Source organism: Exiguobacterium sp. s192 (assembly GCF_018618795.1).
Taxonomy (GTDB): domain Bacteria; phylum Bacillota; class Bacilli; order Exiguobacteriales; family Exiguobacteriaceae; genus Exiguobacterium_A; species Exiguobacterium_A undae.
This window is the reverse complement of record NZ_JACSMS010000007.1, coordinates 1-114686: the sequence shown is the minus strand read 5'-3', so window position 1 is coordinate 114686 and position 114686 is coordinate 1. Positions and strand designations below refer to the sequence as shown.

Below are 114686 nucleotides of genomic sequence, written 5' to 3'. Positions count from 1 at the left end.
TGATTTACCGAGAAATTGTTCGGCTGCCGTCGCGATTTCAGAAATCGAGCTGCCGATCTTAATAATGGCTGTCCCGTCCGCCATGACCGGAACCCCTTGCTCCGTGTAGACTTCCGGCGTCGTCACTTCTAATTTGCTCGACAGTAAACTGAGTGGTGATGCTTGTTGAAAGACCGGTAAGATGAATGCTCCGCCGCCGCGAATGATCTTGACCCGGTTGCCGGATTCATCGGTGTTGACGGTCGGACTATTTCCGAGGTAACTCCCGGATACGATTAAGGCTTCTTCCGGTCCGACTGTCCGGTATTTCGTTACGAATAAAGCAATCAGCGCCAAAATCAGAGCGCCGGCAATGATGGCTACGATAATAATCGGATTCATGAAAACATCTCCTCTTTCCACTGGATGGGATAGGTCATGACATGCGCCACGCCTTGTTTAATTTCAATGATGATGACTTTTGTTCCTTGTTCTAAAGCAGGACCCTCAAAAAGAACCGCTGATTTGGCAATTCGCCCTGATACATCATCGACGAGAATTTCTCCGTACCCCGCTTCCGGAATCGGGACGATGACGATCGCACTGCGTCCTTCTAATGTCTGTTCTGAAAAACTGATCGATTGCTCCGCCTTTGCCAAGGGAACAAAAATAAATAGATGCAATAAGGACGTAACGACGAGGCTGATGCCGGCACTGATCAGCAAAATGACGAGTGAACCAAGTGCTGTCAGATGCTCCAAAGCAAAGCCGAAAGCTGACGTCACAATCACAAAGGACAAAATCAACGTCGGATGAAAGATTTGATCGATGCCCGGAATCAAATCGGAAAAAACAACGGACAATAAGACGCCGCAAGCAGCGGCTGCCAGTGCGTAAAGATACAGTGTACTAACGTCCATCTTCGGTCACCTCGACGAACGGACTCGATCCGTAGAGTTGGCGGTAAGCTTGAAGATAGGCATACCGGTTTTCTTCATATAACAATCCGGCCAGTTCCCGTTCCCGAGGACTGTCCGCTTCGCGGTGCCGCCTGTCATACTTTTTTTGTGCCGCATAATGCCGTGCCAGCAGACTTTCAAGTGTCCGTTGATCACGAAGTTCAGGTACCGGCCGTGTACCTGACAAGTGTCGCTTTTTCATCCGCCTGCTCCTTTCCTGCGTGCTGAGCTCACTTTTATTTACGGTCTCTTTTTGGAAATAGTTTCAAAATCCATGGAATCCTTTTTGACTTTTTTCTGTAATCTGAGTGTATCCGCAACAAAAAAGCCGATTCAAAAGGAATCGGCTTCGTTGTCATGATCTGCTTATCCTTTTTTTCGAACGATCAGCAACATGTAGACGAGCAATGCCAAACAATCAAGCGTCATGATGATCAATCCCATCGGAAAGGCTGAATCTTCGCCCATCACCCCTACAAGTGGAGAGACGAGTGAACCGACAAGCATCGGCAATAAACCGAGCAACGCCGAAGCGCTTCCTGCTGTCGATCCATAATTTTGCATGGCCAAGGTGAAACCAAGCGTCGAAATCATCCCGACACTCGAGACGACAAAGAATAATGGAATCATGACCAGAATCAAGGAACTCGACAAGGTCAAGGCAAGGAAAAGACCGATACCCGCAAGCGCAACGACCGTTAACGCAATCCGCATCATCTTCTCACTGTCGACCCGTCCGGCCAGTCGTCCCGCGGTTTGCGCCGCGATGATGATTCCGATTCCGTTGATCCCAAACAAAAAGCTGAACTGTTGTGGACTGGCACCATAAATATTTTGTAAGACAAACGGCGAGCCGGAAATATAGGCGAACATCGCTCCCATGACAAACGCTTGGGCGAACGCGTACCCGAGGAATGTCCGGTCCGATAACAACCGTCCGAATGTCTGGAACGTCGTTTTTAAGTTCCCTTCCACCCGATGATGAACCGGGAGTGTTTCCGGTAACCGGAAGGCGACGGCAATCAGCATCAGTGTACTGAGAATGGCAAGAAGGTAAAAGACAACCCGCCAGTCTCCGAACCGTAAGATCTGCCCACCGATGATTGGTGCCAAAATCGGTGCCGTTCCGTTGACAAGCGACAACGCCGCAAAAAATTTCGTCAGTTCGGGTCCTTCAAACAGATCACGGACAATTGCTCGGGAAATGACGATCCCCGATGCACCTGCCGCCCCTTGAACAAACCGCAAGGCAATCAAGACTTCAATCGTCGGCGCAAAGGCACAGGCGAGTGAGGCGAGCAAGTAGGCGAACAACGCCATCAATAACGGTCTTTTCCGTCCGCGTACGTCACTGAGCGGTCCAACGATAATCTGCCCGAGTGCCATCCCGAGCATACAGGCCGTTAAGCTCAGTTGAATCGACGAGGCACTGGCGCCAAACGAGCGCGACATGTCGGGAAACGCCGGTAAATACATATCAATCGACAGCGGTCCAAGTGCCGCCAGTGATCCTAAAATTAAAATGAGCGTCAATCGTTTCGTTTGAATCGGTGAGGCGTTTGTCATCGTCTTCCTCCTTTTAGGATGTCACGTAATCCAAGTCATGTAAGACATAGGCAAGGAAAAAGACTACCGATGGATTCTCATAGGCCGTTTGGACTTTCTTTAATTGTGCCCGGTAACCCGTCTCGTATTCGACGCCGTTCAGTTTCCGCTCCATGTTCATCTTAATCAACGCATCGAGTTTGTCGACGACATCGACCATCTGTCCTTCATACGTTTCATCTTTGGCTTCGACGACAAACCGGTGAAACTCACGCTGCATCGATGCCGGAAGCAGATGAATCAACGCTTCCCCTTCCGTCCGCTCGTACGCTTCAAAAGCCGCTGCCGTGACGGGCGTGGCATGTTTGACGGGACCGAGGACATCGCCTGTCGTTCCTTCGACCAAATCATGACAAAGCAGACGCGACACGACTTCCGCCGTATCGATCTCCACGCCGTACTTCTTCGATTCAATCAAACCGTTGAATAGCCCAAGCGATGCAGCACGGAACGCATGCGTCGCATCGTTATCGTCAATCGTATTAAAACGACCTTTCCAGCGCCGGATCGTATCCATCATCAGGACATTGTCGATGAAACGCGACATGGCATCTTCCGCAAAAACGGAATGGGTCAACGTCCGGATCGCATGTATAGGATGATCTAAAAGCACTGTCTGCAATTCCGCCGTTTTGGCTTTAAAGAAAGTCGACCCGGTCATGTCGGCTTCCCGTTTCGCAAACAACATCGCATCAAACGTATCCACCGCCTCGACCATCTGTCCTTCCGGCGAATCATCTTCCGCAAAGACAAGATAGTTCGTAAAATCCGGTTGCAACGATTTGGACAGCAGCGCGACGAGTTTTTCACTCGCTTGTTGTTCCATCGCCTGAATATGCGCATGCAGCGTCGGTTCTTTTTTCGTCCGGTGTTTGATCGGTCCCGTGATGACTTCGTTCATGTCGTGAAACAAAGCTTTTCCGAGTAACGACAGACGATCCAACTTGACGCCGGTCGCCTCCTCTTCGATATAACTCGCCATCAAGCTGAATAACGCGACCCGAAAGCTGTGACTCGCCGCATTATCCGGAAAACGCGGAGCGTACTCATCCCAGCGCGGAACATTTTGCATCCGTGTCAACATCCGAATGAAATTACCGTTTTGCATCGTCATCTCTCCTCATTCAAAAACGGACAGGGGAATGATGACCCTGCCCGCTCTTCTTTATTATTTTTCTGTTTTCGTACCACTTCTAAACCAACCTAACACCAAAATCAGTGCGAGGACAACCCAGAAAATAGTTTGCCAGAGTGTACTCTCCGGAAATTCATGTGGTAACACGTCAATCGATGGATGAGCAAGCGTCATGACGACTAACTTCACCCCAACCCAGGCGACGAGCCAAAAGGCAGCTTCTTCAATACCCGGTCGTTTCTGTAACAAGACGACGAACCAGCTGGCGAAGTAACGCATGATGACCAGTCCGATGATTCCGCTAAAGAAGACGACCCAAAATTGTCCGGTGTTCAATCCACCAATCGTTCCGCCAATCATCGGTAACGTCGTGGCCATGGCAACCGCTGCCAGCGTCGAATCGACGGCAAATGCTAAATCCGAAAACTCGACTTTGACGACCGTCCACCAAAAATTAGGGGACGCTTTTTGTGATGCCATCGCGTCCGGCACTTGATGTTTGTTCGATCGTGCTTCCACAATCCCTTTGAAGGCGACATAAAACAGATAAATCGCCCCAAGTGCCTGCAATTCCCAAACCGTCGCCAAGTACGAGGCGAAGAAGATGGCGACGAAACGTAAGACGAGGGCTCCGATCAGTCCATAAAACAAAGCTTTTTTCCGTTGCTCATCCGGTAACGGACGAACGAGGACAGCCATGACCATCGCGTTGTCCGCAGACAACAGCCCTTGCAAGATGATCAAGACGAGTCCAACGGTCGCATACTGCGTAATTAATCCAATATCCATAAAACGAATCCCCTTTTTGTTCAGTAAGTTTATTATAATGCGGCTTACCTAAAAGAAAAAGACTGAAGGCTTGAGGATGATTGTTCTTTTTACCCGGTCCGGAGGATTTTCAGACAAAAAAAGACTCTCCATTTCAGGAGAGCCTCAGCTTTCTTATAACTCTTTTTCGACTTTCTTTTCTGCATCTGGATTTGATTTTGTTTTTGGAGATGAGAACCAACCCCAAAGTGCAAGACTGACCATCACTGTCCAGAAGAAGATTTGCCATGGTGTACTGTGAGCAAAACCTTCCGGAAGTTTCATCGCTTCAAAAATCGTTCCTTCGATTGATGCATGGTAGTTCGGGTGTTCGAGTGCGAGGACAGCGAGTTTTACCCCGACCCAAGCAACGATGGCGAACGCGGCTGTTTCAAGACCAGGACGCTCGGCCAGCAATTTAACGAAGACACGTGCTGCGAACCGCATCAAGACGACTCCCATCAGTCCACCCGTTAAGATGACGACGAAGTGACCCGTGTTTAAGCCACCGATTTCTCCAGTTCCCCAGTTCGGAAGCGCAACAGCCAGTGCGACGGCTGCCAAAATCGAATCGACGGCAAACGCAAGGTCGGCGAATTCGATTTTTGCGACGGTTCTCCAAAACTCGGCTTTCGAGACCGGTTCTTCTGATTTCGGCTCTTGGTCTAACTCATTTTCAGCGCCATGATTTTCACCAATTCGCCGGGCCTTGACGGTTTTGTAGATATGCCGCAGTCCCATGATCAAGAGGTAGGCGGCACCAAGTGCTTGAATCTGCCAAATGTCGACGAGGAATGAAATTGCGAATAATGCCGCGAATCGAAGCACAAATGCTCCTGCCAATCCATAAAATAAAGCCTTTTTCTGTTGCTCGCCCGGCAAATGTTTTACCATTACTGCCAAAACAAGCGCGTTATCTGCCGAAAGAAGTCCCTCTAAAGCGATTAAAACAAGGACGACCCAGGCATATTGAAGTACTAACTGCCAATCCATCTACTTCATTCCTTCCTATACAATATAAGCTAAATTAAGAATTCACACGACACGATAGTTTACACGTTCACATGAACACATACTATATGATAGTATACCCGATTGCAAGCAAGTTATTCCATCAAATCAGCAAACTGTTTCTTTCGAGACTTGCGAGTTTCGTTTTGGGTCGTGTTCGTGATAAAATTCATAGCAACGATATGTCGCGAAACACATTCACGGAATCATCAGACTTGCTCGTCTCTAGCATTCCTGTCATGTTATTACTACTTGCACTACTACAAAAGGACAAAGGGGCCGATCTGAATGTCTACCTACCCGATTACACTGCCAACCAAAGAAGAGCGTCACAAGCTTTTTGGTTCTGTTCCCCCTATTAAAGGAACAAAACCAACTGAAAAAGATAAAATGGTCGATCTGCAAAATACACCAAAGAATTTCTTATTTGCACTGGATGCAGTAGGCATCTCGAACGTGAAACATCCGGTTGTCATTCAAGATGGCGAGACGACACAAGCAACCATCGCGACGTTCGAACTGTCGACTTCGCTTGTACAAGACCGTAAAGGGATCAACATGAGTCGTTTGACAGAACAACTCGACCAGTACCATAACGAAGGCTGGGTCGTCACAAATGAATCACTCATTCAATTCGCTCGCGATCTCGCTGAGCGGATGGAGCAAACAGAAGGACAATTGACAATCCGTTACCCATGGTTCTTCACACGTAAAGCGCCGGCAACGGGACTCAGTGGCTTGATGAATGCCGAAGTATGGCAAACCGTCAGTGTCAACACCGAAACAAACGAAGCCACATTGTCGGTCGGTTTGACGATCAATGTGACGACACTTTGCCCATGTTCAAAAGAAATCAGTGAATACAGTGCCCATAACCAACGTGGTTACGTCACGATGGAAGCTTCTTTACGCGACGAAGCGGATGACTTTAACTGGAAACAAGAGCTCCTCGACGCAGCAGAATCAAATGCTTCAGCACCGCTTCACCCGGTCCTCAAACGTCCGGATGAAAAACGTGTCACAGAAATGGCATACGAAAACCCACGTTTCGTCGAAGACATGGTGCGCTTAATTGCTGCCGATCTTTACGAAATGGATCCAATCGCGTCCTTCTTCGTTGAATGCCGCAATGAAGAAACCATCCACCAACATGATGCGATTGCTCGGATCACGTTCGACAAAGACGCACAATAATCAAGAACATCAAAGAGCTGGCTTCAAAGTCGCGCTCTGCATAGAAAAGGATGACGGACTTTAAAATCTGTCATCCTTTTTTTCGTTGTCCTCTTTTTCGGTAGCGTTTACACTTAAAGCGAATGGAGGGATGTCATGCTGGAACTCATCCCCTTTTTGCTGGAGCGTTTGGGGATCATGATCATTTTAGCGTTCATCCTCGCCCAGTGGGGACCAACACGTCGGGTGCTGAAACAACCGGAAGCCGGTTGGCAATTCGGTTTGCTGATTTTATTTTTCGCCACATACGGTATACTCAGCAACTACACCGGTGTCAAAGTCGATTTGGCCAAGTTTTTACCGCATACCTGGCTTGATGAAGTGAACGGAACGTCTGCCATTGCGAATACACGGACGATGATTGTCGTCATCAGCGGCTTGCTTGCCGGTCCTGTCGGCGGCACGATTACGGGACTGCTCGTCGGAATCCACCGGTATACACTTGGTGGTTTCACCGCCTTCGCCTGTGCCCTCGCGACCGTTATCGCGGGTGGTGTCAGCGGATGCTTACGCGCTTATTGGCGTGATCGCTTGGGCAGCCAAGCGCTGCTCCCGATTTGTTTGACCGGATTTTTAATGATTTTTGAAATGTCACTGATTCTTCTGTTGTCTAATCCCTTTCCGGCTGCGATCGAACTCGTCCAGTTCATCTTCATCCCGATGACGATTGTCAATGTGCTTGGCGTCTGGCTGTTCCTGTCGATCATTCGATTGGCGGCGCGGGAGGAAGAACATGTCCGGGCACGGGAAGCGGAGCGCTCGCTTCATATCGCCGACTTGACATTACCGTACTTAACACGCGGCTTGAATATCCAAACGGCCGAAGCCGTCGCGGACATCCTGTTGCAACAAACGCGTGCCGACGCGGTCTCCTTGACCGATCAATCCGTCATTCTGGCGCATCTTGGCGTCGGCAGCGACCATCATCAAGCGGGTGGTCAATGGACGACACGTCCGACCGAACATGTCTTGATGGACGGACAACTCCGACTCGTCACCGACCGCGATGATATCGGCTGTCCCAAATCGGATTGTCCGCTTCAAGCCGGGATCATTGCTCCGTTGACAATCAGCGGAACAACCGTCGGAACACTGAAAGTCTATTATCCGCACCCTGATGTACTCGACGCGGTCGAAGTCGAACTGATTGAAGGTTTAGCGAAATTATTTTCGACACAACTCGCACTCGGTAATGCGGAACGGCAAGCGGGTTTACTGAAGGATGCGGAAATCCGCGCCCTCGAAGCACAAATCCATCCGCACTTCTTGTTTAATGCCATCAATACAATTTATGCTTCTTGCCGGACGGATGTCGAACAAGCACGGAGCTTGTTACTGGAACTGTCGACCTTCTTCCGCAGTAATCTGCAGGGCGCCCGTTCGACGAAAATTCCTTTACAAAAAGAACTGGAACATATCGAAGCCTATATTTCCCTCGAAGCAGCCCGCTTTCCCAATCGCCCCTTCGTCGATATTGATCTCGCGGACGGGACCGAACAATTGCTTGTTCCACCATTCATCCTCCAACCGCTCATCGAAAACGCGTTCCAGCACGCCTTCTCTCCCGGACAGACCGGCTACGTGGGAGTGACCGCTTGGACAACGGCCGATCAATTGGTCTTGGAAGTCGTCGACAACGGATGCGGCATCGCACCGGAACGACTCGCCCGCCTGGGTCGTGAAGTCGTCGCGTCAAACGGAACCGGAACCGCGATCTTTAATACAGCAGAACGAATCAAAAGTCTTTATGCGGAAAAAGGGGCCTTCCGATTGACCAGTCAGCCCGGGGAAGGAACGACCATCACCATCCATCTTCCGCTCGAAACAGGAAAGGAGATGCTTCATGCGCACGATTCTAATTGAAGATGAACCGCTTGCCCGCGACGAACTCCGCTATCACGTCGTCCGGGCCGGACTCGATGTCGTCGCCGAGACCGGACATGTCCTGGAAGCGGAGCAACTCGTGCGAACGCTCCAACCGGACCTCGTTTTTCTCGACATCGAATTGATTGACGGGAGTGGTCTCGACATCGCCAAACGGTTGCAGTCGATGCCCCACCCTCCGGCCATCTTGTTCGTAACCGCTTATGATGCCCACGCACTCGAAGCTTTCGAACTGAATGCGTATGACTACATCTTAAAACCGTACGATCCGTCACGGATTGTCCGGGCCATTGAAAAAGTCATGCGAAAACCACTCGCCAAAGCGCCGCGTGTCGAACGGTTGGCGGTCGAGTCGGGAGATCAGTTGAAGCTGCTCTCCCCGCGAGAGGTCGATTACATCGTCGCCGAAAACGGTAAAACCAAAATCGTCACCCGCTCGGACGCCTATCCATCGAATGATACGTTACAAGAACTCGAAAAAAAATTAGCCGACCACCGTTTCTTGCGTGTCCACCGGTCTTATCTCGTCAATTTAGCCGCCATCGAAGCGATCGAACCATGGTTCAACGGTGCCTATACGATCAAAATCCAACAAATTGATGTTCCGGTCAGTCGGACGTATGTCAAAATTTTAAAGGAAGCACTCGGGATCTGAGTGTTTCCTTTTTTCCGTTCATCGCCCCTTTCCAACGTGTCATCCTTCAAAAACAACCACTTGTCCCCAAAATAAAAGAAAGCGTTTTCATTTAGCGTACACTTTCCTTATACCAATTTACGAGGAGGTCTAATGAATGAGCGCTACCCCGATTGTCATTGCTGTCATTTGTATTTTATTAATCGTCTATCGTCTTTACGGCACGTTCATGGCCGTTAAGGTCCTAAAAATCAAAGAGGACCGGGAAACACCGGCCCATAAATTCGCCGATGGAAAAGACTATGTCCCGACGAACAAGTGGGTTTCGTTTGGTCACCACTTCGCCGCCATCGCGGCTGCCGGACCGCTTGTCGGTCCTGTACTCGCCGCTCAGTTCGGTTACTTACCCGGTCTGCTTTGGCTCCTGATTGGAGCCGTCATCGGCGGTGCCGTCCACGATATGGTCGTCCTGTTCGCTTCGATGCGCCAAGACGGTCAATCGTTATCGGAAGTCGCCAAAAAAGAGCTCGGACCGGTCGCTGGTTTTTGTGCCGGTCTTGCGATGCTCTTCATCATCACAATCACGATGGCCGGCTTGTCGATGGTCGTTTTGCATGCCCTTGAACATAACCCATGGGGAACGTTTGCTGTCTTCTCGACGATTCCGATCGCGATGGCAGTCGGTATTTACTTACGTAAAGGCGGAAATCTCGTGTTCGCATCAATCGTCGGCTTTTTACTGATTCTTGCAGCAATCGGTTTTGGTCCTCAGCTGACAGATACGTTCATCGGCAGTTGGTTTGATTTATCTTCCCGCCAACTGGCAATTGCTTTACCGATCTACGCCTTCTTTGCTGCTGCTTTACCGGTTTGGCTGTTGCTCGCTCCACGGGATTACTTATCGAGTTTTATGAAGATCGGGGTTTTCCTTGCCTTGATCATCGGGGTCTTCATCATCAATCCGGAAATCCGCTTCCCCGCCTTCACGAAATTCGTGGATGGTGGTGGTCCGATCATCGCCGGTCCCGTTTGGCCGTTCATCTCGATCACGATCGCGTGTGGTGCGATTTCCGGTTTCCATGCTTTTGTCGGTTCCGGTACGACACCCAAGATGATCAATCGTTGGAGCGACATCAAACCGGTTGCCTTTGGCGCCATGCTCGTCGAGTGTCTCGTCGCCGTCATGGCCTTGATTGCCGCGACGTCACTCGAAGTCGGTGACTACTTCGCGATCAACTCGACACCTGAAGTGTTCGCGACACTTGGTATGAGTACGGTCTATCTTGACGAAATGTCGCGGGAAATCGGGCTTGATCTCGCCGGACGGACCGGCGGAGCAGTTTCCCTGGCCGTCGGGATGACGTTCATCTTCCGGGCGATTCCATGGTTCCGGGAAATTGCCGGCTTCTTCTTCCAATTCGTGATTCTTTTTGAAGCCGTCTTCATCTTAACGGCAATCGACGCCGGGACACGGGTTGCCCGTTACCTGATTCAGGACTTCTTCGGGGAATTCTACAAACCGTTAAAACGGGTCGACTGGATTCCCGGTGCGATTTTTGCCAGTGCACTCGGTACGTTCTTCTGGGGCTATCTGCTGTTCTCCGGTGACATCGGATCGATTTGGGCATTGTTCGGCGTCTCGAATCAATTGATGGCATCCATCGGATTGATTATCGGAACGACGATCATCCTGAAGATTGCCGACAAAAAGGTGTATGCCTTAACGACATTCATTCCGCTCGTCTACTTGCTCGTGACGGTGACGTTCGCCGACATCTGGATGGTGGCAAACGTCTATGCCAATCCGGCATCTGCCGGCTTCAGCATCCTCAATACGGTGCTTTCCGTCACGATGGGGATACTCGCGATTGTCATCACAATCTCTGCTGTCCGCAAATGGATTGAGTTGCTCAATTCACCACGTTGGGAAAAAGTAAAAAAATCAGCGTAACATGTGACTTCATTCTCCATGTTTCATTAGCTGTATTTAAAAGAAACGTCCTCAATTTTCATTGAGGACGTTTCTTTTATTTCGTCTGCTGTTTAGATGAATGGATTATAAAAACGACTTCCGTCATAAAACGTGATGAGATAAGAAATGACGACTAATAGAAAAACAAACGTAATCGCCATGCCATCGGCTTTTGTCATCGGACGCCAGTTGTACCACGTCCGTTTTTTTCCTGCACCGAACCCGCGTAAGTCCATGGCATTACTGACAACTTCAATTCGCTCCAAGCTTGTAAAAATTAAAGGCAACAAGATATTCAAGCTGTTGCGGATCCGTTGGCGTAAAGGTGCATCTGATAAAGCGATCCCTCTCGCTTCTTGCGCATCCTTAATGATTCGAAAATCTCGTTGGATATCTGGAATATAACGTAACGCAAGTGATACTGCGAACGCTACTTTGTAAGGAATGCCAATTCGGTTCAACGAGGCGGCAAATTCAGTCGGATGAGTCGTCACTAGAAACAAGACAGCAATTGGGACAATCGCGCTGTACTTCAAAATCAAGTTCAGTAAGTAAAAAAGTTGTTCCGCCGTCACAGTAAAACGACCGATTCCTTCAACGAGGACATGGCGCGTTCCATAAATCGCGACACCCTGCTCAGGTGCAAATAGGTAGACCGCAATCGTATTCAACAAGATAAAGGTCAACGTGAACAGGAGAACGAAACGGACTTCCTTGAATGAAATATGCGATAAATAAAATAATCCGAGACTAGCAAATAAAAGCAGTGCAAGGACACGTGTATCATAGGTGACGATTGTCGCAATCGTCCAAAGCAGGAAACAAATTAATTTAGTCGCTCCTGTCAAACGATGGATAGGAGACCGTTTTTCGATATAGCCTAACATTTCTACAGCCATCCTACTCGCTCCTTCCGTTCTTCCTCAACCATGTATCCCAGTAATCGTTCCGGATCGAGTCCGTGTTGCTCAGCCACTGTGAACAGTGACGTTTGCTTCAAATGAGCGTGATTCAACAATTCTTTTTGTAGTAACAGAGAAAGTGGAGTTCCTTCAAAGTGAATTTGACCTTTTTGAAGCAGACAAACTTGATCACTGTACTCCAGAACAAGATGCATGTCATGTGTGATGACAATCAAGGTCATCCCATCCTTCTTTAATCGCTCCAAAAAATCCATGATATCAGAATAATGGCGATAATCTTGACCTGCCGTAGGTTCGTCCAAAATAAGAACATCCGGTTGCCGAACTAAAATCGAGGCAATGGTCACCCGTTTTTTCTGACCAAAACTCAGCGCATGAATGGGCCAGTTCCGAAATGGATACATTCCACAACGACGAAGCGTCTCTTCGAGCCGTCGATCTTGCTCCGCTTCACTCAGTTCAAGTGCCTGCATGCCATATCGCACTTCATCTTGTACAATTTGTTTGGAAATCATGTGATTTGGATTTTGTAAAACAAATCCAATCTGGCGTGCACGTTGTCCAATCGATTGGTTCGTCACATCTTGTCCTGCTAAATGGATTGTTCCGTTGTCTGCTTTGCGATATCCGCTTAATATTTTGGCTAACGTCGATTTCCCTGCACCATTTTGTCCAACGATACTCGTCAACGTTCCTTTTCTAAACGAAGTCGATACTTGGTTTAGAATTAATTGATTTGCATCATATCGAAAGTTAAGTCGACTGACTTCAAGCATTTCCTCCCCACGTTCACTCGCTTTAACCGAGCGATCTTGCAACATGTCATGTAGCGGTTGACGATCAAGCTGCGTGATGAATGGTACAATCCGACTCGGTTGCATATGCGGATGAATGGAGATACCTGCCAAACGAGCGATACTCAAGTAAAGTGGTTCTCGTAGGGCAGCCTGAATGAGGTGACCTTGGCTCAGGATCTCATCCGGACTAGCATCTGCAACGATTTTTCCTTCGTTCATCACGATGATTCGGTCAAACGGAATCAAAAGCACATCCTCAATTCGATGTTCAATGACGATGAGCGTCTGCTGTGTCTGTTGTTGTAGTCGATCGAGCAATTCCATTGCTTCGATTCCCGCTACCGGGTCTAGATTGGCTAACGGCTCATCAAACAGAAGCAAATCAGCATCTTCTACCAAGACACCAGCCAAGGCCACACGTTGCCGTTGACCTCCCGACAATGCATCTAACCGGTAGTCTAACAGTGATTCTACATCAACCAAACGGGCTGTTTGTTCTACGATACGTTTCATCTCCAACTGTTCAACCTGTTTATTTTCTAATGCAAACGCAATATCTTCCGCTACAGATAATCCCACAAACTGTGTATCCGGATCCTGCATGACAGTTCCCACGATGCGAGAACGGTCATAGAGCGATAATGTCCGCGCATCATTTCCCGCTACTTCCACCGTGCCTTCCCACGTCCCCGGGTAGGAAAACGGTACTAAACCATTAATACATTGAGCAAGTGTACTCTTTCCTGAACCTGATGGACCAACAATCAGAACACGTTCCCCCTTTGAAATCGTCAGGTTGATGTTGTGTAAGGTCGGTTCCGATTGACTTCGATAGGTAAAGGAAAATTCCTCGAACCGTACATTTTCTTGTGCCATGCTAATCCCCCCAAGTAAAAAGACCGCCCCTTCTCGGGACAGTCTTTGTTCATGCTTCTCGCTTTAGACTGCCTGCTTTACTTCGTGTTTTGGCATATGCCACTAATAGGATACTACCGATGATTCCAACCGTTATGATGTTTGAAGCTGCTGCTACAGCGCCTTGGACGAATACTTTATTGGCAGGTTCTGCATAAATTAAAATATCTAAAACCGGTGCTAGGACGACCCAGCCGATCACTTGGACAAGTGCCTGTGTTCCATTAAAAAGAATCAATTTTTTTGTCGTCAAGTCCCCGTCTTCGATGCGAATACGACGTGCAATCAATCCAATGGAAAATCCGACGAATCCGGAAACGATGACCCAACTCCACCAGGGAGCTCCATAAAAAATTGCATCTTTTAGTGCATGACCAATCAATCCGATTAAACCGGCTGTGATCGGTCCAAACAAAATTGCCATGAATGCCAAGAAAGCATACGCTGTCTCAATAGATGTGTTTGGAATCCCTGTCGGTAAAGCGGCAAAACGACCTAAAATGACGAAGACGGCTGCTCCGACACCTGTTGCTACAATTTGTTTTGTACTTAATCCGTTCATCTCAATGTCACTCCTCTACTTTTTGAATACGAACCTGCCATTCATTTCCGATTCCGACCTGATAACGATCTGCAAACGAAGATTGATTTAACGCGATTGCAAGCTGATCAAGTGAATTGATATATACAAGCCCAACACCTAACTCAACATCCGCAAATGAATGCCCAAATGTCAACGTTTCTGAAAAAATCAACTGCTTGTTATACATCACTTCTACCCCTAACCGGCAGCCGATGTTTAACCCAATCAGACGAGTAAATGCTGCCGGAATATTTGTCCAAACGTTACCGAAACGGACATCTAAAATTTCAATGATTCCATGTAACACCTCCCCTTGCTGAGCTGCTACTTGACGCTCCAGTAACACAAGCGACTCCAACGGAATCAAGGGACCAACTTCCTCATAGGAAATCACTTGGCTCGATAACCGAGCTCCCGTGTACGCATAAATATCCCGACCATGAAACGTATACGATTCGCCCATGACAGGTAAACGATGAATGGTGTCGTCCAAAATACGTGCATCTGCCAATAAGCCGGACTGCACGAGATGGGTTAAGGTTCCATTGTCCGGTGTCAGGATGAATTGATTCGCATGAGTACGTGCGACGATACTCTTCCGATTCGAACCGACGCCCGGATCAACGACAGAAACGAAGACAGTTTCTTTCCTCCAATAAGGTACCGTTTGAACCAGACGATAGGAAGCTTCCCATATATGAAATGGCGGAATGTCGTGAGTCAAATCAAAAATCCGTATTTTAGGATCGATGCTATGAGCCACACCATACATCGCACTGACTGCCCCATCGCTGATTCCAAAGTCCGATTGTAAAACTAAAGCTTGTGTCATTTCTTTTTCTCCCTCCCTGTCATCACCAAAAAAAGACATCCCGCCCTTATTGCATAAGGACGTGATGTCTCACGTGGTACCACCTTTGTTTATCACTCGACTCGCATCAAGTGACCTCAAGGAGTCAGGGACTCCGCAGAATGCTAACGGTATCTGTTTATACCGGTCGACTCTACTTACGAAAATCGTGTTCTATCGACAGCTCAAGGACCATGTTCAGATGTACCGTTTCGCTTCATTTCCACCAACAGAAGCTCTCTATTGAAACAGTGACACCTTACTCTTCCCTTCGACGCTTTATTATTGAATTAGTCTGAAAATTTAAACTTATCTTACCTTCATTTTTTTGTTTCTGCAAGCCTTTTATTTTCGAACCAATAATTCAGTCGCCCGGACTGTTCCCCAAGGCGAAACATCGGCTTTAACTTCCAATTTTTTTGCATCTTCGTATCCTTTACCGGTGCCTTGTTCGACATAGTACTGGGTCAGCTGGGGAATCGTCACGTACTGATCGTAATAGTCACCGGCAACAGACCCGAAAAAACGTTCATTGGAGATCCGGTCGATCTTCGCATAACCATCCGTATCTGTCGTAAACGTGACGTAGACCAACCCTTTCTTGACGGAGTCCTCCGGTTTTAAGTCCGGATATTGCAACATGACATATTCTCCGTACACAGGACTAAACGGATCAAAGGGTTCCGCCCGGAAACGATAGCTGTCACCCAACCAGGAAATCGAATAAAAGCTCAGAATCACACCTAAGACGACGATGATTTGCAGAACCGGAAACAGATACCGTTTCATGACGTCACTCCTCCCTCACGACGTTTTCGGATCCACCACAAGATACCGGCAATCAGGAATACGAGCACTGCTCCGACCAAGAAAAACAGCGACATATCAAGCCGGTTCCAGGCATAGATGAAGTAGATCGTCAGCTGGACGGCGATGAAATAGAGGAATGGGATCGTCAATCGGCTGCCTTGGCGTTCCCGTTCAATCAAATAGACAAAGGCAAGGATTTCAACAAGCGCCGCGATTAAAATCGCCTGTTCATCAAACCATAACAATCCGAACAGACCGAGCGGCAAAATCCAAAGCAACGGTTGAAACTTCCGGTAGACGAGGTAACCGATTCCGATCGTGAACACCACAAGGGCAATCGCTTCCCCCCAAGGAATCGAGGAATCCGTCGTCTCGGCACGGACCGTCAGATAAATCAAGGAGTTGATCGCGGCGACGACCAGGTAGAGATGGTATAACACCTGACGATGCGCCTCTTCTTTAACGACGAGTAACAGCGGAACGAGCACAAATAACGTCCAAATCGGCCACAGGACACCGTCATAGGAGACAAGGGCAAACAGTTCGAGACCCACCAGATAAAGAAACAACCAACTGAGGATCAAGGACGGGAAAGACTGGCTGAAATAAAACCAAGCGAGCGAGACGAGGGCGAGAAAAACGATTGATGTCCAGTCTAGAAACGTCGCCTGTTCGCTTCCGAATCCCCCGACGCCGGTAAAGATGTTCAGACCGGCGATGAAAGCAAGAATCGCGTATGCCGGATGACGCCAAGTGAAGAAATGACCGAGCGCCGCCAAAAATACGGCCCACCCGATGAAGGATCCTTGCATCGACATGTGAAAACTTTGGACGGTGACAATGAGGGCTCCCGCAAACGCGATGATACCGAGAACACGAAAGGCAACAGGATTCCAGATCGTCCGTCGCTCCGACAAATCGGCGAGGACGTAACAGCTGACCATGAGGACCAGGACTAACCCAATTTTAATGAGTGCGGGAATCGCTTGCCAATTTGCTGCTAAAAAACTGAGTAGGGCCAGACCCACGAATGTCAGGCCGACGATCAACAAAAGCGGGACACGTTTCTTTTTTTGCCGGTGTGTTTCGTAGTCTTTGATCCGGTTGATGGTCTCCGCATCAATCAGACCCGCTTGTTGCCACTCCATCAATTTTGTCAGTCGTGCCATCGTCAACACCTCCCGATTATGAATGACCAGGCTATAGTTGTATTTTCCCGTTTCAGGGAACGTTCAAGCAAAAAACACCGGAAATCCCGTCGGAAACAAGACCATTTTTAGAGACAAAAAACGACCGTCACCCGCAGGGACGATCGTTTGAGAGATTAGACTTTAAAACGTGAAACAAGGACTTGCAGTTCTTCTGCCATATCGGACAATGTTTTGGCCGACTGCGAAATATCTTCCATCGAACCAAGCTGTTCTTCTGTTGTCGCAGCGACACGTTCTGCCGCTGAAGAGTTCTCATCGGCGATATGCGCAATTTCCGTCGCAGAGGCTGATACTTCCTGGACGTTCGCGGCAATTTCTTCGACCGTTGCCGTGACGTCTTCAATGCGCGGTGTCATCTCTTGTGTCCGCAACATGATTTGTTCGAAACGGACTGCCGAATCTTCTGTCGTTTCCAGTCCCGCCTTCGTATGATGCGATACTTCTTTCATCAGGAAGACAGATCGTTCCGTTTCTTGTTTAATGTTTTGAATCAAGTCAGAGATTTGTTTCGTCGAGTCCTGCGATTGTTCTGCGAGTTTCCGGACTTCACTTGCGACGACCGCAAATCCTTTCCCGTTTTCGCCTGCTCGTGCCGCTTCGATGGCAGCATTGAGCGCAAGTAAATTCGTTTGCGTCGCAATACCGTTGATGACATCGACAATTTTTCCGATTTCATTTGAACGGTGTGCAAGCGACTGGATGACTTCCCCGAAGTTTTCGACCGAGGTGTCGATTGCCTTCATCTGTTCGACGTTTTTCGCAACGGCTGCTGTTCCGTCTTCCGCTTCCGTTGCCGTCGCTCGTGACAGCTCGGACACGTTGGTCGAACTTTCAGCAATTCGCATGACGCCGGAAGTAATCGCTTGTAAGGAGACGGCATTCCCGTCCAGTTGACGTTTCGATTGACCGGCACCTGCCGCCATCTCTTGGATCGAGCCGGCGATTTGTTCAGACGCTGCCGTCGTTTGTGTGGCATTTGCCATCAACTCTTCCGAAGAAGCGGCAACTTGACCGATCGATTGATCGAGATTCGTGATGATTGACCGGAGCGATCCAATCATGACGTTAAAGCTTTCCGCCACTTGCCCGATTTCATCGTTGGATTCGACGACGACCTGCTCCGTCAAATCACCTTCTTGAATCCGTTCCGCACTCTTCGTCAAACGGTTCAGCGGACTGATGATCGACCTTAAGATAAAGAACAAGAGCACTGCCGCCAAGACGAATGTCGCGGCGATGACGCCGAGTGTCGTCCAAAGGATACTCGATGATTCATCCGTGATTTCATGGTCGTACAGCGTGCCGGCAACCTTCCAGCCCGTCAGACTGTTCGTCATGAAGTCCATTTGTTTTTCTTCATTTTCAAACAGGTAGGAAAATTGTCCCGCTTTGCCGGCGTAGATTGAATCGACCCAGTCCCCTGAGGCTGTTTCACCGGGTTTTAATGTCGGGTGACTGACAAATTTTTTATCGGAATCCAAAATCGTCACGTAACCTTCTTTACCGATTTTGATTTTCTTGGCGATTTCCGCGATTCGGTCGACATCGACGTCCACCGCGATGACACCACGTCCGTTGCCTCCGGTTTGAGACAAGGTAACCATCATTTTTCCGGAAGCTGCATCGACATAAGGATCGGTGATGACGACTTTACCGCTCGCATCTTCTGCTGCCTGATACCACGGACGGTCCCGTGGATCATAGTCTTCCGGCATCGACTGTTCCGGATAAATCGTCATCTCTCCCGTTGTCGTCGCATAATAAATGTTGGCGGCTTGCGGGTGTGTATCTAAGTATTCGGTCATTTTTTCTTTTAAGTCGAGGTTCTGCTTGCCCGATTCATATAACGTGCCATCGATGCGATCCGCAAAAAACGCGACATCCCGTCGCATCGGATCAACGATGTTCATGATTTCGTCATTCATCCGGTCGACACCGGCATGGGCCGACTGAAGAATCTGGTCCGTGATTTTTTGTTTGGCTTGACTGTATGAGACAAAGCCGATTAAAAGTGACGGAATCAATAATAAGAGCATAGAAGTCAAAATCAGTTTTTGTTTGATGCTTAACGTGCGTTTTTTCTTTTCTTTCATCTCTCTCTCCCATTCTCGAGTACGATGACTCGTTGTTCTATTCTTTTTATCGGCTAGAATGTGTATTTTTTCACAGCAAATAAAAAAAGAAGAAAATTCCTTTTTGTAAGGAACCTCCTTCTTTTCACTGATTTCAGTTAAGCTTCTTGATCGCCCTTCCAGTTCATCATGCCGCCTTCGACATTAATGATGTCGTAACCGTACTGTTCGAGGAAACGTCCGACGTTCTCACTCCGGGCCCCTGCTTTACAGATCAGATAATACGTTTCGCCTTCTTGCAGTTCGGTATAGCGTTCCCCGATTTCCGACATCGGCAGGAAACGGACGTTTGGAATATGACCGGCGTCGTACTCGTCTTGTTCCCGGACATCAACGACGTGTAACGCTTCGCCCGCTTCAAGCTTTTCTTGCAATTCATCGACATGGATCGTCTTCATAGTAGTTCCTCCTCTAATTTCATCTCTGTTCAGTGTAGCAAAACTGACGTCGAAACAGAACAAAAGAGACCAGCCGAAGCTGATCTCTTCTGTTATTCTCCTGATGCCTGATCAAGCGATTGACGTTTTTCCTTATGCATGCCCCGTGCATAATAAACGGCAATCAAAATCACGTACCAGAGCGGACCGACAATTAATGCGATCCGTGTACCGGCATCAAACGCCATCAAGACGATGACACCTGCGAGTGCGGCTAACGCAAGATAGTTCGCAATCGGGAAAAACGGAACGGCGAATTCAGCCGTACCATGCACTTTTCGTGCCCGCATTTGAGCAATCAAGATCATCGCCCATGTCCAGACGGCTCCGAATGTCGCGATACTCGTGACGATCGCAAACACATCTTCCGGCAAGAAGTAGTTCAAAGCCACACCGACTAACAACGCGACGCCCGAAAGAATCGTTGCCAGTGCCGGGACACCATTTTTTGAAATCTTCGCGAATCGTTTTGGCGCTTCCTGGTTTTGCGACAAGTTCATCATCATCCGTGCCGTCGAGAAAATCCCTGAGTTACATGACGACAACGCGGCCGTCAAGACGACAAAGTTTATGATACCGGCCGCTGCCGGAATACCAAGTGAATCAAACAATAATACAAACGGACTACTGTTATTCTGACCGACTTGATCCCATGGATAAATCGACAGAATGACGAACAACGCTCCGATATAGAACACGAGAATCCGCAAGAAGACGTTATTGACCGCCTTACGGATCGTTTTCTTCGGATTTTTTGCTTCCCCTGCTGTGACCCCAATCACTTCAATCCCTAAGAAGGCAAACATGACCATCTGCATCGCAAGCAAGACACCACCAAAGCCGTTTGGCAAGAATCCACCATTCGACCAAAGGTTTGAAATCCCGACCGGCGTACCGCCATTTCCGAAACCGATGAAGATGGTCAGCATACCAAGAATGATCATTGCGACGATGGCGATGATTTTAATCAACGCAAACCAAAATTCAAATTCACCGTAAAATTTAACGGCAATGAAGTTGATGCTCGTCATTAAGATGAGTGCACCAAGTGCCCACATCCAGGTCGGTGAATTCGGGAACCATTCTTGCATGTAGATCCCGACTGCCGTGATTTCCGCCATACATGTAAAGATCCAGAGCAACCAATAATTCCAGCCTGTCAGGAATCCGGCTAACGGACTGACATACTTTCGTGCATACTCGGCAAAACTGCCGGATACCGGCTCCCGAACAGCGAGCTCCCCAAGTGCCCGCATGATGATGAAGATGATGATACCTCCGATTAAGTAGCCGATCAATATACCTGGTCCTGCCAGTTGAATCGCTTTCGCTGATCCCAAGAACAGTCCGACACCGATTGCCGCCCCCAGCGACATCAGCGTAATGTGACGTTCTTCCAGCCCACGATTCAGTTCTGTCTGTTGTTTCATCTGTACGACGTCCTTCCCGTCTCTGTTTGTTTCCTAGCAGTTCCCCTAACCGCTACGTTGTCAGTATAATGAAATTGTGTCCGTTTTGTAAACGTTTTCAAGTGATATTTTTGTTCAAGAACACATACTCGAAATATTCTGATATATGTAACGCAACGAGAAAGGAGCAACCGTCTATACAAACTAGTATAGCGGACTGCTCCCCTCTGAGAAGTTACAAATCTTATTCAACTTTGGCGAGACGCGATTTCTCCGTGTACGGTCTCTTTTCGGTCAACCGGAATAAACCGTTTAACAGGAGGGCGGTCAACGATCCGGCGACGATCGGACTGTCCGTCAAAACGCGGACTTGTTCCGGCAGTGACGCGACAATCGCCGGATTCATGCTGATGCCAAGCCCGACACCAAGCGCTAAGGCAACGGTAATCACATTATCATTTTTGGCAAAATTGACACGGGATAAAATCCGAATCCCGCTCGCTGCAACCGTCCCGAACATGACAAGCATTGCTCCACCGAGGACAGGTTTTGGAATCAAAGTCGTGAACGTTGCGACTTTTGGTAAAAAACCAAGCAGAATCAAAAAGAATCCTGCAAACACGATGACTTTCCGTGTTTTGACTCCCGTCAGCTGAACCAGACCGACATTTTGGCTGTACGTCGTATACGGGAAACTGTTAAAAATCCCGCCGATGATCGTCGCTGCCCCTTCCGCGCGGTAACCGCGCGCCAAGTCTTTGTCCGTCAACTTTTTATCGGTGATTTCTCCAAGCGTCAAGAAGACACCGGTCGACTCGACCATCGAAACAAGTCCAACCAACGTCATTGTCAAAATCGCTGTTGCATTGAACGTCGGCACACCAAAGTAAAATGGTGTCACCATCTGGAACCACGATGCCTCGGCAACCGGACTAAAATCAATCATCCCCATGCCGAATGCGACCAATGTGCCGATCAAAACAGCAATCAACACCGCCGCGGCTTTTGAAAAAACGGTCCCGTATCGGTTAAAGATTAGAATCAAAACAATCGTCAACGCAGCGAGTCCTAAGTAGCGTAAATCACCAAAATCTTTTGCGCCTTGTCCCCCACCAATATCATTGATGGCAGCCGGAATCAGCGAAATACCGATGATCGTGACGACTGATCCAAGAACAACCGGAGGAAACAAGACGGCGATCCGGCTGAACACACCGGAAATCACTAGGATGATCAGTCCACTGGCAATCAAGGCACCGTAAATCGCTGTAATGCCTTGCAGACTCCCGATCGCAATCATCGGCCCGACTGCCGTAAACGTACATCCGAGGACGACCGGTAAGCCGACCCCTGTATATTTCGTCACGAAGACCTGCAGCAAAGTCGCCACACCACACATGAATAAATCAATCGCTACGAGATAAGCCAGTTCTTCACCGGATAAACCAATTGCACTACCGACAATCAAAGGAACAATCGCAGCTCCGGTATACATCGCCAACACATGTTGCAAACCAAGGCTTGCTGCCTTGACGTTCGATAATGTCTTCATACGTTCACCCGGTCAACAAACGTTGCTTGTCCGGCTTCCAGTTTTTTAATCCGTGCCAACGATTCGACGCGGAACCCGGCATCCAGTAATTTTTGACGGCCCGGTTGGAATGATTTTTCAATGACGATTCCGAAGCCTGCCACTTCAGCTCCCGCCTGTTCAACAAGTTTCGCCAGACCAAAGGCGGCTTCGCCGTTCGCCAGGAAATCATCGATGATCAACACCCGTTCGCCTGCCTGCAGATACTTTTCAGCGACGGTGATCGTGCTTGTCTGTTGTTTCGTAAAGGAGTAGACTTCCGCTGAAATCGTCCCTTCGTTCAGCGTCAACGACTTGGTTTTCCGGGCATAGACCATCGGGACGCCAAGACGTAAGGCTGTCATCATGGCGGGGGCAATCCCGCCTGCTTCAATCGTCAAAATCCGGGTGATTCCGGCATCTTTAAACCGGTCCATGAATTCATACGCGATTTCCCACATCAAAGTCGGATCGACCTGATGGTTTAAAAAGGAATCGACTTTTAAGACTTGGTCCGATAAGACCAGTCCTTCTTGTGTAATCATATCTTCCAAACGTTTCATAACTGATTTCTCCTTTTTTGACGAAAAAAACGTACAGCCGCTACCCGGGGGCAGCCACTGTACGCTAAAAAGAGAGCAGTAACTCACCACCCGTAGTCGGACCGTTACGGCGATCCGGTAGAGACTCGTGGGCCAATTCCCACTATTATACGAGCGTTGCTATACGTTTATTCGTTGATGCGTGATGTGTTCCATTTTACGGAGTTCACTGAAAAAGTAAAGCCTTTTTCGAAAATGGCTTATCCTTGGCGTTCTTCAACTGCTTGAGCAGCTGTGATGATCGCCAATTTGTAGACGTCCTCTTCGTTACAACCACGTGAAAGGTCGTTGACCGGTTTGTTGAGACCTTGGAGAATCGGACCAATCGCTTCGAAACCACCGAGACGCTGGGCGATTTTGTAGCCGATGTTTCCAGACTCAAGGCTTGGGAAGATGAAGACGTTCGCTTGACCCGCAACATCTGATTCCGGTGCTTTTGATTTCGCGACACTTGGAACGAAGGCTGCGTCGAATTGTAATTCGCCGTCGATTGCAAGTTCCGGTGCCCGTTCTTTCGCAAGACGTGTCGCTTCAACGACGCGTTCTGTTTCCGGTGATTTCGCCGAACCTTTTGTTGAGAAGCTGAGTAACGCAACTTTCGGCTCGATGCCGAATGTTTTCGCTGTTTTGGCAGAAGCGATGGCATTTTCAGCTAAATCGTTAGCGTCAGGTGCAATGTTGATTGCGCAATCGGCGAACACGTACTGCTCGTCGTCACGGACCATGATGAAGACACCTGATGTCTTTTTGTACCCTTCTTGCATCTTGATGATTTGAAGTGCCGGGCGTACCGTATCGCCTGTTGCGTGCATCGCACCAGAAACAAGACCTTCTGCTTTTCCTGTGTGAACGAGCATCGTACCGAACGTGTTGACATCTTTGAGAATGACTTCACGCGCCTGCTCGGCTGTCGCTTTTCCTTTACGGCGCTCGACGAATGACGCAACCAGTTCTTCAATTCCATCATATGAAGCCGGATCGATGGTTTCGAGATCCGTGACATCGATTTGGTTCGCAGCCGCTGTCTCTTCGATTTTAACGCGTGGTCCGATGACGATCGGTGTCACAAGACCATCTTTTTTCAAACGGACAGCTGCACCAAGAACACGTGCGTCGATTCCTTCAGGGAAAACGATCGTTGGTTGGTGGGCTTTTACTTTTGTCTCAAGCATTTCGAATAATTGCATGATATTAGCTCCTTTTATGGCGAATAAGTGTCGGTTTTTGTTGTACGTTCATTCCATTGTTCATTATACACAGTTCTGTTTCGTTGTTAAAACAATTTGCAAAAAAGTGTGTTTTTCATTCCTATGACTGACTTTTCGAATACTATTACAGTATTTTTTTCCTATAGTACAGTTCCGGACATTCTGAAAATCTCACACCCTTTAAGAGCATACCCTGTTCCTTCAGGATATATGTCCGATCCGCTTGTGAAATGAACCGTTTTCTTACGGGCAATTTGAAAAGATATGGTAAGATTGAACATGGATCAACCCGTTTACCATTCCAGATTCAGGAGGTTTTCTTATGCAACATCAATCATCAGAACCAACCGTTACGCAACAAGCCGCCGAAACACTCGACGGCTGGTATACATTCCATGATTTTCGCCGGATTGACTGGAGCCGTCTCAAGCAAGTCGAAGCTACGGTCCGGACAAAGATGGTTCATGAATTCCAAGCTTTCTTGAGTGAACTCGCACAAGTCGAAGAACAAAAAGAAGGAAGTCATGCTCTCTATACGATCATCGGTCAAAAAGCCGACCTCGTCTTGATGGTGCTTCGTCCGACGATGGAAGACATTCAAGCCGTCGAAGTCAAAATGCAGAAACTTGATCTCTACGATTATCTGATCCCCACCTATTCGTATGTGTCTGTGGTCGAACTGGGGACATACCGTGGTTCAGGAGAAGGCAATCCGTATGAAAATCCATACGTCCGTGACCGCTTGTATCCAATTCTGCCAAAATCGAAGCACATCTGTTTCTATCCAATGAGTAAATCACGCCGCGACGGCGATAACTGGTATACCCTGTCGATGGAGAAACGGAAAGAGCTGATGTACCGTCACGGGATGATCGGTCGGAGTTATGCCGGCAAGATTCAACAAATCATCGGCGGATCAACTGGATTTGACGATTGGGAATGGGGCGTCACGCTCTTCGCCAACGATATTCTCCAGTTCAAGAAAATCGTCTATGAAATGCGCTTTGACGAAGTCAGCGCGAAATACGGCGAATTCGGTGAGTTCTTCATCGGGAATCGTCTGGAGTCTACCGATCTCGAAGCACATTTCGCACTTTAATCTGCTAAATCACGTTTCATAGAAAAACCCTACGGGAATATACTCTTTGCGGTCACAAAAACTGTCAGATTTGTACCTGAAGGAGGAATTACCATGGGGAATGCTATGAACCGATCAACGCGATCGCGTGAATTGCAATTCGCTGTGCTTTCAAAAGAGCTAAAGCCAGTCGCGGAACGTGTACTGGATCGCTATGAGCAAGCATTATCGAAGCTAAATAAAACACAACCTGCAAAGCGCTGAGGCATCTGCTTCCATCGCTCTATATCGTACCGGTGAACAGACGATGTTCTGTTTGCCGGTTTTTTTGCGTTCATCAGAAAAGGATCTACCCGCTTCACGTTGCTCTGTTCGAGTCACGTGAAGCAAGTAGATCCTTACTGTTACAATCCTTTATACGCTCCGATGGCGACAAAAATCCAAGCCGCGATGAACAGGACACCACCAATTGGTGTAATCGCTCCCAGCTTCGTCACTCCTGTCAATGCCATCACGTACAGGCTGCCGGAGAAGAAGACGATTCCGGCGAGCATCAACCAGCCGGCCAGTGAAAATTGTGAAATCGACACTTTTAATAGCATGCCGCCCAGTGCCAAAATGCCAAGCGAGTGAACCATCTGATAGAGGACACCGGTTTGCCAGTTCGCGAGCATCCGCTCGGACAACATATCTTTTAACGCATGGGCACCAAACGCCCCGAGTGCCACTGCCATCATCATCGACAGTGCCCCAATCATGATTAAGATTTTCATTCTTTTTCTCCCCCTAAACGTCGTGCTGGTAAATTCCATTCATAATAATAGGATAGCATACGTAAAATCGTGATCAGCCCCAGTAATGTGAACAAATGGAGAGGATTAGTCAGTTCAAACCGATCGATGACGAGTGCCGCCATGACGGCCCACATCGCGTAGATTTCTTTATGCAGGACCAGTGGTTTGCGACCGGCGAGCAGATCGCGGATCACCCCGCCGCCGACTCCCGTCAAGACAGCTGCGGAAATCGTTGCCGATAACGGCAATCCTTTGGCGGAAGCCATCAGCGCACCTTGAATCGCAAACGCTGATAAACCGAGTGCATCAGCGAGCACTCCCCACCGTGTCCAGTGCGGTAAAAATAATTGCGGTAAAACGAAGATCAGCAAAGCGACTAAAATTGCGATTAAAAACAGACCGCCTTGCGACCAGAGCGCGGAGACCGGGACCCCAATCAGCAGGTTTCGGATGGCGCCGCCGCCAAATGCCGTGATCAACGCGAGTAACCACACGCCAAACAAATCATATTTTTCTTCCATCGCGACAATCGCGCCACTCATCGCAAACGCAACCGTTCCAATGATATTTAATAAGTCCCAGGACATACGCACATTTCACCTTTCCCATTAGAAATTCCAATACTTACTATACGCTCTTTTTTGATTCCGGCAAGCTTATTTTTTCTGTCACCGATTCAACCGTTTGTAAGTGACGTTTTTAGGTAAAGTAACCTATACTGAAACAAACTGTACAGGAAGCTAGGTGACCGTATGAAACGTTGGGCGCTTTATCGGATTTTCATCATCGTAACGATGTTCGCTCGTTACATTTGGACGATTTATCGATTCACCCGGAAGAACCGACCCGGTACGAATAACGAAGAATTCGAGCGGATCATGATTACGATCGCCCGTGATTATAAGAAAAAAGCCCTTCGTCTCGAAGGACTCCTCATTAAACTCGGACAGTTCCTGTCGATCCGGGCAGACTTGTTTCCTCCGTCTGTTTTAATGGAACTGACGGAACTCGTTGATAAAGTCCCGTCCAGCAAGCTTGGCGAATCCCGAAAAATCATCGAGGAGGACTGGGGAACGACAATCGAAGACATTGTCGACGATATCTCTCCTCGACCGATTGCCTCTGCTTCAATCGGTGAAGTCTACAGCGCGACCCTCAAATCAAACGGTCGCAAAGTCGCGATTAAAGTTCAACGACCGAACATCGAACAAATCATCAAAACCGATTTCCGGGCGATGCGCCTCGTCATCGCCATGCTCCGCCGGACATCACTCAACAAATCAACCGATTTACAGAGCCTCTACCGTCAGATGGTCTTCGTCATCGGAGATGAGCTGAACTACCGGACAGAATTGAAAAACGGTCTGTACTTCAAAAAGATGTACGAAACGAATCCCGTCATCTATATTCCGGATTACTTTGAAGAACATTGTACGAACCGTGTACTTGTCATGGAGTGGATCGAAGGTACCCGGATCACGGATCTCGAGTATTTAGAAAAACATAATATTGACCGGGACGAATTAGCCCGTAATCTGTTTTTAAATGCCGGTGAACAGCTGTTGTTCGGTGGAAAATTCCACGCCGATCCCCATCCGGGTAACGTCCTCGTCCAAAGTGACGGACGCATCGTCCTGCTGGATTTCGGAATGATCGGGGCGACGACCGCTGATGATATGCGGGCCATTCAACGCATCCTCCAGTCGTTCGTTACGCTCGATTACGATGCGATCGTCGACGGGCTCGAAGATTTACGGTTTTTGTTGCCAAACGCCAATAAACAAAACATCCGACAAGCGATTGAAAAAGCGGTCACCTTCTATCTTGAAAGTGACATGGAGAACGTCGATACGAAGTTGATTGAAAAAGTATTATCCGATATTGAATTACTTGTTCGAAATGAACCGATTCAACTCCCGGCCGAGTTTGCGTTTTTCGGTCGGGCCGCCTCGACGATTCTTGGCATCCTGCAAATTTTATCGCCACAGATTAATTTACTGGACCTTGCGAAACCGATGGTCCGAAGATGGTTGGATGAAGAAGGCAAAAACCAAAATCGTTACTTACAAATCGCCGGTTCCTACGCAGCACGACTGCTTGCTTTCCCGCGCCTCGTCAACGATGCGCTCAGTGAGCCGACCCGCTGGCGTCTGTTTGAACAACAGAAGTTTTCCCGGGTCGCCAACATGGAATCGCTGAAGATCCGCCAGTGGACCAGTTCCCTCGTCGGGATCGTCAGTTTACCCGTCAGTTATGCCGGCTACTTCTTGGCACAGTATGATTTAATGGGCGCATCGCTTACCATTGCCATCATTGCTTTATGGAATGCCCGGCGCATCGGACGTCAGATTGTCCGGATTGCCGATGAACCGTTTAAATAACCGCCACAACGTCCTTTTAACAGGACGTTTTTTTATATTGAAATAACACTTTTCCGTTTTGGTATGTTTTTCGAATCTGTTCCCGGGGTACATCTTCAAGTAGATAGATACAAAACCAGAAGAGGTGAAACACTTGATTGATATCTTAATTGCGCTCGTACCAGCCTTGATGTGGGGGACACTTCCGTTAGTCGTCTCTAAAATCGGTGGTTCGACGGAGCAACAAATTATCGGAACGACACTTGGTGCATTGATTTTTGCCATCATCACCTTCTTTTTTGTCAGTCCTGAACTTTCAACAACGGCTTGGGTTGCCGGCTTCTTCTCAGGTGCTTTTTGGGCGCTTGGTCAGATGAACCAGTTTGCAGCCTTCAAACAGATGGGTGTCTCGAAGACGATGCCGATTTCAACCGGGATGCAACTTGTCGGGACTTCTTTGTTTGGTGTCCTCGCCTTTGGTGAATGGTCGAATCGGACCGCTTTAATTCTCGGCATCAGTGCGCTCGTCCTGATCGTCGCCGGAGCTGCTTTTACTTCCTATAAAGAAGACAAGAGCAAACAGGATGAGAACATCGGAAAAGGGCTGCTCCTGCTGTTGATCTCGACGGTCGGGTATGTCGGGTATGTCGTCATCGCCCGTTGGTTCAACATCAATGGTTGGGAAGCGGTATTGCCGCAAGCAATCGGAATGGTCATCAGTGCGATTCTGCTGTCACTTCGTAAAGGGAACTTGTTCACGAAGAAAACAGCCGGTAATACGATTGGTGGTCTCATGTGGGCCGTCGGGAACATCGCTTTACTGTTCGCTACAGCCAAAGTCGGTGTGGCAACCAGCTTCTCATTATCACAAACCGGAGTCGTCATCTCGACGATCGGTGGTGTCGTGCTCTTAAAAGAAGCCAAGACGAAAAAGGAAATGACGTTTGTCATCATCGGCTGTATCTTGGTCGTCGTTGGCGGAATCATGATTGGATTCACGAAACAATAATAAGGAGGAATTGATTTTATGTATAACAGTCTAAAAGGAAAAGTCGCCATCGTCACAGGCGGATCAATGGGAATCGGTGAAGCCATCGTCCGCCGTTATGCGGAAGAAGGCATGCGTGTCGTCATCAACTACCGGAGCCATCCGGAAGAAGCGACTAAAATCGCAGACGCCATCAAGCAAGCCGGTGGTGAAGCCATTACCGTTCAAGGTGATGTGTCAAAAGAAGACGATATGATCAATCTCGTCAAACAGGCGGTCGAGCATTTCGGACAACTCGACGTCTTCGTCAACAATGCTGGTGTCGAAATGCCGTCCCCGTCTCACGAAATGTCACTCGAAGATTGGCAAAAGGTCATCGACGTCAACTTGACCGGTGCTTTCCTCGGAGCACGTGAAGCACTCAAATACTTCGTCGAACACAACGTCAAAGGAAACATCATCAACATGTCGAGTGTTCATGAAATCATCCCTTGGCCGACATTCGTTCATTACGCTGCCAGTAAAGGCGGCGTCAAACTGATGACCCAGACACTGGCGATGGAGTATGCTCCAAAAGGGATTCGCATCAATGCGATTGGTCCCGGTGCCATCAATACACCAATCAACGCCGAAAAATTCGAAGACCCGAAACAACGGGCAGATGTCGAAAGTATGATTCCCATGGGAAACATCGGCAAACCGGAAGAAATTTCAGCGGTCGCCGCATGGCTTGCCTCTGACGAAGCGAGTTATGTCACAGGCATCACGCTGTTCGCAGACGGCGGCATGACACTTTATCCATCATTCCAAGCTGGACGCGGGTAACCCCCGCGTTTCTGCTCTATCAAGGGAGGAACCCCTCATGTCGAATTTTTTTACGCTGTTAAGGCGCGGAAATAAATCCGCCCTCGCTGCCGCCCTCGTCAACACCATTATTGCCATTATAAAATTCGTCGCTTACATCTTAACCGGGAACATCGCCATGTTTGCGGAAATGATGCATACGATCGGTGACGCAGCCAACCAGTTTTTCGTGTACATCGGATCAGCTTTAAGTAAAAAAGCACCGACCAAACGGTTTCCGAACGGCTTCGGTCGCCTCGTCAACCTTGTCTTGCTCGCAGCGATTCTCGTCGTCGCAATCCTTGCCTATGAAACCATCCGCGAAGGGATTTTGCATATTCTGCATGCCCCGGGAGATAAGACAAGTGGTCTGTGGATCATTTTGACTGCCCTCGGAATCGGTGTCGTCCTTGAAGTGGGTGTCTTCTATAAAGCGATGATTGAAGTCGGTCATGAAACCGGTCTGAAATCACGTGGTCTGACATTAGTCGGTCAAAGTTTTGCGAACTTGTCGCAAGCAAAACCTGCGACCCGTCTCGTCTTTATGGAAGATTTAGTAGCGACGCTTGGCGGTATCATCGCCATCATCGCGGTCTTGATTTCCCATTATACGTCGTTTTATCAAGCGGAGGGTATTGCTTCGATTCTCATCGGTCTGATGATGTTTTATGTCGTCTATAACGTCTTTATCCAAAATGCGGCCGGTGCCCTTGGCGAGATTGATGAAGTCTTGACGGCAAAAATCGGCGAAATCCTGATGCGCGATCCAGATGTGCGGGATATCGAAAAGCTGGAAGTCATCAAAGAAGGCGATCACTTCCATGTTGAAATCGAACTCGAAGTCGATCCGGGACTGACGATTGCTCAAGCAGACGATATTAAAGACCGTCTCGAGTTGCAAATCCGTATTCTCAAAGGCATCACCGATGTGACGATTGCCTTTGATGAAGATGATAAGATTCAACAGTATCAACCCCCGACGCAACCTTGATCACAACAGTAGCGTACATGTCAAAGAGGTACCTCCGATTTTTTCGGCAGGTACCTCTTTTGTGATGAACGTTTAATTGGCAGCCCGGATAAATCCTGCTTCTTTTGCTTCCTGTTCGCTGCAAAATATCTCTTCCGGATTCACTTCCTCGTATGAGCGTCCCCCTTCGACGTGATAGATTTTTTTCCCTTGACGGTTGATGTTGCCTTTGATGTTTTGACAGTCATCCGTTTGCTTCACCGGCTTCTCGGTCAGGACGGAAGCATCAAATCCACGCTCAGTCGCATAACCGGTCGTCTCCCAAACGCCGATCTTCTTCTTTTTTGCTTCTGCTTCAATCTCTTGAAACGTCTCGACGTAACGCGTATCCGGTTCATAGATATAGGCGACACGCGCCATCCCCTGTCGAAGCAATTCCTGGTTGATCATCTTTCCGTCTGCCCAGACATACGCGAGCAGCCGTCCGTATCGATCTGTTTTCGATTGATCCCGTTCAATCAGGACATCACTGCCGGCAGGCAAGGCGTCTTTCGTAAAACGTGAAGCTTCCGGTCCATACGGTTGAACCGGTTTTTCCGGATTAACCGTTTCTGGTGTATCAACCAACAGCAGGCGGACATCTTCTGTCTGACCATTTTCCAGTCGGACTTTGACCGTATCGCCATCGATGACACGTTCGACGGTCGCTTGTGTCACCTTCTCCTCATCCGGCTGTTGAATCCCGGTCTGTGCATCCGGTTCCGGGTCAAGTGCACAGCCGGTTATGAACATAACGCCGATTATGAATAACATATAACTAATCCATCTTTTCATCTGAAAGTTCCTCTCCTATCCGATGACGAATCATGAAAAAAACGCCGACATGAGACACGTCGACGCTTTATTTCCTCAATTGATCCGGCAATCCGTCGTACAGCTGACGGGAATGACCCGATTTTTAGCGACGCGGTCATAGATTACTGCACCGACTCCGAGACGAATCGATAACGAGACAAACGGATACGCCGGTCGTAGAAACGGCAACGTCTTTGTCAGTAAACGAATACCATGAATCCCGGCATACCGGACACCTTGTTCGGTTTCGACATGCATCCGCTCGAGTAAAGCCGGCTGTTCAAACGTCCGGACTTGCCGTGCATCGATGAACGTCAACTGATCAAACCGATCCAGCTGTTCCAAGAACCGCTTGGATTTCTGACAAAGCGGACACCAGCCGTCAAAATAAACCGTCAACGTTCTCATTCGGCAGCCAGCACTTTTTCCACGTCCGTTTTGTTCGTATACAACGTATAGAAGGCTTCAGCCACGTTCTTCGGATCAAGCGCCGTTCCGCGTTTGACTTCACCCGCAATTGTGACCGTACCAACGTAGACGTTGTCATCTTTTAACGTGTCATGCAGCATATGCGTCAACTGACGCACGCCGGCTTTCCCGATTGAGAGGCCCGGCAGTGATTTGATGGCGTGAAGAGCGGCACCACCACCTGTGATGAGGATTGCTCCTTCTTTACGCGCAACCATATCCGGTGCAACGATTTGTGCGGCATGTAACGCCCCGAGCACATCGATTTCGAATTCTTTTGTAATCTGTTCTGCCGACACCTCAAGGACCGATGCCTGATGTAAAATCGAAGCGTTGTAGACGAGGACATCGATTTGCCCGTACTGATCTTTTGTCCATTCGACAAGCGATTCCAGATCCGTCCGGCGTGACGCATCACATTCGACGCCAACGGCTTCAATGCCTTGTTCCTTCAATTCCGTGATGACGGCAGCCAGTGTTTCTTGCGTGCGCGCAGCACAGACAACTTGAAAGCCTTCTTTTCCGAATCGTTTACTGATTTCGGCTCCGTTTCCTGGACCTGCTCCGATGACGATGACTGTTTTCATAATCTGTTCCCCCTTGTTTTTTGCTTCTACTCTATTCCCGGAATCAATTTGATTTACTCAAAAATCGAGTAAAGACGGTCCTTTTTCCTCTTTTTCCTGAGCCACTCCCATGAATCGGGCCAGCATCGGGTCAACTTCCGGCGTTGCCGGCTGGGATGTCGGCATCATGACAGATGCAGTCGTTTGGTCTGTCTGCGGTTGCTCCAATAACAATTCACAGTAGGCTTTCATGGCCGCAATGTGTCCCGTTTGATCGGTGCCGCTTGTCTGTTCAATCTTCGTCATCGTCTGTCGCATTTTTTCGATGACATGCTGTTCTGTAATCATCTTTCTCACCTCGTATGATAAATTGAATGTATTAACCGAAAAGGAAGTGTCCTTATGATCCGTACTGCTTTAGTTGGTTTTGGGCTTGCCGGCGAACATCTGCATGCTCCGTACATCACTGCTCCTGATTATCAGCTCGTTGCCGTCCAATCCAGTCGTCCGGAAGCCGTTGCCGGAAGTTATCCGGATGTGCCGGTTTATTCGTCACTCGAACAGTTATTGGCGTCGGAAACGATTGATCTTGTCGTCATCGCCACACCAAACGCCGAACATTATCCTCTCGCCAACACGGCACTTTTGGCAGGGTGTCACGTCTTGGTCGAAAAGCCCTTTACCGTCACCTTGGCTGAAGCCGAACAGTTGACGGATCTTGCACAAAAACAACAGCGTGTACTGACAGTTTACCATAACCGTCGTTACACAAAAGACTTCCGGACCTTACTCCAACTGGTCGAAGACGGCGAACTCGGACGGGTTCAGACGCTGGAAGCGCATTACGACCGGTATCGTCCGACTGTTCGGGCACGCTGGCGGGAACAAGACGTTCCCGGAGCCGGTCTCCTTTACGATTTGGGGTCACATTTGATCGATCAAGCACTGATGTTGTTTGGCGAGCAGCCCGACCGTGTCTTTTGTGATCAGACGATCCAACGTCCTGATGGTCCGGTCGAAGATTACACGCATCTGATCCTGACCTTCGGAACCCGCCGTGCCATCCTGCACATCGGATCGCTTGTGCCGGCTCCCGGTCCTTCGCTTGCCGTTCACGGAACAAAAGCCAGTTATTTCGTCGATCATGTCGATACGAAACAAGAGACATATACATGGGGCAGACCGGAACAACAGCTCGAAGCCCGTCCCTTCCTTGAATCCGGCTTTAAGAACTATTATCTTGATCTCGCAGCCGCGCTTCGAAACGAGGCACCACTGGCTGTTACGACAGAGCAAGCCCTGCTTGTCATGAAAATCATCGATTGTGCTCAAAAAAGCGTAAAAGAGGGTAAATGGATAGAAGTAGAATAAATTAATCCATTTCAGACGAACAGGGGGAAATATGCATGTTTTCAAGTACGGAACGAACAGCATGGCTAGAAGAGATGGGACAGGAACTGCTCGATGTATTGGTCATTGGCGGCGGAATCACCGGGGCCGGGATTTTACTGGACGCTCAAAGCCGGGGCATGCGGACCGGGTTGATTGAGATGCAGGATTTCGCAGAGGGAACATCAAGCCGTTCGACGAAACTCGTCCACGGCGGCTTACGTTACCTGAAACAATTTGAAATCAAGTTGGTCGCAGAAGTCGGAAAAGAACGGGCAATCGTGTATGAGAACGCCCCGCACGTCACGACACCCGAGTGGATGATGTTGCCACTTGTCGAAGGCGGCACGTTCGGCAGTTTTTCAACGTCAATCGGTTTACGTGTCTATGATCAACTGGCAGGAGTCCGGCGACATGAACGACGGACGATGTTGTCAAAAGAAGAGACGCTTCGTTATGAACCTCTTCTCCGATCGGAACACCTCGTCGGCGGCGGACGTTACGTCGAGTATAAAACGGATGATGCCCGACTGACCGTCGAAGTCTTAAAGGCGGCTGTCGGATACGGTGGACGCGCCGTTAACTACACGAAAGCGGAGTCACTCGTCTACCATAACGGAAAAGTCGTCGGGGTCGAAGTCCAAGACGTCTTAAGCGGTAAGACGTACACGATTCGTGCGAAAAAAATCATCAATGCAACAGGTCCATGGGTGGATGAGTTGCGCGAAAAAGACGGTTCAAAAGCCGGGAAATCACTTCACCTGACAAAAGGGATTCACCTCGTCATCGATCAGGCCCACTTCCCGTTGCAGCAAGCGGTCTACTTTGACGTCGCCGATGGACGCATGATTTTTGCGATTCCACGCGAAGGCAAAACGTACGTCGGAACGACCGACACGAATTACCAAGGGGATATTTTGGAACCCGGTGTCACGGAAGAGGACCGCGACTATATCCTCGACGCGACGAACCAGATGTTTAATGTCGAACTTCGTCCGGAACATGTGGAATCGACCTGGTCCGGATTACGTCCGTTGATTCATGAAGACGGAAAAGACCCGAGCGAATTATCACGGAAAGACGAAATCTTCGTCTCAAAATCCGGATTGATGTCTATCGCCGGCGGTAAATTGACCGGTTACCGGAAGATGGCCGAGCGGATCATCGACATGGTCGCTGATCAGTTCAAAGAGGAAGAAAATCGGATTTATCTGGCATCGCGGACCCACGATATCTTACTCGGTGGTGGCCATCCCGACGGCAGTAAAGGATTTGCCCGTTATTTAAAAGAACAGCAGCCAAAAGGCGAAGCCCTTGGACTGTCGCCGAAAGAAGCAACGTGGTTGATTCAACGCTACGGCACCGACGTCGAACGCGTCTTTGAATTGATTCGTTCGCGCGGCAGCGAAGCCGAACGGTACCAGTTGCCGTTACACTGGTTCGGCGGACTCTTGTACGGACTTGAAGCGGAACTCGTCATGCAACCGGGCGACTTCTTGAACCGCCGCGCTTCTGCCGTCTTCTTTGATTTCCCGAATGCCGAAAAACATGCTGACGGTGTACTCGCCTTGATGCGGAGTGAACTTGGTTGGTCAGCGGAAGAAGAAGCCAAAGCCAATGAAAGTATCAAGCGGGAATTTGATGCTGTTCGAATTAAAAGCTCGATTCCAGCACTCTGATCCACCATTGATGGAATTCTTCTTTGGTTGAAGTCATCACAGAAAAAATGCGACCCCTCTCGGGATCGCATTTTTTTATTTGTCATCCGAAGCTGCAAATTCAGCTGCCGGCATATTTTCTGGAGACAGTTTTGAATTCTTTCGAGCAAACGCGAAGTACAGGACAAGTCCAATCGCAAGCCAGATGAAGAAAGCAATCCACGTCTCAAGTTTCAAGTTGAACATTAAGAAGAGACAAGAAGCAATCGCTGCAATCGGCACGTACGGCATACCTGGACATTTGAATGCCCGTGGGAGATCCGGTTGTGTTTTACGAAGAATCAAGACAGCGACTGAGATCAAGACGAACGCTGCAAGAGTTCCCATGTTAACGAGGTTTGCGATGACATCAAGCGGGACGAATCCTGCAACTGTCGCGCTGCCGAGACCAATCATCCATGTTGCTTTGAACGGTGTTTGGTATTTCGGGTGTACTTCTGAGAAAACTTTCGGGAACATTCCGTCACGTGAGATAGCGAATGCCAAGCGAACCATTCCGTATGTCATAACGATGATGACGGTTGTGATACCGAGGATTGCACCTAAATCGATGAATCCCGCAACCCAGTTTTGACCTGCCATTTGAATCGCGAGTGACACGGGGTGATCGACACCAGCAAACTGTTGGTAAGGAACGATCCCTGTCATGATGGCAGCGACGATGACGTACAGTACTGTACAAACTGCCAACGATCCGATGATCCCACGTGGTAAGTTCTTCTGTGGGTCACGTACTTCCTCTGCCGCTGACGTGACGGCATCAAAGCCGATGTAAGCGAAGAAGACGATGGCTGCTCCTGAGAAGACGCCACCCCAACCAAATGGTGTGAACGGTGCCCAGTTTGTCGGTTCAACATAGCCAACACCAACAACGATGAACAAGACGACGACGGCGAGTTTAATGATAACCATGACATTGTTGACACGTTTTGTTTCCTTTATTCCCATCGATAACAATCCTGTGATTGCAAGTAAGATCAGGAAGGCCGGTAAGTTAAAGAACGTCTTTGCTCCCTCGATCGCACCAGGTGCTGCTGAAATGGCTGTCGGAAGATGAATTCCGAATCCGCCGAGTAAGGATTGGAAGTAACCGGACCACCCTGCCGCAACGGCACTGGAGGCGAGTCCATACTCAAGTATCAAGTTCCAGCCGATGATCCAGGCAAAGATTTCACCCATCGTTGCATACGTATACGTATACACGGATCCACTCACGGGAATCGTCGAAGCGAACTCCGCATAAGCAAGTGCTGCTAACCCACAGGCAATGGCAGATAAAATGAAAGAAACAATAAGACCAGGTCCTGCTGTCAATGCCCCTGTTCCGGTTAGGACGAAAATTCCCGTTCCGATGATGGCGCCAATTCCTAAAAACGTTAAATCCATTGCGCCAAGATTTCGAGCAAGTCCACTGTTACGTTGACTCGCAGCAATCATAGCGGAAACATCTTTTTTCCGCGTCAAACTCATGATGATACTCCCCCTGTTGTGTGTTTAGTTCGTATTACAAAAAATGTTTTGCAATTACTTAAACCAAAATTTACGAATTTTTCAGATAAATTGATATAGGTCATTAGACCCATTTGTAAAATGATGTCCGCTTACATAATTTCCGGTCACTAAAAAAAATTCTTTCCACAGCCTTTTAAACAGGTCTCCAGAAAGAATTTTTTAGATGAAACAATCTTCAAATACAGATATCAAATATAGGCATCACCGATTAGCTAACCAAGTTAAAAACACTTGAAAATCAAGGGTTGTTCGTGCCGCATAGGCACTTGACCAGCGTTGTATTTGCCGGGTGAATTCTGCGTCTGATACCCCAATCGATTCGATGATGACGACGTCCGCATGATGCTTTAAAATATCGACATCAATTCCGGCATCCATGTCTGCCCGCGCATGGATTTTGGCGGTGATTTGACCTTGAATAGAAAGGACGTTTTCGAGGTCTTCTTGGCTTTTGATATGCTTCGCTTTTAATTTCTTTTTGTAAGGTGAACGTTCGCGGAGATAATATTCTTTTCCATTCATCGTCACATATCCAAGATAAGGATCTTCATGCGCCTGCATGGCTTTTTGCGACGTCACGACACGGCGTCCTTGATGGACCGCTTCGACGTCTTCCAAATAGACGGGCAAGAAGAGAGCGGGTACTGGCGATTGCGCTTGTTTCATCTCTAAAATCAAATCCTCATGTTCGCCGCCCTTTCCTTCCACGAGGATGTAATACCGTTCGAGACCAATTGATGCCGTGCCGCTATCCAGTTTATAGACGATATCTTTAATCTCGTAAAATGCATCTTTCTGCCTGTCTTCTTCATCAATTGAAGCGATATAATCCGGCCAAATCGATTCAATGGCGGCATACGTCGCTGCATCGACTTGCTTCATGTCCGGTAAATCGGCAAATTTTCGTTGTCCTTCGACAACAGTGGTCCGTTCCCCTAACAAGTCCGCCTTCTTTTTTTCTGCCTTTTTGATCAGTTTACGAATCGGCCCTTTTGTATTATCGATCGTAAAACACACTTTGCTTGGATTTTTACCTTTGGCATATTGCCGTAAGTCATCTAAGTAATGTTGGACATAGGCGGCGATTGCTGGTTCCGGATCGTATCCCGCTTCCTTCGCAAACAATTGGACGGAGACGGCCATCCGGATCACATCGTACAAATAAGAACCGAGGTACCCTTCATCAAAATCATTGACGTCATAAATGATTTCACCTTTAGCATTCCCATGGACTCCGAAATTTTCAAAATGTAAATCGCCTTGAATCCAAGTCGGCGTCTCACTTGGTGTATCAAATCCCAATGGAATTCGAGTCAAATCGTAATAAAAGAGATGAGAGCTGCCACGGAAAAAAAGAAACGGGCTGGTACTCATCTTTTGATACTTCACTTGTCGTGCTGTTTCATCCAGTCCCCGAATTTCGTGATCGTAAAAATCGAGCACCTTTGCAATCGTTAACTGTCGAATTTCTTCATATACACGTGTGAACATGGAAAACCCTCCTTTTAAAAGTTAGTAAAAAGACAGCAAAACGAATCCGCTTTGCTGTCTACCTGTCTTACTCATTCGAAGTGTTTTTTATATTCCCCATATCCCGCAGTATCAAGCTCTTCTAACGGAATAAAGCGCAGGGCTGCTGAATTGATGCAGTAGCGTAAGCCACCCAACTCTTTTGGACCGTCATCAAAAATATGACCAAGATGACTGTCTGCATTAGCGGAACGGACTTCTGTCCGCGTCATGCCGTGCGTCGTATCGAGTTCGACTTCCATTTTGTCCTCAGAAATCGGTTTTGCGAAACTCGGCCATCCGCAGTTCGAGTTAAACTTATCTTTTGACGTAAAGAGTGGTGTTCCATCGACGATATCGACATAAAGACCTGGTCGTTCCTCATCCCAGTATTCATTGCGGAAAGCGGGCTCTGTACCGTTTTCCTGTGTGACTTTATACTGGATCGGCGTCAAACGTTGTTTTAATTCCTGTTCCTTGCCTTGATCCTTCCACGCTTCTTTGACGAACTTCGCCCGACCGGAGCCGACACTATACATCTGATAGCGGAACGGATTTTTTTTGTAATAATCTTGATGGTACTCTTCAGCCGGCCAGAATGGTTTCGCCGGACGAATGTCGACAGCTACTGGTCGTGAGAAACGACCGGATGCGTCAAGCGCCGCTTTTGAACGTTCAGCTGCTTGTTTTTGTTCTTCATCAACATAAAAAATGGCTGGTTCGTACGATTGACCACGGTCGTTAAACTGCCCGCCACCATCAGTCGGATCGATTTGGCGCCAAAAAATTTCAAGTAATTCCTCATACGTGATGACAGCCGGATCATACGTAACTTCTACGGCTTCTAAATGTCCTGTTGTTTCTGAACAGACCTCTTTATAAGTCGGGTTTTCTGTATGACCACCTGTATAACCGGAAATGACTTGTTCGACACCATCATATTTATGAAATGGCTTGACCATGCACCAAAAACAGCCACCTGCGAATATTGCTTTTGCCATCTAGCTTCCCCTCCTCTGTATATGCCTATTTTAACGCGTTCCGTCCCACTCCCCTACTATCTTGCTCAGTCAATCTTCGGGATTCGCTTTTAAGCGCCGCATGACAAAATAAATCGCGGCAAACACTAAGATCAATCCGCCAAACGAATACCAGATGTTGTTCATGCGATAGAGCATCTGATAGATCGCCAGAGTTACAAGCAAGATGGCAATCGGGATGAATGCCCGTTTAAAGTGATACCAATAATTCACTGTAGTCGCCTCCGTTTTCTTTTATCTTAATCGATTTCTTACTCCTTGATTATGTTTTTCAACATTTTTCTAACAACAATACGACAAAAAAGCCGATCCCGCTCACACATGGGATCGACAATTTGATCATGGACGCGGATGTTCCGGGAACTCCATTTCTGCATAAGGAACAACCGATGTCCGGTTTTTAAATTTATGACCTAACCAGAAGGCAAGGAACAACGGAATACCGACATACGTCGCAGCGATTCCGACCCAATCAATTTGATCCGCGAGGAACGCGGCATAGTTTTGACCAACGATGACTAGGAAACAAAGTCCAAAGGCAAACAGTGGTCCAAACGGGAATGCCGGCGCAACGTACGGCAAGTCGCTTAACGAATGTCCTTGAGCAAGGAATCCTTTACGGAACCGGTAGTGACTGATTGCGATTCCAAGCCACGCGATGAAACCGGTCATACCTGAGGCATTCAACAGCCAGAGGTAGACTTGACCGCCAAACATCGATGTCAGGAAGCAGAGTGCGCCGATGGCTCCGGTTGCGAGCAAGGCATTACGTGGTACACCGTTTTTGGAGACTTTAGCAAACATTTTTGGTGCATCGCCTTGACGTGCCAGTGTGTACAGCATGCGTGTCGAGGCATACATCCCCGAGTTCCCGGCTGATAAGACGGACGTCAAGATGACGGCGTTCATTAAGGCTGCTGAGAACGCGAGTCCGGCTTTTTCAAAGACGAGTGTAAACGGGCTGACGGCTACATCCGTAATATCATTCGACACTAAGTTCGGACTCGTATACGGAATCAACATCCCGATGACAAAAATCGCAAAGACGTAAAACAACAGGATCCGCCAGAAAACTTGTTTGACAGCTTTCGGAACGTTCTTTTTCGGATCTTCCGATTCTCCCGCGGCGATTCCGACGAGTTCGGTTCCTTGGAAGCTGAACCCGGCGACGAGGATAATTCCGATAACGGCAGGAATACCACCGACGAACGGTGCATCACCTAACGCAAAGTTTTTAAAGCCGACCGGCGCTTCCGATGTGAAGACACCAAAAATCATTGCAACACCGACAATCAAGAAAATGATGACGGTAACGACTTTGATCATCGCAAACCAATATTCTGCTTCTCCGAAACCTTTAACGGAGAAGAAATTTAAACCAATCATCAACAATAAGAAAATAGCACTGAAATAGAAACCAGGTACATCCGGGAACCAGTACGTCATGACGATTTGTGCCGCAACGAGTTCAACCGCAATCGTAACCGCCCAGTTGTACCAGTAGTTCCATCCTAAGGCAAAACCGAACGATGGATCGACGAATTTCGCACCATACGTCGAGAACGAACCAGCGACCGGCATGTAAGCTGCCATCTCGCCCAAGCTTGTCATCAGGAAGTACACCATCAGTCCGACGACGGCGTACGATAACAACGCACCGCCCGGACCCGCAGCGGCAACAGATGCACCGGATGCGATGAAGAGTCCGGTTCCGATGGCACCGCCAATCGCAATCATCGACATATGACGGGCTTGCAGGCCACGTTTTAAGCCTTCTTCAGTTGAATCGAGTTTTCTTTGGGGTTGTAGAGTATTCATGTTATTCGCTTCTCTCTTTTTAGATTTTTTGAGAGGACACTTTTTGAAAAAACAAAAAGCGCCCTCATCTTCCAGAAGGAAGATGAGAACGCAACATAGTAAAAGGATGCGCCTCATTCTACCGTCGTGAAAGATAGCTCCCCACAAGTCATGGTTGACCTGTGACAGTATTAGACCTGTTTGATCTAATCCCAATCGATCATCTTCAAAGCGATGATTGATTTCGGCAATTCTTCCTTTTCAGTCACCTCATCTGCCGCTTGACGACATCCGTAACTGTACTCATAAGAACCGCAACCTCCATCCCACTGGTTGAGTGAGAACTAATTAAGTTAGTGATTAATTTCTTGATTACCTCGTCATGTTACACAAATCGTCTTTAAATTGTCAATTCTTTTTTTGAATTGACGGCTCTTCATGGTAAAATTCCGTAATTTTTAGTACACTAAACAATAGAAGTTAACCGAGAGAAAGGATGTTGCTTGAATGCCACAAGAACGTGATCAACTGACTTACCGATTAGAGGAACAAATGCGTGTCATTCTCCGGACATTACGTCGTGAACTGAACCGACTGTTTGAAGGAACCGCGACGCGAAGTGAATTTTTCATCTTACGCAGCTTGTCCGAAAATGGTCCCCAACGTCCGACTCTACTCGCAGAACAGTTTGAGCTTGCGACAAGTCAGGTAACGGCTTTAACCGATCGCCTGTATAAAGCAGGCTTCGTCACTCGGACCCGTTCAACAGATGACCGGAGATCGATTGTCCTTGCTTTGACGGATGAAGGAGAAACGGCGTTTCGTGAACTCGAAGTTGTCCGCCGGAAATACCTGCAGGAACGGTTCGGCACATTGACGGAAGAGGAACTGAATGTCATGGTTCGTGTCTTCGATAAGATTCTTTTGACGATGGATGAAGAAGCCGTTTCTTCCTAAAAATTGTGTGTAAAAAATATTCAACTTATTTTTCAGACAAAGTTCACTTGACTGTGTACTTTGTCTTTTTTGTCGACTTTTCCTGTTTCACTTCACATTTTTCCATTTCTTGCCGTTAGTAAAATGAGTATACTGGAAGTATGTTACGGAAATGCGTTTACGAGGAGCTGGGAGGATTTGTTGTCCATCATGAATAATTTCATCATCAATTTTTGTCTACTGTTCACAACGATCACTCTTTTGTTTCTACCCTTTCGAAACCAACCGAGGATCACCCCTAAAACAAATGTAAAAACGCGACTCATTCTGGGAGGAGTCGCCGGACTCATCGCCGTTCTCTTGATGTTCAATAGCATCCAAATTGATGTTGCACGAATTGATTTGCGGATTATCCCGGTCGCCATTGCGATGATGTTCGGTGGATTACCAAGCGCCATCGTAACCGGTCTGATGATTATCGGAACTCGTTTTGCGATTACACCGTTTGAACAAATGGAAGGGGTCATCGTTTCATCTATCGTTATCGGATTATTTATCGGAACGATTGGCATAATCAGACGCTACGTCCGTATGACATTTTGGAATTTTGAGTTGATGATCGGCGTCGGAATCTTGTATTCCTTACCCGCCATCTATCTGTTGACCCATAGTTGGTCGACATTCTTTAAAGTATCGGCAGCGTATATCTTCTTTAATCTGATTGCTGGTTTCGTAACCTATCAGTTATTGACGGAACTCCGTCGCCACTTTGAGAACATTCAGTACCAACAAAAACTCGCGATGACGGATGCCTTGACCGGTCTCGCCAACCGGCGTCGACTGGATGATTCCTTATCTCTTGTCGGTTCTGCGGAAGACGGTTATTCCCTCGTCTTGATCGATATCGACTTCTTTAAACACGTCAACGATACATATGGTCATGATGCCGGCGATGATGTCTTGCGTCAACTCGGTACGACCCTTGCTTCCCTCGCCCGTCCGGACGATTTAGTCGGTCGATACGGCGGTGAAGAGTTTTTAATCATCTTGCCGGACACGTCCGCTGCTGAAGCGAAAAAAATCTCCGAGCTCGCCCGGATGACGGTTGCCCGGAATCTGTTCCCGACGACGAGTGTCCCTGATCTGCAAATCACGATTTCACTCGGGATCGCACATTCAAGTGATTCGCATACGTCACTTGAAGCGTTGCAACAAGCAGATAAGGCGTTGTATCATTCTAAAAAATCAGGACGTAATCGCAGTACGATCTATACGAAAGCACTTGAACTCGAGCAGGCCTGACCCCAACTGGTGCTGATTCAAAAATTAATCTCTATAAGACAAGGGTGGCAGAGGATAATTCTGCCACCCTTGTCTCGTGCCCAACGACTGATTTGCTTCAGGCGACTTCTGTCTTCTATAAAAAAAGTGCAGGCAAAGACAAACAAAACCCGATTCTTAAACTGGATCTTGCGCACGATTCGGAAAACCGATACTCTCGACTGTTCCAAACACAATCATCCGACTGAGTTGGTCGGCCATGTAGGTTGCCGAGTAAGGACGGTCATTGCGTAACCAAGAAATCAATAACCCCAATTGTCCCCCGATCACGTAGTTTAACAACAGATCCTGATCCACCCGTCTCGTTTCACTGACGGTATGCGCTTTAAATACGAGGCGGTAGTTTTCCTTTAACGTGTCCAGGAAACGGGAAATAAAGGTCTTGATCGGTCCTTGCAACAACATCGTCCGGTAAAACTGTTCGTGTTGTTCGATGTGGATAAACAGCCGTTCAAAATAACGGCTGACCTTTTCAACGGAGGGAGACTCGGGTGGCACCACACCGTGAATCCGAATCGCGTCGACGAGTAACCGCATGTGATCCTCGACAATCTGATCCATCAAATCGTATTTATCCGTAAAGTGGGCGTAAAACGTTGAGCGATTTACGCTTGCCCCGTCCGCCAGCATTTTTACGGTGATTGCTGAAAACGGATGGTGTTCAAGTAAATGAAACAATTCTTTTGTAATACGGTCACGTGAACGTTTTGGTCGCGGATCCGATGCCGGATTCATCTGCTCTTCCCCCTTTTTTTTAATAGTGTATCCGTTCTCATCGACTTTTCCAACACTTTGTCGGAAATTGTCGGTTGTATGTTGGTTCCACGACCATATAATTAACTATATTAACTACTCCTCCCCCCAGAGGAGTCTTTTTTATGGCTGATGGGGACAGTGGAGTAGACGGAAGAAAGGATGCATCTCATATCATGAACATGAAAAAAGTATTGCTGATTAACATTTTGACGTTGGTCGTGTTGATTGGTGGCGGCGCGATCGGCTACTACTATTACGACCAAGCGACGAGCTACGTCAAAACAGAAAACGCGAAAATCGACGGAAAGATGATTACGATTGCCAGCCCGGGTGCCGGTAAGCTGACCGATTGGACCGCTAAAACGGGTCAAACACTGGACAGCGACGCGACGTTAGGTCACGTCATGATGGCGCAAGCCGGTCAAAAACCTGTCACCACATCAATCGTCATGCCAACTAAAGCAACAGTCGTTCAGTCGATGGCGACAGAAAACGGGGTTGTCGGTGCGGGGACACCACTGGCTTACGGTTTTAACTTAAATAACCTCTGGGTCACGGCTAACATCGAAGAAACGGACATTGACGAAGTCAAAGTCGGACAAACCGTTGATGTCTACGTCGACAGTTATCCGGATACGACGTTATCCGGCGAAGTCGAACAAATCGGGATGACGACGGCCGGAACGTTTTCAATGATGCCGTCTTCGAACGGCAATGCGAATTATACGAAAGTCGCTCAAGTCATTCCGGTGAAGGTTTCCCTTTCACAAGAAAAATCACTCGACATTCGACCTGGTATGAATGTGACCGTCCGCATTCATAAGGATTAAGGAGGGACTTGTATGTCTATGACCTTCCTGTTCGGATACATGGCGTTTATGGTTGTCGTCCTCATCGGTGTCAATCTGATCGCCCGGCGCTCCCGTCCGTCCCGTCTTGCCGGAGCAGCCGACGGATCGCTTGAAGTGGCTCTTGAAGAATCGGAGACGTTGCGTCCAGCGGTTCAAGAACGGACACCACTCGCGACAGCGGACATCAGCATTCCGAAAGTCTTGACTGTGCTGTTGATCGGGATGTTTATCGCCATCTTGAACCAGACGTTGATCAACGTCGCTTTACCGGTCTTGATCAACGATTTTAACGTCTCGACATCGACGGCACAATGGTTGACGACAGGCTTCATGCTCGTCAACGGTATCTTGATTCCAATCAGTGCGTTTTTAATGCGGAGTTATACGTTTCGTCAATTGTTCCTCGTTTCAATGACGCTGTTCTTTTTTGGTTCCGTCATCTGTTCGATGGCAATGAACTTCCCTGTCATGATGCTTGGACGTGTTATCCAGGCGGCCGGTGCCGGTATCTTGATGCCGCTTGGCTCCAACGTCTTCATGACCCTCTTTCCGCCGCACAAACGTGGTGCCGCCATGGGGATGCTTGGGATTGCAATGATTCTTGCCCCTGCGGTCGGTCCAACGGTGACAGGTTATGTCATTCAGAACTACGATTGGCACGTTCTGTTTTATGGCATGTCCTTCTTTGGACTAGTGACGCTTTTCCTTGGACTGGCATGGTTTAAGCTTGTTCAACCGTTGTCGAAACCAACATTTGATGCACTCGGTGTCATCTTCAGTACGATCGGCTTCGGGAGTTTGCTGTATGGATTCAGCGAGGCCGGAAATGACGGATGGGACAGTCCCGTCGTCATCAGTACGATTGTAATCGGCATCTTGGGCATTGCAGCCTTTGCGTTGCGTGAACTCTCCATGGATGATCCGATGTTGAATATCCGTGTGCTCAAAGTCCCTGAGTTTTCGTTTACCTTATTTATCAATGTCATCGTCACGATGGCCTTATTTGGCGGAATGTTATTGCTTCCGATTTACTTGCAGAGCATTCGGGGTTTCTCACCCGTCGATTCCGGTCTGTTGTTGTTACCCGGATCACTGATCATGGGAATTACCGGTCCGATTGCCGGTCGTCTGTTTGACCGCTTCGGCATCCGCCCTCTGGCGATTTTCGGGCTGACCTTGATGACGTACGGGACCTGGGAACTGACTCAACTCGATATGGATACGTCATATCATTCCATCATGGGCATCTATATGCTCCGGTCGTTCGGAATGGCTTTCATCATGATGCCGATCATGACGGCCGGGATGAACGCCTTGCCGATGAAGATGATTCCGCACGGAAATGCGACGCAAAATACGTTGCGTCAAGTGGCCGGTTCAATCGGAACGGCAATCCTCGTCACGGTGATGACACGCCAGACAACAGCCCACCTTGCAGACGATGCCAACCAGTTCACGACACTTGATCCTGCGCTTTCGCAACATATAGGGAATCTTGGTCAACAATTAGGAAGCTCGCAAGCGGCTTCGCTCAGCTGGTTCTCCCAGTTGACGAAACAAGCGACGATCACCGGCATCACAGATGCCTTTTGGGTCGCCACCGTCTTGTCTGCCCTTGCCTTAGTCTTGTCCTTCTTCCTGCACGGGAAAAAAGAACCGAATCTTGATTAATGTTTGACTGCTCCCGTTGACGGCACATCGTCAACGGGTTTTTGAATCGTTCGCCTTTGCACTTCTTTTATAAAATCGCTACACTAAGGTCATTGAGTTCCATATCCAAAAGGAGTTGCTTTATGGTTGCCTTTCTACAGTTCTATGCGTTCATTTTTGCTTGTTGTTTTGCGTGGCAAGTCGGACGCCCTTCGTCTTGGTCCCAAAAAGTCACCCGTGCCTTTTTAACGAGTATCAACAGCTTGTTCATCTTTTTCCGGGCTTCGGTATCGATCTTCCTATTGATTGGACCGCTTCTGCTCGTCTCTTATGTCCTGTTCCCGAACTTGATTCAATTCGCAGGTCCCTTGTCAATCATCATCAGTGTTCTTGTCATCGGTCTCCTTGATCGGCTCGTCAGTTTAGTCGTCCTGCCGATTGCACGGTCGTTCTTCCTGAAAAAAAATCGGATGATGCCGCAGTTACTGGAAGCGGCGCTTTACACCCTTTCGATGGCATTGTTGCTTTACCTCAATTTGACGGTTGTTCCTGGTGTTCAGCTTAGCAGTGCGGTGGCTCTGTTCTTTGGGTTTACGATTTATTTTGCCCACTATCTGTTCGCCTTGTTCCGAATTCGTCAGCTGAAGAAAAAATTATCGTCTTGATCTAAAAAAGCGCTGAATCGATTCAGCGCTTTTTTAATTAACCATTGACATTGATAATCGTTATCAATTATATTCTAAGAGTACTTACGTCAGGAGATGATCACGATGAACGCACGACAACTGATTTTGGAACGTCGCTCGGTTCGTGCCTATACGGATCAGCCCATTCCAAACGAAATGATTGAAGAAATTTTAGAAGCTGCCATCTACGCCCCGACGCATAAATTACGTGAGCCGTGGCGGTTCGTCCTGGCAAATGAGGATGGACAAGCACGTTACGTCGATCAGCTGATGAATTTGCTCGCTGCACGTGGTCAACTCGACCAGAAAACAGACGAGCAACGACAACTGATGCGTCAGAAATTTGCAGACGTCCCCGTTTATCTGACTGTTTTATATGAGGTACAGGGAACGGAAGATCAGCAGATGGAAGATTTACTCGCAACGGCAGCGATGATCCAAAACATTCAACTGCTGGCGACTGAACTTGGTTTAGGTTGCTGTTGGAAAAGCGGCAAACATTGGTTTACCGATGGATACGCCGAATTGATCGGAGCAACGGAAACGGAGCGTGTCGCAGGTGTCATTCAACTCGGCTGGCCTGCCTTGATCCCGCCGCTGAAAAAACGGACAGCTGCCCGTGACAAGTTAACGCACTTCTAACCCGGTGCGCATTTTGCGAGCTACCCCTGCTCGCGCCAATCAAGCCCCATTAAAATCGAAGAGTCTACTTTTTCATTCCCTCCCCAAACGGAATCGTAAAAAGTAGGCTCTTTTTGTTGTCAGAAAGCGTGCGAGACGGCGTAGGTCGATTTACACTTGTTCCTTTAGAAGTCTTTGTCTATCCGCGATTTTTTCAAACTAAAAAGCAGGCAGGCGAATATTGAGATCCACCTGCCTGCTTTATGAAAAACCGATTTTAAAATCAGCTTGTTCAGAACTTGTTGAAAGATCGATTTTGTTAGACGGTCTTCATTTCTTCCTGATAAGCCGCATCCGGAAGCGCACCGGTCAGGATATGATCGACGATACGTTTCGTCGCCTGTCCATCTTGATACGTAAAGAATCGGGCCGCGAAGTCTTCGATTTGTTCCGCTTCATATTGATTGGTTTTGATCCACGTGATGACATCATCAAACGATGACACGATGGGTCCGGGAACAAAGGATTCATACGGGAAGTAAAAATCACGTTCTTCCTTGTACGCATTCAAATCGTTGACCAAAAAGATGATCGGTTTTTTCAGCAAGGCAAATTCAAAAATGACGGAAGAATAATCGGTCACCAAAATATCTGCCATCTGCATCAAGTCGTTAATATCCGGATAATCCGTCATATCGATGATTTGATCAGCAAATTCTGCCGGAACGACAGGACGATTCAAGACAAACGGATGCATCCGTAACAGGAGAATATGATCAGGTCCCAGTTGGTCCCGGAATTGCTGGAAATTCAGTTCTTGATCATAATGAGCGGTCGTCTGTCCGTTACCGCGGAACGTCGGTGCCAGCAAAATGAGTTTTTTTGCGCGCCATTCCGGATATTGTGCATACAGCTTGCTCTCAACCTGAAGTTGCCGTTTTTGATTCAACAGCTGATCCGTCCGCGGAACACCGAGTGGATGAATCCGGCCCGAATCCATTCCAAAGGCTTCAGCAAACGGTGCGATACACGCTTCGCCGGACACGTAGACCTTTGCGTAGTTGCGGTGAATCGCCACCATCTTCAAGTAATCATCGTCCGGTGAATACGACTTATCGAGCACACTGTAGCCGAATTTCTTGAAGGCGCCACATGCATGCCATAATTGAACGACTTCGGTTCCTGGACGCAACCGCGAGACGTAGACCGGATAATAATAGTCATCAATGATGAAATAACGTGCTGTCGCCAGCTCATAAGTCGCCCGCATCATATGAAAAACATATTTGATCTGACCGAATACATTTTGCGGGAACCGTTTTAATAAAAAGACATACTGAAAACCGAGTTCCCGGCTTTCCAGTTCGTCATAGACGGCGCGGAAGTTATCGACGAGCTTATCGGAACGATACGTCGCGAAAACCACTTTTTTGTGTTGGAGTGGAAAAAATTTCGACACCCAATACGTTAACAAAAGCAGATAATGAACCGTCCGTCGTTGAATCAAACGTAATTTCTGTTTCATAAAGCGATCCCTTCTCTTTCCGGTCTCATCCTCACATACACCATTCCATGACAGTTTTCCCGAAACGGTTCGTCAAATCACTCTCAAACGCTTGATGGATATCTTCGATTTGTCGAATTTGGAAAACACCCGAGACCAAATTCGAGAGGTATGCCGGAATATCCGGATACAGTTGATACAGTTCCATCGTCCGGGCAAAATCAGCCGGTGTACTGCGGCTTGATCCATACACACGCAATCCTTTTTCAAGAATCATTCGTGTGTTGACCGCAACGGGTTCTTCCGAGACACCAAGCAAGGCCATCGTGCCTTCCGGGATGATGTAGTCGATCATCTGATTGATCGCATATTGACTTCCGATGCCCCCGACACATTCAAATCCATGATTAAAGGACACGCTTTCCGGAATTTGATCGATATGGTACGTCTCGTCCGCAAACGAGAAATAATCCAATTTCGATTGGGTTTTTCCGAACACAAGTAATTTTGCTTCCGGATACAACTTCCGCAACATCAAAGCGGTAATGAATCCGAGATTCCCGTCGCCCCAGACGCCGAATGTTTCCCGGCGGCTGTGTGCAATCTGGTCGAAACGCGTCATCGCATGCACAGAGACGCTGACAAGTTCTGTGAATGCCGCGACTTCAGGATCCAAGTCAGCCGGAACGACGACGAGTCGATCCGGTTTAATGAAGACATAATCCTGCATATACCCGTCGTATCCGCTCGAACGGAAACGGCTGGTCCGCAAATAATTTTCACCGATGATCGCATCCGTTTCCGATGGCGTGTTCGGTACCATCGCCACTAACGTACCGATCGGGAATGTTCCCGACGGATCATGGACTACTTTCCCGATCCCTTCATGAATCATCGCCATCGGCAGCTTTTTCGCCAACACTTCCGCACTGCGGCTTCCTGTGAAGTATCGCTGATCGGCGTGGCAAATGGACAAGTAAGTCGGACGGACGACAACCCGGTCTGAATTGAGTGACCGTTCGTCATACGTCACCTCGATTTGGCGTGGCGCCACGAGTTGATAGACTTGGTTAATCATTGGTGAATCCGCTCCTTCAGAATTGCATTGGCGATCCGCAAGTCATACGGGGTTGTGACTTTGATGTTAAACAGTTCACCCGTCACGAGCGCAACATCTTCGCCTTTTAGCAACAAAATTTTACAAGCATCCGTTAAGATGGCACGTTCTTCTGTTGACAACGATTCGTAATGATTTTTGAGTTTCGTGATTTGGAAACTTTGTGGTGTCTGTCCTTGGTACATTTGATCGCGAACCGGAATCTCGGAGATGGTTTTTCCGTCCGTTGAAGCAACGATCGTATCGATGGCCGAGATGACGGTATCGCAAGCCCCGTATTCCAAAGCAGTCGATATATTTTCTTTGATGATACGGTGTGTCAAGAAAGGACGGACCGCATCATGCGTGACGATGATGTCTTCATCCGACAATCCATTTTTATCTTCAATCCAATTGATGGCAGCCATGATGGATTCGTTTCGATCGTTCCCGCCTGCCGTAATGACGATGCGTTGGTCTTTGCCGATATACTTCTCTAAGATATCGCGGGTATAGTTGATCCACGCTGTCGGGGTCACAATGATGATCTGATCAAAATCTTCATGTAGTAAAAATTTTTCGACGGTATGGACGAGAATCGGACGTTCTCCAATCGAGAGGAATTGTTTCGGACGATCCACGTTCCCCATTCTTGTGCCTTTTCCACCTGCTAAAATTGCTGCATAAATCATCTTGTAACGCAGAGGACTCATCCCTAAACGACGGCGCTGTCATGAGTTCCCCTGCTTCCCTCCCTTGTCAAAAAGAATTTTTTGTTTCCACTTGCCAGCGATGTGGGTATGTCTTCAAATATGGTCTTTTTTTTCAACGATTTTGTTCACCAAACCAAAAAAAATAGACAAAGTTCTATTTTTTTTGGTTCATCACGATATAATGATGGGTGATTTCTAATATCACTATACTATGTTCATGTTGATTTTAAAAATCTGTCATTATTGTGTAAATGCATTGTAACCATTTAAGCGAGGAGAGATTGTTTTGACAGAAGAAACACAGATGCCGATTTTACAGGCACAGGTTGATTATCTAGAGCTAGCCGGAACGAAATTCCGCTTTGAAGCACGTCTTTTTGGATTAACTGATTTTCTTCAAGCCGAGCAGTTACTTTTTGAAAATCCAGCGACTCCCGAACTGACAGAAGACACACAGCCGGAGGATGGATACATCCAGTCCGAAGCCGCAGAGGAGCCGATTCCGCTCGAGCGGGCTGTCATTTTCCGCAACAAACGAAACAAACGGACGTTTATCCTCCGTTTCCCGTTTGAAGGAGATTGGACAGAAGAAACATTCCGTGGCGAACTTGACCTCAATCACATTACTCCGACCGGTCGTCCGTTGCCAATGGGTTATTTTGATGCCTTTTTTGCCATCGTCCAAGGCAAATCGATCTTACATGAAGCACCATTTGGTGATACACGCGCCTTGATTCCGGTCATCTACCGCGTGGACACAAAACATAGCAACGCTCTGCTCAAACTCGAGTATGAACTGGTCGTCCAGTACTCGGAATACAGTAATACGTTAGGTTTCCATTCCCTTAAGCAAGGGGAGACGAAACGTTTTGTCCGATTGATTGAAAAATACAACAAGTCGAAAAAAAATTGGCGGAAACGGGCTTTTAAATTCCGTCGGTTTACCTTCAAGACGATTTACAATGTGACGAAATGGACGCAACCAATCCAAGACAATAAAGTTATTTTTGCTTCTGATTCAAGAAGTGATGTCAGCGGGAACTTCGCCTACATCTTGAACGAGATCGAACGACGTGACTTGAACCTCGATGTCAAAACGTTTTTCAAACCGAACCTTCAATCGAGACGTGATTGGCGTGATAAATTTACGTTGCCGTATCATCTCGCGACGGCGAAGACGATCTTAGTGGATGATTTTTATCCGATGATCTATCCGCTTAATATCCGCAAAGGCAGTGATCTGGTCCAAGTCTGGCATGCCGTCGGCGCCTTTAAGACATTCGGCTACAGCCGTCTCGGAAAACCGGGTGGTCCAAGTGCCAACTCACTCAGTCACCGGAACTACACGAAAGCCATCGTCAGCTCGCATCATGTCGCCCGTCATTACGCTGAAGGGTTTGGGCTGCGGGAAGACCAAGTCATCGCAACCGGTATTCCGCGAACGGACATGTTCTTTGATCAAGATTACATCGCAGCTGCCAAGGAGCGGATTTATGAAGAATATCCGATCTTTAAAACAAAAAAAGTCATTATGTTTGCACCGACATTCCGTGGAAACGGCGCAAAGAGCGCACACTACGATTTCAGCCAACTGGACTTGGATGCGCTTTATGAAGCCTTCCACGAGGACTATGTCTTCGTCTTGAAGATGCACCCGTTCGTCCGTCGCCGCCTCGAGATTCCGGAAGTCTACGCCGACTTTTTCCTTGATTTGACCGATCACCGGGAAATCAACGAGTTGCTGTTCGTTTCTGATATTCTGATCACGGACTATTCGTCCACTTGTTTTGAATTCTCACTGCTCGACCGCCCGATGTTGTTCTTCGCGTACGACTTGGAAGACTACATCTCAAAACGCGACTTCTATTATGATTTCGAAGAATTTGTTCCAGGCCCAATCGTTCGAACATCCGAAGAATTGATTGAACGGATTAAAAACGAAGACTTCGAGATGCAAAACGTCAAAGCATTTGCCGAATACTTCTTTGAACATCAGGACGGGAAGTCAAGCGAGCGCTTCGTCGACCAAATCATTCTTGGAGAAAACAAATGAATCCAACACCAAAACCAGTGACCGCTTCTTATGATCATTGGCTCGGGAACTATAAAGTCTTACTGATTTTCATGGTCGTTTTTGGTCATCTGATCGAGACGTTCCGTAATCTGGATGGAAATGATTCCGTTCAAGTCGTCTACAACATCATCTATCTGTTGCATATGCCGGCTTTCATCTTCATGAGCGGTTACTTCTTTAAAGAAGTACGGCCGAAACGGATCATTTCGTTTGTTGTCCTCTATCTCATCTGGCAATCGATTCATGAAGTGTATCTCGCTTATGTCAATGATAAGGGGTTCGACGGTCTCATTGACGGATTGCTTCATCCGCTCGTCCCGAGCTGGACGCTGTGGTATCTGCTCGGAATCATCATCTGGCAAATCGTGACGCCCGGTTTCCTGGCATTACGTTATCCGTTGTTGATCAGTGTGGCGTTCGCCTTACTCATCAATGCCAATCCGGGGTCGATCACGAACTTCCTGTCACTCCAAAAAGTCGTCAGTTTTTACCCGTTTTTCTTGATGGGTTACCTTGTCAAAAAACAGGGATGGCTTGCAACGGGTCCGATCCGGGAGCGCTTGACGTCACCGATCGGTCGATTGACCGGATTGATTGTGTCCGTTTCGATTGCCGTCGCGATGGCCGTGTGGACGAAAAACGGCTTTGATACCGTCTGGCTGTTTTACCGCGATACGTACGGTGAGTTTGACGTGCCGCTTGTAAAAGGGGCATTGATCCAACTCTTTTTGTACGCGGTCAGTACCGTGATGATCTTTTCCGTCCTGATGCTCGTGCCACATCGGTCATTCGGGGAACGATTTGATCAGATCGGAATTCAGACCTTGGCGATTTACTTGTTACACTCGTTCATCGTCCGCCTGTTCCGGGATTCTGTTCCGCCATGGATCGTCGAGTCGCCCCTGCTGTTAATCGGCTTATCTTTCTTACTCGCCCTGTTCTTCGTCTGGATTTTATCGAGTCGTCCGGTTGTTCGACTGTTTCGACCGTTATTATCACCAAACGTCAACTGGCTGTTCAAGAAAACATCGTAAACTTTTCTTCCCAAAAAGCACCTGATGCCAGGACCAGATCTCGCTTCTTGAGATTTGGTTCTTTTTTGAGGGGGCGATAAAATTGACAGGATCTTTGCCTTGAAACTAAGATAGTAGAGGTTGCCACAATAAACGCTTACACAAGCGTGCAGAAAGAAGGGATCCCCTTGCAAGCGGATCAACGTAAAAAATTAACGGTCCTGATGATCAACATGTTCATCGCCGTCGGGAGCTTCGGGATCATCATTCCGATTCTGCCCGCTTACCTAGCCTCAATCGGTCAAGGCGGTACCGCCGCCGGTTTAATGATCGCCATCTTTGCCGGAGCACAGCTCGTCATGTCACCGGTTGCCGGAAAATGGGCTGACCAGTACGGTCGCCGCAAGATGATCATTTACGGTTTGATTGGATTGACCTTATCGATGTTCGTCTTTTATTTTTCAAATTCCGTCACCATCCTCTACATCTCACGGGCGATCGGCGGTGTTGGTGCAGCACTGTTGATTCCGGCGATCTTTGCTTACGTCGCGGATATCACGACGATGGATCAGCGGGCAAAAGGAAACAGTTACGTGTCTGCTGCCATGTCGCTCGGAATCGTCATCGGTCCCGGGATCGGCGGCTTCCTCGCCGAGTTTGATCTGAAGCTGCCGTTACTTGTTTCGGCACTCGTCTCGCTTCTGGCCGTCTTATTCAGTGTCATCCTTCTTCAAGAAAGTGACGTTCATGACGCGACGGCGATGGCACCCGACGAAGGGTCGATGTGGAGCAAGCTCGGCGCGTCGTTCCATAAACCGTACTTCGTCCCGCTCGTCATCACACTGGTCATGAGTTTTGGTTTGATGGCATATGAGTCCGTTCTTGGTCTGTTCGTCGACAATCAATTTGGCGCCTCTCCAAAAGACATCGCCATCATGGTGACGTCGACCGGAATCATCAGTGTCATCGCTCAGATTTTCGTCGTCGATAAACTGTCCCGCAGTCTCGGCGAAGGCAAAGTCTTAAACATCTTCCTGTTGATCGCGACGCTTGGCTTCTTGTTGTCACTCCTGACAGCAAGTTACGGCGGCTTCTTCGCCGTCACACTCGTCATCTTCCTTGCGACGTCGATCCTGCGTCCTGTTTTGAACACGATGATTTCAAAACTCGCCGGAAACGAACAAGGATTTGCGATGGGGATGAACAACGCCTACATGAGCATCGGAAACGTCCTCGGTCCGACACTGGCCGGACTGTTATATGATGTCAACATTCTTTATCCGTTCATGCTCGGACTTGTCTTCCTGGCTGTGACTTTGATTGGTTCTGTCATCTGGCAACGCCGCCAATCCCGGCTGATCAAAAAAATCGAACAAACGTCTTAATACCAGACAAAAAGCAACTTGCTTCCAGTAGCACATACGGAAGCAAGTTGCTTTTTTATTTATCGGTTGTTGTTAAATCCCCCGTGCCAAAATCAGCATCAAAGGCGCGACACCAGATGACGACACGACTGTATTTCGTCAAATCGACGTCTTTCGGGAGGACGTAGTTTTGGTCTCCCTGATTCCCTTTTAGCGCCCCGAGCCGGATCCCGTCTGCTGTCTCCTTACCTGGCTCGACCAAATAAACAAACAAGTCCGGTCCGTTCGTCGTTTGAAAATCTTCGAACCGCAGATACAACGCATCGTCTGCCGGTACTGTTTTAATGTTTCCGGACGTTTGATAATTTTTTTCACCGTCCACGAACGTTCCGGTGAAGTCAGCCGGTGCTTCTTCGGGAGCCGGTGTTGTAGGTTCCGACTGGTCCGTCTCGGATGCTGGTGTCTCATCTTCCTGTTTTACCGTCGAAGAACTCGGCGGCAACTCTTCGTCCACGGCTTGATTCAAGAACAATGGCGACACGAGCCACCAACTCAACGCCAATACACAGACAACCACGATCGCCAATATGATTTTTGATCCGTTTCGCACCGTCTCCACTCCTCCGCCTGAAGAACTTCCGACTGTTCGTTTAGCCGTATTGTTTTTGATGGGCTTTTTTTAACGCTAAATATTCTTCATCGGCCCGAATCAAATCCCATTTTTCTTGAAAAATCTCAGCTGACTTCGCTTTTTCCGGATCAATTTTCCGCTCGTTTAATTCACCGGTCGCTTTGTTTTTATATTTCCGTCCGCCTTTGTAATTCGTATAACGGCGCGCGCGTGTATGTCCCATCTGAATGAACTTCCGCGCCATGTCCATTCCGACGAAGTCTCCGGCCGCTTTATAATCGAGATACATCTGATAGATTTTTTCAGAAGATTCCTTCGCAATCTCCGGCGTCTTGAATCGCCAGTGCGGCAAAATTTCTCCTTTATAGGGTTCAACGAGCAGGACACCCTGCTCGCCCCGTCCGACCCGATACTTTTCCGGTTCTTTCCGAAAATCTGTCGTCTCAAAATCCAAATCATAATCAAATGCCATGCACATCGCTCCCTTTCCCTAAAGGATTCCCGGGAACGGCCGGCTTTAATCGTGTGGGTACAGTCCGGTCGTATAAACAGCCGTCAAGGTTTTCGCAATCTCGTCAATCGTCGCTGTCGTCTCTTCCCGGATGACTTCGAACAGATACATTTCGTTCGCAAAAAACCACCCGCGGGCAACGAGTGTCGGATTGAGGTCCGAACGGGCGAGTCCTGTCGCTTGCGCATAACGGATGTCGCGGCTGATTCGCTCAATAAAGCGTTCGCGGATCTGTTTCCATTTGGTCCGGATGGCATACGATACGCCGATTGCCTGTTCGACGATCCGGAGCAGCTCGCGTTCTTGTTCGGCAAGCTGTAAAAAAGCAGTCGCCTGCTGTTCGATTTGCTCCCGTGCTTCCTCGGCGGTTCGGGGCTCAAACGGCTGTTCTGCGACCTGATGGAACTGATCCATTACGGTTTCGATCAAAACGATCAGCAGTTCATCCTTCCCTTCAAAGTGAACGTAAGCCGTTCCATACCCCACTCCGGCCCGCTTAATGATTTGTGAAATCGTCGTCGTTTGAAAGTCGTTTTCGAGAAAAACTTCCCGGGCTGCCACCAACAGTTTTTCCCGCGTCCGGATTGTCCGAAGATGCCGTTTATCGATTTTCATGTCGTCTGAGTTCATGATCTTCCCCACCTCTCCTGCTTCTCTATCCGATAATATTGACACAATGTCAATTTGTTTGCTACGCTTTTGTCAAAATTGATTACTGATTCATTTTGAGGAGGAATGGACATGGCATTGACCGCTAAGCGTGAAGAAGCAATCGAACGAGACGAACAGGATCGACTGGCCCCTTACCGGAACGAATTTTATCTGCAGGAGGGCTCGATTTACATGGACGGCAATTCACTTGGATTATTATCCAAACGTGCGGAAGCGACGTTGCTGGAATCGCTCGCCGATTGGCGGGAACTTGGGATTGACGGCTGGATGAAAGGACGCCATCCATGGTTTGAACTGTCGGAAAAACTGGCTGCCTTAAACGCACCGCTCGTCGGTGGAAGCGCGGATGAAGTCATGGTGACCGGTTCGACGACGGTCAATCTGCATCAACTCGTGGCAACGTTTTTTGCCCCGTCCGGACAACGGACAAAGATTTTAGCCGACAGCTTAACATTCCCGTCTGATATTTATGCGCTCCAAAGCCAGTTGCGGTTGCGCGGACTCGATCCGGCAGAACATCTCGTCCAAGTCGAGAGTCGTGACGGACGGTTTCTCGACGAAGCGGATATCATTGCCGCGATGACGGAGGAGATTGCGTTGATCGTCTTACCGACCGTCCTGTACCGGAGTGGTCAGATTTTAGATATGGAACGTCTGACACGGGAAGCGCATGCCCGCGGTATCTTGATCGGCTTTGACGGCTGTCATTCCGTCGGTGCGATTCCGCATGCCTTTCATGACTGGGGCGTCGACTTTGCCTACTGGTGCAACTACAAACACTTAAACGGCGGTCCGGGAACGGTCGGCGGACTGTTTGTCCATGAACGGCATTTCGGCACGTTGCCGGGTCTGACCGGCTGGTTCGGCTCCCGTAAAGATAAACAGTTTGATATGGATCATACGATGACTCCCGCCGAAAACGCCGGTGCCTTCCAGATCGGAACGCCGCACGTCTTGAGCCTTGCCCCGCAAATCGGTGCACTCGAGCTGTTTGCAGAAGTCGGGATTGAAGCGGTCCGGACAAAGTCACTCGCACTGACGGACTACATGATGACGCTCGTCGATCAGGAATTGACGCCGTATGGCTTTGTGATCGGGAATCCGCGTGACGACAAACGGCGTGGTGCTCACTTGAGTCTCGAACATCCGGAAGCGGCACGGATCTGTAAAGCATTGAAGGCACATCACGTCATTCCTGATTTCCGGGCACCGAATATTGTCCGCCTGGCCCCTGTTGCCTTGTATAATAAGTTTGAAGATGTCTATGAGGTCGTCTCAATTTTGAAAACGATCATGGATGAAAAACAATATGAACAATTCAAGAACGAACGCGAAGTCGTCGCGTAAGGAGGAATTATGAAAGAACACCCTACTGAACTACGGCGTGACTTAAAAACACGCCAACTGACGATGATTGCGATGGGTTGTGCGATTGGAACAGGACTCTTTCTCGGAAGCGGTCTCGCCATCAGTCTCGCCGGACCAAGCGTCCTCGTCAGTTATGCGATCGGCGCCTTCATCGTCCTGCTGTTGATGGGTTGCCTCGCAGAAATGACTGTCGCCCATCCGACCTCCGGCTCATTCGGAACGATTGCTGAACAATACATCAGTCCGTATGCCGGATTTCTTGTCCGCTACTCCTACTGGGTGGCAAACGTCCTGGCGATCGGCGTTGAAGTCAGTGCGATCGCCATCTATATGAAATACTGGTTCCCGGATGTTCCCGGGTACGTCTGGATTTTAGTCTTTGCGGTAGCCTTGATTTATATCAACGCCACGACCGTCAATACGTTTGCGACGTTTGAATACTGGTTCTCCGTCATTAAGATCAGTGCGATTTTAATGTTCATGATTCTCGGCGCCTATCTGGTCTTCGGCAGCAACTCACCGGACATCGGACCACAAAACTTCACGAACGACGGCGGATTCCTGCCGTTTGGTTTTTCCGGTCTCTGGATTGCCGTCTTCATCTCGTTGTTTAGTTTTCTCGGAACGGAACTGATTGCCGTCACGGCCGGCGAAGCGAAAGATCCGGACGTCGCGGTGCCGAAAGCGCTGAAGGCCACCGTCTTCCGCTTATCGACGTTTTATGTCATCACGATTGCCTTGATGCTGATGATCGTGCCGTGGCAACAGGCGGGCGGCGTTGATCAAAGCCCGTTCGTCAAAGTGATGGAGATGTTATCGATTCCCGGAGCTGCCGGCATCATGAACTTCATCATCCTGACGGCTGCCTTGTCCGCGATGAACAGTCAGTTGTATGCGTCGACACGCATGATGTACTCGTTGTCGAAAGCAACGTACGCACCGCGGATTTTCAGCCGCTTGAATACGAAAGGTGTTCCCTTGTTTGCGCTTGCCGTCTCGACGCTGGGGATTTTCCTCGCCGCTGTCATCAGCAGCCAGTCGAGTGTGTCTTATCCGTTCATGATGGGGATTTCGATGTTCGGAGCAATCTTCACCTGGTTCATGATTTTCATCTCCCACCTCTATTTCCGGAAAGCCTGGGAACGGGATGGTGGGCGGAAACTGCCGGTCCGCATGATGGGCTATCCGTACTTGACGGCACTCGGGGCCATCCTGCTGTTTGCCCTCGTCATCACGACCTGGTTCACGGATTTCCAAATCGTCTTGAAATTCGGAGTTCCATGGTTACTGTTCTTGACGATTGCCTATGTTTTTTGGAAACGCAACAATCCGCCGCAAGCGGATCAAACGGACCGTTCACAATCACTTTGATGTAAAGGGGATCGATTGGAATGAAACAGACCGATGCGACACAAATTGAAGAAACGATTCAAACCGACTTCAAAAAAGATATGTCTTACGGGGATTATTTACAGCTCGACTCACTTTTGATGAGCCAGCAACGCTTATCGGACCACCATGATGAGATGCTGTTCATCGTCATCCATCAGACAAGCGAGCTGTGGATGAAGTTGATTTTGCATGAGATGACGGCCGCCACTAAAGCGATTGCCGACGATCAGCTCGAGCGGTCGTTTAAGATGCTCGCCCGAATCTCGAAAATTCAACAACAACTGATTCAATCATGGAGTGTCCTGTCGACGCTGACACCGGCTGAGTATCTGGAGTTCCGTGATTCGCTCGGACATTCGTCGGGATTCCAGTCGTACCAAAACCGGCAAATCGAATTTGCCCTCGGCTTTAAGAATGCACAGATGCTTCGGGTCTATGAGCATGAAACGGCGCTGTTCGCTCAATTGACGGCAGACTTGAAGACACCAAGCATCTATGACGAGACCGTGCGGGCGATGAAACGACGCGGCTTGCCGATTGATGAGGCGATCCTCAACCGGGATGTCACGCAAGACTGGGAAGCCGACGCGAGTGTTGAAGCGGCCTGGGCCATCGTCTATCAAGACGTCGAACAGTACTGGGATTTATATGAACTTGGTGAAAAGTTACTCGATATCGGCAGTCAGCAACAAATGTGGCGCTTTAACCACATGAGCACCGTCGAACGGATCATCGGTCAAAAACCGGGCACAGGCGGTTCATCCGGTGTCAGTTACCTGCGCCGGGTGCTCGACCACCGGTTCTTCCCGGAACTCTGGTCGGTCCGGACAAAACTTTGAGGAGGAATGTGAAATGAACCGTTGGATTGATGTCTCACAACCGTTAACCTCGTCGATTACGACATGGCCGGGCGATACGAAGTTCAATTACACGATCAATTGGAGTAAAGCCGACACCGGTTCCGTCAACGTCGGTCAAGTCACGATGAGTCTGCATACCGGCACCCACATCGACGCACCGTTTCACTTTGACGATTCCGGTCAAAAAGTGATCGATCTTGATCCGGACCTCTATATCGGCCATGCCCGCGTCATCTATCTGCCCGGTCGAACAGAGATTATCGCAAGTGACCTTGATGCGTTTGATTTAACCGATGTCCGCCGACTGATCATCAAAACGGACGGCTGGGTCGATAAGTCGATTTTCCCGGAAACGATTCCGGTCCTGACACCGAGTCTTGCCGAACGTCTCGGAGCACTCGGCATCGAATTGATTGGACTTGATTTGCCGTCTGTTGACGCGATCGACAGTAAAGAGATGAGTGCCCACCATGCCCTCGCAGCACACGGTGTCCACATCCTGGAGGGGCTCGTGCTCGATGCGATCACACCGGGTGACTATCATCTAAACGCCGTTCCGCTTCCGCTCGTCGACGGTGACGGCAGTCCTGTCCGTGCGTTGATGCGACCGTATTAAAAAAACCGACAGAATTCTCTTCCAAGAGTTTTCTGTCGGTTTTTTCAGTTTTCCTTAACCGATACGGGGAATAAAACTTCTTCCGTCCGTTGCATGATCTGTCCGAGTACTTGAAGGGACGGACCGACCTCAAAATCGAGATCAAGGGAATGATTGGCCCCCCTTATTTTTTCTAGTACGAGGTTCGAGCTGCGACAACGTTCAAATGCTTCCGGACTGTACTGATGATCCTGATCCCCGATGACCAGTAACCCGGGCTGCCGGCTGTTCGCAATCGCTTCGACGATTGCCGGATCTTTTAACAAGGGTGTCAGCAAAACGACACAGGCTTCCGGAAACAATCCACGGTTCATCATCGAAACAAGCGGTACCGTACCAAGCGATTTGGCAATGAAGTGAATCGTTTTATATGTACGTGGCCGTAACACCTCATCGATGACTGCTTCAATCCGCCGACTCATCTCCGCATCTCCCTGCTCGTCCGGTAAACTGAACAGGTCGTCCGAGACATACTGAATCTCGATCACGTTGACTCCCCGCTTTAGTAACATCATCCGACTGAAGTAAAAGTACGGATGGTCATAGGCATAGCCTGCGCCGGACAACATAAAACAGACCTCGTTCGAATCGGAATAATAATGATTATAGGCAATCGCTTGATCCCCCACTTGTGTCTGACAGCGGCGAATTTCCATTGGTGGTCCCCCTTTAAATTTTTCCTTACTTTACCATCAGATACTTAAATCGTCCATTAAAATTCCATTTCCCTATCGTCCGAGCTTTTGTCCTTGCCTCATCAGCCAATCGAGTACACTAAAACTACTACATCTTTTCCAGGAGGTTCTCATGCCGATTCGCTATTTTTCACGCCTCTCAATTGGTTTACTGTTGCTTGCAGCCGGTTGCTTTTGTTTTGGTTATGTCATGACACCCTATCCGAATCAGTCGTCCGGTAATGGCAATCCCGCTCTCCTGTTGATTCCGCTTCTCCCGGTACTGGCTATATTTACTACGATTACGATGGCACGTCTGTTCCTGCACCTTGCGTTTCGCCCGATTTGGCTGATGTTTATGACACTGCTAAGCGGACTGTACCTCATCGGCGGTTCGTTGTATCAAATCATCCGGTACCAGGCTTATCAAGAAGAGCTGATTCGGATCGTCGTAGAGAACACGGACGATTTTGAGTATGCCGAGTCCCTCACCGGCGCATTTAGTATCTTCATGAATGCTCAAGTGTTTAATCTCAATACTTTTTTCTTGTATGTTTGTCTGATTGTCATCTTAAGCAGCCTGACTGTTGGATCAAAGCGTCTGTTATCGAAACTCCGTTTTTAAATAACCAGCTATGATTCCACAAAAAAAGCCATATCCCACGCTGACAAAGCGAAGGATGTGGCTTTTCGTTCAGCGGACCAGTTGATCCGGTGTAAAGACTGACTGTTCAACTTGTTTTAAGGCATAAAAAGCACCTTGTCGTGCCATCAAATCGGCATACGTGCCAACTTCGACGACTTGACCTTGCTCCATGACAACGATTTGGTCCATCTCCTCGAGTCCTGCGAGACGGTGACTGACCAGCAACAACGTTGCATCCGCCGCACGTGCGAACAAGTGCTGTAAGATGGTCTGTTCCGTCAAGGCATCGACCGATGAGGTCGGTTCGTCGAGCAGGTAGAGCGGAGCTTGTCGTAAGAAAATCCGGGCAATCGCCAGCCGTTGTTTTTCACCGCCGGACAGGTTTTCCCCTTTTTCGAGCACCCGGTCGTCTAGAGCGAGCAACGAAAGACCCACTTGATTCAGTGCTTCAATCATCTGATCATCCGTTGCCTCGCTACTGGCCAGCTTCAAATTGTCGCGGATCGTTCCATAAAAGAAATGGTTTTGTTGCAAGACGACATTCGACTGTCGCCATACCGCTTCCGGATCAATCTCTTGGCCGGGCGTTCCCTCAATCCGGATCCCGTCTGCCGGATACATCCGCAACAACAGTTGCAGTAAGGTCGATTTCCCGGAGCCGCTCGCTCCGACGATGGCTGTTTTGTTGCCGGCAGGAAACGTCACGCTGACATCTCGTAAGACCGGACGTTCCTGATCGGGAAACGCAAACGTGACCTGTTCGGCCCGGAGTTCCGGTGCCCGCGTCAGCTCAAACGGACGATAGTTCGGTTCCACCGTCGCTTCGACCACATCATCGAGCCGTCGCGCCGCGTGGCGGCTGTCTTCAAAGAAGCCCGGCAAAATCGCCATTGGGGCTGCATTTTCAAACACCGTCAACGAGGTCATGACGAGTAAGGCCAGGAAAACACCTTCGAGCTGACCGTCAGCGACCAGATAAGCACCGAGACCAAGGACAATCCAGGAAATGATCAAGGTGGCAAGTGTGTTCCATGCAAGATTCGAGACGGCGTGCAGACCGTTACGTTTTTCTTCCGCGACGTATCGCGCTGCGACAGCATTCAGTTCTGCTTCCTTGTTTCCGAGTTGTTGGTAAATCTTTAAGTCCCGGTATCCTTGGAAGAGTTCTGTCACTTCCGTCGACAGTTCCCCGCGCCGTGCCCGAACGGACCGCGCAAAACGTTGTTCCCGGTAGGCAAACCAGCCGGGAATGATGAATCCCGTCAACAGAAGACCGATCACGAGGACAAGCGCAACACTGAGCGAAAAGAAGCTGACGAAAAAGATCGTACAAAGAAAAACGAGCACTAAGATGATCGGTGGATAAACAACACGTAGAAACGTATTTTGCAGACTTTCGACGTCGCCGACGATTCGTGCGAGCAGGTCGCCGCTCCGGTACTTGGCAAAGATGCCTGGTGCGAGCGGTTCAAGTCGTTTATAAAACGTCGTTCGTAAATCACTGAGAATCGTAAACGTCGCCCGGTGCGAATAATAGCGTTCGGCGTAACGACTCGCCGCCCGCGTCAAGCTGGACAGTTTCTGTAAGGCAATCAAGACAGCCAGTGTCTGGATCGGTGGCAACAGTGCTGCTTTCGAGATTAAAAATCCACTTGCCGCAAACAAACCGACCGCTGTGACTCCAGCCAGAACACCGAAGAAAATCGAGAAGACGATGTCTCGTTTTTGGTGCAACATCAAGCGAAAAATTCCCATCAACTCTTTCATCGTGTCTCCTCCCCTCGTTGAACGGCACGCATCATCGCATACTCCGATTCACGTCCCATCAACTCTTCATGTGTCCCTCGGTCGACAATCCGTCCTGCTTCCAGAATGACGATTTGATCCGATTGTTCAATCGTATGCAACCGGTGGGCGACCGTGATGACGGTCGCTTCACGTCCTAAAACCGTGATTGCTTCCTGCAACAACCGTTCCGTCTTGACGTCAAGACCGGTCGTCGGTTCATCAAACAAGATGATGTTTGGTCGTTTTAAGAACGCACGCGCCAAGGCAACGCGCTGCTTTTCTCCGCCGGATAATCCGCGTCCGCCTTCCCCGATCACTGTATCGAGTCCGTTCGGCAACTGTCCGATCAGTTCTGTCAGACCGGCGTCAGATGCGGCCTGTTCAATCGCTGAACGGGATGCTTCACGCAATTCACCAATCGCGATATTCTCCGCCAGCGTCCCGGCATACAAATACGGATGCTGGGAGATATAGCTCAGTTGGCGGAACCAGCTTGCTTCGGTGATCATCTGACGGGGTTGACCGTCAAGTAACAGTTGTCCGTCCTGCGGATCGGCGAGACCCGCGAGCAACTGAAGGACCGTCGATTTACCGGCACCGCTGCGACCGATCAACGCGACCTTCTGATACGGTTCGATTGCAAGATTCAGTTCGGCCATCGCAAACCGGGCATCGCGGTACGAAAAAGCGACGTCCTTTAATTCGATCTGTGGTGGACGGGCTGCCGGCAGTTCCGTCTGTCCGAAGACGACGCTCCGGTCATCTTCCGTCAGTTCCGCCGCAATCTGTTTCGCAGCCGCGACACTGCCCCGTCCTGTATGGAACGCTGCGCCCATTTCCTTTAACGCCAGATAGTATTCCGGCGCCAATACCAACATCAAAAAGGCCGGGACAAAGGTGATGCTTTGGAACAGAATCAAACGTAAGCTAACTTCAAGCGCAATCATTCCCATACTGAGCATCGAGATGAATTCGAGCATCAATGATGACAAGAAGGCAAGTTTCAGCACCGTCAACGTCGCATCCCGAAAGTCGAGGCTGCTCCGTTCGATGACGTCCTGTTGGGCCTTCGCCCGACCAAATAATTTCAACGTCGTCAGTCCCTGTAACGTATCCAGAAATGTTCCGGAGAAAGCATTCATCTTCTCCAGCTGCGTATCGGCCCGATTTTGGGTCATGATTCCGATGACGATGTAAAACAACGGAATGAACGGGGCTGTAATCATCATGACGAGTCCCGTGACCCAGTCATAGCTGAAGGCTGCGATCAGCACCATCAGCGGGACGATTGACGTCTGGATGACTTTCGGCATGTACTGACTGTAATAACTGTCCATCTCATCGACGGAATCCAGCAAGACACTGACCTTTTTTCCGGATTGTCCTTCGAGCATCGATTCAACGGAGTTTTTCGTATATTTCGCAACAAGTGCCTGGCGTAAGTCCTGTTTGACCCGTGCCGCAAGATTCGTCCCGAGACGTCCGTTCCAGTACGTGACGCCGACACGCAGGACAAGCATCCCGAGCAGGACACCAAGCAACGGAATGACTGCCGCGAACGGATCCCCTTGCAGGAAAATCCGATCGACGATGATGACGATCAAATAGGATTGACCGATGACGGCAACACCCATTAAGACGGCCGCCAGCACCAGTTGTATTAAAATTGAACGTGGAATCGTGATGATTCCTTTAAGTGGATTCATAATCAAACGCCCTTTCACAAAGTGTGAACGACTTTTAGTGAATATTTTCACATATCGTACATTCAGTATACCGAATCCATTCTATTGATGCCACGGGTATGCTGTCGAAAAGGTGTGACGGTTTTGTGAGAGACATTTTACTGGACAATCCATTGATCCGGTTGTATCGTGGACAATAGTTATCCACGTTATACAAAAAGGAGAATGTCTTATGCAAATGAAGACCGGTGTCGAACAATCCATCTATGCCATGCTGTTATTGACGTTTTTACCGGATAAAGGGGTCCTGCCGGGCGAATTCATCAGCCAACAACTCGGTGCTTCCCCGACCTACTTTCAAAAACTGCTCCGCAAGCTTGTTCATGCGGATCTGCTGATGTCCGTTCCCGGAGCCAAAGGCGGGTTCCGGCTGAAAGCTTCGCCGGAACAAATTCGTGTGTTTGATGTCTACGAAGCAATTGAAGGCAAACAATCTTTGTATGCGTCAAGCGGAGTCTTTGAAGATTTGATGGGGATCCAAAATCAAAACATCTGCTTATTGTCCGACTTGATGGCGGAAGCCGAACAGTCGTGGCAATCGACGCTCAAACGCGAGACGATCGATTCGATCCGCCGTGAAATTTATTTGAACTGTCCGCCCGACCATCTGACAAAACTGCAAAGCTTAATCGAAGAAAAAATGATTCGCAACTAAAAGGAGATTATTATGATGAACACTACTACACTCGACCGCTATTTTGATTTATTTGATGCTTCCCGGACCGACGAACAAGCTTTTACGGACTTGATTTCCCTGTTCTCGGATGAGATTACGTTTGTCCTCAACGGACAGGAACAACACGGGATTGACGCCTGGAAACAGTTTGTCCGGATGGTCTTTACCGCCAATCAGGACATCAAGCACATGCATGCAGGATGGTTGCCTTCCGAAACAGGCGATACGCTTGAAACACGCTGGGCCGTTTGCGGTAAGCGGGCGGACGGATCGGTCTTCACGCAAGACGGAACGGATATCGCCCGACTGGATGCAGACGGAAAAATCGTCTACCTCGCTAATGTCCCGGACGATACTACGATGTTCAACCAATACAACGATTAATCTAAAACAGGCATCACTTCGTTATGAAGTGGTGCCTGTTGCTCATGCTTATAAGTTCTTCGCTTTGAAGGTGTCGCCGCCTTCAATCGTTCCGTTGTCAAATCCTTTTTGGAACCAGCGTTCCCGTTGCGCAGACGTCCCGTGCGTAAAGCTTTCCGGCACGACATAGCCTTGTCCTTTCTCCTGTAACGTATCGTCGCCGACGGCATTCGCGGCACCAAGTGCCTCTTCCAAATCGCCTTCTTCCAGCAGATTTTGTCCTTGCGCGTGATGCGCCCAGACGCCCGCATAATAATCCGCCTGCAGTTCAAAACGAACGAGATACTTGTTAAATTTCTCTTCGCTCATCTTTTGACGAAGCGGCATGATTTCGTCTGATGTTCCGAGCAAGGTCTGGACATGGTGCCCGACTTCATGGGCGATGACATACGCCATCGCAAAATCACCCGGTGCGCCGTATTTCGTTTGCAACTCGTCATAAAAACTTAAATCGATGTATAATTTCTGATCCCCCGGACAATAAAAAGGCCCGACAGACTTCCCGGCTTCTCCACATGCGGAACTGACTTGATCCGTATAGAGGACAAGTGTCGGTTCTTGATAGGTCATGCCGTCCTGCTTAAACTCTTTTGTCCAGACTTTTTCCGTATCCGCCAAGACAACGGAAACGAAATCAGCCGCTTCTTTTTCTTCAGCCGTTTCCTGGTATTCCGTCTGATTCCCGTTCTCTGATTCTGTTAATCCCCCTAACAGATCAGCCGGATTGCCTCCCATCAAGGTCACGACAATCAGAATGATGATTCCGAGTCCGCCGCCGATTCCGGCAACTCCTTTTCCACCCATCCCCCGCCGGTCTTCAACGTTCGAACTTCTTTCTCTGCCCTTCCATTTCATACACGTTCCTCCTACTTAAATCTCAATGCATTTCTATACCCCATATTGTGTTACTTTAGGCGTGATTTCAGGTTTTAAAATTTAATTTTATTTTAAGTATCTTGAAGCTAAACAATCTGAATTCCTCGACCGATAGTCGTATACGTTTAGCATGTTTACTCGTGATTTGTTTCACTTTTAACTAAAAAATGGGGGAATTTTATTTTATGAAACGTCGAAATCAACTTATGCTTGGAATCAGCCTTTTTGTCGTCGTCTTGTCATTGATCATTCATGGTTTACACCGCTTCACAGCATTTGCGGACGGATATCAAATCACCCGTGGAAACGTCAGTGCCGCTTCACCAGTCGCGCTGACTTGGATCGCTTTGTTACCGGTGTTCTGTTTGCTTGCTGCTGCAGTCCTGTACCGGATGCACCCACGCAGTAAACACGTACCGCTTTTGTTGACACTGACGTTAACTTTTTCCAGTATGTCGATGATCGCTGGTGGAAACGGGCTCGTCGAATACCATTTCTCGATTTTTATGGTGTTGGCCTTGATTGCCTACTTCCGTCGGATTGATTTGATTCTTGTCAGTACCGTTCTGTTTGCCGTTCAACATTTTGCCGGCTTCTTTTTTGCACCGGCGTTGATTTGCGGGACGACCGGTTATCCGTTCAGCATTCTGATGATTCATGCCGTCTTCCTGATTTTGACGAGTGCTGCGCTCATCATTCAAATCAGTGTTCAGAATAAGGAACGTCAAGCGGCGTCACGCCGTGAAGCGGACGCAACGACGCTGATCACGAATGTCAGTCAACAGATTGAATCCCTGGTCGGTAGTTTGAAGACCAATACGATGCATTTACAACAGGCCGCTGTCCAATCGGTTGAAGCGACCAATCAAATCGCGACTGCCATTGCGCCGATCGTCCATTCTGCCGACGGTCAACACCAATCGATGCAACAAGGAACGGATCAGTTGCACCAGATCAATGCCGCCATCGCAACGATTCAGGCGAAAATGGCACGGACGGCCACGACGACGGAAAATATGACGAAAACCGCTTTGACCGGAAACGAAGAAATGCATCTGATGGACCGCCGGGTGGAAGCGATGGTCGAATCGACGAACGGTCTGCATACTTCTGTTACGGCAATGGCCAGCCGATCGGATAAAATCCAAAAAATCCTTGCCAGTCTGGAAGCGATCGCCGGCCAGACCAACTTACTGGCGTTAAACGCCGCCATCGAAGCCGCACGTGCCGGTGACGCCGGGCGTGGCTTTGCCGTCGTCGCGACGGAAGTTGGTCACCTCGCGGTCCAGTCCCGCAGCTATGCCAATGAAGTGACGGAAGTTTTACAAGCATTGATTGCCGATACCGATCAAATCAAGGAAACGGCAGCCAGTTATACGGCGACACTGTCGGAAAACCAGCAGATGACCAAGCGTGTCCGGCAGACGTTTGCTGACATCACACAACTGGTCCAGGAGGTCGAACAAAGCATCAGCTCGATTCAAACGGCCCGTCAAGGGGTCGGGGTCCAGATGCTTGATATCGAACAGCGGATGGAAACGACCCGAACCGCCTCGCTTGAAGTCCGCCACGGCATTGAATCGACCGCCGCCTCACTCGAACAACAAACGACCGTCCAACACGAATTTGAAACGATGACCCAGTCACTCGGTCAGATGACAAATTCTTTGGAACAATTGGTTGATGAATTGACCAATCACATCGAACGGTAATGTAAACCATGCAGACTCCTCCTTCAGACGGAGGAGTCTGTTGTCATTTTTGTTAAAATTAAGTGAAGCTGTTCTAGGAATCATCCCGGTACATCCCGAATAGTAAAAGAATTGACCTTTTTTTTGAGAGAGGAGTTCTTTGATGCAGACCTCACTACAATCACTACTCGATGCTGCCCGCAGATTTGGTCGAACCTACCGCAAAGATGCTCTCGTATTAACCGGCGTTCTCGTTTTGATTGTTCTGTACGGCGCCCCCCTGCTGAAACCGGGAATGGTCGTCTTCAGTGATATGTCATTTGGTCTCTCGTCCAATCGGTATCTCGAGGAAATTTTTGGCGCCTGGAACAACCGGTGGAGTACGACGACCTTGTTGAACGTCGCCCGTCTGATTTACATCTTTCCTTTTTATCTGCTCAGTCTGCTGTTTGGTGCGTCCGGTCCGATTCTGATCAAGTCGTTTATTTTTGGCTTGTTGATTGTGTCCGCTGTTTCGATGTTCGCTTTGACGAAACGGTTACATTCGGTCTACGTCTCACCTCACTTTTCTTTTTTATCACTCGTCGCCTTTGGTCTCGCCGCTTTGTTTTACGCCTTGAATCCATGGGTCATCACGCGGATCCAGCACATCTATCTCTTATGTGGCTACTCCGTCTTTCCACTTGCCTTGTTATTGTTTTTTAATATATTTGATCCCAAGTTCCGCGAACAGCTGAATCCGAACTTTTCCTTATCCGACCGGCTGTCGCGCCGGACATGGATCGACATTACCGGACTGTCCGTTGTCTTTGCTTTCATGGCGGCCGGCATCCATTACTTTTTCTTTTCCTTGATCTACATGGGGATCATGGTCGCCCTGATTTTTGCGAAGACCTTCTGGACACGTCGGAAGGAGCAAATCATTCAACCGTTGATCGGTTTTTATGTCCGCTCCACGATTGCCTTTTCGCTTGTTTTCCTGTTGTTTAATTCATACTGGTTTTTCATGTATGTCGGTTCCATCTTGACCGGATCACAAGCTTCGCAGCACAACATCAATGTCTCCGATACGTTGATGTTGTTCAGCCGTCATTCTTCATGGACGAATGTGTTTTATTTAACGAGCTACTGGTGGCCCATGTTTGATCTGACGACGTTACCGCTCAGTTTCTGGTTAGGCGGCGGCGTTATTCTGTTATTGATTTCGCTTGGTGCGTTCGTCTCCTATCGTCAGCCGATCCTGTTATTCTTCACCGGGCTCAGCATCCCGTTGATTGTGTTTGCGACAGGGACGCACGAGCAGGTCGCCGACTTCTTTGTCTTGTTCGTCACGAAGACGCCGCTGATCGGCGCCATGTTTCGGGACCCTAACAAGTTAGTCGGATTGCTGATGGTGAGCTATAGTTTGTTGCTCGCTTCAAGTCTCGCAACCGTATTCAACCGCCCTTCCAAAACGTTGCCGCTCCCGATTTACCGCCTGCTTGCAATCGGGACGACGGTCATCGCTCTCGGTTTGTTTTTCTGGCCGTACCGCGCCGTCTACATGGAAGGTTTTTATCATCCGGTGAAGATGCCGAAAGAATATACCGCCGTTCAAAAACTGATTGACGGGAAATGGCTTCAGTTTCCGATTGCGGATGAAATGACACAACCGAGTACCGGGGTCGCGACACCGACCTGGAATAAAAATCCGCATCCGGACGGCGAAACCAAAGCAACCGGCGATGTCCACGTCTACGGTTCGCAGGCAAACACCGTCTTTCACCACGAAGGTACCACCCAGACGGTCCGCTACATGATGACGTTCATGCAGTATTTGCTCGATACGGGTCGCTCCGATCAAGCCGGACAAATTGCACAGGCGTTTGGTCTGCAACAGTTTGCATACCGGACGGAATATACGGGCATGAAGGAGCGGCAAGCCTTCAACAAAAAGATTCTCGCAACCCAACGTGATCTACTCGCGACAAAACAAGTGGGTCTGTTTACGTTATTCGATTTAATCGAACCACTCGACACTCGGACCGTTCCGCAACTGATTTTGACACCGTACGGACTTGAGCGGTCGGTTACCTTCTCCACATTGGACGACTACGCCCTCGGTCCCCAGTCGATTTTATATGCGACGCAAGCTCATCAGGACGGGTTATCCTGGTTGAAACAAGATGACATCATCGAAATGGCGGAAGAAAACGATGTGTTGCTGAGCCAGGTTCCGGAACAGTACTACTGGAAACCGTTTGAGGCAATCGACTCCGCCAACTCGTTCCTGAACTGGGGCAAAACCTTTTTGGCAAACAGTGATTGGCGCTGGTATTTACGGACACAGGGGATCGCAAATCCGTCGTTTGATCTCGACTTCGGGGATGGAATCGGGTTGTCTTTCGCCTCGGCCAAGATCAATGCCCCCGTCTATAAACTTGATCAGTTGAAGACAAAACAAGTCGCGTCGTTCAACTCGATGCTTGAGGACGAGACGTTTTTCAAAGCGGATAATCCGGACATCGTCGACTTGTCGCCGAATCCCTTATCAAAAGAAAACAATCTGCCTGTCCTGCACGCAGAAGTCGCAGAAGGCGATCCGAAATACATTTGGCAAGTCGCAAAATCCGGCAAGCTGGACGCCTTACCGAACAATGCGTACCGGTTTGATATCACAGCGTCCGGTCGCGGCGTCGACCGGTTGCATGTCAAAGTCCGGTTTTATGATGCACAGGAGCGTGAGCTGAATCAGACGTATGTCGTCGCCCCACGCGATTCCGGTGACCTGGATGCGATCCATCTGCAAGGCGAATATGTCACCCCGAAAGACGCCAAGACGATGCGGATCGATTTGCTGAGTTTTCAGCGTCCGGAGCGGAAAACGTACTGGTGGGTCCACGATATCAAGATTTTCAGTTTCGAGGACTACATGGTACCGAACACGATTGAGATGACAAAAGAGACTACCCGCGGTCGTTATGCCGGTTATGCACGTGTCTTATTGAACCAAAACGGCGGCCAGCTTGACTTTGAATTCAACGATCAAACATTCTCGGTCAAGACGAAGCAAGCGGCAGGGGCAAAACTCGTTTGGGTGCCGCTTGGAAACCTCATCGCAGAAAACAGCAGTTCGACACTCCGTATCACGAATACGGCCGGCTTTAATGCCGTCCAAAATATCGTCTTGATTCCGAAAGCAGAATGGACGAAAGTTCAGGAACGACTGGACGAGAAGCTCGCCATCACCAAAACGTTGATGGTGCTCGAAGCAGAAACCGCCTTTGATTACGAGGGACATCTTCAATCCGAACGCAACTATCCCGGATTCAGTTTCGGAAAGGGTGTGGCTGCTCAAAACGGTGCGTTGCGTCGAACGATTGATGTACGTGAAGACGGCACTTACGACATCCAACTGAAGGCGACACGACCGACGAATCCAAAAGGACGTCTGACCGTCTTGCTGCGGGATGGAAAAGAAACAATCTACCGGCGTGTCTTGACAGCGCAGGATTTCAAAACGGTAGACATCCGAAAACAAGCGATTGGTCAAGAAACGGTGACCTTCGATCCGTTGCACCGGGATTTTCCGTATCAACTCGAATCCTTGCCGGATGTCTACTCGGCACTTCATCAGATTACGCTGGAAGACATCCCGTTGACGGGCGGTCGTTATGAAGTTGAACTGGTGTATGCGAGTGCCGTTCCGTCACTCGTTACGATGGACGATCTGCATCAATTTGATCCGAATGAAATCGTCACCGACAAGCCGCTTACGGAACCGGAAGCAGCCGCCAATTGTGCGACATGTGTCTCGATCACGGACGATATGTTCAGCGGGAGCGAAAAAGACGGTACGTATCGCATGGAATATGAAGCAACTTGTTCGTGTGACTGGTATATCTTCGCCTCTCAAAAAATCAAGGCACGTCCGAATCATGAATACTTGCTGCAGTTTGATGCGGTCAGTAAAAATGTCCGGCAACGCCACTTGAAAGTTTTTTATCTGGATGAAAAAGACCGTGTCATCGGGACTGATTTCATCAATGAAGTCGAGGAAGACAAAAAGAGCCGCTGGAATCATTACGAACAGATGATCATTCCTCCGAAAAAAACGGTCCGGATGCAGCTCCATATCTGGACACGCGGCAATGAAAAAAAGGCGGGCAGCTTACAGCTCAAAAATCTGGAGTTTCTCCCTTACGATCAACTGATCCTCGTCGACCAGTTCGTGATGGCAGAGCAGACCGGAAAACCGCTGTTTGCCAAAACACCGGCCGAGAAACTCGGCATCACTCCATCCTTGATGAATCGACACATCACAAGTGATGCGTCCCTTGGTCGTTTTACAGTCAACGATTCGCCGACACCGCTCTTTGAGTTACGGGACGGCGTCGAACCGATGCGGGGCAACATCGCGCTGAACGGCGTCAGCCAACTGTACCGCTCGACTCAATCAACGGCCGATGTCACCGTCGTCTTACGTCCCGTCTATTACGTCGGACTGACGGTCCTATTGCTCGCATTCCCCTTGAGCGGACTGCTGATCTGGTGGATGACGGGTCACCGGTTCGTAGCGGTTCGTCAACGGTTCCGCGCAAAACTGTCCTCAACGATTAGTCGCCCTAAAAAAACGAAGACATGACAAATACCCTGTACCGACCCGTTGCATAGCGAACCGGTACAGGGTATTTAACGATGGCGTCGATACAAAGCAATCATCGTCTTTAAAAAAGCAATCGAGTCCTTGACCAGATTGACGTGTGATCCTTCCCGCTCGATACAGGTCACAGGCTGTTGGAACACACGCAACCGCTCTTTTTTCGCGGCATACATCAATTCCAGATCAATCGCCAGACCACTCTCGACGTTTAAATACGGCAGGATCCGCGGGACGACACGACGATTGATGATTTTTAGACCGGTTTGTGAATCCGTCACCCCTTTTGGTAAAAAGGTCCGTGTCAGATTCCGTTTGGCAAAACTGAGCAAACGCCGGACAAGACCGCGGTCTTCGATCGTCAGGTCCTTCGTTCCGATGACGATATCATAATAATCGTTTTGGGCAATCGTCAACAGACGGGCGATGTCTTCTGTCTTAAACGAATTGTCGGCATCGACGAACACGTAATAATCACTCGAGATATTTTTCATCCCTTCGATGAAAAGTCCCGCTTTCCGAGTATTCCGTTCCACCTGATGGACTTCCAGATATCCGACTGTAAACAGTGTATCCGTCGCTTCCATGACGATGGACCGGTAGTCATGTAACAACGCCTTTGAACGGTCAGAAGAGGCATCATCAAAGAAGTTGATCGAGGCATGAATGTAATCTTCACTGATCAGCTCTGCCAAGGCTTCTAAAAATTGTTTTACATGCATAAAACGTTTCTCTTCGTTAAATATTGGTAATATAAAGGCTATAGTGTCTTTTAAAATGGGATATTCAGGATGGATGATATGTTGGATTTCAGCAAACAGTTCATTCGGGTAGCCCGCCCGGTAGGAAAAGGTGCGTAAAATGCCGTCCCCTTTTACTGCTTCGTAGGGGAAATCCCCTTTCATCCGCACGACATCTTTGATCAGCAGAATTTTGGCGCGCGAACGGATACTGCGGATTTGATTCACGATTTTCAACTCGTCTTCACGCGTCTGATAGTCGACGACATACAACTTGATATCATGTTCACCTTCCGCACTCTGCACTTCTGTAATGGCAATTTGTTCAAATGAAGCAGGACATTTACCAGGTTGTGTATAAAAGAGTACAGGATAATAGGAAATCAGGGTTTCGTAAGGAATGTTCCGTCCGTGGTCCGTAAAGACTGCGATATGACCTTGATTCATACTGATTCATCCTTTCCGTATCATTCAAACGATTGATGGGAGGTGTTCCGATGACTGGTTTTCTAAACCGTCATGCGGTAATTTTGATTTTTCCGGTTCTCGATATTTTATTGAACATCGTCAACTATGCCTATCACTTGTTGTTAGCCCGTCAATTATCAAGTGTCGACTATGGATTTTTAAACGGTTATCTCGCTTTACTGGGTCTGCTCCTGATCATCGGAAGCGCCTTGCAGTGGACGGTCACACGCGATCTCAGTCAACATTTAACGAATCATTATCGTGTTTTACGAAACCGGTTGTTGGCTGTCGTCGGAGTCATTTTACTTATCTTACTGTATGTCTTACCTAACCTTCTACCTTTTACCAGAATAAACCTTCTTCTTGTTGTGCTTACAGTCTTCTTCCATATCTTATTATCTTTCCGGCGTGGTGTCATTCAAGCGCAAGAACGTTTTTACGCCCTGAACCTTTCGTATTATGTTGAATCGTTAACAAAAGTGATGGCCACCTGGTTCTTGCTTCAGTATACGAATGTGACGCTTGCCTTAACCTTTATCTTGATCGGGATGCTGATGGCTTATCTTGTCAGCCTGCTTCAGACACCGTTCCCAGAGAGTACCGGTCCAACCCGGTGGCACGGTTTGACACATATGATTCACACCCAAGTCGTCATGACCCTCTTCTTTACACTCGACAGCCTGCTCGTGACACGGTTTTTCCCGACATTTGCCGGCGACTATTCCGTCGCCTTGCGGTTCGGTCAGTTGTTGTTGTTTGTCGCCCTTTCCTTATCGCAGCTTCTTTTACCGCGCCTTAGCAGCCTTAATCACCAACAGTCCTTTCACATTTGGGAACGTAAGTTGTACCTGTTTCTATTAAGTGGTCTTGCCTGTGCCGTCCTCTTTTACGTCACAGTGGTCCCGTATCTCATTCCCTGGTTATTCGGATCCGGTTATGACTTAGCCGGACAGTATGTCAAATACATGGTGCTCGTCTACGCCGGCATCACCCTGATCCAGTACGAAGCACTTGTCCAATTTTCGCTGCACCGGACAAGCTATCTGAAATGGTTCTGGGGGATTCTCGTCTTATTGGTCCTCTCCCTTATGTTCGTCCGCCAAACGGTTGAAATTTGGTTGACCGGGCAAGCGGTCGTCTTGTTAGGAAGTGCCTTTGTCCTGAGATTCATTTTGCCAAAACAGCGATTGATTGCGAAAAAGGAGGAGCATTTATGAAACCCCATCTCTTATTTTTATCGTGGCGTGACATCAAACACCCGAAGGCCGGTGGTGCCGAGGTCTTTACACACGAAATGCTTCGCCGTGTCGCGGATGACTATACGATCACGCACATTTCCCCCGCCTTTGAAGGGGGACATGACGTCGAATTTTTAGACGGCATCACGTACGTCCGCCACGGTACACTCGCAACCGTCATTCCGTATGCGGCTTCTTACTATTACAAACACGCTTCATCGATCGATCTCGTCGTCGATCAGGTCAACACCCATCAGTTCTTCACGCCGTTGTATGTTCCACGTGCTAAGCGTGCCCTGTTCATTCATCAATTCACGCGTGAAATCTGGCAGATCAACGTCAAGCGCCCGTATGCCTGGCTCGGCGAACAGACCGAGACGCCCCGGCTCCAGTTGTATCGTCACGGACGCGCCTTGACGGTCAGTCAGTCGACGGCGGATGACTTACGCTCCATCGGCTTTTCCAAACAACAGATCACGATTCTGCCCGAAGGACTCGATTTTGTTCCTTGGAAAGAAGACACCTGGCAGCCGAAAGAGCCGGTCCCGACCTTTTTATACGTCGGACGGATGTCTGCTTATAAAGGAATCGACGATGCCATTCAGGCCTTCGTCATCCTAAAACAAGAATTTCCGACAGCGAAGTTTTGGGTCATCGGCAAAAAAGATGAGCGCTATATCCAACAGCAGCTGGACCCGCTTGTCCCGGAAGAGATTCGGGGAGACATTACGTACTTCGGCTTTGTCAGCGCAGAGGAAAAGCTAGAACGAATGAGTCGGGCGACCGCCCTTCTCTTCCCTTCCAAACGGGAAGGCTGGGGATTGACGGTCAGTGAAGCGGCCGCTGTCGGCACACCGACGATCGTTTATGACGCCCCCGGTTTACGAGATGCCGTCCAGTACGGGATGGCGGGTTATATGACTGTCGCCCAGTCGCCCGGTGCGCTCGCTTCCGAAATGCGTTCCTGCATTCAAGACACCGAACAATACGACACGATTCGTTATGCTGCCTATCGCTTCGCCCAGACGCTGCACTGGGATAACACCGGTCAACATTTTCGAAACTGGCTCCAGAACGAACTTCCACTACCTGATGTGAAGGAGGAGTATGTATGATTGGAATCGCGATGTCGACGTATCAAAATGAAGCCATTATCGAAGAAACGATTCGTTCTCTCCAAGCCCAAGCTTCACCTTTTCGTTGTATCATTGCCGACGATGGATCGACTGATCAAACGGTCGAGACAATCAGACGGTTAACACAACACGATGAACGCTTTGAGGTCATCGCGTTGCCGCATGGCGAACGCGGGATTGCGCGAAAGACGGCCATCGATCGTCTAAAAGCACTCGACGTCGATTATCTGTATATCATCGATTCGGATATGGTGCTGTCGGATGACCTCTTGAAGAGTTGTCTGTTGTACCTCGAAGCCCATCCGGATATCGGAGCACTTGTCATCCCGGAACAGGCATACAGCGACCATTCGAATTTTTTCAGCCAGGTCAAAGTGTTCGAACGGAACCTGTTTAACATTCCGACCGATCAGCTTGATGCCAATTCGATCGAAGCCGCCCGTTTTTGGCGGCTCGACGCCTATGTGACTTCGGGTGAAATTGATCCGACACAAATCAGTTTTGAGGAAACCCAACCCACCATCCGTTACCTGGAGCAAGGAGGGCAAATCCGGCGGGCGACCTTCACTTTCGTCCGGCACAATGAAAAACAGGTCGAACTGACCGACCTGCTCCAAAAGAAACGCTATTACTTTGACGTCATGCCGACGACGCTTCAAAACGAAGACGGCGGACTGGCAAAGGCGTTGCAACGCTGGTACTTTTTCCGACCTGTTTTGTATCATAAAACGAATCTCAAAAAATACGTGCGTCATCCGCTTCTCGCTGCCGGTGTGATCTACATGTACATCCGCCTCAGCTTCATCGGAGTCGAGTCGCTTGTCTTCAAACGTGTTTCATGACCGTTCCATTCATTGATTGGTACAAGATATAGGTTCCGAATTGCGTCGGAAACTCAAAACGGTGCAAGCCGTTCATTTCATCATCCGGCGCTTCTTGATTCGGAATTTCCAGCGCACGGCGACCAACAATCGTTCCATCCTCAAAAAATAAACAATAAGGACGATTGGCATTGGTTAAAATCCCGTTAAACATGACACCGATATTGTTTTTCCGGTGTTTCGTCTCCACCACTTCCGCTCCGATTTTTTTCATGATCCGAAGAATCGTTTCGTCAACTTTCAACGGTTTCGTCATCAAGCGGCTGATGTTGCCCGAATTGACGGCAGCGAGCAACGTATGCAATTGCATGTAATCCGTCAGAACAATTTGTTTGGTCAACGGGTACAAGCGCGTGACCTTTTTCAGCAGTTCAACCCCATCGAGTTGCGGCAAGCGTAATTCAGTCACGATGACATCCACGTCTTGTGCTTCGAGGACCGATAAAGCTTCTTCTGCCGAGGCGGCTTCTGCTACTTCTTGATTCTGTTCCAGTAACTTCCGTTGCAAAATCTTTCTTGTCGGCTCGTGCGCATCAACTAATAAGTACAGTGCCATCTTTAAAACCTCCAGTTCAGAAAGGGTGTTGGATGATGTATATTCTCTTATTATCAGGTGGATCCGGAAAACGACTTTGGCCGCTGTCAAACGATTTGAATTCCAAACAGTTCCTGCGCATTCTTGAAGATGCCGATGGACACAAACAATCAATGATGGAACGGGTGTTTCAACAGTTAGAAGCGAGCGGTTTAGCGGACCGGACCGTCATCACGACGACGGAAGCCCAACTCGATGCGATTGAACATCAACTCGGCACCAAGGTGTCCGTCATCCATGAACCGTCTCGGCGGGATACGTTCCCGGCCATCATGCTCGCAACGAGTTATCTGGCAGAACGAATTGATCCAACGGAAACGATCATCGTCATGCCGGTTGATCCTTACGTCGACGCTTCCTTTTTCCAGCGGTTTTCTGCGCTCGATGCGGCCGTTCAGGCTCACCCTGACGCGCTTCATTTAATGGGAGTCGAACCGCTTCATCCAACTTCTAAATACGGCTATATCATTCCTGAATCGACAAGCACGATGTCTCCGGTCCAACAATTTCGTGAAAAACCCTCCTTGGAGACTGCAGTCGAGTTGATTGATCAAGGAGCGTTGTGGAATTGCGGGGTCTTCGCCTGCCGGCTTGACTTCTTGACGGAACGACTGAACGAGCAACAGGTGCCTGTTACGTATCAGGCATTGCGAACGGCGTATGATTCGCTTGAGAAAACATCGTTTGATTATGCCGTCGTCGAGAAAACAACCAACTTATTTGTTCATCGGTATGAAGGATACTGGAAAGATCTCGGGACGTGGAATACCCTGACGGAAGAAATGCCGAGTTCGATTCATGGCAATGCACGGTTGATTCATTCCACCAATACGCATATCGTCAATGAATTACAAGTTCCTGTCCTCGGAATCGGCTTGACTGACTTAATCGTTTCAGTCAGTCCCGATGGTGTCCTCGTTTCGTCAAAGGAGGAAACGCCCCATCTTAAAGATTATCTTGTTGATCAAGAACTGCCTCCGCAATTTGAATGGAAACGCTGGGGGTATGCCACGATTCTTCATCAACAACAATTGGACGACGGGCGATATGCCGTGACACGCCGGCTGCATATCCAAGCCAACCATCAGATCAGCCATCATTACCATGCTCAGACAGACTCGACGTGGAGCATTCTTCAAGGACAAGCCGAAGCAATCATCGATGGGCAACATCAATTGCTTGGTCCGACTTCCGTCGTCCACATTCCACGCGAAGTGCCGCATACATTAAAAACATTGAGTGACTTGATCATGATCGAAATCAAATACTCCATCGACTGGACGGAGGAAGACAACTATCCGCTTCCGATTTCACTCGGTTCGAATTAACAGTGGCACGTATCGCAAAGGCGATACGTGCTTTTAACTTGGAAACACCTCACTGGTCACGCACGCCAGTTGTCCGGAGATCCGGTATTCTCCTGCCGAACAGGGAATGAAATACTGATCGCCTTTTTGTAACTGGCGTTGTTCGGAACCGTCAGCTGCACATACTTCACCTTGACCTGACACGACGGTCAGCAATCGAAACGTCGGGCTGTCGGATAAGCAGTACTCCGTCCCCTTGATGTCATGATGGATGACCGTGAAGAAGGGGACTTCCAACAATGTCGTTTTTGTTCCGGAAGCCGTCGTCTCTCGAATCGGTCGGATGGTCAACGGTTCATCCGGAATCGTCGTAACGGCGATTGCTTTTTCGAGGTGCAGCTCACGGCGGTTTCCATCGGCGTCGAGACGGTCATAATCATACAGTCGATACGTCCGGTCACTCATTTGTTGAATTTCGAGCAACACGATTCCCGATCCAAGGGCATGAATCGTTCCACTCGGAATGTAAATGAAATCCCCTTTTTGGACAGATTGATGACGAAGGCAGGCATCCCATTCCTTCCGCTCCGCACACGTCACGAGTTCTTCGCGACAAGACAGATGGTGACCAACAATGACTTCCGCTCCTTCCTCCGCCTCGAGGATATACCAACATTCATTTTTTCCGTACGGTTCGCCTTCCAACCGTTTCGCATCTTCATCATTCGGATGGACTTGAACGGACAAATACGAGGAGGAATCGAGCAGCTTAACGTGTAAAGGGAACGCCTCCAGTGCGTATGGACCAAATAAACTTGTCCGGTGGGTCTGCCACAATTGATCGAGCGTCTGTCCTTGATAAGGACCGTCCGCTAAAGGAGTTCGTCCGCTCGGATGTGCCGAAACCGTCCAGCATTCTCCGATTGATCCTGCCGGTAAATCGAAATGAAACAACTCTTCAAGACGACGACCACCCCAAATCCGTTCTTTGAATACTGGCTCGATTTTATACATAGACACAGCGAACTCCTTGATTGAAAAAGGAGTAACGCCCACCTCCATTTCTTCAATTCGTTACCTTTCTATACCCATTTATATACATTTATCAACAAAAGAATGGCACGCCACAGAAAAAAATCCCGCCTCGATGATAGACGGGATTTCGTTCTTGGTTCATGCGATTTTTACAACGCTTCGATGATCGTCAGCGGATCTGTCCGTTTTGTATAATCAGCCGGGACGTCCGCAAATGAAACTTTACCGGACGGCTGAATGATGAACGTTGCTGGTTTTGGCAACTGCCAGTCCTCGTTGCCGTTATGACCGGCAACGTCAAGACCGGATGCCTTGTACACGTCAATTAAATAGTCCGGCATATCAAACACAAGGTCGAACTGACGGGCGACGACGTTATCGACATCACTCAACACCTGAAAGGCCAGGTCATTTTTTTCCTGTGTCGAGAGCGAGTGATCCGGTGTTTCCGGACTGATCGCCACAAGCGCTGCTCCTTTTGCCTCAATTTTCTCTAATTCCCGTTGGTAGGCCCGGAGCTCCAGATTACAATATGGGCACCAGCCACCGCGATAAAACGTCACGATGACGGGACCGTCTTGCAGCAGCTCCTCTAACGACACCGACTGACCGGATGCATTCGGCAATGTGAAGCGGGGTGCCTCATCTCCGACAGTCAATCCTTTGGCGCCGTCTGATGCGGCTAACTCATTTGTCGCTTGTGCCATCAACCGTTGTTTTTCCTGCGGTGCCTTTTGACGAAACTGTTCTTGATACGCGCGGATTTCTTCTAATAGTGTTGACATGACTTTCCCTCCCTACTTTCGTCCTAGCATAGCAGGGAGGGGAAAATCTGTCCGTTATTTTGCTCCGTCTGATTTCTTGCGGAACTTTTTGATGAAGCCCATCAAGCTTTCCGGCGTCAGTTCCAATTTATTTTCGTAAGCGTACTTCGTCCCGTATCCGAGTGCAAGTGTCGCCGTCGAGGCGACGCCGGCTCCGATGACGGCCCCGTACCCGGGAACCATCTTCGCCAATTGCCGGAACGCCGTTTTTCCGGAGTTGCCGACAATCGTCACGACCAGCAACTCCTTTGCACTTTCCTTCGAAAGATTCCGCTCGTACAAGTTCGACAGTTTCAGCATCAGCCCGATTTGAATCGATGTCAACGGAATGATGTCGGCTCCCGGAAACGGGACGGCCCCAATCGCTCCTGCCGCGGTCCCTGCTCCGACGATCCAGTTGTTCGCGATTTTCCCCCGCAACGCCGGATCGATCTCGCGAACAAACAGATTATCCTTGTTGAACTTTTTTAGGATGTCGAGCACCTCTCGCCGCAGACGGTCAATGTTCGTCCCGTCCATCGCGGAGACCGGCACGACTTTGGGTCCCGGTAACTTCGATTCGATATGCGTCAGAATCGTCGTGAGGTCATTCGTCGCATCGATTTTCGTGACGACGATGACGATGTTTTTATTGTGGGCATAAATCTTCTTGAAGTTTTTTGTTTCCGTTTCCGATAAGACGGTTCCGGCGGCGTTCAAGAAGTAGAGGATGACATCCGCACTTTGGTAAAACTTCCATGTCGTGTCCGAGTTTAAGCTGTTCGCATCGTTCAGTCCCGGCGTATCGACGAAGACGACCTTATCTTCCGGATGTTGCCGGATTTGATCAATCCGCGTCGTTTCCCCCGGCTTTGCTCCAACGGTCGCCACTTCCCGACCAAGGATCGCATTCAGCGTTGAGGATTTGCCCGCATTGACGTCCCCGATCAAGGCGACGGTCACTTCCTGTTCAAGTGACTGGTTAAAGTCGCGGCGTTCCGACTCAAACGATTGGTCAAACACTTCTTCGAGTTTTCGTTTTCGTTTCTGCTCATTGGTCTCAAGACCTTCTCCAAAAAAATCATCCATCTTTATCCCTCCTGAAAATACCTGCTGTCGGTCTTTTCCCGTTCTCCATTGAAATCATCCCCCAAAAGCGATACGATTAATTATGGATAATGTTACCAAAAAAAGATGAAATGAGGCGTTCTTCATGAAGAAATGGCTTTACATACCACTTGCAGCGCTTGTCTTGACCGGATGTAATCAAGAACAGGCACAAGAATCCGTTCCAAAAAAAGCAGCATCGGCTGACTACACATCGAGTCTGACGATTTCTCCCGTCTCCATCACTGAAGGTGAAGAAAAATTTGCGGCACTTGGCAATCAACAGATCGGCAGCGTCCAGTTAAAAGGAAAGTTGACAAAGACACACTGGCTCAAAGGGGTCGAATACCTGCCGAATAAGAAAGAGCGGTCTCTCTTTACACTCGAGCTTGAACCCAAAAGCTATGACACGCAAGTCCGCTTTGCCCAATCTTTCTCCGACGATAAGATCCACCTCGGCATCGACGTTGACGACACGACAGTCCAAGGGGACCACACCTTTAAACAGCTTGATGATTACATGGTGCGTGGTGCTGATTTCCGATCCGGTCCTTCTGCCGCTACCCCGTACAATCTGTTGATGGTTTATCACATGACGAAAAATAACGGAATTCGCGGCTTTAATTTAAACGATGTCACCCGACCGGCTGACGTCCCGCTTAAAAAGGGTGAACGGATTTTCGGGATCGTGTTATCGAATCACAAGTAATGACATCCGCGTCTTGTCTTTCTCGACAAGACGTTTTTTGTTTGTTACCGTAATCCTTTAAGAAAGGATGTTTTTTCCATGAGAAAATTTTGGATTGTCTGTTTATTATCCGCTTTTTCTCTCAGCGGTTGCCTTGCTCCCAAAAATGAAACACTAACGGTCACACCGCTCAAGTTAAAAGCCGGTGAACAAGCCTTTGCGCAAATCAACGATCAGGACATCGCTGCATTTCATTTAAAAGGCAAACTCAAGAAAGCGTATCTCTTGAAAGGTGTCGAATACTTACCAAATCATAAAGAGCGGACACTCTTTTCAATGGAAATCCCCGCTAAAACATATGACTCGACGTTGCGGATCGTACAATCTTCTTCGGCCAAATATACCCGGTTTGGTGCTAATTTGAATGGTGTGAGCCTGCGTTCACACGAAGCTTTAAAAATAAAACCGGATGCCGTCAACACACAAAATCCGTCAAGTGAGTTCACGCTGGAAGATTACAATGTCCTGTTCCTCCGTCAGTTGTCCGCAAGTGGAAACCTCTCGTCGAATCCATTTAACGATATTCATGGTCCTGAGAACATCACGATGAAAAAAGGTGAACAGATTTTTGCCTTTGTTCTGACCAAAAAGAACTGATGATGTTAAAACAGCCCTCACCACACAAAAAGGGAAGACGGATGTGACATCCGTCTTCCCTTTTTCCTCTCATCTGCTTTTACATCTGACTTCTCCGCTCCAGTAAAACCGTATCCCGCCAGACGCCGGCCAATTGTCCGATCCGTTCCCGCCGGCCGACTTCCCGGAAACCAAACCGCTGGTGCAGCTTTAAACTCGCAGTGTTTTCCGGGAAGATTTGTGAGTGCAACGTCCAGATGCCCGCCGCTTCACTCGCTTCAATGACAGCATGCATCAATGCGGTACCGATTCCTTTGCCGCGTGCGTCTTCGTCAATATAAAGACTGACTTCCGCCACCCCGTGATAGGCGGGAATCGACGAAAAGGGACTGATCGCGACCCATCCGAGCACCTTCCCGTCTTCTTCCGCCACAATCCGGCTGTGTATGTGATGATGGGCATCCCAGTAGTCAAACGGCGGTACTTCCGTTCGAAACGTCGCATTTTGCGTCTTTATCCCCTGTTGGTAAATCCGACTGACTTCCGGATAATCGGCTGCGGTCATTGCCCGTATGTTCATGATATTATGCTCCTTGTCCATTTTTTACTTAAAAAAGACCTTAGCAAGGCTAAGATCTTACTGCTTAAAACGTGTACCGGACTGCCATCTCTTTTCCGAAGCGGTCACCGTGATCGATAAATCCGAGTCGTGCATACAGACGGTGCGCTGCTTGATTGTCCGGACGGTAACCAACGACGATACACTTTGCTTCCGGAAGCTGTTGCATCTCCCCGAGCAACAACCGCATCGCTTCCCGGCCGACTCCTGACCCTTGATGGCGTTGGTCGACCATCAGTCGATAAATCCAGTAGCCGTCCAGTTCTTCCCGTTCCGAATTGTACATCAAAAATCCGACCAACTTATCCGCTGCATAAATCGCCCGCATGACGAGCGTCGGTTCGAAACCAGCCTGCGCAATCGAGTAGACGTTCGGTTCTAAAAATTCCTGTTGTTCCGCTGTTAATTCAAGCGCACAGCAGGCTTCCCAGTTCTCGTTCGTGACTGGGCGTAATTCAATCTGCATATCCATTCCCCCGTTTTTTTAAGAAAAGCGGGTTACGCGTCGCGCCCCGTTTCCTGTTTTGTTTGCGTCATGTTCACCATGATCGCCCCCTTTCGTGATCTTTTCTCTATTATCATTATCGGACAGTATCGAGAATATCTTGAATCAATTGCATCGTTTTGACGTTGTCCCGAAAATCGGAGTGGGATACGACATCGCCTTGAACCGCTGCTTGAAAATGTTTCATCTCGCCGACGAATCCGCGCAAATACAAATCTTTCATCCCACCGGACATCGTCGACATCGGGGACCGGTAATACATCTGCCGTTCTTCAAGCTCCTGCCAGGATGTCGGTGCTTGTTTTTCCTCGATGATCAAATGCTCCATTTCCGTGGCTTGGCACACGGCCCGTTCAAAGCGCAGCGTCAGCTCCTCGACTTCTCTTGTATAGAGCGGAGAGTTTATCAAGGTCACCTGTCCGACTGCCCCGCTTGTCATCCGAAGTGACAGCTGCAGATGCAACTCACCGTCCGCTTCAAGCGACACACCGGTGATTTCCGCGACTTCGCCCGCCAAGAAGCGGATCAAATCGAGTTGATGAATCGCAGCGAGTGATAAAAAGTCGGCTCGGTCGTGACAGAAGCCGGACGCATCACAGGCAAATCGTAATTCGAACGAACGAAGATCGCCGTATGTGTTTTGGACCAGTACTTGCTTCAGTTTCGTATAAACCGGTGCATACCGTTTCATGAAGCCGACGCTTGTCACCTGATCCGTGACGAGTTCGACCAGCTCTTCCGCCTGTCCAACCGATAAGCCGAGTGGTTTTTCGACGTAGACGGCACAGCCCGCTGCCAGACACGACCGGACAACCTCGACCTGATCCGCCGGTTGAAGACAAATGAGGACTGCATCCATCTGTTCCTCTGCAAGCATCTGCGTGTAGTCCATATAGGCGCGGCCGGTACTGCCGATGTCGCGTAACGCCCGTTCCGCACTTTCAAGACGGCGTGTCGTCACCGCAACAATTTCAAAATCGGCTTCCTTTATTGCCGGAAATAAGTTCGTCCGGGCATGGAACCCGGCACCGATCAACGCCACTCTCATCGGACTTCCTCCTTTGTTTTCAGTACTGCCGTGAGCTGATCGAGCCGATCAATCGTATAAGTGGGTGTCAGTTCCACAGGTACTGCGGCATGACCGGGATTAAACCAACACGTCGCAATTCCTGCCGAGATGCCGCCCTGGATGTCTGCCGTCAACGAGTCGCCGATGATCAACGTCTGATCGCGCGTCGCGTCCGGGATCCGGTCAAACACGTAATCAAAAAAGGCCGGCATCGGTTTTTGATAGCCGGTTTCTTCCGAGACAAAAATCCCGTCAAAATAAGGCGCCAGACCAGATCCTTTAAGTCGTGCATGTTGTGTCGCCGCGACACCGTTCGTCACGATATACAGCCGATACTTCCCTTTGAGCGATTCGAGCAACTCGATTGCTCCTGCAATCAATTCCGTCCCTTGACTCAAGTATGCACGGTAACGCGTATCCATTCGACTGCCGTCGACCGTCCGGCCCTGCTCGGCAAAAAACGCCACAAAACGTGACGTAATCACTTCCTGCCGTGTTACCTCTCCCCGTTCAAGTGCCTGCCATAAGGAACGGTTGATTGTTCGGTAACGGGCTTCCCGTTCGGCCGTCCATTCGAGCTGTTCCTCTTCAAACAGTTGCCGCAAGGCCGCGCGTTCCGTCGCATCAAAATCAAGTAATGTATGATCGATATCAAATAACAATGTCGTGTAGTTCATCTGTCAGGCTCCCTTTCGTAACATCCGTCGTTCGGTTAACTTGCCGCCGAGTTGGAATAATAAAACACCGCCGCCAATCAGGACAACGCCGACGGCTTTCGTCCACGTAAATGCCACTTGATCGAGACCAAACCACCCGAGCGTATCCCACAGCAAGGCAAACAGGATTTGCGAGACCATGACGATTGAAATCGCATAACTCGGTCCGAGCTGTTGCACTCCTTGCGTTACGCACAAAACGACGCCGACTCCGATGATGCCGCTGAACCAAAACCATGATTCCATCCCACTCATTGAGAAAAGACCGCCGCCTTCAACAAGCAGTCCGATCGTCAGCGAGGCCAGAAATCCGAGTCCGAGGACAAGCGTCGTCGTCGCCCATGCGCCGACCCGTTCCTTGACCTTGGCATTAAAGGTATTCTGAATACAGACCATCATTCCGCCGAATAAAGCCAGAACTATTCCAAGTGTCATCTTCTTTCCTCCTCACTCATAGATACTTTCGCCGACCCGTTCCGTCAAGCCGTCCCGGTCCACGATCGTAATCGTCCGGTTCGTCCGTTCAATCAAACCGTCCTGGCTGAATTGCCGTAGGACACGGTTGAGGTGACGGTAACTCGTGCCGATCAAATCCGCCGCATCGACGAGATCACTGACCGGTAACGTCGGTGTTTCCGGTGTCATCGACAAGAGGTAACTGGCGAGTCGGACTTCGACCGGATACAGCAGATTAAAGCTCATCGAATGCGACTTCAGCTCAAACTTCATCGTAATCGTCTCGAGTAAAAAGCGGAGCAGTGCCGGATTATCGGCTCCGTTTTGTTCCAGTGCCGCATAGGAAATACTGACCGCTTTGACCGGTGTGACCGCTTCGACCGTATTCATCAACGGTGTCCGGCGGACGTATTCGATGTCGCCGACCAGATCAAACGGATGTTTAAACGATAAGACGAGCCGTTTTCCGGTCGCTGACATATGGGTAATCTTCAGCTTCCCCTCGAGCAACAAGTACATTCGGTCCGCTGCGTCTCCTTGACGACACAGCCAGTCTCCGGCTTGAAAAGCGACCGGTTGTAAATGCTCCCGCAACCCGCCGGCAAACACTTCCGTCAATTGAAACCGCGCCAAGTACTCATCCAGTTGTGCTTGTTCCACGTTCTTTCCCCCTTACCATTTCAAGATCAGCACGCCGCCGATCATCATTAAAATGCCGATCACTTGAGGCAGCTGTAACCGCCGCTTGATCATTCCGAACCATCCGTTCCAATCAATCACCAGTGCCAAGCCGAGCTGGGCAATCAGGAATAAAGAGATCGTCAACGTCACACCCATCAAATGAACGGCTGTCATGTTACTGAATAAGACGGCAGCAGCCAATGCTCCTCCGGATAAATAAAGCAGCTTAACCTCTTTCATCTGCAGGAACGTCCGGTCACGCAGGATCAACGTAATCAATAAGGCGACGACAAAACCGGTCATCTGGGTCAAGGTCGCCGCTTGCCACGTCCCGATGCTGTTGCTGATTCGGGCATTGGCGACACTTTGGAGTGTCAGAAAAAAACCGCCGCTGATTGCAAAAAGAATGCCACGCATCGTTGTCCCTCCTCTTCTTGATTTTCATACTTCCATTTAAACGAAGCCTCCCTGAATGATAAAGGACATTTGTCCTGAAGAGAAGAATCCACTCTATAAAAAAAGGATAAACGACGTTTCCCGTCGTTTATCCTTTCATCCAGTTCAAACAAAATTCCAAATCCAGTTGTAAATGTGCCTTCATCAATCGTTCCGCTTCTTCCGGCTGATGTTGCAAAATAGCTTGATAAATATCATCGTGTTCTTCAATCAACAACGGTCTTTTATGAAGGACCACCGTTTTGCGGAACAAGTAGATGATCGACTGCATACGGTCGATGATGTCAATCATGACGGGGTTATTTGTCGCACCGACGATAAGATCATGAAATTCTTTGTTGGCTGTCATTACCTCTTCGAGTTCACCGGTTCGTCCAATTTCGACACAACGTTTCAATTTTTGCAAATCCTCGTCCTTCATGTATGTCGCGCAATGGCTCGCGGCAAATCCTTCAAGCAGCATCCGGACTTGAAAAAGATCACGTAAATCCATATCTGTTGGATTTACCACCCGTTTTTGTTTAATCAAGCCTTCCTGCTCTAACTTTCGAATCGAGTCCCGGACCGGTGTCCGACTGATGCCCATTTCTTCCGCCAATCGTTCTTCCACTAATTTTGTCCCACGCTCCAGCTCTCCGCTTAATATGCGGTCGCGTATATATTCATATGCTTGTACATATGCCAATTGCGTTGTTTTTTTCCCCACTAGAATCGTCTCCTACATTCGTTTTTCCTCTTATATCAAAGTATAAGTTTAATACTGGAAATAGAAAAGGAACTTATTTTGTATACATTTTAAAATAAATTGTATACAAAATTGAACAAAGTGTGTACACTTCGGTTAAAGGCTTATGAAAGCGCTATCTTTTATCTGAAAAGGAGTTTTGATGATATGACAACTCGTATTGGATTTATCGGCTTAGGCATCATGGGGAAACCTATGGCATTGAATATATTGCAGGCAGGCTATAATGTGACCGTCAATGATTTGAACGCGGACAGTGTACAGGCATTAATCGAGGCAGGCGCAACTTCAGGAACTCCTGCTGACATGGGGGCGACATGTGATGTCATCATTACGATGTTGCCGGCTTCGCATCACGTCGAGCAGGTTGTACTCGGAGAAAACGGTATTTTGCACACTGCTACACCAGGCACCATCCTGATTGATATGAGTTCCATCTCTCCCGTTGCCTCTGTTGAAATCGCGAATCAAGCCGCTCTGCGTGGTGTTGAAATGTTGGATGCCCCGGTCAGTGGCGGTGAACCAAAAGCAATCGACGGAACACTCTCCATCATGGTCGGTGGAAAAGAAGACATCTTCAATTCCGTCAAGCCATTGCTTGATGTCATCGGTGCCAGTGTCACACTCGTCGGGAAAAACGGAAGCGGTGTAACCGCCAAACTCGCCAATCAAATCATCGTTAATTTGAACATCGCTGCCATGTCAGAAGCTCTGACGCTTGCCGCGAAAGCCGGAATCGATGTTGAGAAAATGTATCATGCCATCCGCGGTGGTCTTGCCGGCAGTGCTGTCCTCGATGCGAAAGTCCCTTTGATTCTTGAACGAAACTTCGTCGCCGGCGGACGCATCGACATCAATTTAAAAGATATGACAAATGTCATGGAAACCGCTCATGAAATCGGTGTCCCGCTCCCGCTCTCCAGTCAGCTTGTCGAAATTTTTCATGCTTTGAAGATTGATGGTAAAGCGGCGGATGACCATGGTGGCATCATTCAATATTATGAAAAATTAGCACATGTTGAAGTAAGGAAGGTGTAACAGATGATTTCAACATTTCGAACATTACCGGCCGCTGAAACGTTGGCCAATCTTCCGGCACTCCCGGATGCACAAGTAGTGGATGACCTACTTTTCGAAGAGTTGCGACAGTTTAAACACAAGATTATCGTTCTCGACGATGATCCGACAGGTGTTCAGACCGTCCACGGTGTTTCCGTCTACACGGATTGGACAGCCGAAAGCATTGAAGCCGGTTTTAAGGAAGAACAGCCGATGTTCTTCCTTTTGACGAATTCACGGGGATTCACAAGTGAAGAAACGCGACAGGTTCATGAAGACATTGCGGCAACCATTCAACAGGTTTCCGATCAACTTTATCAACCGTTCATTTTAATCAGTCGCGGCGATTCCACACTCCGTGGTCATTATCCTCTTGAAACCGAGGTTCTGCGACAAACGCTCGAACAACAGTCAAATCGCTACCATGATGGAGAAATCATCATGCCGTTTTTCCAAGAAGGCGGTCGTTACACGATCGAAGATGTCCATTACGTTCTTGAAGAAGAGACATTGGTCCCCGCTGGTCAAACCGAGTTCGCTAAGGATCGAACGTTCGGCTACGCTGCGTCACATCTGGGCGAATGGGCCGAAGAAAAATCAAATGGTGTATTCCAAGCAGACGATGTCGTTTCCTTATCTCTTACGGATTTGCGACAGCTGAATCTTGACCAGTTGGTCGATCAACTCATGAACGTCCATGATTTTAATAAAATTATCATCAACGCGACGGACTATGTGGATGTCAAAGTCGCGACGATTGCACTGATTCGCGCCATGAATGCCGGAAAACGGTTTATGTTCCGAACAGCTGCTGCTTTTACAAAGGTCATCGGCGGGGTAACTAATCGTCCCTTGCTGACAAAAAAAGAATTGATTTCCGGCAACGGTCACGGTGGTTTAATCATGATTGGTTCTCACGTCAAAAAGACGACGGAACAATTAGAGGAATTAAAGACATGTCCCTTTATCCACTTCATTGAATTTGATGTCCATCTTGTTCTGTTCCCCGATAAATTCCGGGAAGAAATCAAGCGGATCATCACAACAACAGAACGATTGATTCAATCGGGTCAGACGGTAGCCGTTTATACAAAACGGGAACGCCTCGATTTGGGGGACAACCAACAGGAAAATGAACTGAAGCTTTCGATTCAGATTTCTGATGCCGTAACCAGTATCGTTAGCCGATTACACGTACGTCCTAGTTACATCATCGCCAAAGGCGGCATTACCTCAAGTGATATCGGCACAACCGGACTTCAAGTTAAACGTGCCACCGTCGCGGGTCAAATCAAACCAGGAATTCCTGTCTGGATTACAGGGGAAGAAAGTAAATTCCCGAATCTGACGTATGTCATCTTCCCGGGAAACGTCGGTTCAAAGACGACCTTGAGGGAAGTAGCTGAAACACTTCACACCTGATAATTTTGTAAGCGGATACATCCGTGGTGGTCAATCTTCTGATTGGATCACCTGATATGAATTCATGACATGAAGGAGAGATTTTCATGGTTACGGGTAATCTATTGGTCGTCATTTTTATTCTGTCACTCGCTTTACTGTTCTTTTCCATCCTGAAACTTAAGATTGAGCCATTCCTTGCCCTTGTTGCCATTTCCATCTTGACGGCTTTAGCAATCGGCATGCCCGTCAAAGAAGTGGCTTCTGTCGTCACGACCGGCTTCGGGAATACCTTGGCTGGTGTCGGCATCCTGATCGGACTCGGCGTCATCTTCGGTCAGTTTCTTGGTGCTTCCGGAGCCGTCGAAAAAATTGCTCAAGCTGTCTTGAATGTCTTCGGGACTAAAAAATCGTCCGCTGGTCTCGCTTTAACGGGTACCGCTGTTTCGATTCCGGTCTTTTTTGATGCAGCCTTCGTTATTTTAAGTGGTTTGATCCGGTCTCTCTCTTCCAAAACAGGGATCTCCGTCGTCAGTTTCGTCACTGCGCTTGGTGTCGGCTTGATTGTCTCTCACAACATGATTGCCCCGACACCGGGACCACTAGTCGTCGCAGAAAATACAGGATCCGAACTCGGCTTCTTTATTTTGTACGGTATCATCGTTGCAATTCCGGCTACCTTAGTCGGAGGTTACTTATACGGCATGTTCATCGGCAAACGCATCAAACATTCCGGCGACATCGAAGAGCTTTCCGTTGATCCGGCTGATTTGCCGAAAAAAGAAATCGGTACAGGATTGAGCTTCTTCATGTTGGCTTTACCCATCGTCTTGATTTTACTGAATACAGTCTCACAGTTACTCTTTCCGGGCACGTCCATCGCCAGCTTTTTTGGATTCATCGGTGAAAAAAATGTTGCCTTGTTAATCAGTGTATTTGCTGCTGTCATCCTATTGCGTCCTTACATCTCGATTCCCAATACCCGCTTGTATTCAGAAGCCATCAGTTCAGCCGGGATCATCATCTTGATTACCGGAGCAGGTGGCGCATTCGGAGCTGTCATTAACAACAGTGGCATCGGAGATCACTTAATTACGACCATGCAAGACTGGAGCATTCCGGTCCTCCTGCTTGCCTTCATCTTTTCACAAATCTTACGGGCGTCACTCGGGTCCGCCACCGTCGCCCTCGTTACAACGTCAAGTATCCTTGGGCCAATGGTCGGGGAGCTTGGGGTATCACCGATTCTTCTTGGTCTTGCGATTTGTGCCGGCGGAATTGGACTTTCCTTGCCAAATGACTCGGGCTTTTGGGTCGTTAACCGGTTCGGTAAGCTGACGATCACACAAACCTTGCTGGCATGGACAGGCGGCGGTTTCATCGCAGGACTGACCGCACTTGCAACTGTATTTATCCTGAGTCTCTTCACCGGAATTCTACCGGGACTCTAAATCAAAAGACCACCGTTCAAAATTCGACGGTGGTCTTTTGATTTAAATTTTCTTCACGAACTCCGACTTCAACTTCATCGCACCAAGTCCATCAATCTTGCAATCGATGTCATGATCCCCGTCGACGAGACGGATTCCTTTGACGCGTGTCCCTTGTTTGACGACAAGCGACGTGCCCTTCACTTTTAAGTCCTTGATGACCGTGATCGTATCACCGTCGTTCAGTACATTACCGTTCGCATCCCGGATGACGTTGGCTTCTTCTGCCGCTGCTGTATCGGCGGCCGTCCATTCATGGGCACATTCCGGACACACCAATACATTGCCGTCTTCGTATGTATACGCTGAGCCACAGTTCGGACAGTTCGGGTATTCATTCATGCTGATTCCTCCAGTACTTGATCGATTCTTCCCTTTGATTATAACAGCGATCCTGCAAAAGAAAGCCGTTTTTCCGCACAACAAAGGAGACAGATGTTAAAGTCTGTCTCCCGTTGTCATCTGAAAACTGACTGCTGCGTCAGTTCGCACACTTATTCATTTTCTAATTTTTTAATCGCTTCATCGAGTTTTTCCTGATCCTCGTCCGTCAGCTTCGGATACTGCGGATCGATTTCACGCAGGACGTCATTCATGACTTCCGTCACGATGTAACGGGTGAACCATTCGTCATCGGCCGGCAGGACATGCCAAGGCGCGTGTTCCGTTGACGTGTGCGAAACGAGCTCGGCAAAGATGTCTTGATACTCATCCCAATGCTCCCGTTCTTCCACATCACTGAACGAAAACTCAAAGTTTTTCTTCGGATCTTTGATCCTTTCGAGTAATCGTTTTTTCTGCTCGTCTTTTGAGACGTTAAACAGAAACTTGACGACGCGGAAGCCGTTTTCAACAAGATAACGTTCAAAGTCATTGATTTGGCGGTAACGCATCTTCCAGACATCTTGATCGTCCGGCACTTCCTCTTCTTCCAGCAGGTCATGAATCCGTGGTGCGATGACCTCTTCGTAATACGACCGGTTCAAAATACCGACTTCGCCTTTTTCCGGCAAGCCTTCGTGAATCCGCCAGAGATAGTCATGCTTTTGCTCCGTATCGGACGGTTTTTTGACGGAAAGCGTCCGTAACCCTTGGGCGTTTAGATTCGAGAAGATATAGCTGATGGCTTCATCTTTTCCGCCGGCATCAATCGCCTGTAAAATCACGAGAACTCCGTTTTTTTCTTCGGCATGCAGACGCCAATGCAATTCTTTTAATTCCTCGACACTTTTCGGAATGTGCTGATCCAGTAACTCATCTTCTGCAATCCGGTTTTCATCCGACGTCGGATAATCTGATAATCGGATTGATTCCCCTGGTGTCACACGGTACTTTTTGATGTTCATGGTAATCCCCCTCGTTTTTATGTACGTAAGGGATATTTACCCAAAGCCCTTCAGAAGGAAACGTTCAGGTGAACTTATCTTTGAACAAGTTGTCGTAAGCCGTCTTCAAGAGAAACCGGTGGCCGACCGAGAATCTCTTCAAAATCCTGGCTCTCAACCGCCAACGTTCCGGCCGCAATCCCTTCTTGAATCGCCTGTAGCATCGGCAGCAAAAATTCCGGGACTCCCGCTTGTTCCAAAATTGCCGTGTAGGTCACAGCATCGACCTGATTCACATGCACCGGGCGACCGAGGACCTGTCCGAGTGCTCCTGCAATCTCTTGTTGAGTATGGAGAGGACCGGACAGTTCATAAATTGATTTTGTCGGCTTCGGATCAACCAAGACCGTCGCGATGGCTTCGGCATAATCTTCCTGGAGCGCCCAACCAACTTTACCGTTTCCGGCACTCGTATAGGCAATCAAGCCGACTCCGGCTGCTTTAGCTGCCTCAACTGCTGCCGTATGTTGACGGATCCGCGTCGCTTCTTCGCCGTCGGTCGAGATGAGCAAGAGCCGGTCGACGCCCGCAAAAGTTTCTTGCAGCATATCCGGTTTATCAAAATTAGGCGAGAATACGCCCACTTCTAAACGTTAAGGGCGAAGCCCTAGTGAAAGTGGGAGATGAATCGCCAGCCTGTTTTTCGGGTATATTCTCTTTGAAGGAGGTGAAAAATGGTGTTGAAGCACAAGGCCTACAAATTCAGAATCTACCCCACAAAAGAGCAGGAAATCCTGATTGCGAAGACGATTGGATGTTCGCGCTTCATCTTCAACCACTTCTTGGCGAAGTGGGATGAAATGTACAAGACCACTGGAAAAGGACTGTCCTACGGTTCTTGTTCCAAAGAAATTCCTTTGTTAAAGCAGGAGTTCGACTGGTTGAAGGAAGTCGATAGTACCTCTGTTCAGATCAGCGTCAAGCATCTTGCTGATGCGTTTGACCGCTTCTTCAAGAAGCAGAACGAACGCCCTCGATTCAAGTCCAAGCGCAATCCCGTCCAGTCGTACAAGACCAACATCCAAGGTAAAAACCAGCTTCCTGAAGTCTCGATTGAATGCAACCAGCTCAAACTTCCGAAGCTGAAATGGGTGCGTTTCGCCCATTCGAAACAGGTCACAGGCCGTATCTTGAACGCCACGATCCGACGCAACGCTTCAGGCAAATACTTCGTCTCCCTACTCGTCGAGCAGGAGATCAACGAATTGCCGAAGACCGGTTCATCTGTCGGCGTCGACGTCGGACTCAAGAACTTCGCCATCCTGTCGGACGGCACCGTATACAAGAATGACCGTTACTTCCGTTCGCTTGAGAAGAAACTTGCGCGCGAACAGCGTAAGCTCTCCCGTCGTCAGCGCATGGCCCTGAACAAGAAAGTCAAGCTTTCCGAGGCGAGAAATTACAAAAAGCAAAAGCGTAAGGTCGCCCGCATCCACGAGAAGATCGCCAACAAGCGGAACGATTTCCTGCACAAGGTATCGACCGAGATCGTCAAAAATCACGACATCATCGGTATCGAGACCTTGCAGATGAAGAACATGCAGAAGAACCGCAAGTTGAGCAAGGCCATCTCGGACGTCAGTTGGTCGGAGTTCTTCCGGATGCTGGAGTACAAGGCGGAATGGTACGGGAAGACCATCGTGAAGGTCGGCAAGACCTTTGCTTCGAGCCAACTGTGCTCCAGTTGCGGCCATCAACACAAAGACGTGAAAGATCTTGGTTTGCGTGAATGGACATGCCCGAGTTGCGGGATCCATCACGACCGGGATGTGAACGCAGGACTGAATCTCAAACAAGAAGCAGAACGCATCTTAGCTTCTTCAACCGTCGGGACGACGGGGTTAGCCTGATCAATTTTCGACCGGTAGGTCGGATAACTCAGGAATCCTCCACCTCTGAGCAAAGCGTAGGTGGAGGTAGTTCAACAAAATCACCATGACGCACTTCAACACCGCGCGATGCTAAATCCGATGCTTTTTTCGGATCACGGACGCTGACAATCAGATCTTCTGCTGCGATTTTCGTTAAGAGATGCTCAACAATTTTGGTTCCTAATTTTCCGGTTGCTCCGGTTACAAGTAATTTCATAGACGTAAGCTCCTTTTGTAATAAGTTTCTACCTGTATCCAATTGTATTACAGGTGATACACTATGAGGAGTAGGCACTTTTTCGATACCAGGTCATACAAACCGAACTATAGGAGGAATTCCCGATGAATCAAGCTTCGACAACTGACTCCCCTCTTTCCCAGCGGACGGCGTGCCCTGTTACCCGAGCCCAGAACATTATCGCCGGCAAGTGGAAAATCGTGTTGCTTTGGCATCTCAGTACCGGAACAAAACGATTTCACGAACTCGAACACCTGTTGCCGGGGATTTCAAAAGGCATTTTGACACGACAATTACGGGAACTGGAAGCGGACGAAATGATCGACCGGAAAGTCTACTGGGAAGTCCCGCCGAAAGTCGAATACTCCTTAACCGACACCGGATACAGCTTTCTTCCGATCCTCGATCAGATGGCTGCTTGGAGCAACCGCCATTTTCCACCCGAATCCGAATCGTGATACTTAAAAGGGCGACTTCCGTTGTTGGAAATCACCCTTTTTTACGGCTTATTGTTCTGTTACGACCGCTTTGAAGTGCGCATCCATTGCCGCTGCAACACGCAGACCGGAAATGACGGCACTCTCGACCCGTGTCCGTCCGGACGTATCTTTCGGATCGAGGAAGGCATCTCCCGCAAGCCAAAGCGGATGTTGATCGAGCTTCAGGTAAGGCGTGCGGAAGACGTCGCGCGCCTGCGCATACCGCCAACGTTTGAGTTGGCGGGAGATGATCGTGACCGGTCCTAGTTGCTCCTGCAGTAACCGTTCGATTTCCGCAAGCGTCGCGTCTTCCCCTTTGTCATACCAGGATTCACTCCAGTCTCCTGCCATATAGACACTCAGAAGCGGGGTCGCCGACACTTCTTTTTGCGCATTGTTGACGATTTTCAACATTCCGGTTGCGAGACCTTCGTCCAGTAGACCGACCTCACCAATTTCAAGCGTTTCCTGAATCTCGAACAAACCGACGAACGTCGGCTCAAACGTCACTTTCCCGAGCCGGGCGTGATCGGATTCAACTAACGTCAACGGAGATGCTTCCAGTAAGTCATAAGCTTGCGGCACCGGTGCCGTCAGCAGGATGGCATCATACGTCCGCGTTTCTTCAGATGCGATGGTTTGAAGTCCGGGTGCATCCGACTCAATCCGTTCGACCTGTTCATTTAGATGCACTGGAATTCCACGGGCTATCGATTGAACCAGCTGATTCATCCCGTTGACCGCAATGTAGCGGGGAAAGTCATCCCCGAACCATTTTCGGATCAATCCCTGTTCCAGCCATTCGTCCACTTCCTGCGCCAACTCGTCTGTCCTTACCGTAAAGAAGACAGCCCCATGATCCGCTGTTCCCTGGTCGATCCGTCTCGTCGCCATCCGTCCCCCGACACTTTGGCTTTTTTCAATGACCTCGACCGCATATCCTTCCGTCACCAATTGACGTGCCGCAAAAATTCCGGCGAGCCCGCCCCCAATAATCCCAATCCGTTTCTGTTGTTCCATCCAAATTCCCCCTCTACTTGCTTCATTTCCACAAGTATAGCGGTTCGCTCGTCAAACGACGCCTTTTAACGTTCTTCGAATATGCTCGTCCGTTCCAACTCGACTAGTACACGGGCATAGTTGTGATTGAAAAACTGTTGGTGATGCTCCAGTCCGCGCTGGACACACCAGCCGATTCCCGTCAGTGCTTCAAACAGACGGTAGTACGGCAAATAGACTTCAATCGGTTCCGGTGTCCTGACTTGCCCGTACCCTTGTTGGTAGGCGTCAAGTAACCCGGATTCGCTCTGGAAGACATCGCGATCGAGTTTCGTGAAGTCGATCTCCGTCGCTCCGAAACGTGAGGTTTCAAAGTCAATCAATCCAGTGAGGTTCCCCCCGTCTGCGAGCAAGTTACCCAGCCGGAAGTCCAAATGGACGGCGACAGGTCGAGAGGGCTCCGGTAACTCACGTTCATGCCGCTTCAATTCTGTAAAGGCGGCTTGATAGAGGGCAGGTGACAACACCTGTTGAATCGCCGGCTCAAATGAGGTCATCTTCGCATTTCGGAAGACACGCCAGTCCTGGGAGGTAAAGGCGGTGAAGCCCTTCTCCTCAAAATCACCGTACGCCTCACTGGTACACGTATGGAGTGTTGCATGCAATTGTCCGATTTGCGCGGCGAGCGCCGGTGTGACCGTCTCAATCGTTGAACCGGCAAGTGCTTCGAGCACAAACGCACCCGTCGTCTGTTTGGTTGGTCGCGCCGCCATGAGAATCTTCGGCACAGCAACACGACTGGCCAAATACGTTAACCAGCCGTGTTCCCGGTACCATTTGTCTGCCGTATACGGACGCTTTAAAAACACGGTCCGTCCATCGCGTAGTACCAGGCGGTCGACATCCGAACTGTATGAATCGGTGACGGAAAAGATATCCGCGACGTCCAGATCAAACGATTGAATCCATTCTTCCCGCGTCATGAAGATTCCCCCAATCGTTTTTCGAGAGTTTCACCAGGCAGCCCGTCAATCGGTCCAACGTACGTCGAGTGGAATCCAAGATTCGTCAAAATCTTTCGCGACGCGAGATAATTCGGATCAATCGTTGCCGTGACGACGGTTAATTCGTGTTCCGTTGCCAGTTCGAGCAGTCGTGAGGCGAGCAATGATCCGTAACCGTGACCCCACTGTTCCGGCAGTGACATGACCGATGCCAATCCATGTCGCGTCCTGATAGACGAGGTATGATCCGAGACGGTCATGCCGCTGTTGCTCGATGATCGACGCGAACCGCCGCTTGGCTTCTGTTTCGGTTAAGGGATGTTCTGTAATATAGCGCATGACCCGCTCATCCGTGACGAGTGTCGAATAGGCGGGATAATCCGCTTCTTCCATTTTTCGCAGTTCAATCATGAGGTCACTCCTTTTATCTGTATTGATGATGAGTCGGTTCAAATAACTTATCCGTCGAAGGACGGACCATCGCAAAGTGTTCGACATTATAGTGTCCGTGTAGGACCTGATTATGATGGGCAATCATCTGCTCTGCTGATAAGACATCGGAGCCGTTCGTCGTATGTCCGTCAGCAACGAGTGTCACATCAAATCCGTTGACGGTTGCACTGCGGACAGCCGTATCGATACAGTGTTCCGTCTTACAGCCGAGGATGACGATATGTCCGACCTGTTGCTCTTTCAGATGACTGAGCAACGGCGTGCCGTGAAACGAATTGGTGGCGGCTTTGTCGAACGTGACTGCCTGATCTGGAATCTGAATCGAGGAGTGCACCGCAAAGCCGGCTCCTTGTCCATTCGCGACATCAAGATCCCGGATGAAGACAATCGTATGATCATGATCGCATGCTTCTTGCACCACTTGATTGATGACTCCGATGACAGATTCCCTCGCATAAACACCGGATTCTTCGGATGTCCCTTCGACAAGATCCTGTTGAAAATCGATGACGAGTACCGCTTGTCGCATCTGAATATCCCTCCTTTTGGTTTCTTTACTTTCTTCTTTCCCTTCCCCACTGGAAAATCCTGTTTTTCACAAGAGATTTTAAGCCTTTACGAAACTTTTGATCGGTTTGATGCGTTGAATAAGACGATGGAAAGGATGTTATGTATGGAATTGTTGCCGCTCTTTTTTGTAACTTTCACCATCGTCTTGGCTGTGAATCTATTTCTCGACAAGATGATCATGAACCGTGAGATGACACGATCTGTTTTTTTAACTAATCTATTTATCTGCTTCTTGATTTCGCTGGTTCTGGTAAATATCTTTTATTTACAATCTTTGATGAGCTGAACAACAAGACCGCCCACTCGGATCAAGTGGGCGGTCTTGTTGGATTCAATAGACTTCGTAGGTTTGTCCGGTCTGTGCCCCTTCGACACTTTTCTCGAACGCTGTCGCGACACGCGATGCCGGAACGGCTTCGAATCCGCGAAAAAATGGTCCATACTTCTCGAGTGACTCAATCAACACGTTTGGACTGACACTGTTGATCCGGATCCCCCGTGGCATCTCAATCGCCGCGGCATGAACAAACGCTTTGACCCCGCCGTTCGCAAGGGCCGCTGACGCGCCTTGCCGAATCGGATCGTCCATCATGATACCGGTCGTCAACGTAAAGCTGCCCCCGTCCCGAACCGTCTCCAAACCAAGCAGGACGAGATTGACCTGCCCCTTCAACTTACTGTCGATTCCGATCTGGTTTAACGCCGGTGTCAAATCCGTCAGCGGTCCGAAGTGTGCCCCGCCAGTCGCACTGACGACGGCATCGACCGGACCGACCGCTTCGTACATTGAACGGATGCTGTCTTCCGACGTGATGTCGACTTGGACATCCACACCCATCCGCCCGGCCTGGATGATTTCATGCCGCTCCCCTAATTGTGCGACGACGGCTTGCCCGATTGTTCCGCTCGCTCCGACTACTAAAATTCTCATCCCTTTATCCCCCTTCTGATCTGGACTACGTGTTCAGCCTACCGCAAATCGGAAGTTTTTTTCAAGAATGAGCACGATACGTGCGATAGAACTGAGCAATCCGAAAGCCGACATAGGTCGAATCCCATAGCATCGGATAGGTCGTCCTTTGATATACATCCCAATAGCTGATAATCCGTCGTTCGACTCGTTGCAGATAGCGGTCGTTTGCTGCGGCAAAAGTTTTCAGCTTTTCTTCGGACCAAGTCTGTAACATCGGTTCGATCCGTTCGAGAATCTCGTATACATATTCTCCTGTCAGTTCAATTAAATAAAGTAGTACCCAGTCCGTTTTTGCTTGTTCCTGTTCCAGCCGGCGAACGTATTTTTCCCGGACATATCCGTCATGGTGACGTGTATACATGCAGTACAGCAACCACCGTTGGGATTGGGATAAGGTGTGGATTTTTTCTTCTGCTATTTCATCGAAGTACATGCGGGACGGCAAAATCAACGTTTCTTGCCAATACGCAATTTCAATCGTCCCCGAAATCGTGGATCTGAACCATCGGCGCGGCAAGAGACGTGTCACGACTTGGACATCTTCCGCACAGGATTGCGGAAAGGCTTGGACCCAGTTTTCTTTGATACTCATCTGCTTCCCTCCTTTTGTTTTATCGTGTCGTCAGTCCATCAATTTTCCAACTGTTTTTCATCACTTTTTCTCCATGCCAATAAATGATGGCGTATCCTGCATCTATTTGTTTCTTTTCTTTTGGATGGATTTCGATTTCACTGTCGTAATCACAAAAAGCGTATTGAAAGCGGGTCACATCGGTCAGTTGCTGCATGAACTGAATCGCGATATCTTCCAGTCGATCGATTCCGACTTCTTCAAATCGCATTTCATTAAAAGAAAGAACAAAACCAAAAAACTGCTGTTCTTTTTGAATACTGATCCCAATCGGAATTTCTTTCATTTCATGGCAAGCCGTTAGACAGATTGATACTTCACCGTAGTAATAACGAGTGAGTAGGGCACAATCCACTTCTTTTTGATGACTTTCCACCCACTTCTCTCCGTCCTCGTCTAAAGAAACACGGGAGTGCAGGATTCGTGCCCCTTGCTGTTCAAGATGGTGAAGGAGTCGGCTTAATTCCTTCTCAATTTGGTTTGTTTCATCATATACCAATCCGACACTGATCATTACGAGAGATCCCCCCTCTTTTCTAACATATTTTAACCTATTAAAAATACCCTTTCAGATGGTTGCATCTGAAAGGGTATAGGATGAGTCAATTATTCGACTGTTACCGATTTCGCCAAGTTACGTGGCTTGTCGACGTCGCAATCACGACCGAGTGCCGCATAGTACGAAATCAACTGAAGCGGTAAGACCGACAAGAGTGGTGACAAGAGCGGCTCGACTGCTGGGATGACGAATGCATCCGTCGGCAATTCGAGACCTTCTGCTGCGATGACACACGCGTTAGCGCCACGTGCGACGACTTCCTTGACGTTGCCTCGGTTGTTGAGGTGAACGTGCGGTTGTGTCACGAGGGCGATGACCGGTGTGTTGTCTTCGATCAAAGCGATTGGACCGTGTTTCAATTCGCCGCCGGCATAACCTTCTGCCTGGATGTACGAAATTTCTTTGAGCTTGAGAGCCCCTTCCATTCCGACATACGCATCTTGACCACGACCGATGAAGAACGCATTGCGTGATTCAGACAAGTATTCTGAAGCGATTTCCTGGAACCGTTCTTTTTGTGACATGACGGACTCCATTGCGCTTGAGATTTTTCCGAGTTCTTTCATGAGATCGAAGTTCACGTCGACACCTTTTGCTTGAGCAAGGTCAAACGCAAGGACTGCGAGAACAGCGATTTGTGCTGTATACGCTTTTGTTGACGCCACGGCGATTTCAGGACCTGCATGCAACAAGAGCGTTGCGTTTGCTTCACGTGATAACGTTGATCCTGCGACGTTCGTGATTGTCAGTGCCGGGTGACCGAGTTTTTTCGCTTCGACGAGAACCGCACGGCTGTCCGCTGTTTCACCTGATTGTGAAAGGAAGAGGAACAGTGGTTTCTCAGTCAAGAGCGGCATGTTGTAGCCGAACTCAGACGAGATGTGGACTTCTGTCGGGATACCCGCGATTTGTTCGATCAATTGTTTTCCGATCAATCCTGCATGGTAGCTTGTTCCGCAACCGATGATGTAGACACGGTCACGTCCGAGGACTAAATCACGGACTGACTGATCGAGTGTGATTTCACCTGACTCGTTTTGGTATTTCTGAACGATGTTCCGGATAACAGCCGGCTGCTCGTCCATTTCTTTGAGCATGTAGTGCGCGTACGTGCCTTTTTCGATATCTGATGCATCGATTTCCGCTGTATACGCGTCACGCTCTTTGACGTTTCCGTCTAAATCTTGGATTGTGACACTGTCACGCGTCAAGATGATCATTTCGCCGTCATGCAACTCAACGAATTGATCCGTTACTTGAAGCATAGCCATTGCGTCAGACGCAACAACGTTGAACGTACCGTCACCGAGACCTACAAGAAGTGGTGATTTATTTTTTGCGACGTACAAGACATCCGGGTTCTCGGCATCGATTAAAGCGAGTGCATACGAACCGTGAAGCACACGAAGTGTTTGACGGAATGCTTCTGTCACGTCACCTGTTGCGGCAAAATTCTTTTCGATCATCTGCACGATAACTTCTGTATCCGTGTCGCTGAGTAAATCAACATTGAGTTCTGCTTTTAACTGCTCATCGTTTTCGATGACACCGTTATGCACGAGTGTGAAACGTGATGAAGCACTTTGGTGTGGGTGGGCATTCGGTACACTTGGGACACCGTGTGTCGCCCAACGTGTGTGACCGATTCCAACAAGACCGTCTGCTTCTGCAGGAACAACTTCGCGTAGCGCAGCAATCCGGCCGACTTCTTTATGGACTTGAACGCCGTCATTGACGAACGCAAGACCAGCCGAATCATAACCGCGGTACTCGAGTTTTTCGAGTCCCTTTAATAAAATTTCCTTTGTGTTAACCTGTCCGATCATACCTACGATACCGCACATAATACATTCTCTCCCATTTACAAGTATTTCCCTGAAGAGGAAACGGCTCTTGTCGAGAGTTGTCATGACGCATCTGTTTGTCCGTCTAATCACTTAAACGATTTCAGATGTGTTTTCGGTACTGACATGGTACCGGGAGGCATCCGCCGAATGATTCGATAAACCTCCACCTCGTCAGCTGCCTATCACATAGTCAGCCCTGGCGCTTTCATTTCTGTCCGACCCCGTTTCTGTCCGACTTTACAATCATACGAACTTTATTTAGAAAAAGCAAGAAAGGTAACGTATTTGTAACTATTCCCGATATTTTTCTAAACGATACCTCTAATACCTAGATTTTGTAAAAAACTCTTTTTTTATTTTTACTCTGTTTTTGCTTTTTGTCTTGTGTTCGTTTGATGATGCTTTTTTATCATGTAAAACAGAAATGCATTTTTCATGCGACTTCTACAGGAAAAGGAAGCTCCGCTTCCGCCAGGAACAGGCAAGATCGGTTGTCGAGAGACGACAGCTAGCTTGCGTTCCGCCTGAGAAAAGCACGTGAAAACAAGCATTTCGACAGAGTCAGCTTGAAAGCTGTCATAATCCCCCTGACAATCCGTCCAACAAAAAAAGGAGCGGATATTCATCCGCCCCTCCGATTTACTCAGTTTTCTTGTAACGCGTAGTTTTCACGGACAACGTTCGCGATCCGCTCAACGTACATGTCACACGCTTCTTGCGTCGGCGCTTCCGCCATGACACGGACAAGTGGTTCTGTCCCTGACGCGCGGACGAGGATCCGACCGTTGCCGGCCATTTCCGCTTCCACTTCCGCAATGATGGCTTGAACAGCCGGACCGTTCATCGCACCATTTTTATCCGATACACGAATGTTGACGAGACGTTGCGGGAAAACCGGCATTTCTGCTGCGAGTTCCGACAACTTCTTGCCTGTCGCCTTCATGATTTGCAAGAGCTGAACGCCGGAAAGCATCCCGTCTCCTGTCGTTGAATAATCCATGAAGATGATGTGACCCGACTGTTCGCCGCCGAGTGTGTAGTTGTTTTTGCGCATTTCTTCGACGACATACCGGTCACCGACCGCTGTCTGTAACGCTGTCATACCGTGTTCTTCGACCGTCTTGTGGAAGCCGAGGTTACTCATGACCGTCGCAACAATCGTGTTGTCCTTCAAACGACCGATTTCGTTGAGGTACTTCCCGCAGATGAACATGATTTTATCGCCGTCGACGATTTCACCGTTCTCATCAATCGCAATCAAGCGGTCGCCGTCACCGTCAAATGACAGACCGACGTGTGCGCCCTTTTCAAGGACGAATGCTGCGAGGTGTTCCGGGTGTGTTGATCCGACACCTTCATTGATGTTGAGACCGTTTGGTGTTGTTCCGATCGTCGAGACTTCCGCTTCCAGGTCACCGAACAGACGTGGTGCGAGACTTGATGTCGCTCCGTGTGCACCGTCGATCGCGACGTGGATGCCTGAGAAATCTTCATCCGATGTCTGACGTAACATATGCAGGTATTTTTGCGCGCCTTCATAATAATCGTGGACAAAGCCGAGTTCTTTGCCGGACGGACGTGGTAATGTATCTTCCACTTGATCAAGCAGGCCTTCGATTTCAAGTTCTGTCGCATCATCGAGCTTAAAGCCGTCTGAACCGAAGAACTTGATTCCGTTGTCTTCGACCGGATTGTGTGACGCGGAAATCATGACGCCCGCTGTTGCATCCATTGTTTTCGTCAAGTACGCGACACCTGGTGTCGAGATGACACCAAGACGCATGACTTCCGCTCCGATTGACAGGAGTCCGGCAATCAGGGCATTCTCAAGCATTTGTCCGGAAACACGTGTATCACGGCCGATCAAGACTTTTGGACGTGTGCTTTCGTGTTTCGTCAAGACATACCCACCTGTACGACCAAGACGATATGCCAATTCAGGCGTCAATTCTACGTTTGCGACGCCGCGAACGCCGTCAGTTCCAAAATACTTACCCATATACTATTTCCTCATTTCACAAAGTTGATTTAATTGGCTTGAACCGAGGTCCGGGGAACCGCTTTAAGCGTGATATCCATATGATCCGGACGGAGGACGTCAAACGCTTTTGACGTCTGGTACGAAATCGGTAAGCCGTGTGTACCTTCTTTTAAGCCGGTCACATCAATGACCGCTTTGATATCCGTTGCATCAATCGAGGCGAGGTCCGCCTCACTACCGCGAACAACAAGATCAATCGTTTGTTCGTAATCGACCGTATACTTCGATTCATCAAAACCGTTCAACGTTACCGGAATACCGGAAATCGTTTTTTCGGCCCGATCTTCCACCGTTTCTGTCGTCGCTTCGGCATTTTCCTTCTCGACGACGATACTGACTGTGATCGAGGTTGGTTCCATCGCCGTGACATTATCCGGTTCGATCAGTTTGACGGTTCGATCCACCGTCTTCGTTAATCCTTTTAAGGAGACCGCTTCCGTCGTGACGGAACCGATGCGCGACAATTCTTCTTTTGTTCCGTATAACCGGGCTTCCGTGATGACCGGAACGATTTTAACGACTTTATACCCTTTTTTGACGGCATCTTTTGTTTCGACATTAATCGGGACGGTTTTGCTTTCTTTGTAGACAGGCACCGTCACCTCAAGTTGCTCGGGGTCATAGGTCGCGCTGATCGCATTTCCGTTCGCATCGGTTGCTTTGACATTAAACGATTCCGTAAACGTCTCCGCTCGTCCGGTTACATCGATCGGGACTTGGATTGCGGTGATGGCTTGAAGCTTCTCCGCACCGCCGGTCACAGAGACCGTTTGTTGGGTCGGCTGTGCTTCGCCGACGACATACCCTTCGGCGATTTTGTTTTTATTCAACAGTGCCACTTGAACAGGCACTTCTTTTGTGACCTTTTTATCCAGGAATACTTCAATCGTTTCTTGTTTCGGTGTCACTTCAACATCTTTGCCAAACCCGTCGGCAGACAGTCGCACCCGGTGATACCCGGGATCCAGACCCGTCAAGTCAATCGACAGACCAAAGTCTTTAACGAGCCGAAGCATCGTCAAACTGCTGGATGGTCCTTTAACCGTCGTTTCGATGGTTTCTGGAATATTATAGGCGACCCACTGCGTTTCATCATAATTGACGGATACCGGTACGTCAAACTTTGCTGAGCCTTGACCGGCAATCGGCAACAGGCTCGCCGCATCACTTTTGACGGTCGAATTGGTTCCTGCCACCATCAGATACAGCATGACGGCAAGCAAGACGGCAACGATGCGAAGAAACCAGCGTTCATTGAACCATTTTTCGAACATTATTTTTTCGCCCCCATCCAGTTCAAGAAGGAAGTATTCGTCGGTTCGGCTTTGACAATCGTTTCAAGTAACTTCGTCCGGAGCGATGCTTCATCCAGCTCCCGGTACAGACGACCATTGATGGCAAGGGAAACACCACCGGTTTCTTCTGATACGACCAACGTCACGCTATCCGTCACTTCGCTGACACCGATGGCTGCCCGGTGACGTGTTCCAAGATCTTTTGAGATATGTGCACTCTCAGAAAGCGGTAAATAACAAGCGGCTGCCGCAAGTTTACCTTGTTGGACGATGACGGCCCCATCATGGAGGGGTGTGTTCGGAATAAACAGGTTGATCAATAACTGACTCGTGATTTGAGAACCAAGCGGAATGCCGGTTTCGACATATTCGCTGAGTCCCGTTTCCCGCTCAATCGTGACCAGTGCCCCGATCCGGCGTTTAGACATGTACTGTGCAGACGTGACCAACGCGTCGACAATCCGGACTTGTTCATCTTCGTCACTGATCGCGCTCCGTGAGAAAAATTTACTTGTCCGTCCGAGATGCTCCAGTCCCCGGCGTAATTCCGGCTGGAAAATGATGATAATCCCGAGTAAACCGTACGTAATGATTTGGTTCAGCAGAAATTGTAACGTCTTCAGTCCGAAGAATCCGCTTAAGAACCAGCTGATCAAAATGACCGAAATCCCTTTGATCAATTGGACTGCTTTTGTACCTTTGACAATGATCATCAGACGGTAAATGACGAATGTCACGACCGCGATATCAATCACATCATTAATATAATCGTACCAATGTACGTTTTCTCCCAGTTTCAACAATTGAAATTGAAGTGGTTGCCAGTTGAAGTAATTCACCAACCGTGCCCCCTATCTCATCTGATTTAAACAGCTTTCATTATAGCACAAAGGGACGAGTTAGACTCGTCCCACCTGACTCATTCGAAGATTCGTTTAATTCCATACCAGACACGTTCAAACAGTTGATCAATCTGCTTGATCTCGCCCGTGACGTTTCCGGCACTCGCTGTATAGGCTTTTCCGTCCACTGTCGTCACGTCACCGTTGACGTTTCCTTCAATGCGGACGTTTCCACCCTCAACGTAGAGGTCTTGATCGACCGTGACCCCTTCCGGTACGACGACTTCGCCGTTCTCTGCCACGATGCCGGGTACGTTCGTATAGGACAAGTCATGTTCTTCCTGTGTCAAGTACCCACCAAGGCTGCCGACGGACAACAACATAAAGATTGAGGCGGCTGCAAGTAACGGATACTGCTTCATCTTCCCGCCGAAACGGGAGGATTTCCTGAGCGGAGTTACATTCGGTTGGTCCACCTGTTCGGGCAATTGTGCCAGCACGCGGGATGTAAAATCCGCCGAAAGCTTGGGTGCTGGAAGCGTGCGTAACTCAGCATCGAGGAGCCGATACTCTTCGAACTCGTCCATCGCATTTGCTTCCCGTAACTCCGCTTCAAGTCGTTTGAAGTCTTCCGGAGGTTGATTTTGATCTAAATAATCCTGTATCCGTTCATACACTTTCTCTCGTGTCATGATGAGTGCCTCCTTCTCATCGCTTCGCAAAATGCTTTTTCAAGGCTTCGCGTCCACGATGAATTCTAGTTTTGACAGTAGCGACAGGTAAATCAATCAGCTCACTGATTTCTTTGAGCGACAGATCTTCGATATATTTCAAGACAAGTGGAATCCGATATTTTTCAGGTAAACCGGCAATGGCTTCCCCCACATCTTGTCGTTGCTCGGAATCAATCACTTGATCTTCCGGCAACTGGTCTTTACTTTCGAGCTGGGAATACAGTGTCAGTCCTTCAGTCCCTGACATCTCAGCATCAAGGGAATAATCGGGACGTTTCTTGCGGAGTCGATCAATCGACACGTTCGTCACGATCCGGTATAACCACGTTCGGAACTTCCACTGGGCATTATACGATTCAATTTTCGTGAATACACGGATAAAGGCTTCTTGCGTGGCATCCTCTGCTTCCATTCGATCACGTAAAACACGGAAGGCGACTAAAAAGGCACCTTCTTTATATAGATCAACAAGTGCCGCAAATGCATCACGGTCGCCCTGCTTCACCCGCTCTATCAAGCGTAGTGTTGTTTCTTCCACTTTGAATACCCCCCGCTCTATGCGGTCAATCTCTTATACGGAGTCGACCAACAAATGTTTCATCTCAATTTGAATTGTAACAAAAAAAACTTGAACTCTGACGAAAAGAGTTCAAGTTCCATCCATTATTTTACTAAACGGTGGTTCCGCATATACTGGAGCAAGTTTCCAATCAAGTCATTCGCAAGGATTGCTGTCCCGTTTCCTTCTTCCAACAGCGGATTGACTTCAACAAATTCGGCTGCAATGAAGTCATCCTGCTCCGCACAATGACGTAAGACCGTTTGCGCGTCCTCCAATAGAATACCGTCCGCGACGCGTGTCCCGGTTCCTTGGACAAGACTTGGATCAAGACCATCCATATCAAAGCTGAGATAAAACGCATCGGTCGTCTCTTTTAAATACGCAATTGCTTCTTCCATGATCGCGTCCATGCCGCGTGTCCGGATCGCTTCCATGTCGTACACCCGGATTCCGAGACGATCAATCAGTTCCTGTTCCCCGGCATCCACGTCCCGTAAGCCGATAAAGACGAGGTGCTCCGGTTGCAGTTTGATCGCACTGCCGCCGATCTCGGTCAACCGTTGATGTCCTTCCCCTAACGCGACAGCAAGCGGCATGCCGTGAATGTTGCCGGACGGTGATGTTTCTGGTGTGTTCAAATCACCGTGTGCATCAAACCAGATGACGCCGAGACGCGGGACAGCTTGACGCAGACCGGCAATCGTTCCGATCGCCATGCTGTGGTCGCCTCCGACGAGTAACGGGAAACGTTGCTCGGTCAGCGCATCGTGTACGATTAATTGTAAATCGTTTGTCGTATGGACGACACCTTCCAACCGTTTGAGCTTTGGATCTTCTTCCCGGACAGCATCTTCTGACAAGACAGCCGCTTCCCCATAGCGTGCTGCTTCTTGTCCGTGTACTGCAAGTGTTTCCAGTAAGCCTGCTTCTTCAACAGCAGCCGGTCCCTGTTCTGTCCCCGGTTTTCCTTGACCATAACGATACGGTACGCTGATATATGCAATGTTCATCGACCTGTTCCCCTTTACTCAGTAAGTTACTTTAATTGTAAGCGGTAACAATGGAGTGGTTCAACTCGACATAAAGACGCATGATTATACAGGAACAGACGACAAAAAAGCACCGTGAGTGCTCTCACAGTGCTTTCGCGTACGTACTTTAATTGCAGGCATTTCAAGTATAAAAAAACTTAAGTCGAACGAAACTCGCTTAAGATCTTTAAGCAAAATTGGTGGAGCCTAGCGGGATCGAACCGCTGACCTCCTGCGTGCAAGGCAGGCGCTCTCCCAGCTGAGCTAAGGCCCCAAAACATAAAAATAAAAAGCGGAAGACGGGATTCGAACCCGCGACCCCGACCTTGGCAAGGTCGTATTCTACCACTGAACTACTTCCGCAAAATATGAGCCATGCAGGATTCGAACCTGCGACCCTCTGATTAAAAGTCAGATGCTCTACCAACTGAGCTAATGGCTCGACATGGTGGGGGGGGGCGGATTCGAACCGCCGAACCCGAGGGAGCGGATTTACAGTCCGCCGCGTTTAGCCACTTCGCTACCCCCCCAGTTTGTCTAGGAACTATACAATTGAAAAAAAACAGTGCCGGCAACAGGAGTCGAACCCGCGACCTACTGATTACAAGTCAGTTGCTCTACCAGCTGAGCTACACCGGCAAAAAATAAAAAATGGTGACCCGTACGGGAATCGAACCCGTGATACCGCCGTGAAAGGGCGGTGTCTTAACCGCTTGACCAACGGGCCATTGGCTCCGCAAGTAGGATTTGAACCTACGACCTACCGGTTAACAGCCGGTTGCTCTACCACTGAGCTATTGCGGAATAAATAAAAATAAATTGCCTGGCAACGTCCTATCCTCACAGGGGGAAGCCCCCAACTACTTTCGGCGTTCAAGTGCTTAACTTCCGTGTTCGGCATGGGAACGGGTGTGACCACTTGGCTATCGTCACCAG

111 protein-coding genes, 7 tRNA genes, 1 rRNA gene, 2 pseudogenes, 2 riboswitches and 1 other annotated feature (1 of these 124 running past the window's edge) are annotated in these 114686 nt (G+C 48.8%); of the genes and pseudogenes, 41 read left to right on the top strand and 80 right to left on the bottom strand.

Going from position 1 to position 114686, the window contains the following annotated elements; genetic code table 11:
* The 7 genes from KNP87_RS12380 to KNP87_RS12350 all read right to left on the bottom strand — a co-directional run.
* A protein-coding gene (locus KNP87_RS12380; protein WP_028107163.1) for a flotillin lipid rafts scaffold protein FloT crosses the window boundary here: on the bottom strand, positions 1 to 381 show its 5' portion. The gene continues 1143 nt to the left of window position 1, outside the view; the window shows 381 of its 1524 coding nt (coding positions 1–381); the start codon lies at positions 379 to 381; its stop codon lies off the left edge, out of view.
* Positions 378 to 899: an NfeD family protein gene (locus KNP87_RS12375; RefSeq protein WP_026834185.1), complete on the bottom strand. Its 522-nt coding sequence runs from the start codon at positions 897 to 899 to the stop codon at positions 378 to 380. Before KNP87_RS12375 ends, KNP87_RS12380 begins: the two co-directional genes overlap by 4 nt.
* Entirely contained in the window at positions 889 to 1140 is a 252-nt protein-coding gene (locus tag KNP87_RS12370; protein ID WP_214721861.1) for a hypothetical protein, read from the bottom strand. The genes KNP87_RS12375 and KNP87_RS12370 overlap by 11 nt, the downstream gene beginning before the upstream one ends.
* Positions 1141 to 1304: 164 nt before the next feature.
* Positions 1305 to 2504 carry a Bcr/CflA family multidrug efflux MFS transporter gene (locus tag KNP87_RS12365; protein WP_026834187.1) on the bottom strand — a complete coding sequence of 400 codons (1200 nt, stop codon included), beginning with the start codon at positions 2502 to 2504 and terminating at the stop codon, positions 1305 to 1307.
* A 13-nt stretch (positions 2505 to 2517) separates the two neighbouring features.
* A complete protein-coding gene (locus KNP87_RS12360; protein ID WP_028107164.1) occupies positions 2518 to 3651 on the bottom strand; it encodes a YfbR-like 5'-deoxynucleotidase in 1134 nt (377 codons plus the stop codon).
* Between the two features lie 60 nt (positions 3652 to 3711).
* A complete protein-coding gene (locus KNP87_RS12355; protein ID WP_119923780.1) occupies positions 3712 to 4467 on the bottom strand; it encodes a TerC family protein in 756 nt (251 codons plus the stop codon).
* 153 nt (positions 4468 to 4620) lie between these two features.
* Positions 4621 to 5478, bottom strand: coding sequence for a TerC family protein (locus KNP87_RS12350; RefSeq protein ID WP_214721860.1), 858 nt, complete (start codon positions 5476 to 5478; stop codon positions 4621 to 4623).
* A gap of 306 nt (positions 5479 to 5784) precedes the next feature.
* Between KNP87_RS12350 and folE2 the strand changes: the two genes are divergently transcribed.
* From folE2 to KNP87_RS12330, 4 genes are all read left to right on the top strand, one after another.
* Complete coding sequence (folE2, locus tag KNP87_RS12345) at positions 5785 to 6690, top strand: GTP cyclohydrolase FolE2 (protein ID WP_214721859.1); 906 nt, start codon at positions 5785 to 5787, stop codon at positions 6688 to 6690.
* Positions 6691 to 6825: 135 nt separating this feature from the next.
* Positions 6826 to 8592 carry a LytS/YhcK type 5TM receptor domain-containing protein gene (locus KNP87_RS12340; protein WP_214721858.1) on the top strand — a complete coding sequence of 589 codons (1767 nt, stop codon included), beginning with the start codon at positions 6826 to 6828 and terminating at the stop codon, positions 8590 to 8592.
* On the top strand, positions 8573 to 9268 hold the full coding sequence (locus KNP87_RS12335) for a LytR/AlgR family response regulator transcription factor (protein WP_026834193.1): 696 nt from the start codon (positions 8573 to 8575) through the stop codon (positions 9266 to 9268). Before KNP87_RS12340 ends, KNP87_RS12335 begins: the two co-directional genes overlap by 20 nt.
* A 136-nt stretch (positions 9269 to 9404) precedes the next feature.
* On the top strand, positions 9405 to 11198 hold the full coding sequence (locus KNP87_RS12330; RefSeq protein ID WP_119923782.1) for a carbon starvation CstA family protein: 1794 nt from the start codon (positions 9405 to 9407) through the stop codon (positions 11196 to 11198).
* A gap of 92 nt (positions 11199 to 11290) precedes the next feature.
* On the opposite strand, the gene KNP87_RS12325 is transcribed toward KNP87_RS12330, so the two are convergent.
* The 12 genes from KNP87_RS12325 to pta form a co-directional block, all read right to left on the bottom strand.
* Positions 11291 to 12118, bottom strand: a complete 828-nt coding sequence (locus tag KNP87_RS12325; protein WP_214721857.1) for an energy-coupling factor transporter transmembrane component T family protein — start codon at positions 12116 to 12118, stop codon at positions 11291 to 11293.
* Entirely contained in the window at positions 12109 to 13815 is a 1707-nt protein-coding gene (locus KNP87_RS12320) for an ABC transporter ATP-binding protein (RefSeq protein ID WP_214721856.1), read from the bottom strand. The genes KNP87_RS12325 and KNP87_RS12320 overlap by 10 nt, the downstream gene beginning before the upstream one ends.
* Positions 13816 to 13864: 49 nt before the next feature.
* Positions 13865 to 14416: an ECF-type riboflavin transporter substrate-binding protein gene (locus KNP87_RS12315; RefSeq protein WP_214721855.1), complete on the bottom strand. Its 552-nt coding sequence runs from the start codon at positions 14414 to 14416 to the stop codon at positions 13865 to 13867.
* Positions 14417 to 14423: 7 nt separating this feature from the next.
* Positions 14424 to 15269 (bottom strand): SAM hydrolase/SAM-dependent halogenase family protein, encoded by an 846-nt coding sequence (locus KNP87_RS12310; protein ID WP_214721854.1) that lies wholly within the window; start codon positions 15267 to 15269, stop codon positions 14424 to 14426.
* Positions 15270 to 15321: 52 nt separating this feature from the next.
* Positions 15322 to 15571: a binding site (T-box leader), on the bottom strand.
* Positions 15572 to 15632: 61 nt separating this feature from the next.
* Positions 15633 to 16076, bottom strand: a complete 444-nt coding sequence (locus tag KNP87_RS12305; RefSeq protein WP_214721853.1) for a GDYXXLXY domain-containing protein — start codon at positions 16074 to 16076, stop codon at positions 15633 to 15635.
* The gene (locus tag KNP87_RS12300) at positions 16073 to 17266 is read right to left on the bottom strand and encodes a DUF2157 domain-containing protein (RefSeq protein WP_026834196.1); all 1194 of its coding nucleotides are present in this window, start codon (positions 17264 to 17266) and stop codon (positions 16073 to 16075) included. The genes KNP87_RS12305 and KNP87_RS12300 overlap by 4 nt, the downstream gene beginning before the upstream one ends.
* A gap of 155 nt (positions 17267 to 17421) precedes the next feature.
* A complete protein-coding gene (locus tag KNP87_RS12295; RefSeq protein WP_214721852.1) occupies positions 17422 to 19401 on the bottom strand; it encodes a methyl-accepting chemotaxis protein in 1980 nt (659 codons plus the stop codon).
* Positions 19402 to 19538: 137 nt separating this feature from the next.
* Entirely contained in the window at positions 19539 to 19838 is a 300-nt protein-coding gene (locus KNP87_RS12290) for a rhodanese-like domain-containing protein (protein WP_028107169.1), read from the bottom strand.
* Positions 19839 to 19930: 92 nt separating this feature from the next.
* Complete coding sequence (locus KNP87_RS12285; protein ID WP_026834199.1) at positions 19931 to 21307, bottom strand: amino acid permease; 1377 nt, start codon at positions 21305 to 21307, stop codon at positions 19931 to 19933.
* Between the two features lie 223 nt (positions 21308 to 21530).
* Positions 21531 to 22838 (bottom strand): nucleobase:cation symporter-2 family protein, encoded by a 1308-nt coding sequence (locus tag KNP87_RS12280; protein ID WP_214721851.1) that lies wholly within the window; start codon positions 22836 to 22838, stop codon positions 21531 to 21533.
* Positions 22835 to 23419: a xanthine phosphoribosyltransferase gene (locus tag KNP87_RS12275; protein WP_026834201.1), complete on the bottom strand. Its 585-nt coding sequence runs from the start codon at positions 23417 to 23419 to the stop codon at positions 22835 to 22837. The genes KNP87_RS12280 and KNP87_RS12275 overlap by 4 nt, the downstream gene beginning before the upstream one ends.
* 73 nt (positions 23420 to 23492) lie before the next feature.
* Positions 23493 to 23592: riboswitch (purine riboswitch) on the bottom strand.
* A gap of 66 nt (positions 23593 to 23658) precedes the next feature.
* Entirely contained in the window at positions 23659 to 24645 is a 987-nt protein-coding gene (pta, locus tag KNP87_RS12270) for a phosphate acetyltransferase (RefSeq protein ID WP_028107172.1), read from the bottom strand.
* A gap of 343 nt (positions 24646 to 24988) precedes the next feature.
* Between pta and hemQ the strand changes: the two genes are divergently transcribed.
* Positions 24989 to 25765, top strand: coding sequence for a hydrogen peroxide-dependent heme synthase (hemQ, locus tag KNP87_RS12265; RefSeq protein WP_026834203.1), 777 nt, complete (start codon positions 24989 to 24991; stop codon positions 25763 to 25765).
* 93 nt (positions 25766 to 25858) lie between these two features.
* A complete protein-coding gene (locus KNP87_RS12260) occupies positions 25859 to 26008 on the top strand; it encodes a hypothetical protein (protein ID WP_012369127.1) in 150 nt (49 codons plus the stop codon).
* 140 nt (positions 26009 to 26148) lie between these two features.
* Here KNP87_RS12260 and KNP87_RS12255 read toward each other — a convergent pair whose 3' ends face one another.
* The gene (locus KNP87_RS12255) at positions 26149 to 26517 is read right to left on the bottom strand and encodes a DUF423 domain-containing protein (RefSeq protein WP_026830583.1); all 369 of its coding nucleotides are present in this window, start codon (positions 26515 to 26517) and stop codon (positions 26149 to 26151) included.
* Positions 26514 to 27125: a trimeric intracellular cation channel family protein gene (locus KNP87_RS12250; protein WP_014969240.1), complete on the bottom strand. Its 612-nt coding sequence runs from the start codon at positions 27123 to 27125 to the stop codon at positions 26514 to 26516. The genes KNP87_RS12255 and KNP87_RS12250 overlap by 4 nt, the downstream gene beginning before the upstream one ends.
* A 165-nt stretch (positions 27126 to 27290) precedes the next feature.
* Between KNP87_RS12250 and KNP87_RS12245 the strand changes: the two genes are divergently transcribed.
* The 4 genes from KNP87_RS12245 (at position 27291) to KNP87_RS12230 (ending at position 31720) form a co-directional block, all read left to right on the top strand.
* The gene (locus tag KNP87_RS12245; RefSeq protein ID WP_028107173.1) at positions 27291 to 28919 is read left to right on the top strand and encodes an ABC1 kinase family protein; all 1629 of its coding nucleotides are present in this window, start codon (positions 27291 to 27293) and stop codon (positions 28917 to 28919) included.
* Positions 28920 to 29055: 136 nt separating this feature from the next.
* Entirely contained in the window at positions 29056 to 29907 is an 852-nt protein-coding gene (locus tag KNP87_RS12240; protein ID WP_026834205.1) for a GRP family sugar transporter, read from the top strand.
* Positions 29908 to 29925: 18 nt separating this feature from the next.
* Entirely contained in the window at positions 29926 to 30711 is a 786-nt protein-coding gene (locus tag KNP87_RS12235) for a glucose 1-dehydrogenase (protein WP_026834206.1), read from the top strand.
* 37 nt (positions 30712 to 30748) lie between these two features.
* A complete protein-coding gene (locus KNP87_RS12230) occupies positions 30749 to 31720 on the top strand; it encodes a cation diffusion facilitator family transporter (RefSeq protein WP_214721850.1) in 972 nt (323 codons plus the stop codon).
* 72 nt (positions 31721 to 31792) lie between these two features.
* On the opposite strand, the gene KNP87_RS12225 is transcribed toward KNP87_RS12230, so the two are convergent.
* From KNP87_RS12225 to KNP87_RS12210, 4 genes are all read right to left on the bottom strand, one after another.
* The gene (locus KNP87_RS12225; protein ID WP_214721849.1) at positions 31793 to 32533 is read right to left on the bottom strand and encodes a thermonuclease family protein; all 741 of its coding nucleotides are present in this window, start codon (positions 32531 to 32533) and stop codon (positions 31793 to 31795) included.
* 75 nt (positions 32534 to 32608) lie between these two features.
* Positions 32609 to 32962, bottom strand: coding sequence for a thiol-disulfide oxidoreductase DCC family protein (locus tag KNP87_RS12220; RefSeq protein ID WP_026834209.1), 354 nt, complete (start codon positions 32960 to 32962; stop codon positions 32609 to 32611).
* Positions 32959 to 33609, bottom strand: a complete 651-nt coding sequence (locus KNP87_RS12215; RefSeq protein ID WP_026834210.1) for an SDR family NAD(P)-dependent oxidoreductase — start codon at positions 33607 to 33609, stop codon at positions 32959 to 32961. The genes KNP87_RS12220 and KNP87_RS12215 overlap by 4 nt, the downstream gene beginning before the upstream one ends.
* A 57-nt stretch (positions 33610 to 33666) precedes the next feature.
* A complete protein-coding gene (locus tag KNP87_RS12210; protein ID WP_214721848.1) occupies positions 33667 to 33936 on the bottom strand; it encodes a DUF5327 family protein in 270 nt (89 codons plus the stop codon).
* 54 nt (positions 33937 to 33990) lie between these two features.
* Here KNP87_RS12210 and KNP87_RS12205 point away from each other — a divergent pair, with 54 nt between their 5' ends.
* A complete protein-coding gene (locus KNP87_RS12205) occupies positions 33991 to 34959 on the top strand; it encodes a Gfo/Idh/MocA family oxidoreductase (protein WP_214721847.1) in 969 nt (322 codons plus the stop codon).
* A gap of 35 nt (positions 34960 to 34994) precedes the next feature.
* Positions 34995 to 36656, top strand: coding sequence for a glycerol-3-phosphate dehydrogenase/oxidase (locus tag KNP87_RS12200; RefSeq protein ID WP_214721846.1), 1662 nt, complete (start codon positions 34995 to 34997; stop codon positions 36654 to 36656).
* A gap of 75 nt (positions 36657 to 36731) precedes the next feature.
* Here the strand turns inward: KNP87_RS12200 and bcaP are convergent, their stop codons facing one another.
* From bcaP to KNP87_RS12175, 5 genes are all read right to left on the bottom strand, one after another.
* Positions 36732 to 38165 carry a branched-chain amino acid transporter BcaP gene (bcaP, locus tag KNP87_RS12195; RefSeq protein WP_214721845.1) on the bottom strand — a complete coding sequence of 478 codons (1434 nt, stop codon included), beginning with the start codon at positions 38163 to 38165 and terminating at the stop codon, positions 36732 to 36734.
* Between the two features lie 243 nt (positions 38166 to 38408).
* Positions 38409 to 39698, bottom strand: coding sequence for a DUF2252 domain-containing protein (locus KNP87_RS12190; RefSeq protein ID WP_214721844.1), 1290 nt, complete (start codon positions 39696 to 39698; stop codon positions 38409 to 38411).
* Between the two features lie 71 nt (positions 39699 to 39769).
* Complete coding sequence (gene msrA / locus KNP87_RS12185; RefSeq protein ID WP_214721843.1) at positions 39770 to 40717, bottom strand: peptide-methionine (S)-S-oxide reductase MsrA; 948 nt, start codon at positions 40715 to 40717, stop codon at positions 39770 to 39772.
* 69 nt (positions 40718 to 40786) lie between these two features.
* A complete protein-coding gene (locus tag KNP87_RS12180; protein WP_214721842.1) occupies positions 40787 to 40969 on the bottom strand; it encodes a SoxR reducing system RseC family protein in 183 nt (60 codons plus the stop codon).
* 126 nt (positions 40970 to 41095) lie between these two features.
* Entirely contained in the window at positions 41096 to 42574 is a 1479-nt protein-coding gene (locus KNP87_RS12175) for an amino acid permease (RefSeq protein WP_214721841.1), read from the bottom strand.
* Positions 42575 to 42700: 126 nt separating this feature from the next.
* A riboswitch (Lysine riboswitch) is annotated at positions 42701 to 42885 on the bottom strand.
* 175 nt (positions 42886 to 43060) lie between these two features.
* On the opposite strand from KNP87_RS12175, the gene KNP87_RS12170 reads away from it, so the two are divergent.
* Together KNP87_RS12170 and KNP87_RS12165 are read left to right on the top strand one after the other, a co-directional pair.
* Positions 43061 to 43510 carry a MarR family winged helix-turn-helix transcriptional regulator gene (locus KNP87_RS12170; protein ID WP_026829546.1) on the top strand — a complete coding sequence of 150 codons (450 nt, stop codon included), beginning with the start codon at positions 43061 to 43063 and terminating at the stop codon, positions 43508 to 43510.
* A 123-nt stretch (positions 43511 to 43633) separates the two neighbouring features.
* Positions 43634 to 44791: a GGDEF domain-containing protein gene (locus KNP87_RS12165; RefSeq protein WP_285801246.1), complete on the top strand. Its 1158-nt coding sequence runs from the start codon at positions 43634 to 43636 to the stop codon at positions 44789 to 44791.
* Between the two features lie 156 nt (positions 44792 to 44947).
* Here KNP87_RS12165 and KNP87_RS12160 read toward each other — a convergent pair whose 3' ends face one another.
* A complete protein-coding gene (locus tag KNP87_RS12160) occupies positions 44948 to 45565 on the bottom strand; it encodes a TetR/AcrR family transcriptional regulator (RefSeq protein ID WP_214721840.1) in 618 nt (205 codons plus the stop codon).
* 194 nt (positions 45566 to 45759) lie between these two features.
* On the opposite strand from KNP87_RS12160, the gene KNP87_RS12155 reads away from it, so the two are divergent.
* From KNP87_RS12155 to KNP87_RS12140, 4 genes are all read left to right on the top strand, one after another.
* On the top strand, positions 45760 to 46416 hold the full coding sequence (locus KNP87_RS12155) for an HlyD family secretion protein (protein ID WP_214721880.1): 657 nt from the start codon (positions 45760 to 45762) through the stop codon (positions 46414 to 46416).
* A gap of 12 nt (positions 46417 to 46428) precedes the next feature.
* On the top strand, positions 46429 to 48108 hold the full coding sequence (locus KNP87_RS12150) for a DHA2 family efflux MFS transporter permease subunit (RefSeq protein WP_214721839.1): 1680 nt from the start codon (positions 46429 to 46431) through the stop codon (positions 48106 to 48108).
* Between the two features lie 122 nt (positions 48109 to 48230).
* Positions 48231 to 48752: a hypothetical protein gene (locus tag KNP87_RS12145; protein ID WP_214721838.1), complete on the top strand. Its 522-nt coding sequence runs from the start codon at positions 48231 to 48233 to the stop codon at positions 48750 to 48752.
* A gap of 105 nt (positions 48753 to 48857) precedes the next feature.
* Positions 48858 to 49415 (top strand): nitroreductase family protein, encoded by a 558-nt coding sequence (locus KNP87_RS12140; RefSeq protein WP_214721837.1) that lies wholly within the window; start codon positions 48858 to 48860, stop codon positions 49413 to 49415.
* Positions 49416 to 49713: 298 nt separating this feature from the next.
* Here the strand turns inward: KNP87_RS12140 and KNP87_RS12135 are convergent, their stop codons facing one another.
* Genes KNP87_RS12135 through KNP87_RS12125 form a run of 3 tightly spaced genes read right to left on the bottom strand, consistent with a single transcriptional unit; the run spans position 49714 to position 52686 of the window.
* A complete protein-coding gene (locus KNP87_RS12135) occupies positions 49714 to 50919 on the bottom strand; it encodes a CDP-glycerol glycerophosphotransferase family protein (RefSeq protein WP_214721836.1) in 1206 nt (401 codons plus the stop codon).
* A gap of 31 nt (positions 50920 to 50950) precedes the next feature.
* Complete coding sequence (locus tag KNP87_RS12130; RefSeq protein ID WP_214721835.1) at positions 50951 to 51976, bottom strand: ribitol-5-phosphate dehydrogenase; 1026 nt, start codon at positions 51974 to 51976, stop codon at positions 50951 to 50953.
* Positions 51973 to 52686 (bottom strand): IspD/TarI family cytidylyltransferase, encoded by a 714-nt coding sequence (locus KNP87_RS12125; RefSeq protein WP_214721834.1) that lies wholly within the window; start codon positions 52684 to 52686, stop codon positions 51973 to 51975. The genes KNP87_RS12130 and KNP87_RS12125 overlap by 4 nt, the downstream gene beginning before the upstream one ends.
* A 307-nt stretch (positions 52687 to 52993) precedes the next feature.
* Between KNP87_RS12125 and KNP87_RS12120 the strand changes: the two genes are divergently transcribed.
* From KNP87_RS12120 to KNP87_RS12110, 3 genes are all read left to right on the top strand, one after another.
* Positions 52994 to 54760 (top strand): CDP-glycerol glycerophosphotransferase family protein, encoded by a 1767-nt coding sequence (locus tag KNP87_RS12120; RefSeq protein WP_233550710.1) that lies wholly within the window; start codon positions 52994 to 52996, stop codon positions 54758 to 54760.
* Positions 54757 to 55815 carry an acyltransferase family protein gene (locus KNP87_RS12115; RefSeq protein WP_214721833.1) on the top strand — a complete coding sequence of 353 codons (1059 nt, stop codon included), beginning with the start codon at positions 54757 to 54759 and terminating at the stop codon, positions 55813 to 55815. Before KNP87_RS12120 ends, KNP87_RS12115 begins: the two co-directional genes overlap by 4 nt.
* A 167-nt stretch (positions 55816 to 55982) precedes the next feature.
* Positions 55983 to 57179: an MFS transporter gene (locus tag KNP87_RS12110; protein ID WP_026834231.1), complete on the top strand. Its 1197-nt coding sequence runs from the start codon at positions 55983 to 55985 to the stop codon at positions 57177 to 57179.
* 55 nt (positions 57180 to 57234) lie between these two features.
* Here the strand turns inward: KNP87_RS12110 and KNP87_RS12105 are convergent, their stop codons facing one another.
* Genes KNP87_RS12105 through KNP87_RS12095 form a run of 3 tightly spaced genes read right to left on the bottom strand, consistent with a single transcriptional unit; the run spans position 57235 to position 58930 of the window.
* Positions 57235 to 57768: a DM13 domain-containing protein gene (locus KNP87_RS12105; RefSeq protein ID WP_353049371.1), complete on the bottom strand. Its 534-nt coding sequence runs from the start codon at positions 57766 to 57768 to the stop codon at positions 57235 to 57237.
* Positions 57769 to 57808: 40 nt separating this feature from the next.
* On the bottom strand, positions 57809 to 58261 hold the full coding sequence (locus KNP87_RS12100) for a DUF4385 domain-containing protein (RefSeq protein WP_026834233.1): 453 nt from the start codon (positions 58259 to 58261) through the stop codon (positions 57809 to 57811).
* Between the two features lie 45 nt (positions 58262 to 58306).
* Entirely contained in the window at positions 58307 to 58930 is a 624-nt protein-coding gene (locus KNP87_RS12095; protein ID WP_026834234.1) for a TetR/AcrR family transcriptional regulator, read from the bottom strand.
* 111 nt (positions 58931 to 59041) lie between these two features.
* Here KNP87_RS12095 and kynU point away from each other — a divergent pair, with 111 nt between their 5' ends.
* The 4 genes from kynU to kynB are packed head-to-tail and all read left to right on the top strand — an operon-like array spanning position 59042 to position 63208.
* Positions 59042 to 60319, top strand: coding sequence for a kynureninase (gene kynU / locus KNP87_RS12090; RefSeq protein ID WP_214721831.1), 1278 nt, complete (start codon positions 59042 to 59044; stop codon positions 60317 to 60319).
* 9 nt (positions 60320 to 60328) lie between these two features.
* Positions 60329 to 61711: an amino acid permease gene (locus tag KNP87_RS12085; RefSeq protein WP_026834236.1), complete on the top strand. Its 1383-nt coding sequence runs from the start codon at positions 60329 to 60331 to the stop codon at positions 61709 to 61711.
* A gap of 20 nt (positions 61712 to 61731) precedes the next feature.
* On the top strand, positions 61732 to 62571 hold the full coding sequence (gene kynA / locus KNP87_RS12080; RefSeq protein WP_214721830.1) for a tryptophan 2,3-dioxygenase: 840 nt from the start codon (positions 61732 to 61734) through the stop codon (positions 62569 to 62571).
* Positions 62572 to 62584: 13 nt separating this feature from the next.
* Positions 62585 to 63208 carry an arylformamidase gene (gene kynB / locus KNP87_RS12075; RefSeq protein WP_028107197.1) on the top strand — a complete coding sequence of 208 codons (624 nt, stop codon included), beginning with the start codon at positions 62585 to 62587 and terminating at the stop codon, positions 63206 to 63208.
* 44 nt (positions 63209 to 63252) lie between these two features.
* Here kynB and KNP87_RS12070 read toward each other — a convergent pair whose 3' ends face one another.
* Positions 63253 to 63903 (bottom strand): cyclase, encoded by a 651-nt coding sequence (locus tag KNP87_RS12070; protein WP_214721829.1) that lies wholly within the window; start codon positions 63901 to 63903, stop codon positions 63253 to 63255.
* 151 nt (positions 63904 to 64054) lie between these two features.
* Between KNP87_RS12070 and KNP87_RS12065 the strand changes: the two genes are divergently transcribed.
* Positions 64055 to 64546 carry a hypothetical protein gene (locus KNP87_RS12065; protein WP_214721828.1) on the top strand — a complete coding sequence of 164 codons (492 nt, stop codon included), beginning with the start codon at positions 64055 to 64057 and terminating at the stop codon, positions 64544 to 64546.
* 69 nt (positions 64547 to 64615) lie between these two features.
* Here the strand turns inward: KNP87_RS12065 and cydC are convergent, their stop codons facing one another.
* Positions 64616 to 66334, bottom strand: a complete 1719-nt coding sequence (cydC, locus tag KNP87_RS12060; RefSeq protein WP_214721827.1) for a thiol reductant ABC exporter subunit CydC — start codon at positions 66332 to 66334, stop codon at positions 64616 to 64618.
* On the bottom strand, positions 66331 to 68061 hold the full coding sequence (cydD, locus tag KNP87_RS12055; protein WP_214721826.1) for a thiol reductant ABC exporter subunit CydD: 1731 nt from the start codon (positions 68059 to 68061) through the stop codon (positions 66331 to 66333). Before cydD ends, cydC begins: the two co-directional genes overlap by 4 nt.
* Before the next feature lie 211 nt (positions 68062 to 68272).
* On the opposite strand from cydD, the gene KNP87_RS12050 reads away from it, so the two are divergent.
* Both KNP87_RS12050 and KNP87_RS12045 read left to right on the top strand, forming a co-directional pair.
* A complete protein-coding gene (locus KNP87_RS12050; RefSeq protein ID WP_028107202.1) occupies positions 68273 to 68755 on the top strand; it encodes an RrF2 family transcriptional regulator in 483 nt (160 codons plus the stop codon).
* A 15-nt stretch (positions 68756 to 68770) separates the two neighbouring features.
* Positions 68771 to 69160, top strand: coding sequence for a nuclear transport factor 2 family protein (locus tag KNP87_RS12045; protein ID WP_251135581.1), 390 nt, complete (start codon positions 68771 to 68773; stop codon positions 69158 to 69160).
* A gap of 48 nt (positions 69161 to 69208) precedes the next feature.
* Here the strand turns inward: KNP87_RS12045 and ypfJ are convergent, their stop codons facing one another.
* Entirely contained in the window at positions 69209 to 70054 is an 846-nt protein-coding gene (ypfJ, locus tag KNP87_RS12040; RefSeq protein ID WP_028107204.1) for a KPN_02809 family neutral zinc metallopeptidase, read from the bottom strand.
* 206 nt (positions 70055 to 70260) lie between these two features.
* Between ypfJ and KNP87_RS12035 the strand changes: the two genes are divergently transcribed.
* Positions 70261 to 71787: a methyl-accepting chemotaxis protein gene (locus KNP87_RS12035; RefSeq protein WP_214721824.1), complete on the top strand. Its 1527-nt coding sequence runs from the start codon at positions 70261 to 70263 to the stop codon at positions 71785 to 71787.
* Between the two features lie 142 nt (positions 71788 to 71929).
* Complete coding sequence (locus tag KNP87_RS12030; protein ID WP_214721823.1) at positions 71930 to 76390, top strand: glucosyltransferase domain-containing protein; 4461 nt, start codon at positions 71930 to 71932, stop codon at positions 76388 to 76390.
* 47 nt (positions 76391 to 76437) lie between these two features.
* Here the strand turns inward: KNP87_RS12030 and KNP87_RS12025 are convergent, their stop codons facing one another.
* Positions 76438 to 77592: a glycosyltransferase gene (locus KNP87_RS12025; RefSeq protein WP_035414293.1), complete on the bottom strand. Its 1155-nt coding sequence runs from the start codon at positions 77590 to 77592 to the stop codon at positions 76438 to 76440.
* 50 nt (positions 77593 to 77642) lie between these two features.
* Between KNP87_RS12025 and KNP87_RS12020 the strand changes: the two genes are divergently transcribed.
* From KNP87_RS12020 to KNP87_RS12010, 3 genes are read left to right on the top strand one after another with little or no spacing between them, the layout of a single operon-like run.
* Positions 77643 to 78830: a lipopolysaccharide biosynthesis protein gene (locus KNP87_RS12020; protein ID WP_028107207.1), complete on the top strand. Its 1188-nt coding sequence runs from the start codon at positions 77643 to 77645 to the stop codon at positions 78828 to 78830.
* On the top strand, positions 78827 to 79966 hold the full coding sequence (locus KNP87_RS12015; RefSeq protein ID WP_214721822.1) for a glycosyltransferase family 4 protein: 1140 nt from the start codon (positions 78827 to 78829) through the stop codon (positions 79964 to 79966). Before KNP87_RS12020 ends, KNP87_RS12015 begins: the two co-directional genes overlap by 4 nt.
* Positions 79963 to 80829 (top strand): glycosyltransferase family 2 protein, encoded by an 867-nt coding sequence (locus KNP87_RS12010; RefSeq protein ID WP_028107209.1) that lies wholly within the window; start codon positions 79963 to 79965, stop codon positions 80827 to 80829. Before KNP87_RS12015 ends, KNP87_RS12010 begins: the two co-directional genes overlap by 4 nt.
* On the opposite strand, the gene KNP87_RS12005 is transcribed toward KNP87_RS12010, so the two are convergent.
* On the bottom strand, positions 80813 to 81424 hold the full coding sequence (locus KNP87_RS12005) for a response regulator (RefSeq protein ID WP_026834250.1): 612 nt from the start codon (positions 81422 to 81424) through the stop codon (positions 80813 to 80815). The genes KNP87_RS12010 and KNP87_RS12005 overlap by 17 nt on opposite strands.
* Before the next feature lie 35 nt (positions 81425 to 81459).
* Between KNP87_RS12005 and KNP87_RS12000 the strand changes: the two genes are divergently transcribed.
* Positions 81460 to 82791 carry a sugar phosphate nucleotidyltransferase gene (locus tag KNP87_RS12000; protein WP_214721821.1) on the top strand — a complete coding sequence of 444 codons (1332 nt, stop codon included), beginning with the start codon at positions 81460 to 81462 and terminating at the stop codon, positions 82789 to 82791.
* A 33-nt stretch (positions 82792 to 82824) separates the two neighbouring features.
* Here the strand turns inward: KNP87_RS12000 and KNP87_RS11995 are convergent, their stop codons facing one another.
* The 3 genes from KNP87_RS11995 to KNP87_RS11985 form a co-directional block, all read right to left on the bottom strand.
* A complete protein-coding gene (locus KNP87_RS11995; protein ID WP_214721820.1) occupies positions 82825 to 83784 on the bottom strand; it encodes a type I phosphomannose isomerase catalytic subunit in 960 nt (319 codons plus the stop codon).
* Between the two features lie 170 nt (positions 83785 to 83954).
* Complete coding sequence (locus tag KNP87_RS11990) at positions 83955 to 84590, bottom strand: peroxiredoxin-like family protein (RefSeq protein ID WP_214721819.1); 636 nt, start codon at positions 84588 to 84590, stop codon at positions 83955 to 83957.
* A 54-nt stretch (positions 84591 to 84644) separates the two neighbouring features.
* Positions 84645 to 85697 (bottom strand): YcjF family protein, encoded by a 1053-nt coding sequence (locus KNP87_RS11985; RefSeq protein WP_026834254.1) that lies wholly within the window; start codon positions 85695 to 85697, stop codon positions 84645 to 84647.
* 124 nt (positions 85698 to 85821) lie between these two features.
* Here KNP87_RS11985 and KNP87_RS11980 point away from each other — a divergent pair, with 124 nt between their 5' ends.
* The gene (locus tag KNP87_RS11980; protein WP_214721818.1) at positions 85822 to 86424 is read left to right on the top strand and encodes a hypothetical protein; all 603 of its coding nucleotides are present in this window, start codon (positions 85822 to 85824) and stop codon (positions 86422 to 86424) included.
* Between the two features lie 78 nt (positions 86425 to 86502).
* Complete coding sequence (locus KNP87_RS11975; RefSeq protein WP_214721817.1) at positions 86503 to 87060, top strand: hypothetical protein; 558 nt, start codon at positions 86503 to 86505, stop codon at positions 87058 to 87060.
* Positions 87061 to 87139: 79 nt separating this feature from the next.
* Here KNP87_RS11975 and KNP87_RS11970 read toward each other — a convergent pair whose 3' ends face one another.
* The 8 genes from KNP87_RS11970 to KNP87_RS11935 form a co-directional block, all read right to left on the bottom strand.
* On the bottom strand, positions 87140 to 87619 hold the full coding sequence (locus tag KNP87_RS11970; RefSeq protein WP_214721816.1) for a GNAT family N-acetyltransferase: 480 nt from the start codon (positions 87617 to 87619) through the stop codon (positions 87140 to 87142).
* A gap of 64 nt (positions 87620 to 87683) precedes the next feature.
* Entirely contained in the window at positions 87684 to 88124 is a 441-nt protein-coding gene (locus tag KNP87_RS11965; RefSeq protein ID WP_214721815.1) for a GNAT family N-acetyltransferase, read from the bottom strand.
* A gap of 115 nt (positions 88125 to 88239) precedes the next feature.
* The gene (locus tag KNP87_RS11960) at positions 88240 to 89211 is read right to left on the bottom strand and encodes a Gfo/Idh/MocA family protein (protein WP_214721814.1); all 972 of its coding nucleotides are present in this window, start codon (positions 89209 to 89211) and stop codon (positions 88240 to 88242) included.
* Positions 89208 to 89909, bottom strand: coding sequence for a YjjG family noncanonical pyrimidine nucleotidase (locus KNP87_RS11955; protein ID WP_214721813.1), 702 nt, complete (start codon positions 89907 to 89909; stop codon positions 89208 to 89210). The genes KNP87_RS11960 and KNP87_RS11955 overlap by 4 nt, the downstream gene beginning before the upstream one ends.
* A 3-nt stretch (positions 89910 to 89912) precedes the next feature.
* Positions 89913 to 90383 (bottom strand): DMT family transporter, encoded by a 471-nt coding sequence (locus KNP87_RS11950; RefSeq protein WP_214721812.1) that lies wholly within the window; start codon positions 90381 to 90383, stop codon positions 89913 to 89915.
* A gap of 12 nt (positions 90384 to 90395) precedes the next feature.
* The gene (locus KNP87_RS11945; protein WP_026834263.1) at positions 90396 to 91064 is read right to left on the bottom strand and encodes a Crp/Fnr family transcriptional regulator; all 669 of its coding nucleotides are present in this window, start codon (positions 91062 to 91064) and stop codon (positions 90396 to 90398) included.
* 12 nt (positions 91065 to 91076) lie between these two features.
* Positions 91077 to 91502 (bottom strand): DMT family transporter, encoded by a 426-nt coding sequence (locus tag KNP87_RS11940; RefSeq protein WP_214721811.1) that lies wholly within the window; start codon positions 91500 to 91502, stop codon positions 91077 to 91079.
* A gap of 127 nt (positions 91503 to 91629) precedes the next feature.
* A complete protein-coding gene (locus KNP87_RS11935) occupies positions 91630 to 92247 on the bottom strand; it encodes a GntR family transcriptional regulator (protein ID WP_214721810.1) in 618 nt (205 codons plus the stop codon).
* Between the two features lie 186 nt (positions 92248 to 92433).
* On the opposite strand from KNP87_RS11935, the gene garR reads away from it, so the two are divergent.
* From garR to KNP87_RS11920, 3 genes are all read left to right on the top strand, one after another.
* On the top strand, positions 92434 to 93324 hold the full coding sequence (gene garR, locus KNP87_RS11930) for a 2-hydroxy-3-oxopropionate reductase (protein WP_028107222.1): 891 nt from the start codon (positions 92434 to 92436) through the stop codon (positions 93322 to 93324).
* Between the two features lie 3 nt (positions 93325 to 93327).
* Complete coding sequence (locus tag KNP87_RS11925; RefSeq protein ID WP_214721809.1) at positions 93328 to 94767, top strand: four-carbon acid sugar kinase family protein; 1440 nt, start codon at positions 93328 to 93330, stop codon at positions 94765 to 94767.
* An 86-nt stretch (positions 94768 to 94853) separates the two neighbouring features.
* Positions 94854 to 96197 carry a GntP family permease gene (locus tag KNP87_RS11920; protein WP_026834267.1) on the top strand — a complete coding sequence of 448 codons (1344 nt, stop codon included), beginning with the start codon at positions 94854 to 94856 and terminating at the stop codon, positions 96195 to 96197.
* A gap of 42 nt (positions 96198 to 96239) precedes the next feature.
* Here the strand turns inward: KNP87_RS11920 and KNP87_RS11915 are convergent, their stop codons facing one another.
* The 3 genes from KNP87_RS11915 to KNP87_RS11905 form a co-directional block, all read right to left on the bottom strand.
* Complete coding sequence (locus tag KNP87_RS11915) at positions 96240 to 96578, bottom strand: zinc ribbon domain-containing protein YjdM (RefSeq protein ID WP_028107224.1); 339 nt, start codon at positions 96576 to 96578, stop codon at positions 96240 to 96242.
* 152 nt (positions 96579 to 96730) lie between these two features.
* Complete coding sequence (locus tag KNP87_RS11910) at positions 96731 to 97582, bottom strand: PPK2 family polyphosphate kinase (RefSeq protein ID WP_026834269.1); 852 nt, start codon at positions 97580 to 97582, stop codon at positions 96731 to 96733.
* Between the two features lie 74 nt (positions 97583 to 97656).
* Entirely contained in the window at positions 97657 to 98169 is a 513-nt protein-coding gene (locus KNP87_RS11905; RefSeq protein ID WP_214721808.1) for a Rossmann-fold NAD(P)-binding domain-containing protein, read from the bottom strand.
* Between the two features lie 129 nt (positions 98170 to 98298).
* Between KNP87_RS11905 and tnpB the strand changes: the two genes are divergently transcribed.
* Complete coding sequence (gene tnpB, locus KNP87_RS11900) at positions 98299 to 99471, top strand: IS200/IS605 family element RNA-guided endonuclease TnpB (protein WP_214721879.1); 1173 nt, start codon at positions 98299 to 98301, stop codon at positions 99469 to 99471.
* A 76-nt stretch (positions 99472 to 99547) separates the two neighbouring features.
* Here tnpB and KNP87_RS11895 read toward each other — a convergent pair.
* A pseudogene (locus tag KNP87_RS11895) lies at positions 99548 to 99709 on the bottom strand (NAD(P)H-binding protein); the annotation flags it as partial.
* A gap of 125 nt (positions 99710 to 99834) precedes the next feature.
* On the opposite strand from KNP87_RS11895, the gene KNP87_RS11890 reads away from it, so the two are divergent.
* A complete protein-coding gene (locus KNP87_RS11890; protein WP_214721806.1) occupies positions 99835 to 100188 on the top strand; it encodes a winged helix-turn-helix transcriptional regulator in 354 nt (117 codons plus the stop codon).
* 48 nt (positions 100189 to 100236) lie between these two features.
* On the opposite strand, the gene KNP87_RS11885 is transcribed toward KNP87_RS11890, so the two are convergent.
* The 22 genes and pseudogenes from KNP87_RS11885 to rrf all read right to left on the bottom strand — a co-directional run bounded on the left by KNP87_RS11885 (position 100237) and on the right by rrf (position 114686).
* A complete protein-coding gene (locus KNP87_RS11885) occupies positions 100237 to 101229 on the bottom strand; it encodes an NAD(P)/FAD-dependent oxidoreductase (protein ID WP_214721805.1) in 993 nt (330 codons plus the stop codon).
* A 65-nt stretch (positions 101230 to 101294) separates the two neighbouring features.
* On the bottom strand, positions 101295 to 102191 hold the full coding sequence (locus KNP87_RS11880; protein ID WP_214721804.1) for a phosphotransferase enzyme family protein: 897 nt from the start codon (positions 102189 to 102191) through the stop codon (positions 101295 to 101297).
* Positions 102188 to 102605, bottom strand: a pseudogene (locus KNP87_RS11870) (GNAT family N-acetyltransferase). The gene KNP87_RS11880 and the pseudogene KNP87_RS11870 overlap by 4 nt, the downstream one beginning before the upstream one ends.
* Positions 102606 to 102636: 31 nt before the next feature.
* Complete coding sequence (locus KNP87_RS11865; protein ID WP_214721801.1) at positions 102637 to 103194, bottom strand: isochorismatase family protein; 558 nt, start codon at positions 103192 to 103194, stop codon at positions 102637 to 102639.
* 372 nt (positions 103195 to 103566) lie between these two features.
* Positions 103567 to 104166, bottom strand: coding sequence for a short chain dehydrogenase (locus KNP87_RS11860; RefSeq protein ID WP_214721800.1), 600 nt, complete (start codon positions 104164 to 104166; stop codon positions 103567 to 103569).
* Between the two features lie 61 nt (positions 104167 to 104227).
* Positions 104228 to 104800, bottom strand: a complete 573-nt coding sequence (locus tag KNP87_RS11855) for a hypothetical protein (RefSeq protein ID WP_214721799.1) — start codon at positions 104798 to 104800, stop codon at positions 104228 to 104230.
* Positions 104801 to 104819: 19 nt separating this feature from the next.
* The gene (locus KNP87_RS11850; protein ID WP_214721798.1) at positions 104820 to 105353 is read right to left on the bottom strand and encodes an Imm64 family immunity protein; all 534 of its coding nucleotides are present in this window, start codon (positions 105351 to 105353) and stop codon (positions 104820 to 104822) included.
* A 92-nt stretch (positions 105354 to 105445) separates the two neighbouring features.
* Entirely contained in the window at positions 105446 to 107242 is a 1797-nt protein-coding gene (glmS, locus tag KNP87_RS11845) for a glutamine--fructose-6-phosphate transaminase (isomerizing) (RefSeq protein WP_214721797.1), read from the bottom strand.
* A 646-nt stretch (positions 107243 to 107888) separates the two neighbouring features.
* Entirely contained in the window at positions 107889 to 109244 is a 1356-nt protein-coding gene (gene glmM, locus KNP87_RS11840) for a phosphoglucosamine mutase (RefSeq protein ID WP_214721796.1), read from the bottom strand.
* Between the two features lie 29 nt (positions 109245 to 109273).
* Complete coding sequence (locus tag KNP87_RS11835) at positions 109274 to 110560, bottom strand: CdaR family protein (protein ID WP_214721795.1); 1287 nt, start codon at positions 110558 to 110560, stop codon at positions 109274 to 109276.
* A complete protein-coding gene (gene cdaA, locus KNP87_RS11830; protein WP_119923844.1) occupies positions 110560 to 111420 on the bottom strand; it encodes a diadenylate cyclase CdaA in 861 nt (286 codons plus the stop codon). The genes KNP87_RS11835 and cdaA overlap by 1 nt, the downstream gene beginning before the upstream one ends.
* A gap of 80 nt (positions 111421 to 111500) precedes the next feature.
* Positions 111501 to 112115: an anti-sigma factor gene (locus KNP87_RS11825; protein WP_026834284.1), complete on the bottom strand. Its 615-nt coding sequence runs from the start codon at positions 112113 to 112115 to the stop codon at positions 111501 to 111503.
* A 16-nt stretch (positions 112116 to 112131) separates the two neighbouring features.
* Positions 112132 to 112695, bottom strand: coding sequence for an RNA polymerase sigma factor SigW (gene sigW, locus KNP87_RS11820; protein WP_026834285.1), 564 nt, complete (start codon positions 112693 to 112695; stop codon positions 112132 to 112134).
* 125 nt (positions 112696 to 112820) lie between these two features.
* On the bottom strand, positions 112821 to 113729 hold the full coding sequence (gene rocF, locus KNP87_RS11815) for an arginase (protein ID WP_214721794.1): 909 nt from the start codon (positions 113727 to 113729) through the stop codon (positions 112821 to 112823).
* Positions 113730 to 113948: 219 nt separating this feature from the next.
* Positions 113949 to 114024 (bottom strand) — tRNA-Ala (locus KNP87_RS11810).
* Positions 114025 to 114041: 17 nt separating this feature from the next.
* A tRNA-Gly gene (locus KNP87_RS11805) sits at positions 114042 to 114113 on the bottom strand.
* A gap of 6 nt (positions 114114 to 114119) precedes the next feature.
* A tRNA-Lys gene (locus KNP87_RS11800) sits at positions 114120 to 114192 on the bottom strand.
* A gap of 4 nt (positions 114193 to 114196) precedes the next feature.
* A tRNA-Tyr gene (locus KNP87_RS11795) sits at positions 114197 to 114280 on the bottom strand.
* Positions 114281 to 114316: 36 nt separating this feature from the next.
* A tRNA-Thr gene (locus KNP87_RS11790) sits at positions 114317 to 114389 on the bottom strand.
* A gap of 13 nt (positions 114390 to 114402) precedes the next feature.
* Positions 114403 to 114477: transfer RNA gene (locus KNP87_RS11785), tRNA-Glu, on the bottom strand.
* A gap of 2 nt (positions 114478 to 114479) precedes the next feature.
* A tRNA-Asn gene (locus tag KNP87_RS11780) sits at positions 114480 to 114554 on the bottom strand.
* Between the two features lie 17 nt (positions 114555 to 114571).
* Positions 114572 to 114686 (bottom strand): 5S ribosomal RNA (gene rrf / locus KNP87_RS11775).

Bases quoted from the DNA above. Each gene is read 5' to 3' on its own strand.
- KNP87_RS12245 (WP_028107173.1), top strand. From the start codon at position 27,291: ATGAAACGTTGGGCGCTTTATCGGATTTTCATCATCGTAACGATGTTC.
- KNP87_RS12290 (WP_028107169.1), bottom strand. From the start codon at position 19,838: ATGAAGACGATCCATGTCGATGAATTGCAAGAAAAGCTTGAAGCGGGC.
- msrA (WP_214721843.1), bottom strand. From the start codon at position 40,717: ATGGCAAAAGCAATATTCGCAGGTGGCTGTTTTTGGTGCATGGTCAAG.
- KNP87_RS12305 (WP_214721853.1), bottom strand. From the start codon at position 16,076: ATGAAACGGTATCTGTTTCCGGTTCTGCAAATCATCGTCGTCTTAGGT.
- KNP87_RS12295 (WP_214721852.1), bottom strand. From the start codon at position 19,401: ATGAAAGAAAAGAAAAAACGCACGTTAAGCATCAAACAAAAACTGATT.
- KNP87_RS12050 (WP_028107202.1), top strand. From the start codon at position 68,273: ATGCAAATGAAGACCGGTGTCGAACAATCCATCTATGCCATGCTGTTA.
- cydC (WP_214721827.1), bottom strand. From the start codon at position 66,334: ATGAAAGAGTTGATGGGAATTTTTCGCTTGATGTTGCACCAAAAACGA.
- KNP87_RS11990 (WP_214721819.1), bottom strand. From the start codon at position 84,590: ATGTCAACACTATTAGAAGAAATCCGCGCGTATCAAGAACAGTTTCGT.
- rocF (WP_214721794.1), bottom strand. From the start codon at position 113,729: ATGAACATTGCATATATCAGCGTACCGTATCGTTATGGTCAAGGAAAA.
- KNP87_RS12015 (WP_214721822.1), top strand. From the start codon at position 78,827: ATGAAACCCCATCTCTTATTTTTATCGTGGCGTGACATCAAACACCCG.
- KNP87_RS11950 (WP_214721812.1), bottom strand. From the start codon at position 90,383: ATGACACTTGGAATAGTTCTGGCTTTATTCGGCGGAATGATGGTCTGT.
- KNP87_RS12115 (WP_214721833.1), top strand. From the start codon at position 54,757: ATGAATCCAACACCAAAACCAGTGACCGCTTCTTATGATCATTGGCTC.
- KNP87_RS12320 (WP_214721856.1), bottom strand. From the start codon at position 13,815: ATGGCACAAGAAAATGTACGGTTCGAGGAATTTTCCTTTACCTATCGA.
- KNP87_RS12335 (WP_026834193.1), top strand. From the start codon at position 8,573: ATGCGCACGATTCTAATTGAAGATGAACCGCTTGCCCGCGACGAACTC.
- KNP87_RS11860 (WP_214721800.1), bottom strand. From the start codon at position 104,166: ATGAGAATTTTAGTAGTCGGAGCGAGCGGAACAATCGGGCAAGCCGTC.
- pta (WP_028107172.1), bottom strand. From the start codon at position 24,645: ATGCAATTATTCGAAATGCTTGAGACAAAAGTAAAAGCCCACCAACCA.
- KNP87_RS12085 (WP_026834236.1), top strand. From the start codon at position 60,329: ATGAAAGAACACCCTACTGAACTACGGCGTGACTTAAAAACACGCCAA.
- hemQ (WP_026834203.1), top strand. From the start codon at position 24,989: ATGCAACATCAATCATCAGAACCAACCGTTACGCAACAAGCCGCCGAA.
- KNP87_RS12065 (WP_214721828.1), top strand. From the start codon at position 64,055: ATGCCGATTCGCTATTTTTCACGCCTCTCAATTGGTTTACTGTTGCTT.
- KNP87_RS11835 (WP_214721795.1), bottom strand. From the start codon at position 110,560: ATGTTCGAAAAATGGTTCAATGAACGCTGGTTTCTTCGCATCGTTGCC.
- KNP87_RS11960 (WP_214721814.1), bottom strand. From the start codon at position 89,211: ATGAGAGTGGCGTTGATCGGTGCCGGGTTCCATGCCCGGACGAACTTA.
- KNP87_RS12325 (WP_214721857.1), bottom strand. From the start codon at position 12,118: ATGGCTGTAGAAATGTTAGGCTATATCGAAAAACGGTCTCCTATCCAT.
- bcaP (WP_214721845.1), bottom strand. From the start codon at position 38,165: ATGAGTTTGACGCGGAAAAAAGATGTTTCCGCTATGATTGCTGCGAGT.
- KNP87_RS12150 (WP_214721839.1), top strand. From the start codon at position 46,429: ATGTCTATGACCTTCCTGTTCGGATACATGGCGTTTATGGTTGTCGTC.
- KNP87_RS12125 (WP_214721834.1), bottom strand. From the start codon at position 52,686: ATGATTTATGCAGCAATTTTAGCAGGTGGAAAAGGCACAAGAATGGGG.
- KNP87_RS12285 (WP_026834199.1), bottom strand. From the start codon at position 21,307: ATGAAACAACAGACAGAACTGAATCGTGGGCTGGAAGAACGTCACATT.
- KNP87_RS12315 (WP_214721855.1), bottom strand. From the start codon at position 14,416: ATGAACGGATTAAGTACAAAACAAATTGTAGCAACAGGTGTCGGAGCA.
- KNP87_RS12130 (WP_214721835.1), bottom strand. From the start codon at position 51,976: ATGATTAACCAAGTCTATCAACTCGTGGCGCCACGCCAAATCGAGGTG.
- KNP87_RS12215 (WP_026834210.1), bottom strand. From the start codon at position 33,609: ATGAAAACAGTCATCGTCATCGGAGCAGGTCCAGGAAACGGAGCCGAA.
- KNP87_RS11890 (WP_214721806.1), top strand. From the start codon at position 99,835: ATGAATCAAGCTTCGACAACTGACTCCCCTCTTTCCCAGCGGACGGCG.
- KNP87_RS12190 (WP_214721844.1), bottom strand. From the start codon at position 39,698: ATGTTCACACGTGTATATGAAGAAATTCGACAGTTAACGATTGCAAAG.
- KNP87_RS12140 (WP_214721837.1), top strand. From the start codon at position 48,858: ATGAACGCACGACAACTGATTTTGGAACGTCGCTCGGTTCGTGCCTAT.
- KNP87_RS11885 (WP_214721805.1), bottom strand. From the start codon at position 101,229: ATGGAACAACAGAAACGGATTGGGATTATTGGGGGCGGGCTCGCCGGA.
- KNP87_RS12300 (WP_026834196.1), bottom strand. From the start codon at position 17,266: ATGGCACGACTGACAAAATTGATGGAGTGGCAACAAGCGGGTCTGATT.
- KNP87_RS11955 (WP_214721813.1), bottom strand. From the start codon at position 89,909: ATGAACTACACGACATTGTTATTTGATATCGATCATACATTACTTGAT.
- KNP87_RS12100 (WP_026834233.1), bottom strand. From the start codon at position 58,261: ATGGCATTTGATTATGATTTGGATTTTGAGACGACAGATTTTCGGAAA.
- KNP87_RS12010 (WP_028107209.1), top strand. From the start codon at position 79,963: ATGATTGGAATCGCGATGTCGACGTATCAAAATGAAGCCATTATCGAA.
- kynU (WP_214721831.1), top strand. From the start codon at position 59,042: ATGGCATTGACCGCTAAGCGTGAAGAAGCAATCGAACGAGACGAACAG.
- KNP87_RS12200 (WP_214721846.1), top strand. From the start codon at position 34,995: ATGTTTTCAAGTACGGAACGAACAGCATGGCTAGAAGAGATGGGACAG.
- kynB (WP_028107197.1), top strand. From the start codon at position 62,585: ATGAACCGTTGGATTGATGTCTCACAACCGTTAACCTCGTCGATTACG.
- KNP87_RS11920 (WP_026834267.1), top strand. From the start codon at position 94,854: ATGGTTACGGGTAATCTATTGGTCGTCATTTTTATTCTGTCACTCGCT.
- KNP87_RS12030 (WP_214721823.1), top strand. From the start codon at position 71,930: ATGCAGACCTCACTACAATCACTACTCGATGCTGCCCGCAGATTTGGT.
- KNP87_RS12005 (WP_026834250.1), bottom strand. From the start codon at position 81,424: ATGGCACTGTACTTATTAGTTGATGCGCACGAGCCGACAAGAAAGATT.
- KNP87_RS12255 (WP_026830583.1), bottom strand. From the start codon at position 26,517: ATGAAAATCTTAATCATGATTGGGGCACTGTCGATGATGATGGCAGTG.
- KNP87_RS12020 (WP_028107207.1), top strand. From the start codon at position 77,643: ATGACTGGTTTTCTAAACCGTCATGCGGTAATTTTGATTTTTCCGGTT.
- kynA (WP_214721830.1), top strand. From the start codon at position 61,732: ATGAAACAGACCGATGCGACACAAATTGAAGAAACGATTCAAACCGAC.
- KNP87_RS11865 (WP_214721801.1), bottom strand. From the start codon at position 103,194: ATGCGACAAGCGGTACTCGTCATCGATTTTCAACAGGATCTTGTCGAA.
- KNP87_RS11985 (WP_026834254.1), bottom strand. From the start codon at position 85,697: ATGGATGATTTTTTTGGAGAAGGTCTTGAGACCAATGAGCAGAAACGA.
- KNP87_RS12070 (WP_214721829.1), bottom strand. From the start codon at position 63,903: ATGGAAATTCGCCGCTGTCAGACACAAGTGGGGGATCAAGCGATTGCC.
- KNP87_RS12230 (WP_214721850.1), top strand. From the start codon at position 30,749: ATGTCGAATTTTTTTACGCTGTTAAGGCGCGGAAATAAATCCGCCCTC.
- KNP87_RS12205 (WP_214721847.1), top strand. From the start codon at position 33,991: ATGATCCGTACTGCTTTAGTTGGTTTTGGGCTTGCCGGCGAACATCTG.
- KNP87_RS11970 (WP_214721816.1), bottom strand. From the start codon at position 87,619: ATGAACATACGGGCAATGACCGCAGCCGATTATCCGGAAGTCAGTCGG.
- KNP87_RS11905 (WP_214721808.1), bottom strand. From the start codon at position 98,169: ATGCTGCAAGAAACTTTTGCGGGCGTCGACCGGCTCTTGCTCATCTCG.
- KNP87_RS12025 (WP_035414293.1), bottom strand. From the start codon at position 77,592: ATGAATCAAGGTCATATCGCAGTCTTTACGGACCACGGACGGAACATT.
- KNP87_RS12260 (WP_012369127.1), top strand. From the start codon at position 25,859: ATGGGGAATGCTATGAACCGATCAACGCGATCGCGTGAATTGCAATTC.
- KNP87_RS12275 (WP_026834201.1), bottom strand. From the start codon at position 23,419: ATGAAACGTTTGGAAGATATGATTACACAAGAAGGACTGGTCTTATCG.
- KNP87_RS12365 (WP_026834187.1), bottom strand. From the start codon at position 2,504: ATGACAAACGCCTCACCGATTCAAACGAAACGATTGACGCTCATTTTA.
- KNP87_RS11940 (WP_214721811.1), bottom strand. From the start codon at position 91,502: ATGCGTGGCATTCTTTTTGCAATCAGCGGCGGTTTTTTTCTGACACTC.
- cydD (WP_214721826.1), bottom strand. From the start codon at position 68,061: ATGAATCCACTTAAAGGAATCATCACGATTCCACGTTCAATTTTAATA.
- KNP87_RS12330 (WP_119923782.1), top strand. From the start codon at position 9,405: ATGAGCGCTACCCCGATTGTCATTGCTGTCATTTGTATTTTATTAATC.
- KNP87_RS12225 (WP_214721849.1), bottom strand. From the start codon at position 32,533: ATGAAAAGATGGATTAGTTATATGTTATTCATAATCGGCGTTATGTTC.
- KNP87_RS12175 (WP_214721841.1), bottom strand. From the start codon at position 42,574: ATGAATACTCTACAACCCCAAAGAAAACTCGATTCAACTGAAGAAGGC.
- folE2 (WP_214721859.1), top strand. From the start codon at position 5,785: ATGTCTACCTACCCGATTACACTGCCAACCAAAGAAGAGCGTCACAAG.
- KNP87_RS12000 (WP_214721821.1), top strand. From the start codon at position 81,460: ATGTATATTCTCTTATTATCAGGTGGATCCGGAAAACGACTTTGGCCG.
- KNP87_RS12145 (WP_214721838.1), top strand. From the start codon at position 48,231: ATGGTTGCCTTTCTACAGTTCTATGCGTTCATTTTTGCTTGTTGTTTT.
- KNP87_RS12170 (WP_026829546.1), top strand. From the start codon at position 43,061: ATGCCACAAGAACGTGATCAACTGACTTACCGATTAGAGGAACAAATG.
- KNP87_RS12250 (WP_014969240.1), bottom strand. From the start codon at position 27,125: ATGTCCTGGGACTTATTAAATATCATTGGAACGGTTGCGTTTGCGATG.
- KNP87_RS12340 (WP_214721858.1), top strand. From the start codon at position 6,826: ATGCTGGAACTCATCCCCTTTTTGCTGGAGCGTTTGGGGATCATGATC.
- KNP87_RS11965 (WP_214721815.1), bottom strand. From the start codon at position 88,124: ATGCAGATTGAATTACGCCCAGTCACGAACGAGAACTGGGAAGCCTGC.
- KNP87_RS12350 (WP_214721860.1), bottom strand. From the start codon at position 5,478: ATGGATTGGCAGTTAGTACTTCAATATGCCTGGGTCGTCCTTGTTTTA.
- ypfJ (WP_028107204.1), bottom strand. From the start codon at position 70,054: ATGAAATGGAAGGGCAGAGAAAGAAGTTCGAACGTTGAAGACCGGCGG.
- KNP87_RS12310 (WP_214721854.1), bottom strand. From the start codon at position 15,269: ATGACACAAGCTTTAGTTTTACAATCGGACTTTGGAATCAGCGATGGG.
- KNP87_RS12135 (WP_214721836.1), bottom strand. From the start codon at position 50,919: ATGAAACAGAAATTACGTTTGATTCAACGACGGACGGTTCATTATCTG.
- KNP87_RS11880 (WP_214721804.1), bottom strand. From the start codon at position 102,191: ATGACGCGGGAAGAATGGATTCAATCGTTTGATCTGGACGTCGCGGAT.
- KNP87_RS12360 (WP_028107164.1), bottom strand. From the start codon at position 3,651: ATGCAAAACGGTAATTTCATTCGGATGTTGACACGGATGCAAAATGTT.
- KNP87_RS12155 (WP_214721880.1), top strand. From the start codon at position 45,760: ATGAACATGAAAAAAGTATTGCTGATTAACATTTTGACGTTGGTCGTG.
- KNP87_RS11975 (WP_214721817.1), top strand. From the start codon at position 86,503: ATGAGAAAATTTTGGATTGTCTGTTTATTATCCGCTTTTTCTCTCAGC.
- KNP87_RS12165 (WP_285801246.1), top strand. From the start codon at position 43,634: ATGAGTATACTGGAAGTATGTTACGGAAATGCGTTTACGAGGAGCTGG.
- KNP87_RS12045 (WP_251135581.1), top strand. From the start codon at position 68,771: ATGAACACTACTACACTCGACCGCTATTTTGATTTATTTGATGCTTCC.
- glmS (WP_214721797.1), bottom strand. From the start codon at position 107,242: ATGTGCGGTATCGTAGGTATGATCGGACAGGTTAACACAAAGGAAATT.
- KNP87_RS11825 (WP_026834284.1), bottom strand. From the start codon at position 112,115: ATGACACGAGAGAAAGTGTATGAACGGATACAGGATTATTTAGATCAA.
- KNP87_RS11910 (WP_026834269.1), bottom strand. From the start codon at position 97,582: ATGAACATCAAAAAGTACCGTGTGACACCAGGGGAATCAATCCGATTA.
- KNP87_RS12160 (WP_214721840.1), bottom strand. From the start codon at position 45,565: ATGAATCCGGCATCGGATCCGCGACCAAAACGTTCACGTGACCGTATT.
- KNP87_RS12280 (WP_214721851.1), bottom strand. From the start codon at position 22,838: ATGAAGACATTATCGAACGTCAAGGCAGCAAGCCTTGGTTTGCAACAT.
- KNP87_RS12375 (WP_026834185.1), bottom strand. From the start codon at position 899: ATGGACGTTAGTACACTGTATCTTTACGCACTGGCAGCCGCTGCTTGC.
- KNP87_RS12210 (WP_214721848.1), bottom strand. From the start codon at position 33,936: ATGATTACAGAACAGCATGTCATCGAAAAAATGCGACAGACGATGACG.
- KNP87_RS11855 (WP_214721799.1), bottom strand. From the start codon at position 104,800: ATGAGTATCAAAGAAAACTGGGTCCAAGCCTTTCCGCAATCCTGTGCG.
- KNP87_RS11980 (WP_214721818.1), top strand. From the start codon at position 85,822: ATGAAGAAATGGCTTTACATACCACTTGCAGCGCTTGTCTTGACCGGA.
- KNP87_RS12235 (WP_026834206.1), top strand. From the start codon at position 29,926: ATGTATAACAGTCTAAAAGGAAAAGTCGCCATCGTCACAGGCGGATCA.
- glmM (WP_214721796.1), bottom strand. From the start codon at position 109,244: ATGGGTAAGTATTTTGGAACTGACGGCGTTCGCGGCGTCGCAAACGTA.
- KNP87_RS12035 (WP_214721824.1), top strand. From the start codon at position 70,261: ATGAAACGTCGAAATCAACTTATGCTTGGAATCAGCCTTTTTGTCGTC.
- KNP87_RS11850 (WP_214721798.1), bottom strand. From the start codon at position 105,353: ATGATCAGTGTCGGATTGGTATATGATGAAACAAACCAAATTGAGAAG.
- KNP87_RS11915 (WP_028107224.1), bottom strand. From the start codon at position 96,578: ATGAATGAATACCCGAACTGTCCGAACTGTGGCTCAGCGTATACATAC.
- garR (WP_028107222.1), top strand. From the start codon at position 92,434: ATGACAACTCGTATTGGATTTATCGGCTTAGGCATCATGGGGAAACCT.
- KNP87_RS12095 (WP_026834234.1), bottom strand. From the start codon at position 58,930: ATGAACTCAGACGACATGAAAATCGATAAACGGCATCTTCGGACAATC.
- KNP87_RS11995 (WP_214721820.1), bottom strand. From the start codon at position 83,784: ATGTATAAAATCGAGCCAGTATTCAAAGAACGGATTTGGGGTGGTCGT.
- KNP87_RS12355 (WP_119923780.1), bottom strand. From the start codon at position 4,467: ATGGATATTGGATTAATTACGCAGTATGCGACCGTTGGACTCGTCTTG.
- KNP87_RS12370 (WP_214721861.1), bottom strand. From the start codon at position 1,140: ATGAAAAAGCGACACTTGTCAGGTACACGGCCGGTACCTGAACTTCGT.
- KNP87_RS11925 (WP_214721809.1), top strand. From the start codon at position 93,328: ATGATTTCAACATTTCGAACATTACCGGCCGCTGAAACGTTGGCCAAT.
- KNP87_RS12220 (WP_026834209.1), bottom strand. From the start codon at position 32,962: ATGAGAACGTTGACGGTTTATTTTGACGGCTGGTGTCCGCTTTGTCAG.